This window comes from Flavobacterium sangjuense (assembly GCF_004797125.1).
Classification (GTDB): domain Bacteria; phylum Bacteroidota; class Bacteroidia; order Flavobacteriales; family Flavobacteriaceae; genus Flavobacterium; species Flavobacterium sangjuense.
The window spans coordinates 2,537,542-2,652,884 of the sequence record NZ_CP038810.1; the positions used below are offsets into that span (position 1 = coordinate 2,537,542).

General features: G+C 37.0%; 70 protein-coding genes and 1 other RNA gene (2 of these 71 only partly in view). 30 read left to right on the top strand and 41 right to left on the bottom strand.

Going from position 1 to position 115,343, the window contains the following annotated elements; all coding sequences use genetic code 11:
• The 10 genes from GS03_RS11200 to GS03_RS11245 all read right to left on the bottom strand — a co-directional run.
• On the bottom strand, positions 1-4,904 hold the 5' portion of the coding sequence (locus GS03_RS11200) for a T9SS type B sorting domain-containing protein (protein ID WP_136152632.1). It extends 3,469 nt beyond the left edge of the window; the window shows 4,904 of its 8,373 coding nt (coding positions 1-4,904); it begins with the start codon at positions 4,902-4,904; the stop codon falls past the left edge of the window.
• Positions 4,905-5,045: 141 nt separating this feature from the next.
• Positions 5,046-6,218, bottom strand: a complete 1,173-nt coding sequence (locus GS03_RS11205; protein WP_136152633.1) for a proline dehydrogenase family protein — start codon at positions 6,216-6,218, stop codon at positions 5,046-5,048.
• A gap of 61 nt (positions 6,219-6,279) precedes the next feature.
• Complete coding sequence (locus GS03_RS11210) at positions 6,280-7,707, bottom strand: SDR family oxidoreductase (protein WP_136152634.1); 1,428 nt, start codon at positions 7,705-7,707, stop codon at positions 6,280-6,282.
• Positions 7,708-7,713: 6 nt separating this feature from the next.
• Entirely contained in the window at positions 7,714-9,012 is a 1,299-nt protein-coding gene (locus GS03_RS11215) for a DASH family cryptochrome (RefSeq protein ID WP_136152635.1), read from the bottom strand.
• Positions 9,009-10,550, bottom strand: coding sequence for a cryptochrome/photolyase family protein (locus tag GS03_RS11220; protein ID WP_136152636.1), 1,542 nt, complete (start codon positions 10,548-10,550; stop codon positions 9,009-9,011). The genes GS03_RS11215 and GS03_RS11220 overlap by 4 nt, the downstream gene beginning before the upstream one ends.
• Positions 10,540-10,686 carry a DUF2256 domain-containing protein gene (locus tag GS03_RS11225; RefSeq protein ID WP_136152637.1) on the bottom strand — a complete coding sequence of 49 codons (147 nt, stop codon included), beginning with the start codon at positions 10,684-10,686 and terminating at the stop codon, positions 10,540-10,542. Before GS03_RS11225 ends, GS03_RS11220 begins: the two co-directional genes overlap by 11 nt.
• Positions 10,655-12,166 carry a cryptochrome/deoxyribodipyrimidine photo-lyase family protein gene (locus GS03_RS11230; RefSeq protein ID WP_136152638.1) on the bottom strand — a complete coding sequence of 504 codons (1,512 nt, stop codon included), beginning with the start codon at positions 12,164-12,166 and terminating at the stop codon, positions 10,655-10,657. Before GS03_RS11230 ends, GS03_RS11225 begins: the two co-directional genes overlap by 32 nt.
• 2 nt (positions 12,167-12,168) lie before the next feature.
• Positions 12,169-12,807 (bottom strand): flavin reductase family protein, encoded by a 639-nt coding sequence (locus GS03_RS11235; RefSeq protein ID WP_136152639.1) that lies wholly within the window; start codon positions 12,805-12,807, stop codon positions 12,169-12,171.
• A 17-nt stretch (positions 12,808-12,824) separates the two neighbouring features.
• Positions 12,825-13,244 (bottom strand): DUF2452 domain-containing protein, encoded by a 420-nt coding sequence (locus tag GS03_RS11240; protein ID WP_136152640.1) that lies wholly within the window; start codon positions 13,242-13,244, stop codon positions 12,825-12,827.
• Between the two features lie 11 nt (positions 13,245-13,255).
• A complete protein-coding gene (locus GS03_RS11245; RefSeq protein WP_136152641.1) occupies positions 13,256-13,546 on the bottom strand; it encodes a TIGR03643 family protein in 291 nt (96 codons plus the stop codon).
• Positions 13,547-13,679: 133 nt separating this feature from the next.
• Here GS03_RS11245 and aroB point away from each other — a divergent pair, with 133 nt between their 5' ends.
• The 5 genes from aroB (at position 13,680) to GS03_RS11270 (ending at position 17,998) form a co-directional block, all read left to right on the top strand.
• On the top strand, positions 13,680-14,750 hold the full coding sequence (gene aroB / locus GS03_RS11250; RefSeq protein WP_136152642.1) for a 3-dehydroquinate synthase: 1,071 nt from the start codon (positions 13,680-13,682) through the stop codon (positions 14,748-14,750).
• A gap of 57 nt (positions 14,751-14,807) precedes the next feature.
• Positions 14,808-14,987, top strand: a complete 180-nt coding sequence (locus tag GS03_RS11255; RefSeq protein WP_136152643.1) for a hypothetical protein — start codon at positions 14,808-14,810, stop codon at positions 14,985-14,987.
• Between the two features lie 56 nt (positions 14,988-15,043).
• Positions 15,044-16,447, top strand: a complete 1,404-nt coding sequence (locus GS03_RS11260) for a type III PLP-dependent enzyme domain-containing protein (RefSeq protein WP_136152644.1) — start codon at positions 15,044-15,046, stop codon at positions 16,445-16,447.
• A gap of 142 nt (positions 16,448-16,589) precedes the next feature.
• Complete coding sequence (locus GS03_RS11265) at positions 16,590-17,564, top strand: deoxyhypusine synthase family protein (protein WP_136152645.1); 975 nt, start codon at positions 16,590-16,592, stop codon at positions 17,562-17,564.
• Between the two features lie 11 nt (positions 17,565-17,575).
• Complete coding sequence (locus tag GS03_RS11270; RefSeq protein WP_136152646.1) at positions 17,576-17,998, top strand: DNA primase; 423 nt, start codon at positions 17,576-17,578, stop codon at positions 17,996-17,998.
• A 112-nt stretch (positions 17,999-18,110) separates the two neighbouring features.
• On the opposite strand, the gene GS03_RS11275 is transcribed toward GS03_RS11270, so the two are convergent.
• The 8 genes from GS03_RS11275 to GS03_RS11310 form a co-directional block, all read right to left on the bottom strand.
• Complete coding sequence (locus GS03_RS11275; RefSeq protein ID WP_136152647.1) at positions 18,111-18,629, bottom strand: DinB family protein; 519 nt, start codon at positions 18,627-18,629, stop codon at positions 18,111-18,113.
• Between the two features lie 71 nt (positions 18,630-18,700).
• Positions 18,701-19,372 carry a hypothetical protein gene (locus tag GS03_RS11280; RefSeq protein ID WP_136152648.1) on the bottom strand — a complete coding sequence of 224 codons (672 nt, stop codon included), beginning with the start codon at positions 19,370-19,372 and terminating at the stop codon, positions 18,701-18,703.
• Between the two features lie 127 nt (positions 19,373-19,499).
• Entirely contained in the window at positions 19,500-19,907 is a 408-nt protein-coding gene (locus GS03_RS11285) for a hypothetical protein (protein WP_136152649.1), read from the bottom strand.
• Positions 19,908-20,025: 118 nt separating this feature from the next.
• Positions 20,026-22,611: a phosphoenolpyruvate carboxylase gene (locus GS03_RS11290; protein WP_136152650.1), complete on the bottom strand. Its 2,586-nt coding sequence runs from the start codon at positions 22,609-22,611 to the stop codon at positions 20,026-20,028.
• Between the two features lie 86 nt (positions 22,612-22,697).
• A complete protein-coding gene (locus GS03_RS11295; RefSeq protein ID WP_136152651.1) occupies positions 22,698-23,180 on the bottom strand; it encodes an Lrp/AsnC family transcriptional regulator in 483 nt (160 codons plus the stop codon).
• A gap of 52 nt (positions 23,181-23,232) precedes the next feature.
• Positions 23,233-24,372 carry a M14 family metallopeptidase gene (locus tag GS03_RS11300; protein WP_136152652.1) on the bottom strand — a complete coding sequence of 380 codons (1,140 nt, stop codon included), beginning with the start codon at positions 24,370-24,372 and terminating at the stop codon, positions 23,233-23,235.
• A gap of 100 nt (positions 24,373-24,472) precedes the next feature.
• Positions 24,473-25,486: a hypothetical protein gene (locus tag GS03_RS11305; RefSeq protein WP_136152653.1), complete on the bottom strand. Its 1,014-nt coding sequence runs from the start codon at positions 25,484-25,486 to the stop codon at positions 24,473-24,475.
• Positions 25,487-25,548: 62 nt separating this feature from the next.
• Complete coding sequence (locus tag GS03_RS11310; protein WP_136152654.1) at positions 25,549-26,100, bottom strand: 1-acyl-sn-glycerol-3-phosphate acyltransferase; 552 nt, start codon at positions 26,098-26,100, stop codon at positions 25,549-25,551.
• A gap of 151 nt (positions 26,101-26,251) precedes the next feature.
• Here GS03_RS11310 and GS03_RS11315 point away from each other — a divergent pair, with 151 nt between their 5' ends.
• Together GS03_RS11315 and GS03_RS11320 are read left to right on the top strand one after the other, a co-directional pair.
• Positions 26,252-26,914: a spermidine synthase gene (locus GS03_RS11315; protein WP_136152655.1), complete on the top strand. Its 663-nt coding sequence runs from the start codon at positions 26,252-26,254 to the stop codon at positions 26,912-26,914.
• Positions 26,914-27,621, top strand: coding sequence for a potassium channel family protein (locus GS03_RS11320; RefSeq protein WP_136152656.1), 708 nt, complete (start codon positions 26,914-26,916; stop codon positions 27,619-27,621). Before GS03_RS11315 ends, GS03_RS11320 begins: the two co-directional genes overlap by 1 nt.
• A gap of 2 nt (positions 27,622-27,623) precedes the next feature.
• On the opposite strand, the gene kdsB is transcribed toward GS03_RS11320, so the two are convergent.
• A complete protein-coding gene (gene kdsB / locus GS03_RS11325) occupies positions 27,624-28,349 on the bottom strand; it encodes a 3-deoxy-manno-octulosonate cytidylyltransferase (protein ID WP_136152657.1) in 726 nt (241 codons plus the stop codon).
• Positions 28,350-28,458: 109 nt separating this feature from the next.
• Here kdsB and GS03_RS11330 point away from each other — a divergent pair, with 109 nt between their 5' ends.
• On the top strand, positions 28,459-29,796 hold the full coding sequence (locus GS03_RS11330; protein ID WP_168710300.1) for a peptide-N-glycosidase F-related protein: 1,338 nt from the start codon (positions 28,459-28,461) through the stop codon (positions 29,794-29,796).
• A gap of 3 nt (positions 29,797-29,799) precedes the next feature.
• Here the strand turns inward: GS03_RS11330 and GS03_RS11335 are convergent, their stop codons facing one another.
• Positions 29,800-31,221, bottom strand: coding sequence for an ATP-dependent DNA helicase (locus GS03_RS11335; protein WP_136152658.1), 1,422 nt, complete (start codon positions 31,219-31,221; stop codon positions 29,800-29,802).
• 155 nt (positions 31,222-31,376) lie between these two features.
• Here GS03_RS11335 and GS03_RS11340 point away from each other — a divergent pair, with 155 nt between their 5' ends.
• Both GS03_RS11340 and rsmD read left to right on the top strand, forming a co-directional pair.
• The gene (locus GS03_RS11340; protein WP_136152659.1) at positions 31,377-32,189 is read left to right on the top strand and encodes a DUF3822 family protein; all 813 of its coding nucleotides are present in this window, start codon (positions 31,377-31,379) and stop codon (positions 32,187-32,189) included.
• Positions 32,186-32,740, top strand: a complete 555-nt coding sequence (rsmD, locus tag GS03_RS11345; RefSeq protein ID WP_136152660.1) for a 16S rRNA (guanine(966)-N(2))-methyltransferase RsmD — start codon at positions 32,186-32,188, stop codon at positions 32,738-32,740. Before GS03_RS11340 ends, rsmD begins: the two co-directional genes overlap by 4 nt.
• A 347-nt stretch (positions 32,741-33,087) precedes the next feature.
• On the opposite strand, the gene rnpB is transcribed toward rsmD, so the two are convergent.
• An RNA gene (rnpB, locus tag GS03_RS11350) (RNase P RNA component class A) lies at positions 33,088-33,395 on the bottom strand.
• A gap of 67 nt (positions 33,396-33,462) precedes the next feature.
• On the opposite strand from rnpB, the gene GS03_RS11355 reads away from it, so the two are divergent.
• Together GS03_RS11355 and GS03_RS11360 are read left to right on the top strand one after the other, a co-directional pair.
• The gene (locus GS03_RS11355; RefSeq protein WP_136152661.1) at positions 33,463-33,762 is read left to right on the top strand and encodes a hypothetical protein; all 300 of its coding nucleotides are present in this window, start codon (positions 33,463-33,465) and stop codon (positions 33,760-33,762) included.
• Between the two features lie 124 nt (positions 33,763-33,886).
• Positions 33,887-35,644 carry a DNA polymerase III subunit gamma/tau gene (locus GS03_RS11360; protein ID WP_136152662.1) on the top strand — a complete coding sequence of 586 codons (1,758 nt, stop codon included), beginning with the start codon at positions 33,887-33,889 and terminating at the stop codon, positions 35,642-35,644.
• Between the two features lie 79 nt (positions 35,645-35,723).
• On the opposite strand, the gene GS03_RS11365 is transcribed toward GS03_RS11360, so the two are convergent.
• The 3 genes from GS03_RS11365 to GS03_RS11375 are packed head-to-tail and all read right to left on the bottom strand — an operon-like array spanning position 35,724 to position 39,228.
• Positions 35,724-36,614, bottom strand: coding sequence for a Ppx/GppA phosphatase family protein (locus tag GS03_RS11365; protein ID WP_136152663.1), 891 nt, complete (start codon positions 36,612-36,614; stop codon positions 35,724-35,726).
• Positions 36,614-38,740, bottom strand: coding sequence for a polyphosphate kinase 1 (gene ppk1 / locus GS03_RS11370; protein ID WP_136152664.1), 2,127 nt, complete (start codon positions 38,738-38,740; stop codon positions 36,614-36,616). The genes GS03_RS11365 and ppk1 overlap by 1 nt, the downstream gene beginning before the upstream one ends.
• 2 nt (positions 38,741-38,742) lie before the next feature.
• Entirely contained in the window at positions 38,743-39,228 is a 486-nt protein-coding gene (locus GS03_RS11375) for a SixA phosphatase family protein (protein WP_136152665.1), read from the bottom strand.
• A 594-nt stretch (positions 39,229-39,822) separates the two neighbouring features.
• Here GS03_RS11375 and GS03_RS11380 point away from each other — a divergent pair.
• The 7 genes from GS03_RS11380 to nhaA all read left to right on the top strand — a co-directional run bounded on the left by GS03_RS11380 (position 39,823) and on the right by nhaA (position 70,835).
• Entirely contained in the window at positions 39,823-54,369 is a 14,547-nt protein-coding gene (locus GS03_RS11380; RefSeq protein ID WP_136152666.1) for a gliding motility-associated C-terminal domain-containing protein, read from the top strand.
• Positions 54,370-54,424: 55 nt separating this feature from the next.
• Positions 54,425-55,336 (top strand): PorP/SprF family type IX secretion system membrane protein, encoded by a 912-nt coding sequence (locus GS03_RS11385; RefSeq protein ID WP_136152667.1) that lies wholly within the window; start codon positions 54,425-54,427, stop codon positions 55,334-55,336.
• A gap of 12 nt (positions 55,337-55,348) precedes the next feature.
• Complete coding sequence (locus GS03_RS11390) at positions 55,349-57,298, top strand: OmpA family protein (protein ID WP_136152668.1); 1,950 nt, start codon at positions 55,349-55,351, stop codon at positions 57,296-57,298.
• Positions 57,299-57,608: 310 nt separating this feature from the next.
• Positions 57,609-66,692: an HYR-like domain-containing protein gene (locus GS03_RS11395; protein ID WP_136152669.1), complete on the top strand. Its 9,084-nt coding sequence runs from the start codon at positions 57,609-57,611 to the stop codon at positions 66,690-66,692.
• 53 nt (positions 66,693-66,745) lie between these two features.
• Positions 66,746-67,657, top strand: coding sequence for a PorP/SprF family type IX secretion system membrane protein (locus GS03_RS11400; RefSeq protein WP_136152670.1), 912 nt, complete (start codon positions 66,746-66,748; stop codon positions 67,655-67,657).
• Positions 67,658-67,669: 12 nt separating this feature from the next.
• Positions 67,670-69,622, top strand: a complete 1,953-nt coding sequence (locus tag GS03_RS11405) for an OmpA family protein (protein ID WP_136152671.1) — start codon at positions 67,670-67,672, stop codon at positions 69,620-69,622.
• 67 nt (positions 69,623-69,689) lie between these two features.
• On the top strand, positions 69,690-70,835 hold the full coding sequence (gene nhaA / locus GS03_RS11410) for a Na+/H+ antiporter NhaA (RefSeq protein ID WP_136152672.1): 1,146 nt from the start codon (positions 69,690-69,692) through the stop codon (positions 70,833-70,835).
• A 74-nt stretch (positions 70,836-70,909) separates the two neighbouring features.
• Here nhaA and GS03_RS11415 read toward each other — a convergent pair whose 3' ends face one another.
• Together GS03_RS11415 and corA are read right to left on the bottom strand one after the other, a co-directional pair.
• Positions 70,910-71,575: an ankyrin repeat domain-containing protein gene (locus GS03_RS11415; RefSeq protein ID WP_136152673.1), complete on the bottom strand. Its 666-nt coding sequence runs from the start codon at positions 71,573-71,575 to the stop codon at positions 70,910-70,912.
• 38 nt (positions 71,576-71,613) lie between these two features.
• On the bottom strand, positions 71,614-72,684 hold the full coding sequence (gene corA, locus GS03_RS11420) for a magnesium/cobalt transporter CorA (RefSeq protein WP_136152674.1): 1,071 nt from the start codon (positions 72,682-72,684) through the stop codon (positions 71,614-71,616).
• Between the two features lie 68 nt (positions 72,685-72,752).
• Here corA and hutI point away from each other — a divergent pair, with 68 nt between their 5' ends.
• Positions 72,753-73,991: an imidazolonepropionase gene (hutI, locus tag GS03_RS11425; protein WP_136152675.1), complete on the top strand. Its 1,239-nt coding sequence runs from the start codon at positions 72,753-72,755 to the stop codon at positions 73,989-73,991.
• Between the two features lie 61 nt (positions 73,992-74,052).
• On the opposite strand, the gene GS03_RS11430 is transcribed toward hutI, so the two are convergent.
• A complete protein-coding gene (locus GS03_RS11430) occupies positions 74,053-74,937 on the bottom strand; it encodes a GAS domain-containing protein (RefSeq protein WP_136152676.1) in 885 nt (294 codons plus the stop codon).
• Positions 74,938-75,031: 94 nt separating this feature from the next.
• Between GS03_RS11430 and GS03_RS11435 the strand changes: the two genes are divergently transcribed.
• Both GS03_RS11435 and GS03_RS11440 read left to right on the top strand, forming a co-directional pair.
• Positions 75,032-76,069: a formimidoylglutamase gene (locus tag GS03_RS11435; RefSeq protein WP_136152677.1), complete on the top strand. Its 1,038-nt coding sequence runs from the start codon at positions 75,032-75,034 to the stop codon at positions 76,067-76,069.
• Between the two features lie 116 nt (positions 76,070-76,185).
• The gene (locus GS03_RS11440; RefSeq protein WP_136152678.1) at positions 76,186-77,442 is read left to right on the top strand and encodes a DEAD/DEAH box helicase; all 1,257 of its coding nucleotides are present in this window, start codon (positions 76,186-76,188) and stop codon (positions 77,440-77,442) included.
• Here GS03_RS11440 and GS03_RS11445 read toward each other — a convergent pair.
• The 6 genes from GS03_RS11445 to GS03_RS11470 all read right to left on the bottom strand — a co-directional run bounded on the left by GS03_RS11445 (position 77,439) and on the right by GS03_RS11470 (position 92,164).
• The gene (locus GS03_RS11445; RefSeq protein WP_136152679.1) at positions 77,439-79,640 is read right to left on the bottom strand and encodes a response regulator; all 2,202 of its coding nucleotides are present in this window, start codon (positions 79,638-79,640) and stop codon (positions 77,439-77,441) included. The two genes, GS03_RS11440 and GS03_RS11445, sit on opposite strands and share 4 nt — an antisense overlap.
• 77 nt (positions 79,641-79,717) lie before the next feature.
• On the bottom strand, positions 79,718-81,412 hold the full coding sequence (gene ettA, locus GS03_RS11450) for an energy-dependent translational throttle protein EttA (protein WP_136152680.1): 1,695 nt from the start codon (positions 81,410-81,412) through the stop codon (positions 79,718-79,720).
• Between the two features lie 229 nt (positions 81,413-81,641).
• On the bottom strand, positions 81,642-86,402 hold the full coding sequence (locus GS03_RS11455; RefSeq protein WP_136152681.1) for a hemoblobin-interacting domain-containing protein: 4,761 nt from the start codon (positions 86,400-86,402) through the stop codon (positions 81,642-81,644).
• 182 nt (positions 86,403-86,584) lie between these two features.
• Complete coding sequence (locus GS03_RS11460) at positions 86,585-88,510, bottom strand: OmpA family protein (protein ID WP_136152682.1); 1,926 nt, start codon at positions 88,508-88,510, stop codon at positions 86,585-86,587.
• Between the two features lie 10 nt (positions 88,511-88,520).
• Positions 88,521-89,447: a PorP/SprF family type IX secretion system membrane protein gene (locus GS03_RS11465; protein WP_136152683.1), complete on the bottom strand. Its 927-nt coding sequence runs from the start codon at positions 89,445-89,447 to the stop codon at positions 88,521-88,523.
• Between the two features lie 47 nt (positions 89,448-89,494).
• Entirely contained in the window at positions 89,495-92,164 is a 2,670-nt protein-coding gene (locus tag GS03_RS11470; protein WP_168710301.1) for a T9SS type B sorting domain-containing protein, read from the bottom strand.
• Positions 92,165-92,586: 422 nt separating this feature from the next.
• Here GS03_RS11470 and GS03_RS11475 point away from each other — a divergent pair, with 422 nt between their 5' ends.
• The gene (locus tag GS03_RS11475; RefSeq protein ID WP_136152685.1) at positions 92,587-100,188 is read left to right on the top strand and encodes a PKD-like domain-containing protein; all 7,602 of its coding nucleotides are present in this window, start codon (positions 92,587-92,589) and stop codon (positions 100,186-100,188) included.
• Positions 100,189-100,326: 138 nt separating this feature from the next.
• On the opposite strand, the gene GS03_RS11480 is transcribed toward GS03_RS11475, so the two are convergent.
• The 3 genes from GS03_RS11480 to GS03_RS11490 all read right to left on the bottom strand — a co-directional run bounded on the left by GS03_RS11480 (position 100,327) and on the right by GS03_RS11490 (position 103,211).
• Positions 100,327-100,509 carry a CAL67264 family membrane protein gene (locus tag GS03_RS11480; RefSeq protein WP_136152686.1) on the bottom strand — a complete coding sequence of 61 codons (183 nt, stop codon included), beginning with the start codon at positions 100,507-100,509 and terminating at the stop codon, positions 100,327-100,329.
• 52 nt (positions 100,510-100,561) lie between these two features.
• Positions 100,562-101,839, bottom strand: coding sequence for a metal-dependent hydrolase family protein (locus GS03_RS11485; RefSeq protein ID WP_136152687.1), 1,278 nt, complete (start codon positions 101,837-101,839; stop codon positions 100,562-100,564).
• A gap of 313 nt (positions 101,840-102,152) precedes the next feature.
• Positions 102,153-103,211 carry an NAD(P)-dependent alcohol dehydrogenase gene (locus tag GS03_RS11490; protein ID WP_136152688.1) on the bottom strand — a complete coding sequence of 353 codons (1,059 nt, stop codon included), beginning with the start codon at positions 103,209-103,211 and terminating at the stop codon, positions 102,153-102,155.
• A gap of 210 nt (positions 103,212-103,421) precedes the next feature.
• Here GS03_RS11490 and GS03_RS11495 point away from each other — a divergent pair, with 210 nt between their 5' ends.
• Positions 103,422-103,868 (top strand): hypothetical protein, encoded by a 447-nt coding sequence (locus tag GS03_RS11495; protein WP_136152689.1) that lies wholly within the window; start codon positions 103,422-103,424, stop codon positions 103,866-103,868.
• Between the two features lie 46 nt (positions 103,869-103,914).
• Positions 103,915-104,499 carry a C40 family peptidase gene (locus GS03_RS11500; protein WP_136152690.1) on the top strand — a complete coding sequence of 195 codons (585 nt, stop codon included), beginning with the start codon at positions 103,915-103,917 and terminating at the stop codon, positions 104,497-104,499.
• Here the strand turns inward: GS03_RS11500 and holA are convergent.
• On the bottom strand, positions 104,492-105,496 hold the full coding sequence (gene holA, locus GS03_RS11505) for a DNA polymerase III subunit delta (protein WP_136152691.1): 1,005 nt from the start codon (positions 105,494-105,496) through the stop codon (positions 104,492-104,494). The two genes, GS03_RS11500 and holA, sit on opposite strands and share 8 nt — an antisense overlap.
• A gap of 54 nt (positions 105,497-105,550) precedes the next feature.
• On the opposite strand from holA, the gene GS03_RS11510 reads away from it, so the two are divergent.
• From GS03_RS11510 to GS03_RS11520, 3 genes are all read left to right on the top strand, one after another.
• A complete protein-coding gene (locus tag GS03_RS11510; RefSeq protein WP_136152692.1) occupies positions 105,551-105,997 on the top strand; it encodes a type I restriction enzyme HsdR N-terminal domain-containing protein in 447 nt (148 codons plus the stop codon).
• A gap of 15 nt (positions 105,998-106,012) precedes the next feature.
• Positions 106,013-107,008 carry a glycosyltransferase family 2 protein gene (locus GS03_RS11515; RefSeq protein WP_136152693.1) on the top strand — a complete coding sequence of 332 codons (996 nt, stop codon included), beginning with the start codon at positions 106,013-106,015 and terminating at the stop codon, positions 107,006-107,008.
• Positions 107,009-107,091: 83 nt separating this feature from the next.
• Positions 107,092-107,928 (top strand): OmpA/MotB family protein, encoded by an 837-nt coding sequence (locus tag GS03_RS11520; RefSeq protein ID WP_136152694.1) that lies wholly within the window; start codon positions 107,092-107,094, stop codon positions 107,926-107,928.
• Positions 107,929-108,047: 119 nt separating this feature from the next.
• On the opposite strand, the gene GS03_RS11525 is transcribed toward GS03_RS11520, so the two are convergent.
• Together GS03_RS11525 and GS03_RS11530 are read right to left on the bottom strand one after the other, a co-directional pair.
• Positions 108,048-108,668: an L-threonylcarbamoyladenylate synthase gene (locus GS03_RS11525; RefSeq protein ID WP_136152695.1), complete on the bottom strand. Its 621-nt coding sequence runs from the start codon at positions 108,666-108,668 to the stop codon at positions 108,048-108,050.
• Between the two features lie 89 nt (positions 108,669-108,757).
• Positions 108,758-111,082 carry a UvrD-helicase domain-containing protein gene (locus GS03_RS11530; RefSeq protein ID WP_136153105.1) on the bottom strand — a complete coding sequence of 775 codons (2,325 nt, stop codon included), beginning with the start codon at positions 111,080-111,082 and terminating at the stop codon, positions 108,758-108,760.
• A gap of 169 nt (positions 111,083-111,251) precedes the next feature.
• Between GS03_RS11530 and GS03_RS11535 the strand changes: the two genes are divergently transcribed.
• Complete coding sequence (locus GS03_RS11535) at positions 111,252-111,776, top strand: DUF7935 family protein (protein ID WP_136152696.1); 525 nt, start codon at positions 111,252-111,254, stop codon at positions 111,774-111,776.
• Between the two features lie 43 nt (positions 111,777-111,819).
• Here the strand turns inward: GS03_RS11535 and GS03_RS11540 are convergent, their stop codons facing one another.
• The gene (locus tag GS03_RS11540) at positions 111,820-113,547 is read right to left on the bottom strand and encodes a peptidase associated/transthyretin-like domain-containing protein (RefSeq protein ID WP_136152697.1); all 1,728 of its coding nucleotides are present in this window, start codon (positions 113,545-113,547) and stop codon (positions 111,820-111,822) included.
• Between the two features lie 274 nt (positions 113,548-113,821).
• Here GS03_RS11540 and GS03_RS11545 point away from each other — a divergent pair, with 274 nt between their 5' ends.
• A complete protein-coding gene (locus GS03_RS11545) occupies positions 113,822-114,142 on the top strand; it encodes a 4a-hydroxytetrahydrobiopterin dehydratase (protein WP_136152698.1) in 321 nt (106 codons plus the stop codon).
• Between the two features lie 18 nt (positions 114,143-114,160).
• Here the strand turns inward: GS03_RS11545 and GS03_RS11550 are convergent, their stop codons facing one another.
• On the bottom strand, positions 114,161-115,343 hold the 3' portion of the coding sequence (locus GS03_RS11550) for a protein-disulfide reductase DsbD family protein (RefSeq protein WP_136152699.1). 818 nt of this gene lie beyond the right edge of the window; the window shows 1,183 of its 2,001 coding nt (coding positions 819-2,001); its start codon lies beyond the right edge, outside the window; its stop codon occupies positions 114,161-114,163.

A 115,343-nucleotide genomic window follows, 5' to 3' on the forward strand; every position in this document is an offset into this window, starting at 1 on the left:
TTTGGATCACATCGTTGCAATGGCAACGGATTATTTACAACAAAATTAGCAGTGATAGTTACTACAACAGCTTCAATGTCAAAACAAGTTCCAACTGTACTTTTGATATAATAAGTACCACTTACATTGATTGCACTTGCTTGGGCAATAGTCATGCCTGTTGTGGCTGCTGCATCAGTCCAATAGCTCAATATTCCACCACCTGTACTTCCTGCCGTAACTGCTGGCAGTGTTATATCAACTGTCGCCGGAGCACATACTGCTAATGGGTTTGTAATTATTAAATTAGGATTGTTAACAGTAACTATAACAGGTTCAATATCAGAACAACTTCCAAGTGTGCTTTTAATATAATATGTTCCGCTAGTTGCAATAGTAGTTGTATTTGTCAATGCAGTTGTAGCAGCTGCATTTGTCCAATAGCTTAAGATTCCTCCTCCTGTACTTCCCGCTGTTACAGCAGCTGTAGTTATATCTACAGTGCCAGGCGAGCAAACTGCCGCTGGATTGGTTATGCTTAAAACCGGAGTTGGGTTAATAGTAACAGTAACCGGTTTAATATCTGAACAATTTCCAGCTGTTGTGCTCTTTATATAATAGGTTCCGCTTGTTGCAATTGCACTGGCCTGGGCAATTGTCATTCCTGATGTAGCCGCTGCATCTGTCCAATAACTCAAAGTTCCTCCTCCTGTGCTTCCTGCTGTGACTGCAGGTAAGGTAATGTTAACCGTATTTGGCGAACAAACTGCCGCCGGATTTGTTATCGTTAATGACGGTGTAGGGTTAATAGTAACCACTACAGGATTAATGTCTGAACAACCTCCTAACAAACTTTTAATATAGTATGTTCCACTTGTTGCAATTGCACTTGCCTGAGCTAATGTTAGTCCTGACGTAGCTGCAGCATCAGTCCAATAACTTAAGGTTCCTCCTCCTGTACTTCCAGCGGTTACAGCTGGCAAGGTAATGTTAACCATATTTGGCGAGCAAACTGCCGCTGGATTGGTTATACTTAAAACCGGAGTTGGGTTAATAGTAACAGTAACCGGTTTAATATCTGAACAATTTCCAGCTGTTGTGCTCTTTATATAATAGGTTCCGCTTGTTGCAATTGCACTGGCCTGGGCAATTGTCATTCCTGATGTAGCCGCTGCATCTGTCCAATAACTCAAAGTTCCTCCTCCCGTGCTTCCTGCTGTGACTGCTGGTAAAGTAATGTTAACCGTATTTGGCGAACAAACTGCCGCCGGATTCGTAATGGTTAATGATGGAGTTGGATTAATTGTTACTACTACAGGTCTTATATCTGAACAGGCTCCAATTGTGCTTTTAATATAATAGGTACCGCTTGTTGCAATTGCACTTGCCTGAGCTAATGTTAGTCCTGACGTAGCTGCTGCATCTGTCCAATAACTTAAGGTTCCTGCTCCTAAGCTTCCCGCTGTGACAGCGGCTGAAGTAATATCAACCGTACCAGGAGAACAAACAGCAGCCGGATTAGTTATGACCAAAACCGGTGTTGGATTTACTACTACCGTTACTGGCTCAATATCCGAACAACTTCCAACTGTACTTTTAATATAAAACGTTCCGCTTGAAAGAATTGCAGTGTAGTTTGCTAATGCTGTTGTTGCTGCCGCATTAATCCAATAACTTAACGTTCCTCCTCCTGTACTTCCAGCCGTTACCGCCGGTAAACTAATGTCAACTGTGTTTGGCGCACAAACTGCAGCCGGATTAGTAATCACTAAAACAGGTGGAGTAGTTATAGTTACAGTAACCGGTTCAATATCACTGCAATTTCCAAGTGAGCTTTTAATATAATAAGTTCCGCTTGTAGCAATAGCACTCGCTTGAGCAAGTGTCATCCCCGACGTAGCTGCTGCATCTGTCCAATAACTTAATGTCCCTCCTCCTGTACTTCCTGCGGTTACAGCAGGTGCAGTAATATTAACTGTCCCCGGAGAACAAACTGCTGCCGGGTTTGTAATAGTTAATACTGGAGTTGTAGTACATGGAGTACTACATGTTGTTGTTAATGGTGGTGTACATATTCCATTCCAAGTTAGTGTAAAAACAACAACCTGTCCTTGTGTAAGCCCTGATACAGTATAATTAGAAAACGGAAGAACAAATGGATTATAAGTCCCTGTGATAGGAGGTCCACCATCAATTGTATAACTATAATTAACAGTTAAATTTCCAACATTATTAAAATCAAAATATAAAGAAGTAGGACTTAGAACGGTACAAAATAAAAATGGTGCGGCATTAGGAGGATTCCCGATTGTTACCGCAATATCAGCTCTTGTACTTTCGCATCCACCAACAGTTTGACTTACATAATAATGGACAACGGAACCTGGTGCTCCTGTTGTTGAAGGAGTTGGTGCTGTTCCCGAAGCAGTTCCTCCGGTAGCATTAGTTCCGTACCAATTTAAAGTCCCACCTGCGCTAGGTGTTGCAGTCAAAGGAACTGCTGCTGCATTTTGACAATATGTTATTGGACTAACCGTTGGAGGTCCAACAGCCGTTATCGGGTTAATTGTTAATCCAATTGGTGTTGAACTGCAGCCAGAAATCAAATCTCTAATCGTTACATTATAAGTATTTGGTGCCAAACCTGTAAAAGTTGGGCTAGACTGATAAGTTGTTCCGTTTACGCTGTATTCATAAATAGCCATTTGATAATTTCCCACATCGGTATAATCCTGAGGGTCTAATGCTGCCCAATCAGCCGGGGTCCATGCTAAACTTGGATGTGGTGCACAAACATTTCTTCTGTAAGTATAACCCGATTGATTTCCCGGAGTAAAGTCGACACCATCTGTTCTTCCCCATAAATCAATCTCTACATCCGCGATTGTTGTTAATCGAACATTGTCATTTGTATTAAAACCAGGACATATTGCAACTACCAAATCGGGTACAACACCTCCAGCATTGACCACCGTACCAACCGAAACTACATAAACTTCACCGCTATTTAAAGTTCCTGATAGCGGAAAGTCACAGTTAAGAGAAGGTCCTGGATTTCCATTGTTATAAATTTTAAGTTTGTAATTGGCTAAGTTTTTTGGTGTACCTGTTCCATTAAAAATTTCAATATAAGATAGTGCTCCTGTACTTTCATCTGTAACCTCAGAAATAAAAAGATCTGTTGGTTGTGTCAACGCACATGGATTCAACGGACTTGTAAATGTTATAGTTCCTGTCGGAACAGCGCAAGTTGGTTGCTGTGTAACACTAACTACAGGTGTTGGACAAACAGTGGCTGTACAGACGTTAACACCAATTTGTACACTTGCTGACACATTACAAATGATATTTGTAGTGAAAGTGATATCGTCTAAAGCAAAATCATTTCCGTCGGCTGCCTGATTTGTATCAAACAATTGAATTTGTGCCGAAGTTGCTGCTCCGGAATTCCAGGTTTGACTAAAATTTATCCAAGTACAGGTTGGTCCTGCTATTAAAGTTCCCAATTGAACCCCATTAATAACAACCCTTATCACAGCTGGACTTGTACCCACTACGGATTGAACCCAGAAGCTTAATGTATAATTTTGTCCTGGAAGTACCGCAACATTTTGACCCCAAACCAAATCATTTCCGCCATTTAAATTAGAACCATCCACTACCATCATTTGTCCGGTTCCTGTTGTGTGATCTACGCATGCTGTGAAACCAGACTCCCATACATTTGAATTAGAAGCTACACCATATGCCCTTTGAAGACTATTGACATTGGTTGGATTATAATAGATATAATCTGTATAAAAACCGGCATTACCATTTGTAAAACTTCCATTAGTGATGAGGTCAACATTACTTGTTCTGGTAGAACTAACCGTATATGTTGTAGTTAGTGTTGGACTTACAGTTGGATTAGAACTGGTTGGTGTTGTTAAAGTTGAATCTGCTGGCGATGCTGTCCAGTTATAACCACTAGAGCCTCCGCTGACGCTCAAAGTTGTTGGGATTCCTCTACAAATATTTGTATTTGAACTCGTAGTTAATGTACCACTCTGAACGGTTAAAACTATGTTTGATTGTCCAACTGTAATTCCCGCATTATCCGTTACAGATATGGCGTAAGTCCCTGGTGCAAGTCCATTAAAAATCCCTGTTGTATTATTAGCTGTAGAAGTACCTGTTAATGAAAAAGTATAAGGAATAGTTCCTCCATAAGCATAACCCACAATACTTCCGTTATTATTACCGGTACATACCGGATTGGTAGAAGAATGGCTAATAGTTAACGGTGATACAGGAGGTAGTACCACCATGTCATCAATAGCAAAATCATTCCCTACAGCATTTAAATTATTATTATAGAGCTTAATAAAAACACAATTATTAGTTGGTACAAAAGTATAAACCACTTGCTGCCATCCCGAAGCGGGTAAAGGAGCCAAAGTATTTCCGGAAATTAAATTTATTGTACCGGCATTAACAATTTGAACACCAATATCTGCCTGAGTGGCGGCATTCGTTGTAGTAGTTGATACAGATTTTATCCAATAACTAAAAGTATAAGTGCTTCCAACAGTAAGTCCACATATTCCTCCGCCGGCATTAACACATTGCCAAAAAACCTGTTGACCTCCGACATTATTACCATCAATAACCATCATATTTCCAGAACCTGATGTATGATCACCTCCTGCAATAAAAAAAGCAGTATTCATTGGTTGTGGATTTGTTGTAATGGCAAAATTACCCTGAACAGTTGTTCCGGAAAATGGCATAGTAATTTGGGTATATCCTGAACCAGGTATATTAAAACCACTAACTCCTCCTTGAAAATCACCATTAACTATTAAATTCTGGGCAAACCCTTGAAAAGGAAATAATACCACTATCAGTAATAATGATTTATATATAAAAGTAATTGTCTTCATTCTAAAAATAACTATTAAGTAGGTCTTTAATTTAGTTGGGCTTGTTTAAAAAACAAAATCAAAGATATTGATTTTAACGGCACTACAATATATATTAAAAAAAAAGCCATAAAAAAACCTCAATTAATGAGGTTTTTTTATCTATTTACTATGCTTTCTTCGTTGTCTTTCAGTCTTTAACATATTTAATTCCCTACTTGTCTGACCAGCAACTGAAGTATTTTCTTCTGCTCTTCTAATCAAATAAGGCATAACATCTCTAACCGGCCCAAAAGGCAAATACTTAGCAACATTATAGCCATATTCTGCCAAATTATAACTGATATTGTCGCTCATACCATACAATTGTCCAAACCAAATTCGCTCGTCATTTTTAGAAATTCCCTTGGTCTGCATCATTTCAATCAATTTATAAGAACTTGATTCATTGTGTGTTCCGGCAAAAATGGACATCAAATCTAAATTATCCATCATATATTCCATCGTTACATCATAGTTGATATCAGTGGCTTCTTTGCTTTCGCAAATTGGTGTCGGATAACCCATTTCTTCAGCGCGGGTATTCTCTTTTTCCATATACGCGCCACGAACGATTTTCATTCCAATAAAAAACCCTTCTGCTTTGGCTTGTTCATGCAATTTCTTTAAATAATCCAGTCGGTCCCAGCGATACAACTGTAGCGTATTAAAAACAATCGCTTTCTTTTTGTTATACTTTTTCATCATTTCGGTAACCAAATCATCGGCAGCATCCTGCATCCAGCTTTCTTCACCGTCAATTAATAGTGCTACATCTTTTTCATGAGCCGTTTTACATATCAAATCAAAACGAGCCACAACCCTGTCCCATTCCCTTTTTTCTTCAGCCGATAGTGGCTGCTTCTCTCCTATTTTGGTATATAAATCAAATCGCCCTAAACCTGTTGGTTTGAATACCGCAAACGGAATCGCTTTTCTTTCTTTAGCAAATTCAACTGTTTTCAATGTCATTTGCAAAGCAGCATCAAATTGTTCTTCTTCTTCTTTTCCTTCAACGGAATAATCCAAAACAGAAGAAACACCTTTGGTAAACATCTTATCAACCACCGAAAGACAATCTTCCTCAGTAGTTCCACCACAAAAATGATCAAAAACAGTAGCTCTAATCAGACTTTCAACCGGCAAGTGCGCCTTTAAAGCAAAATTAGTAACCGCAGTTCCAATTCGCACTAAAGGCTCATTATCAATCATTTTGAATAAAAAATAAGCTCTTTCTAATTCGGTATCCGTTTTAAGTGCAAAGGCAACCTGAGTGTTGTTGAAAATCTTTTCCATTTTGTTTGAGATAATGGCACAAATATAAAAAGAGTTTTAGGAATTATTCGATTTAAAAAAACTAGTTTGAGGCAGCAATTTTTTTTATCATTCCGTTAAAAATGAAAAAATGAAAAGGCAGCATACTATACCAATATAATCGGCCAAAAATGCCTCTTGGTCGAAACGTAGCAATTTGATGCAAAACATTATTTTCATCGATACGAAATTCCAACCAAGCTTCACCGGGAACTTTCATTTCAGCAAAAAGCAGTAGCCGTTTGTTTTCTTTATCAGCCAACAAAACCCTCCAAAAATCTAAAGAATCTCCGTTATACAAATCGGATGTACTGGTTCTTCCTCTACGCAAGCCAACTCCACCAAGTAATTTGTCTATGGAGCCACGCAATTGCCACATCCAATCGCCATAATACCAACCTTTATCACCACCAATTGACCAAATGTTTTGTAAAACTTGATCCGGATTGGTAATCTTTATTGATTTACTGTCTTTCAAACAACCAAAATTTGGAACCTGGATATAATGAGATAAACTTTTTTTAAAACGGCTACTGACCAAACTGTCTTTCCAACTTGAAATCACTAAGTTTTGTTCTATTTTTTCAAATGCCAATTTAATCGCATCTATATAAGATATTGGTTTGATATCAAGCATTTTTTGAAGTCTATTGTCTTTACAAATTACTTCTACTTTCATACTATCGACTAAATTTATTGCCAGTTTATAAGATGTTGAAGTAACAAAATACAACCAATAGGAAGACAATTTTGGGGTCATAATCGGGACTGTTATTATCCCCAATTTGATATTACGGGTTTTGGCGTACAATTGCATCATTTGTTTGTAAGTGATTACATTTGGCCCACCAATATCAAATGATTGGTTAAAGCAATCAACCCTATTTTGCACACCAAGCAAATATTGAATTACATCCCGAATAGCAATAGGCTGCGTCTTTGTCAGCACCCATTTTGGCGTAATCATTACAGGTAATTTTTCACATAAATCCCGAATTATTTCGAATGAAGAGCTTCCTGAGCCTACAATAATTCCGGCTTTTAAAACCGTTAAATTTGGTTTTCCTTGAGACAATATTTTTTCAACACTATTTCTCGAAAGCATGTGTTTGGATAAATTTGGATCATTGACAATACCGCTTAAATAGATGACTTGTTTGACCTTCATATATTCTGAATATTGATTGAAGTTTTGAGCGGTTTTGGCTTCCATAACATCAAAAGCAGCTGTAGAACTGGACATTGAATGAATTAAAAAATAGGCAATATCAATATCAAGCGGACAGATGTCAAAATGAATATCATCTAAAAAATCAACTTCCCAAATCGTGACTAAAGACAGTATTTGCGAGTCAAATCCCATACGCATTTTATCGCGAACACAACAAACCACTTCATGTCCTTGCGCCAGTAATTCGGGTAATAACCTTCTGCCTACATAACCATTTGCTCCTGTTAAAAGAATTTTCATAAAACATCAATCAATTACATTCAACCATAAATTTCTATACGCTTCATTCTTATCATAATCCTGTGCTTGCTTCTCGATATTGAAATAGCGATTGCCTCTTGGATCGTTTCCAACTCCGGCTAAATACGCCCAATTTCCCCAATTACTGCACACATCATAATCGATTAATTGCTGCTCAAAATAAGCGGCGCCATAACGCCAATCGAGTTTCAAATCGTTACACAAATAACTGGTTACATTTTGTCGGCCACGATTGCTCATGAAACCTGTTAGCTTAAGTTCAATCATATTGGCATCAACAAAATCAACACCGGTTGCACCAGCAATCCAACTTTGCAAGACCTGAATATTATGTTTATTTACCTTAATTCCTTTGTTTTGAATTCCGGCTAATTGAAAAAATTTGGTGCGATATTTCTTCATCATAAACCTAAAATAATCACGCCATAATAACTCAAAAACCAGCCAGTATGTTGATTCGTTAGCTTCGTATTGCGTTTCATATTTTTTGAGTTCAAAATAGATTTCTCTTGGCGATAAGCAACCCATTGCCAGCCATGCTGAAAATTTGGAGGAATAATCAGCGCCTATCATTCCATTACGCGTTTCTTTGTATTTTGATATCGATTTTGTTTCAAAAAAATAATGCTGAATACGCTGTAATCCTTCGGTTTCACCACCTTTAAAGTGAAGCACCGCTCTGGAATCAATTGCAATTTTACCCAAACCTAAATCATTCAAAGTTGGTAAATTGATTTCCGCAATTTTAGGAGATTTAATTCGCAGCGGTTTTTGGAAAACAGTTCTAATCACTGCATCTTTCTCAGTCTTTTTTCTGAAATTAGTAAAAACATCCGGAATATCTTTTATGGAAAAAGGCAAATCTTCAGCGTGATACAACGTACTCGTGCTGAGTGTTTCGAATTCACATCGCAGTTTAAAAAGTTCAGCTTGAACTATAGCTTCGGTTTGCTTTTCCTCGTGAGCAACTTCTCTTTTGGCAAACACTTTATACGCTTTATATTCCTGAACTATTTTCGGAATTTCAACTTCTGGCTTCCCTTTTAAGATAATCAAACCTGAACCTAATTCCCGTAGATTTTTATCTAAATCGGCAACTGATTCTAATAAAAATTGCGCTCTGAAACTTCCTGTTTTTTTGAAACCGTATTCCGTGACTTTAAATTGAGCTTCATCAAAACAATAAACAGGAATAATCTCGTCGCTCTTGGCTATTGCTTTTACGAGTGTTTCATTGTCATGCAATCGCAAATCGGTTTTGAACCAAACGATACTTCTTCTCATAACGCATTTATATTTTTCAGATAATAATCGGCTTGCTCTAACAAAGCACTTTTATCTTCGGGTTTCATTTGACGCCAAACGTTATACATCATTCCGATACGAGGATTTTTTGATAATTTGTCTTCATGTTTATCGTAAAAATTCCAATACAAGCTGTTAAACGGACATGCTTTTTCGCCAGTTTTTAGAGCCTTTTTATAGAAACAGCTTCCACAATAATGACTCATTTTATCAATATAGGAAGCCGAACTCACATACGGTTTTGTACCTACAATTCCGCCATCGGCAAACTGGCTCATGCCACGTGTGTTGGTGATTTCAACCCATTCAATAGCATCAATATAAATCCCAAGATACCAGGCATCAACTTCATCCGGATGAACCCCGGCTAACAAGGCAAAGTTTCCGGTAATCATCAATCGCTGAATGTGATGTGCATAGGCATAATCTAAAGATTGTGTTATGGCATCTTTTAAACAATTCATTTTAGTCTTTCCTGTCCAAAACCAATTGGGCAATTTTTCAGTGTGATTAAGGAAATTCAACGAAGCAAATTCGGGCATTTTTAACCAATAAATCCCGCGCATGTATTCGCGCCAACCTATAATTTGTCTAACAAAACCTTCGAGTTGGTTGTAATCAATTTCATCTTTCCTTTTTTCCCATTCTTGAATCGCTCTATCGGTTACTTCTTTTGGAGAAATCATTTTAACATTCATCGAAAACGAAAGACGCGAATGGTATAATGACCATTCATTGGGCACCATCGAGTCTTGATAAGACCCAAATAAAGGCAAACATTCCGCCACAAAAAAGTCGAGTAAAGCTAATGATTGCTCACTATTTATGGGCCAAACGAAATTGTTTTCATCAATAGTTCCGATAGTTGAAATAGCTGTACTTTTTAGCTCTGAAACAATTTGCGTCACCTCATTATTAAAAACCAATGGCGCAGTTGGTTTGTGATTTGCGGGCAACTTTTTTCGGTTATCACCATCATAATTCCATTGACCAGCTGTTGGTTTATCGCCTTCCATCAACATATTGTGCTTCTTTCGCATGTTGCGATAAAAGCTTTCCATCAAATACATTTTCTTTCCTTCAAAGAAGTCGCCTAATTCTTCTCTTGTACTGAAAAAATGTTCGGTATCATAAACAGAATATGGAATTGAAAGTTGATTACAATAACTTTTCAATAAACCATCTAATCGATATTCATCGGGTAATTGATATTCGAATTGAGTATAATTTCCTTGACTCAGAATCGCATTTAAATTCTTTTCAAATGATTGCAAATTGGTTGCGTCATTTAAATGAATGTAAATTACAGAATGCTTTTTCGACTGTAATTCCGCAGCAAAAGAACGCATAGCACTAAAAAAACCAACTACTTTCTGAATGTGATGATGCACATAATCGGTTTCGGTTCTCACTTCCATCATGACATAAGTAACCGTATCATCGACGGTTTTAAACCAAGAATGATTTATGTTTAGCTGGTCACCTAGAATTAACCTAAGAATAGCACTATTTTTCATTTCTATTGCCTCTGCATTTATCACTACAATATTTTACTTCATCCCAAACTTTCTCCCATTTTTTGCGCCAGGAAAAAGGTCGGTTACAAACCACGCAAATTTTGCTAGGTAAGTTTTGTTTTTTTGTTCCGCGCATGAGTTGTTTTATTTGAATTGGGATTCGTTACATGCTTTTTCAGAATTCGCTTTCCTTCTTCTTTGACTTCATTTGTTTTTCGAAAACTCCAGATAATATCACTTGCGTATTTTCGGGTTGCTTCAATATCAACAATTGGTACTGGGTAATCTTTTCCAATTTCACATTGATATAATTGCTGTTCAATTAAGCTCAATTTCCAGGGTTCATGAATTAAATGAGCCGGAATATTGGCCAACTCGGGTAACCATTTTTTTATAAAAATTCCCTCGCTATCGTGTTCTTCCGAATTCTTTATTGGATTATAAATTCGAACCGTATTGATTCCGGTAACACCCGATTGCATTTGTAACTGTGGATAATGAATGCCCGGTTCATAATCTAAAAACTGCCGCGCCAAAAAATGCAACTCACGCCAATCCTGCCAAAGATTAAACACAAAAAACGACACGACCATCGCCCGCATTCTAAAATTGAGATAACCCGTCGCGACCACACATCGCATACAAGCATCAACTATGGGAACTCCAGTTTTTCCTTGTTGCCAAGCTTGAATATAAACTTCATTTCTAGGCTTAATTATTACATCAAAAGCACTGTTAATGTTATGAAATTCCATCCGACATTCATCCTCAAACTTTTGCATAAAATGACAATGCCAATGCAATCTCGACACAAAATTGAGCATTGCTCTTTTGTTGGAAGCTTGTTCATAAAACTGATTCGTATATTGGTAAACCATTCGCATACTGATGTTTCCGTAAGCCAAGTAAGGCGATAATCGGCTGCATCCTTTTCGGCTCAAATTAGGTTTTGAAATATGCTTGCTATAATTAACGTAGCGCTCTTTTACAAAACTGTCTAAATACCGCCAAGCCCAATATTCACCACCTTGCTGGAAGTTGTTATTGTGTGTTGTGATTTCATTACTTAGATTTTCACCTTTTAATTTGTTGTATAAATCGGAATCTAATTTTTCAGTTTTTAGAGAATTTAAATCAATTATTTTTGGAGTAGCCCGCATTACATTTTCCCAACGTTTGTCCCAATCTTTTCTGGATTTTAATTTCCGAATCACGCCGTGCAGTTGGAATTCCCTCCACTCGATTGCATTTTCAGCAAAGTAATTTTGCATTTCGATGTCTCTGTCAAACGTAACTTTGTTACCTATTTCCTGATGCGAAAAAATGGTTTTTACATTATACACTTTTGCAATTTCTTCGAAAACTGCTTTCACTTCATGATGAAAAAAATAGATTTTGGCTTCAACCGAATCTAATTGGGTTTGCAAACCTTGAATCGATTCATAAACAAACCGCCAATGTCTTACATCGGAGTCATCATAAGCCATAACAGAAGGTTCGAAAAAATAAAGTAGCAAAATAGGTAAACCCGATAGTTGTGCATGAAATAAAGGTTCGTGATCGGCCAATCGCAAATCTCTTTTAAACCAAACAATATTTATGGCTTTTTTATCCAATGCTATAAAATTGATGTTAACGCTTTATCCGGTTTGGCATAACTCAATCGGTCTAATCGTTTCGTAGTGTGATAACTATCCAATCCTGAACAAGTAATCGTATCCGCTTTTTCCAAATCGATAAATCCATCGTTACCCAGACAATTTTCCGGAAAATAAACCTGAACAATTTCGCCAATAATCATAATGGTATTATTGACTGTGATATCAATTTTTTCTCGGAATGCCATTCCAATTTGCACCAAACTTTCTTTTACAAAAGGGACTTTGAAATTATTTTTATATTCAGGTGTTAAGCCGGTTTCATCAAATTCAGAAACTCCTTTTTCATAACGTGCTGAAGTTTGATGCGCTTGTTGATAAATGGTTTCGTTGATGTGATTCAAAGTGTAAAAACCGGTTTCAAGCAGATTATTTAAAGTGTTTCGCTCTGGCGGACTTGGTCTAAAAATCAAGGCCATCAATGGTGGATTCGCGCCAATATGAATCAACGAACTAAAAACGGCAAGATTAGTTTTTCCTTCATTATCAACCGTTCCAACAAGAGCTACACTTTTAAAACCGCCTAAACTATTTATAAAATGAACACGTTCTTGTTTTTCCATCGCCATTATAGCAGCTGAAGAAATATGTTTTTGCATTTTTTTTGTTTTTGTAATTATTGAAAAACACTGTCTTTTTGATTCAACACAATCCACTTCTTATCACTATTCAATTTGAAAGTGCCTATGTGTTCTTTATTCCATTCTTGCGGAGAAATTAACGACAGAAAGTTAATTCCGTCATCGCCTCTGTATAAATGATAAATTTCACCAATTACCGGTTCGAATGAAAACTTTGCATTATAAACTAATTCGTTCCATTCATACTCGTTCATTAAGTTTTGATATTGCATTTTAAGTTCATTGAACTTATTTTCAAATTCCTTGTTAACAGTGCTAATTCCTCTGCTTTTCCAAGAAACAAGATCATCCATTTTAATAACCGGAGCACCAACATTTGATGCATACGGCAACAGACTTGCATTGTAACCCTGTTCTTCAGAAAATGCTATATTATCAGGCATTTCTTTTTCCATTTTTTTTATAATTATCGTTTCGAAATCTTATTATTGGAAATCGCACGTTGCCTATTGCATTTGAATCTATCGATTCCGGTTACACGTTTTGCCAAATGCTTTGTTTTACAATTTTCAACACGCTTTCTCCAAAATTTGTAACTGCTAAATTTGAGCTCCCGTTTCATCAACGCTTTAACATCGGCTTCAGCCAGACCAAACTGAATTTTAATTGCATCAAACGGAGTTCTGTCTTCCCAAGCCATTTCAATAATCCGGTCAATTGCGATATCGTCTAAATTTGTTTTTGCGGTTATCAACATTTTGTTTATTATTTTTTAAATAAAGTTAAACAAATATAAAACTTATTTGTCACTGAAAATTGAAAACCTATTAATAAAACTTATTGTATTATTAGAAAAAAAATCCCTTATTTTGCTGAATACATTTAAGACAATGACACAATACATACAAGCCAACGGTTATCCAATTTTATTTGCTGAAAAAGCTTATAATTCGCTCAATAGTTTTATTGAGGAAAACAGCTATTCCACAATTTTTATTTTAACAGATACAAATACCAACGAATATTGCTTATCCCGATTTTTGCCTTTTTTGGCTACAGAAAAAACTATCGAAATTATTGAAATAGAAGCTGGTGAAATCGAAAAAAACATCAATACTTGTGTCGAGATTTGGACAATACTAACGGAACTTGGCGGCGACAGAAAAAGTCTCCTAATTAATATTGGCGGTGGTGTGATTACCGATATTGGCGGATTTGTCGCGTCAACATTTAAAAGAGGAATCGATTTTATTCATGTTCCAACCACACTTTTAGCGATGGTTGATGCTTCAGTTGGAGGGAAAAACGGCGTAGATTTGGGTAACTTAAAAAACCAAATTGGCGTTATCAATGTTCCGAAAATGGTATTAATTGATACTGAATACTTAGCCACTTTACCACAAAATGAAATGCGTTCCGGTTTGGCAGAAATGCTAAAACACGGATTGATAGCTGACGCTGATTATTGGACAAAATTCAAAGATTTAAGCGAAGTTAATTTTGAAGATTTTGACGAATTAATTCATCGTTCCATCGAAATTAAAAATGAAATTGTGATGCAGGATCCAACCGAAAACGGCATCCGAAAAGCATTGAATTTTGGTCACACTTTAGGTCACGCCATCGAAAGTTATTTTCTCGAAAACGAAAACAAAAAAACCTTACTACACGGCGAAGCCATTGCGGTCGGAATGATTTTGGAAAGTTATATTTCATGGCAGAAAAAGTTGCTTTCAGCAGTTGACTATTTGGAAATTAAAAATGTTATCAACGCTGTTTTTGAAACCATCGTTTTTGAAGAAAATGACCTGCAGCCCATACTCGATTTACTCATTCACGATAAGAAAAATGAGTATGGGCAAATACAATTTGCACTGCTTGACGGAATCGGAAATATTAAAATCAATCAAGCCGTTGAAAATGAATTAATTATAAAATCTTTTGCAGATTATAAAAGTTAACATAATTTTATACAAAGTAGTACATTTCTAATATAATATTTTTTTACATTTGCCGAGATGAAAAAAAGAGCCAGCGCTTCTGTTTACAGTATTTATAGTCAAGAAACCAACCCAAATTTCTTCACTGTAACCAATCATTTTTATATACTCAAAAATGATTTGATGGCTTTGTGTTCTCCGATTACATTTTTATTTCAGGAAAAACTTCCTATTATTTACGCAAATATTAGAGTTTGAATTATAAGATTATTTTGTTTTTATAAAATAAACTAATCCCTAATTTCACTACTTAAATGAACACTAAATATTTCGATTTAATTAATCAAACCTATTACTTCCCACAGGAAGAATTTACTTTAAACAAAGAAAGCCAATTGCAATTTCACAATATCGATTTGATGAAATTAGTAGAACAATACGGCACACCTTTAAAGTTTACTTATTTGCCACAAATTTCCAACAACATTAAAAGAGCCAAAAACTGGTTTAGAAATGCCATGGAAAAAAACAAGTACGAAGCCAAATATTACTATTGTTATTGTACCAAAAGTTCGCATTTTCAATACATAATGAATGAGGCATTCAAAAACAATATCCATATTGAAACATCTTCTGCTTTCGATATCAATATAGTGGAGAATTTATTGGAAAACGGAAAAATCAACAAGAGCACTTATATAATATGTAATGGTTTCAAACGCGACCAATACATTGAAAACATTGCCCGTTTGATTAATCATGGTCATAAAAATACTATTCCGATTATTGATAATTATGAGGAATTAGATTTGTTACAGGAGCAAATTAAAGGTAAATTCAAAATCGGAATCAGGATTGCTGCCGAGGAAGAACCAAAGTTTGAGTTCTATACTTCCCGTTTAGGAATTGGATACAAAAACATCTTGAACTTTTATAAAAAGCAAATTCAGGAAAATGATAAACTGGAGTTGAAAATGCTTCACTTTTTCATCAATACCGGAATTAATGATACGGCTTACTATTGGAACGAATTGGTAAAATGTATCAAAGTTTACATTCAACTTAAAAAAGAATGTCCGTCACTTGATGGATTAAACATTGGCGGAGGATTTCCTATCAAAAACTCTCTGGCATTTGAATTTGATTACCAATATATGATTGACGAAATCATCAATCAGATTAAAATTGCCTGCGAGGAAGAGGAAGTTGATGTTCCTAATATCTTTACTGAATTTGGTTCGTTTACTGTTGGAGAATCGGGTGGCGCAATTTATCAGGTTTTGTATCAAAAACAACAAAACGACAGAGAAGCCTGGAACATGATTGACAGTTCATTTATTACAACTTTACCTGATACCTGGGCAATCAACAAACGTTTTATCATGCTTGCCGTAAACCGTTGGAATGATACTTACGAAAGGGTTTTATTGGGCGGTATGACATGCGACAGCGACGATTACTACAACTCTGAGCAGAATATGAACGCCATCTATCTGCCAAAATACAATAAAGAAAAACCCTTATATATAGGTTTCTTCAATACAGGTGCTTATCAGGAAACCATTGGTGGTTTTGGCGGTTTGCATCACTGTTTGATTCCACAGCCGAGACATATTTTAATTGATAGAGATGAAAACGGAATTTTGGCAACTGAGGTTTTCTCAGAACAACAAACTTCTGACGATGTCTTGAAAATATTAGGATACCAAAAAAAATAACATTCAAATTAAACGCTGTCAGATCGTTATTTTTAACAAAATTAAATTGTAAAAACAGTTTGAAGTTTTAAAAAAATAGATTTTCTTTGAACAGCAAATTACAAACTAGAATCTGAAATAAATTCAGATTAAAAATTACAAAATGAGCAAAGGACCAATTAGTCAGTTTATAGAAAAACATTACCTTCATTTCAATGCGGCAGCGCTTGTTGATGCAGCAAAAGGATACGAAGAACACTTGCTTGACAATGGTAAAATGTTGATTTCACTTGCCGGTGCTATGAGTACTGCCGAGCTGGGAAAATCATTAGCCGAAATGATTCGTCAGGATAAAGTGCATATTATTTCTTGTACTGGCGCCAATTTGGAAGAAGATATTATGAATTTGGTAGCTCACAATTCTTATAAGAGAGTACCAAACTATAGAGATTTAAGTCCGCAGGAAGAATGGGATTTATTAGAAAATCATTTTAACCGCGTTACTGATACTTGTATTCCGGAAGAAGAAGCTTTCCGCAGATTACAATCGCATTTATATGATATTTGGAACAATGCCAACTCAAAAGGAGAACGTTATTTTCCGCATGAGTTCATGTATCAGATGATTAATTCAGGTGTGTTGCAACAATATTATGAAATTGATCCAAAAGATTCCTGGATGGTGGCTGCAGCCGAAAAGAATTTGCCAATCGTAGTTCCGGGTTGGGAAGACAGTACCATGGGAAACATCTTTGCTTCCTATTGTATCAAAGGAGAATTTAATGCTACCACTATGAAAAGTGGTATCGAATATATGATGTGGTTAGCCGATTGGTATCCAAAAAACTCAACAGGAAAAGGATTAGGTTTCTTCCAGATTGGTGGTGGAATTGCAGGAGATTTTCCAATATGTGTAGTGCCAATGTTATATCAGGATATGGAAATGCACGAGGTTCCATTTTGGAGTTATTTTTGCCAAATATCCGATTCGACTACCAGTTATGGTTCATATTCAGGAGCTGTTCCAAATGAAAAAATTACGTGGGGGAAACTCGACATACATACACCCAAATTTATTGTTGAATCGGATGCAACAATTGTTGTACCTTTAATCTTTGCTTACATACTAGATTTATAAAATATTTTTTTATGAGAAGAATTATTGTAGACTATGCGAAACTAACCGGTGACATTCTGAATTTATTGGTAGATAAATTCCCTGAAGGTTACGACGATTCCGATATTATTCGTTTTAGAAATGCCCAAAACGAATTAATTGAAGCTGTTGAAGTTAAAACAGAAGACACTATTTACTTGGTGAAAGTGAGCACAAAACTGGCTAGTCGTATGGAAAAATATGACGAAGAAGAAGATATTGACTCTGTGGTTGAACCTATTGATCCAATCAAAGGATTAGACGATGATGATGATGCGCCAAATGAAAATGACGATGAGGAAGAAGAAGATTTGTTAAATGACAAAGGCGGTTCAGACGATGGCGATGACGACGATGATGATGACGACTTTGATGCCTCAGATAACTTTGTCGAAGACGAAGACGATGATGAATAAATAATTATAAATTTTGAATTATAAATGAAATCCCATGTTCCAAACGGAATTTGGGATTTTTTATTGATTCAATTTTGATATCTTCTTAATTTAAAATTCAATAAAATAATTTTCACAAATATCTTTCCTCAAAAACTCTCTGATGGTGATTTTGATGTCCAATAATGGTAAATCCTAACGCGCGAACAGACATTGGTTTATTGGAAGCGATTCCTATTCGTTGTAATTCTTCATTTGAAAATGATTTGAATAAAGACAAGGTTGCTTGTCTGACAACAGCCAACTCAGTCAATAAATCCTGAATGCTTCTCTTGTTTGCATTAGCTTCGTCAACATAATCATTCTCTTCAAAACTTGACAAAGGAGTTTGGTCGTTTCTGGCAAAGCGCAAAGCACGATAAGCAAATATTCTTTCAGCGTCAATCAGGTGCTGGATAATATCTTTGATGGTCCATTTTCCTTCAGCGTAGCGATAATCAAATTTATCCAACGGAATATTTTGCACAAATTTTATAAAGCGATGCACTGAGATTTCAAGTTCTTCTATTAAGGTATATTCTTCAGAAACTTGGTTGATATAAGTGGCAAAATGTCCAGCAAATTCTTCAGCTTGTAAATCGGATGGTTTCATGTAAATGATTTTTTAGTGTAGCAAAGTTCTGCATTTTATTTGCAAAAGACTAAGAACCCTGACGCTTCTTTTTACATTTTTTTAATCTGATATAGTGCCATCATCTGTTTTGCTTTTTCAATTTGACCAACACATTCTAATGATTTAGCGTAACGATAAAAGTAAACAGCTTCTAATTCATCCGGGCAGTATTCAAATAGTTGCGTATACCATTTGGCTGCGGTAACCAAATCATCTTCAAAAAAACGGTAATCTGCAACTGCTACAAGCATTTCCTCCGTTTTGTAGCCTTTCTCTAAAACCCTTTCATAGTTTTCAATGATTTTTATTTTGGTATATAACAACTTTCCATTTGGAACTGTTTGATCAACTTTGACAGGTATTATAACGGTCGGAGTAGTAACAACCGGAACAGATGATAGTTTGTCTACAACAGGTAATTCCTCTTTTGGTTTTACCTTTACGTATTTTGGTTTTATAACTCTGGTGTTGTCTGGTCCCAAATCATTTTTATCAACTAAATCTAAACTTGAAACCGCATAAGTCGTCGTTCTTCCGCCAAATTTCATGTTTATTTTTTCTTCGACAGCATAAGCTACGACTGCAACTTCTTCAGTAGAAGTTTTCTCGGGAGTTGGTTGTGCATTTTCAGTTTTCTTATTGGCTGTTGGGGCTTTATTGCTCTTCTGAGCAAAACCACTAGAAAAAAAAATAACTATAAAGAGAAGTACATAATTTTTCATATCAACTCAATTAAGATTATTGTCAATATTTAAAAACCATATCTAAGGTACAAAATTATCTGCTCCTTATCTTTATTTTTCAATGAATGTTATCAACCGATGTAGTGAGGTAAAGTACCTGAAATTTTTATGTTTTTTTAATTTGAAACAGCGCCATCATCTCTTTTGACTTTTCAGTTTGACCGATGCTTTTCAGTGATTCGGCATATCTGAAATAGTAAACGGCTTCTAATTCATCCGGGCAGAATTCAAATAGTTGTTCATACCATTTTGCCGCCGCTGGCATATCTTCAGCAAAAAAACGATAATCGGCTACAGCCTGAAGCATTGCTTCGGTCTTATATCCTTTCTCTAAAACTCTTTCGTAGTTTTCGATGACTTTTATTTTGGTAAACGCCGGAACAACAACCTCCTCTTTGGGTGGAGCTGGTTTTGCTTTTTCCGTTTTTTTATTAGTCGGGACTTTGCTATCCTTCTGAGCAAAACTGCTTACAGAAAGAAAAAACGCTATAAAGAAAAGGGCATATTTTTTCATATTAACTCAATTAAGATTATCGGTAACATTAAAAAACTTTGTCTAAAGTACACAAATAATCCAATCTCGTATTTATTTTGTTAAACAAATTTAATCCTTCAAACCAAAAAACCTTTAACTAAGCCGAGTTTCTGCTGGCATTTGTATTTCCGAAAAGTGACCTTGTAACCAGTTTTTCATAAGCACTCAGCAATTTTTCGTCACCTTTTTTATGCTTTTTAATTTCATTGATTTGCGACGAAGCATATTGCTGAATGGTTAACAATGGCAAAACGATTTGCTCTCTCATCGCTATAGAAGCCTTTCCGTCCGGATAGTTTTCCATCAATTCCTTATGTCCGGCAATTTTAAGCAGTAAGCGTTTGGTTTCTGAAAATTCATCATAGATAATTTGCCAAAATTCACCAAACGAGGGATCGTTTTTCATATAAGCCGTTAACGGAAAATAACTTTTGGCCAAAGACATTGCTGTGTTTTCTAACAAGGTTCTGAAGAACAAAGAATTGTCGTAGAGATTTTGCACTTTTTCCCATTGGTTGTTGGTTTCAAACTGTTTCAAAGCTGTTCCAACTCCAAAAAATCCGGGAACATTTTGCTTCATTTGGCTCCACGCGCTCACAAAAGGAATCGCACGCAAATCAGCAAAATTCAATTGTTCTGACGCATTTCTCTTTGAAGGACGACTGCCAATATTGGTTTTAGAATAGTATTTTAAAGTACTCATTTCTTCCAAATAAGGAATAAACTTTTCATGTGATTTAAAATCTAGGTATTTTTGATAACCGATAGCTGCCAATTCATCAATGATGGCTTTATCGGAAGCTGAAAGATTATTTTCGTCTTTATTAAAAACGGCATTTGCTACTCCGGCACTCAACAGATTTTCCAGATTATAACGGCAGGAATCCAATGTTCCAAAATTAGAACTAATGGTTTGTCCTTGAACTGTAACCTGTATTTCCTGATTTTCTATAGTCGAGCCTAAAGAGGCATAAAACTTATGTGTTTTTCCACCGCCACGCGCTGGTGGTCCGCCTCGCCCATCAAAGAAAATAACTTTGATTCCGTATTTTCGGGAAACTTCAGTAATCATTTCTTTGGCTTTGAATATACTCCAATTGGCCATCAGATAACCACCATCTTTTGTACCATCTGAAAAACCAAGCATCACAGTTTGCTTATCTTTTCGGTGTTTAATATGTTTTCGATAAATGGTATTTTTATATAATTGCTCCATGATTTCATGCGCATGATGCAAATCGTCAACCGATTCAAATAGTGGCACTATATCAACGGTTGGGTTTTCCCAATCGAGTAAACGGAACATTGCAAAAGTTTCGATAACGTTTAAAGCGCTTTCGTTGTTACTAATAATATAGCGATTGCAGCCTCTTTCACCATTTTCTTCTTGAATCTTACGCATCAGTTTTATAGTATCCAAAGTAGATCGTGTAATCTCATTTTCAAAGAAATGATTGCTTAAATCAAAGTGAAGTTTTGAAATAAAATCCATTTTGCCTTCTTCGGAAAGTGTTTCAAAATCTTCCGGAAAGTAAACTTCTTTTTCTCTTTTCAAAAATGCTGTAATATCATCAAAAACGGCATTGTGTATGCGGCTGTTTTGACGAATATCCAAAGCCGCAAAATGGAAACCAAACTCATTTATCTTTTGCAGCAACATATTAATTTCGTCTAAATACAAAGACTGATGATCATTAATTATGATTTGTTTTACAATATTGAGCTCGTTATTTAATTCGTCTAAAGAAATAAATAATTCGCCTTGAGAATAAAAAACAGAGCGATACAGTTTGTATTCAATGTTGGCAATAATCTTATCTACTTTGTTGAAAGTCAGCTTTCTTTTCAGGACTCTGATGTCAAAATAATAGCATTTGAGTATTGAGGTTCGCAAACGTTTAGCGACTTTATCCGTAATTTCTGGTGTTACAAACGGATTGCCATCTCTATCACCGCCCGGCCAAAAGCCCAAATTAATAATTGAATTTTCTATCGTATTACCATCAAAAATATTTTTCTGCATGTACAGCATCATTTCTCCAATAGTTTGATAGAATACATTTTCGAGATACCAAATTAAGCTCACTGCTTCGTCAAAAGGTGTTGGCTTTTCTTTTTTTATGAAAGGTGTTTTACCTAGTTGGGCCAGCAATTGTTTAATTTGCAATAAATTATTTTGACGAATGGCTTCGGTCAAATCGGTGATGATTCCAAGCACCGAACCAGGATAAAACTGTGTTGGATGCGCTGTTAGAACCGTTCGAACACTAAAGCTTTCCAGAAAACTGATAAGCTCTTCATGTTTGTCTTTAGCTTCTGATTTTTCTTTGATATCGCGCAACGAACCTCTTCCTTCCAAATTATTCACCACCGGAAAAGCCGCGTCTTCAATAGCATCAAAAAGTACAATTTGGCGCTCAACATATTGAATAAATCGAAACATTAAATCAATTTTTTCTTCTTCGGCAGCGTTGTCTAAATACTTTTCGGCAAAGAAATCGACTATCTGTTTTGGCGACCAATTCTTTTTAAAGCCTGCATCACAAACTTCTGCAAACAATGGTAATAACACACCAGTATTATCAATTGAATCAAATGGCAACGTTATAAAAACGCTGTTATAAATATGATATTTTTGTAAAACATTTTGGTTAAAACGCTCAATTTTAGGTAAGGTGTACATGGCTGGCAATTTTAAATTAAATTATTTAAAAAAACCTCATTCGCCGGAGAGAATGAGGTTAGAATTATATAACAAAATATTAGTTCTTAATCTAATTCCTGGAAAATAGTGTGCATCAAACGTTTTTTGTCGTTAATGCTTTCTTCTAATGATATCATCGTTTCGGTTCTGTAAACGCCATCAATATCATCAAGCATAAAGATTACGTCTTTTGCATGTTTCGTATCTTTTGCTCTAATTTTACAGAAGATATTAAATTTTCCTGTGGTTACGTGAGCTACTGTCACATAAGGTATTTCATTGATTCTTTCTAAAACAAATTTAGTTTGCGAAGTGTTATTCAAAAACACACCAACATAAGCAATAAAAGAATAGCCTAGTTTTTCATAGTCCAATGACAATGATGAACCCATGATGATTCCCTGATCTTCCATTTTCTTCACTCTTACGTGCACAGTTCCTGCTGAAATCAACAGTTTTTTGGCAATGTCAGTAAAAGGGATTCTAGTGTTGTCAATCAACATATCCAAAATTTGATGGTCTACTTCGTCTAATTTAAACTTACTCATAAAATATTTTTTTATTATAATCTAATGCTAAAGTTCAAAGTGTAAAAAATAGTTACTTGATTTGTGCTCCGTTGACTATTTTAATACTTCCTAAATAAAAGTTAGCTTTCTTCTCCAAAATCGGAAAATTATTTTCTCCGTCATTATAGGTTTCGCCTTTAGCGTCAATTTCTACATGACCAAAATAATTTTCTAAATTATCGACTTGAGCAATCTCTGCTTCAAAAGTTACTTTTCCGTTATTTAGAACTTCTTTGAACTGAGCAGCAAAATTGATAATTTTTTTGTTACTATCATAATTTATTTTGACATTTTTATAAACAAAATCATAAAAAACGACTTTATTTTGCGAAATTTTTAGGTAATCGTCGATTTCGTTGAGAACTATATCGTTTTCGTACAAAAAATTAATTCCCGAAACTAAAGCAATAAAAATATATTTTCTCGTAATTTCCCGTTCATAATCGTTGGCAAAATGTCCCGCTTCAAAAAGTATGGTTGGTACATTTAAGTATTGAAAAGTATCTCCGACACAATTTAAATTAAACGAATCGTCAAATCGTCCCACTTGATTTGGAATAAACTGTTGCAATGTATTGTTCATTGCCACAATAATATTCATAGCTTTTATACGGACTTCGTTGATGTCTCTATTTTCATTAAAGGCTGGCGCTAAAAACGAAACTGTGGCTGAGTCTCCATTATCTCCTGCTCCGTAAATGGTTCTTTGGTCGTGAAGATTATAGCAGTAATCAGGTTGGAAAGTTTCAAATGTTTTTCGCAATACAACGCTTTCCGGTTGGGAAAGATTTTGCGCATCGCGGTTTAAATCTATTCCGTTGGCGTTTTCCCTGGTATATAATTTTGCGCCATCAGGATTGAGCATTGGCAGCATGCAAAAGGTAAAATCATTTAAAATAGCATGGCTTTCTTTAGTATTGGAATGCAAAAAATTAATAAAGTCAAACAATGCTTTAGTAGTTGTTCCTTCGTTTCCGTGCATTTGCGACCACATCAGAATTTTAGTCTTTCCGGTTCCGAATTGTAATTTGTAAATTGGTTTTCCCAAAACAGATTGCCCAATAATTTCAGCTTGATGCCTTAAAATTAGGGGTTCTATATGCTCTAAAGTGATATAGCGTCCAAAAATTGATTCCTCTTTATACTCTTGATGTAGCTGCAAATAATCCATAAACTAAATTTACACAAATGTAAGTAACGAAAATCATTTGCATAAAAAAACCTTTGATAAAACTATCAAAGGTTTTTCTGTAAACGTTAGGAAAGAAAAATTATTCTCTCAAAAGGTATACACTGCTAACTCCGGCTTCAGCTCGTGAACTTGTTGGAGCATAATTACCGTTCGTCTGTGGCAAATCAAACGTCAGCAATTTTCCGCCACCGTTCAACCTTTCAGCTACATAAATGGTTTTGGTAAAATTGTCATAAGCCACGTCAACAGGATTTCCTAGAGAAGTTGCTGCACCATAGATTCTGATTTGTTTTTTCATAGCAATCGTTCCCATATTTGGTGTTTCAGCCAACACGTCAGTAAAACCTTTGATGATGATAAGTCCACCATCAGAATCTGAGGTTGCACTTCCCACATCGGACAAAACCATAGTGTTGCTTCTGTTAGCATAAGTAATTCCGTGTGTTCTTACTAAACCTTCGATAGTAACTCTTTTGGTCGCAGTTATCGCTCCGTCAGCATTAGCAAAGAAATTTTCAAAAACAACTAAATCCGAAGTTAGATCGGCAACCGCGTATAATGTGTTTCCATCTAAATGGATTCCCCAAGTTTTGAAATTCACCGTATAGCTGTTTAGCAAGCTGATTCCTGTAGCTGTCCTTTGGTAAACCAATAGTTTATTAGTGTTACCGTTTGCAGCATTTTGGTCTTGGGTTACCACAATTTTATCTCCGGCAACGGCAATTTCTCTGGCATTATTAAAATCGGAAGTACTTGAAGTTCCATAGCTAAGTGAAGCTGCATTAGCTGCAACCGCTTCGGAAACATCATAATACAATTCGATTTTGTTGTTGGAACGCGAAGCTAAAATAAATTCATCACTATCATTAAAATAGTAAGCTCCGTCTGCATCGGTTGACGCTACAGTAAAACTCGAAGTTGTTGAAGTGTTTAAATCAGTAACCGAAACCCTTCCTGTGGTGTTACTGGTAGTAAATAATTTAAAATCCTTACTAGCAGAACGGTTTTCCATACTTGCAGAAGAATTAGTGTCGTCAGAACATGAAATCATGAATAAGGACAGCACAGCCGATGTTAAAATTGTTTTTTTCATTGTAAATAGTTTTATTAGTTATTATTGACTTAACTACTTACGAGAAAACTTTTCAACTGGTTTTATGCTTCGAAACCTCTTTCCGGATTTTTGCCTTTGACATCTTTAAAGAACGGCAAAATAAGTTTCATATCGTCATCATAATTGCCCGTTACCTGAAACGGATTGCCAACTCTGACTTCTTTTTTGCCATAATCTAATGCAACCGGAATAATCGGAACATTGGCTTTGAGTGCGATATAATAAAATCCTGTGCGGAGTTCGGTTACCTTTTTTCGTGTGCCTTCGGGCGATAATGCCAAGCGGAATGTTTCTTGCTTATTGAATACTTCGACAGTTGCATCTACGTTGTTTTTGCCACCGCTTCTGTCCAATGGTGCGCCGCCGACACTTCTGAAATAATAACCAAACGGAAAAACAAACAGTTCTTTTTTGCCGACAAAATTGATTTCAATATTCCAGATTCCTCGAACTAATAAGGCAATGAAAAAATCAACATTCGCTGTATGCGGAATAACGATGACAACGCACTTTTTGATTGACTCATCAAACGTGCCAAACAATTTCCATCCGAGTAATCGAAAGAAAATAAATTTATATAGTCGTTGTTTCATGTGTCTTTATTATTGTTTTTTTATTGTCACATGCAATCGCATTATTTTTATTAGAGTTTGCTTTGCAAACTTTTAGTTAGTGGCGATGTCACCAAACTTATTTTGCGTAAATTTAGTGTTTCTGTCTTACTTTTGAGAAAATTATTTATTGATGATTCGAAAACTGTTTAGCTATTTTATTCCGATTAATGTTCACCAAAAAAACTCTGCGGTAAGCAAATCGCTTGAAGTTACCTGGAACAATGGCGAATTGGTTTTAGACAGTAAAAGCACTAATTATTCGTATGGAAGCCTACAGCGAATTCTAAGGAAAGGTCTGAAATATATAGGTTTTGAACGCATTCGGAATTTTGAAAACATTTTGGTTCTTGGTGTTGCCGGTGGCAGCGTGATTAAAACTTTGGTAGATGAAATCAAATTCAAAGGAAAAATTACCGGTGTTGAAATTGACTCCGCCGTTATTGATATCGCCAACAGTTATTTTGAATTGGATAAAATTCCGAATCTTGAAATTGTGATTGATGATGCGTTTGAATATGTTTTGAAAACCAAATTAAAATACGATTTGATCATCATTGATATTTTTGAAGATACGAATATGCCGAACTTTTTATTTCAGGATTTTTTTATCCAAAGAATCAATTCGCTGCTGAATCTGAACGGTTTTATTTTGTTCAATACGATGGTAATTAACAAAAAACAGGAAGAACGCAATCAGATTTACAAATCGAAATTCGGGGGAAACTATTCACTGCGAATGTATCCAAAAGTGGAAGTGCATAATGAATTGTTTACCATAAAAAAATTAAGCTAATGGGATTTTTCAGAAAATTATTAATCGGACAGGTTTCGCCAATTGTCATTCCAAAAATTAGTCCCATTCGGAAAAGGATATTAAACATTATATCCATTTGGAATAATGACCATCAAAGTGACAATGGGATTGAAAAAATCTTTCGCCTCTTTTTATCAATCACCCAATTATTATTTCCCGGAATTTACATCAAAACATTTGCCAATAAAGTAAACCCTGTTTATAAGGACTTGGCTATGGATTTCTATATTTTGATAAAAGTTACTTTCCCTTTTTTAATACTATATAATCATTGGCAAAAGCATCAAATTTTGATTTATATTTTGGTATATTTATTAATGGAAACGGTGCTTTATATTCCAACACTGATTTTTGCATCCGATTTATTTTCTCGTCCGCGTTCCTACAAACGTTCGATGCTATTGTTGTTTTTTAATTACTTAGAAATTATTATTGCTTTTGGCGTTTTATATACTTTAGGAAACAACATGAATAAACCCTTTGAACATTGGTTTGACCCAATTTATTTCAGTGTTGTCAGTTCGAATTCAATTGGTTTTGGCGATTATTATCCCATTACAACTTACGGAAAAGTGCTGGTTACTTTACAAGCGATGTTCTTCCTTTCATTTGTGGTTTTGTTTTTAAACTTTTTTACAACTAAAGTCAAAAGCAAGGGTTATTTTGAAGAAGATAAATTAGACTAATCTTAAAGCAACTTTCTAGCCTGTTCCAAATCTTCAGGTGTATCAATTCCGATGCTTCCCTGATTGGTTTCAATCATTTTAATTCTCTTGCCAAATTCTAAATAGCGAAGTTGCTCTAATTTCTCTGAAGCTTCGAGTGATTTCATTGGCAAACGGTAAAAATCTAAAAGTGCCTGCTTGCGAAAAGCATAAATCCCAATGTGCTTCATATATCTAACGCCTGCATTCACATCTCTTGGATACGGAATTACGGAACGTGAAAAGTACAGTGCAAATCCGTTTTGATCGGTTACAACTTTTACGTTATTTGGATTTTCAATTTCTGATTTGTCTGTTATTTCAAACATCAGCGAAGCCAAATCAACTTTGCTATCAAAATCATTTCTGAAAACATCCAACACTTTTGCTAATGGTTCTTTGTTAATGAATGGCTCATCGCCTTGCACATTCACAACAATATCAACATCCAGATTTTCTACTGCTTCGGCAATTCGGTCGCTGCCGCTTTCGTGTTCTTTGACACTCATGATTGCTTTGCCCCCATTATTAATGATTTCGTCATAAATCAGAATCGAATCAGTAACCACAAATACATCATCAAATAATCCGGTATTTACAGCCGATTCGTACGTTCTTTGAATAACGGTTTTTCCACACAAATCCTGCAGCAGTTTGGCGGGAAAACGTGTAGAAGCATAACGGGCTGGAATAACGGCGATGATTTTCATTTTAAAAAAGTTGCAAAATTTAATAGTGGCTAAGTTACTAAGTATTTTTAAATAAAAATATTGAATGTTTTTTGTAGGTTTGTAGACAACAACAACTAACTACTTTAAAATGAAAACAAAACTACTATTTCTTTTTCTGGCTTACTTATTTTTAAATTCGGCAAAAGCACAAACTACAATTTCTGTTTACTATCGCGCTTTATTTTATGACGGCTATGCCGGTTTAGTTAATGAACCAACCGATCCCGGAATTATAAGATTACGAAATGATTTATTTACCACTAAATTATCGGCTGAACAACTTAGTCAAATCGGAAGCACATTACGACTTGATGTTACAATTTCTGCTGCCTGTGATAATTATGACCGAATTGGCAATGTTAATTTGGTTTTGGTGCCAAAAGGTGATACTAGCTATAACACAAATACAGCACAAAAAATCGAATTAGGACGTTTCATTACTCCGTTTATGAACAAGAACGTATCGCCTACTGATGTGCCCTATACCTTTACTGTTGACAACGCAGCCAAAATTTTAAAGGATAGTGCTTTGAATTATGCTTATGATTTTTGGGTAGAATTAGAAGTTTTTGGTGTTCCTTATGCAGCACAAACACAAGTAGCCGGCTGTAGTGGCAGAACTGATGTGTTTTATGGAACGCTTAATTTTGTTACCAATACCGATACAACAATTCCTAACGATACTTTTTTATTGCCTTTGAATTTCAAAAAAGACTTAAACAATTATCAAGTCGGAGCAACTGACGTAATTGGTGAAACCATCAGAACCATAAACTATACTTTGCCACAAGCCATTAATAATGCTAAATATACGCTGATAACTTCTAATCATGGTGCCAATGCCGGTGGTGAGGAATACAACAGAAGGTATCATTACATCTATCATGACGATGTAGAAATCTTAAATTACAGACCGGGAGAACTAACGTGTGAACCATACAGAGTTTATAATACTCAGGCAAATGGTATTTATGGCCCAAGTCCAAGAGCTCCGTTTCAGTGGCAACAATTTAGTAATTGGTGTCCGGGTGCAGTAATACCTATAAGAACTATAAATTTATCAAACTTAGCTTCAGGAAATCACTCGTTTAAAATCACAGTTCCAACTGCTGTATTTGTTGAAGCACAAGGTTATATTCCGGTATCGTTGTATTTGCAGGGCGAATATACCACGCTTGGTTTAGATGATTTTAATACCTATAGTTATGACATCTATCCAAATCCAACCGTAGATATTATTAATGTTAGAGCAACCGAAATCATAAATTCGTATGAGTTAGTTGATATTCAGGGAAAGGTATTGATTTCAAAAAAGTCTAATGATACCAACTTAAGATTAGACGTCTCCAACCAACCAAAAGGCGTTTACTTTTTAAGAATGAGCTTTGATAAAGGAACGAATACAGAGAAGATTGTTAAGGAATAAATACTATTCCACAAAACTCTCATTCTTAAATCCAATCAAATACAGTTTGTCTTTGGCACGTGTGACTGCGGTGTAAAGCCAGCGGATATAATCTAAATCAACACCGTTTGGAAGATAAGGCTGTTCAACAAAAACGGTGTTCCATTGTCCGCCTTGTGATTTGTGGCAGGTAATCGCATAAGAGAATTTTACCTGAAGTGCATTGAAATATTCATTGCTTTTTACTTTTAGGAATTTGCGGTATTGCGGTTCACCTTCGTAATCTTTCATCACTTCCTGATACAAACGATTGCTTTCTTCAAATGTCAATGAAGGCGATTCGCTTGTAATCGTGTCTAATAAAAGTACCGTTTCAAATGGCTTTTGGTCTGGATAATCGACCATTCTGATTTTGACTTTGGCAAATTTGAACTCGTATAATTCCTTGAAACCAAAAATTTCCAATACTTCAATAATATCGCCATTGGCAATAAATCCGGCTTCATCGGTTTCTTTTAACCAAAAATAATTGTTCTTTACCACCATCAAATAATCGCCAACCGACAAATCGCTTTCCTTATCCAAAATTCTGGAACGTATTTGCTGATTGTACTGATTTGCTCTTTTGTTGGAACGAACAATAAAACACGTGTCTTCTATACTATAATTACTATACGCACTTTGAATTGCATCCTGAATATCGAAGCCATCTGTTAAACGAACGATGTCTTTATAACCCTTTAAGTCGAATTTAAAATCATCCAGAAAATGACTTTTCATCAATTCTCTCAATTCAGTGGCGTTATACAAAATCCCGGATTTCTCTTCCTGACGCATTACTTCATCCAGCTCGATTGAAAAAATCTCTTTGTTATAATGCAATGCTAGTTTTTCAGTATCCAATGCCGGACTCACATCTAATTGCACTGGTGGTAATTGGGCTGTATCTCCAAGCAAAATCATTTTGCAATTATTACCATTATAAACAAAGGAAATCAAATCATCGAGTAACGAACCATTCTCATACAACTTGGCTTCGGTATTCACATCTGAAATCATCGAAGATTCATCGACAATAAAAATAGTGTTTGTATGTTTATTATCTTTCATCGTAAACGAAACACCGCCTGATTTTCCTTTCTTCGGAAAATATATTTTCTTGTGAATCGTAAATGCTGGTTTATTGGAATAATTCGCAATGACTTTCGCCGCTCTTCCTGTTGGTGCCAGCAATACATACTTTTTATTAATTCCGGCAAGATTATTAACTATGGTAGAAATCACCGTTGTTTTCCCGGTTCCGGCGTAGCCTTTCAGTACAAATATTTCGTTCGAATTGGTATTCGTTAAGAAATCGGCAATTTTTTGAAAAAAAATATCCTGCTTTACAGTCGGTTGAAACGGAAACTGTTTTTGTAACACACTGTAAAACTGGCTGGAAGTCATTTGGATTTATGCTGGAAATTGGATTTCAAATATAGTGAAATAGAGTATAGAAAATAGAGAAAAGAAAATAGATGCTCCATGCAAAATGTTAGAGATACTGAAACAAGTTCAGTATAAATTTGTAAGTTTGCCATCCGCACTAATTCAAAATAACTATGTGGCAAAACAGTAGTGTTATCGACAAAATGTACCAAAAACTGGCAATTCAGGTTTCGCTGAATGGTTTGTCTTTTGCTACGTTTGACACACTGACCAACAAAGCTACCAAGCTGCAAAATGTTGTTTTAGGCAAGTTTCAACTCACTACCAAGATTGAAGATTTGTTTGCCGAAGCGTTTCAGAATAATCCCGAACTCAAAGCCGGTTATGATGAAGTTGTCATTATTCACAGCAATAATCTTTCGACTTTTGTACCAACAGCCTTATTTGACGAGGAATATTTAGGTAGCTATTTGCAATTCAATACCAAGGTTTTTGAAACTGATTTCTTTGCGTATGATGAATTGGGTAATTACGAAATGAACAATGTCTATATTCCGTATGTGAATCTGAATAATTATTTCATTGACCAATTTGGCACTTTTGATTACAAACACGCGAATACGATTTTGGTAAAAAAATTGTTGGATGTTTCCAAAAACAATGAAGAATCAAAAATGTTTGTTCATGTGAGTGATACCCATTTTGAAATTGTGGTAATTCAAAATCAGAAACTACTACTCTACAATACCTTTGAATATAAGACTCCGGAAGATTTTATCTACTATATATTATTCACTGCTGAACAATTGCATCTGAATCCGGAGAGTTTCAAATTGGAACTATTAGGCAAAATTGCCGAAGACGATTCGCTATATAAAATTGCTTATAAATATGTGCGAAACACCAATTTGTTTGATGTGAGTTTTATGCAAAGCAATTTAACCGATGCTGAAAAACGCGAGCATTTTATATTGTTGCACTCATGAGAATTATCTCGGGCAAATACAAAGGCAGAAGAATAGCACCACCTAAAAATCTTCCCGTTCGTCCTACGACTGATATGAGCAAAGAAGCGTTATTCAACGTTTTGAACAATCATTTTAATTTTTCGGAACTTAAAGTTTTGGAGCTTTTTGCCGGAACCGGAAGCATTAGTTATGAATTTGGTTCGCGTGGGAGTTCGCCAATTCTTTGTGTTGATGGCGATATGGGCTGCGTAAACTTCATTAAAAAGACAGCAAAGGAATTTGAGTTTGATATTACGGCGATTAAAAGCGATGTCTTTAAATTTCTTGAAAAACATACAGGCAATTACGATATCATTTTTGCTGATCCACCTTACGGAATGGTACAAAAGGAATTCGAGAAAATTGTTGAACTTATTTTTGAAAACGAATTGTTAGACGAAGAAGGCATGCTAGTCGTAGAGCATTCAAAATACACCAAGCTCGACCAAATGCCGAATTATTCTTTCCAAAAGAATTATGGCGGTTCGGTGTTTAGTTTCTTTGAATTTGAAATTGAAGAAGACGAATAACGTCCCAATAGCCCCGACAGTAGCAAGTCTCGTCTTCTTTTGACGAGACGCGGATGGCGGGAGTACGAGTGATAGAAAGATAAAAACGTGCGCTCCTAACATTTGTTATTATACTAAAAAAAACTACTTCAACGAATTGAAGTAGTTTTTTCATTTTGTTTGATTTTGGGTTTAGGCAAAAAAGGGTAAGATAAGAGTTTTGACAGTTTTTCTCTTTCCTTACATCAAAATTATTTAAAGTGATTGCACTTTTGAGTGAAATAAGCCGTGTCGACAAAATGCATTGTTGAATGGTATAAAACTGTCGATGAGCACGTTAATCAGCATCTCGAAAATTTAATGGAATAAAAAAAAGCAGACCTATAAGCCGGATTCTGTATTCACCGATGTGGTGAATCCTTATCATTTATCTAGACCAACAATTACTCATTGATTCAAGCTTCCTACCCTTCGACAACGGGCGAGTAACCCTTAAATGTCGATATACTTGGAATTTCACCGCATAGAGTTTACCTGGTTTCACTACAGCCGAACTGTACTTGCTTTCTGTTGCACTTGTCCTCGTCTTTCAACGGTTGGGTGTTACCCAATATGCTACTCTGTGGTGTCCGGACTTTCCTCCCCAATTTCTCAGGACGATAAGGCGGTCTGCGGCGCAAAGATAGGAAATTAGGATTTTGGATTTGGGATTATATTTTTTATCTTTATAGAAAGAAACTATCATGAAAAATCGATATCACTATGCTTCCGTTTTGAAAGCTCTGGAAGAACTAAAAGCCTTGGATTTTGTTGTAGATTTTAATCTGCAGGAAGAAGCCATCATGAATAACCCTGAGAATTATCAGATTCTGCATATTTACCGTTATGAAGGAGATACAAGTCCGGATGAAGAAGCTGTTGTTTATGGCATCAAATCGAATACTGGAGAAAAAGGAGTTTTTGTGGCTGGTTTTTCCGCCAATTCCGAAAGTCGTGCTGCTCAGGTTTTACTCGAATTGAGCATCAAAGGGACCCGAGACTAGGCCGTACGGAGCGAAGCTAAATAAACATTAGAATAACAAATTGTGGAAAAGTTTTTTCCAAATAACCACATTCCCAAATAACCAAATCAACTATTATTCTATATTTGTAATCCAGTAAAATTCTATGGAACAATTTGTAGTATCAGCCCGTAAGTATCGCCCGCAAACGTTTAAAGACGTTGTCGGACAACAAGCTATTACGAATACTTTACTCAACGCCATAGAAAACAATCACTTGGCTTCTGCCCTGTTATTTACCGGTCCGAGAGGTGTTGGAAAAACAACCTGCGCCCGAATTTTGGCACGCAAAATTAACCAACCGGGTTATGACGACCCAAATGAAGATTTTGCTTTTAATGTGTTTGAGCTCGATGCTGCTTCTAACAACTCGGTTGATGATATTCGTAACCTGATTGATCAGGTTAGAATCCCACCACAAACCGGACAATACAAGGTATATATTATTGATGAGGTGCATATGTTGTCTTCGGCAGCTTTCAATGCGTTTCTAAAAACGCTGGAAGAACCGCCAAAGCACGCCATATTTATTTTGGCTACGACCGAAAAACACAAAATAATCCCAACGATATTATCCCGTTGCCAGATTTTTGATTTCAAAAGAATTACGGTTAAAGATGCCAAAGAACATTTGGCTGAAGTTGCCAAAAGTCAGGGTGTGGAATTTGAAGACGATGCTTTACATATTATCGCTCAAAAGGCTGATGGCGCTATGCGTGACGCTTTGTCCATATTTGACCGTGTAGTTTCTTATTGTGGAAATAACTTAACACGTCAGGCGGTTACCGAGAATCTGAATGTTTTAGATTATGAGACGTATATCAATATGACCGATTTGATTTTGGAAAACAAAATCCCGGAAGTATTGTTGGCTTATAACGATATTTTGTCCAAAGGCTTTGATGGTCATCATTTCATTGCCGGATTGGCATCACATTTCAGAGATTTATTAGTTGCCAAAAACCCAGCGACACTTTCGTTGTTGGAAATGGGTGAAGCGGCACAAAAATTATACGGAGAACAATCGAAAAAAGTATCTCAGGACTTTTTGTTAAAAGGAATCGACATTGCAAATGATTGTGATTTGAAATATAAGGTTTCCCAAAACCAACGTCTATTGGTAGAACTCGCGCTAATGCAATTAAGCTCTATCGGTTTTGATGGAGAAAAAAAAAAGCCTGAGTTTATAATTCCGCCTACGTATTATCGTAGAAATGATTATTCTATTTCGGAAGTAAAAATTCCAAAAGCAACTGTACAGACTGAAGTTGAGCCGCAGGCACAAACTCCAAAAGAAGAAGTACAAGTTGAAGAACCTATTTCTGAAGTTGTGCTTGAAAAAATAGAACAACCACAAATTACACAACCAAAACCGCAAACAACTAGTATCGAACCAGGAACAAAAGTTTCCGCTATGTCTTTAGCCAGCATTCGTGCGAAGAAAGAAATGGCAGAAGCTCAAAAGTCGACTGTTAAGGAAGTGGTTCAGCATGTTAATGAACCTTTTACTGAAACAGAAATGTTGGAGCAATGGCTCAAATATGCACAGCGAATGGAAGACAAAGGTTACCGAATTATCGCTTCTTTGTTAACTATTAATGACCCAATTCTTCAAGGAACAACTATCATTCACGAGTTGCCAAATGAAAGTTCGAAAATAGATTTTGAAAAAGAAAGACCTGAGCTTTTGGGTTACTTACGTGGAAAACTGCACAATCACGAAATTTCGATAGAAGTAAAAGTGAATGAAACTTTGGTGCTGAAAAAAAGCTATACTACACAAGACAAATACAACCGTTTGGTGGAATTGAATCCCAATTTAGAACTGATGCGGAATTTGTTTGGGTTGGAAGTTAATGAGTAAACTTATCCAGCTTAAACTTTATGAGATTAGCTGCGCTCAGTTCGGCTATGCCTCGGGTGCTTCGCTGCGCTCGCAATGACTACAGACTTCCCTGATACATCGCTTTTACAATTCCATCGGCCAAACCAATTTTTGGCACAAACAATTGACGTGCTCCGCTCCATTTCATAGCGTTTAAATAGATACGGGTTGCCGGTATGATAACGTCGGCACGGTCAGTATTCAAAGCCAACTCGGCGATACGCTGTTCGTAAGTCAATGAATTCAAATATTGGTATTGTGAATTTAAATATAAATAGGACAATGGTTTGTCTTGTAGTTTTCCTGAAAGTTTGAACAACTTATTGATGTTTCCACCGGAACCGATTAGAATAACATTTTCATATTCTTCGGTGTTGCATTTAATCCATTTTTCAATTTCTTCCCAAACGATGTCGCTCACCATATTGTTCAGCATACGAACCGTTCCAATTTTAAACGATTTGGATGCAATCATTTTGCCATCGGTAAACAAAGAAAACTCGGTGCTTCCACCACCAACGTCTACATATAAATAGGTTTGGTCGGTTTTAAGGAAATCGTGCAAATCAGAAGACGCAATAATAGTAGCTTCAATTTTTCCGTCGATGATGTCGATATCGATGTCACATTCTTCTCTGATTGTATTGGCAACTTCTTTTCCATTATAAGCTTCTCGCATGGCAGATGTGGCGCAGGCTTTGTATTTTTCAACCTTATAAACTTTCATCAACAGTTTAAATGCTTTCATCGCGTCAATCATTCTGTCAATATTTTCATCCGAGATTTCACCAACGGTAAATGCATCCTGTCCCAAACGGATTGGCACCCGAATCAAAGCACTTTTGTTAAATTGGGTTTCCTTGTCTTTTTGTTCGACAATGTTGGTAATGAGCAATCGCATGGCATTGGAACCAATATCAATCGCTGCATATTTTTTAATTGAAATCATTAAATAGGTAGTTGGTTATTTGGGTTTCCTTCAAGTCTTTCTTTGTAATAGTTATACATTTCATGCTGGGCTCTGAAAACAGCTTCTCCTTCCGCACGAACACGATATTTGTTTTCAAATTTCTCTGAATGATAGCGCGCTTTCACGTTTCCTTTCCAACCTACATTAAAGGTGTCAATGATTTGCTTTTTGATTTCTTCGTCATATATCGGACAGGTTACTTCCACCCGACCATCTAAATTACGTGTCATAAAATCGGCTGACGAAATAAAAACCTCAGGATTGTCATTATTACAGAAAATAAAAGAACGCGTGTGTTCTAAAAAGTAATCTACTATACTAACGGCTTCTATGTTTTCACTCATTCCTTTCACGCCCGGAATTAAGGAACAAATGCCTCGCACCTGCAACTTAATCTTTACTCCGGCATTACTGGCTTCGTATAATTTGTCAATCATTGCGTAATCCGAAATGCTATTCATTTTTAAATTAATGTAAGCAGGACGTCCCATAATGACGTTGTTTATTTCTCTGTCAATTAACTTGTAGAACTTAGTACGAGTGTAATGCGGAGACACGATTAAGTGTTTGTAGCGATGAATTCTATAATTAACATCAAAGAAATCAAAGATTTTAGAAACGTCTTTCAGGATTTGTTGGTGACTGGTAAAAAGCGTTAAATCGGTATAGATTTTGGCTGTGCTTTCGTTGAAATTCCCGGTAGAAATAAAGCCATATCGCTTGAGCTTTCCATCTTCAATTCGATCAATCAAACATATTTTGCTGTGCACTTTTAATCCTTTGATACCAAAAATAAGTTCGATGCCTTCCTGTTGCATTTGCTCTGCATAGGAAATATTACTGGCTTCATCAAAACGTGCCTGGAGTTCAATTTGAACCGTAACTTTTTTGCCATTTTTGGCTGCATTGATAAGCGAACTCACAATTTGAGAGTTTTTTGCCAAACGATATAAGGTGATTTTTATCGAAGTTACTTTTGGGTCTAAAGCGGCTTCACGCAGGAATTTTATAACATACGAAAACGACTGAAACGGAGCGTTTATCAGATAATCTTTTTTGGCAATTTTATTCAAAAGACTACCATCAAATGATAAACCATCCACCGGAAGTGGTACTCTTGGCGGATACAACAAATCAAATCGCCCAAGGTTTGGGAAGTTCATATAATCACGACGGTTGTGATATCTTCCACCCGGAATCACACCATCAGAAACATCAATTCCCATTTTGGAAAGGAAAAATTTGAGTGTGTCTTTTTCAATATGCTGATCATAAACAAACCGAACTGGTTCTCCAATTCGTCTGTCTTTTACTGAGGTGGCAATCTTCTCGAGCATACTTTTGCTCATGTCACTATCGATATCCAACTGGGCATCACGAGTGATTTTTATCATGTGCGCCGAAATACTTTCGTAATCAAAAATGTTAAAAATACTGCTCAGGTTATAACGGATTAAATCATCGAGCATCATCAAGTATTGTTTGCCTTCTTTGTTGGGAAGTTCTACAATACGATTGGTGTTTTTGGGGATTTCGATGATGGCGTAACGTACTTCTGCTTTTGATTTAACAAAACCCAGCATACTAGGTTTCTGCTCGGATTTCATTACTAATTTGATTGCCAAATAACCCGAAGTATCTTTTAACAACGGGAATTCTGCCAAGTCATTTAAGATAATGGTTACGAGTTCCGGGCTTATTTTTTGGATGAAAAAATCTTTAATAAAATTTTCATGTTCTGCTGAAACTTCATTCTCATCGATGATAATGATGTTTTGCTTTACTAATTCCTTTTCAATTTCGTTAAGCACACGCAGACTTTCTGACTGTTGCTTAATTACTATTTCGGTAATGTCTTTAACGAGTTGCTGCGCTGAAATTCCACCGAGAATTTTTTCACCCGAAACGCCGGATAAACTCAAACGACGAATTGCGGCAAAGCGCACACGGAAAAACTCATCTAAATTATTGGAAAAAATACCTATAAACCGAAGTCTTTCTAATAAAGGAACAGCTTCATCAGCTGCTTCCTGTAAAACTCTGGCGTTAAATGCCAGCCAACTTTTTTCTCTGTCTATATAACGAAAACGGGAATCTAAACTCATATTTATTTTAAATCACTTGGGAAAACAACTTTCTTGGTAACACCTTTTTCAATTTCACTCCAAGAGTTATTGTCAAATATAATATTTACAAATCCGGAAGTAGAAACATTGTCAATAAAGATGTTCCCAAATTTATTGACAAAATTTGTAATTGCCTCATTGTGTCCAAAAAGAATTAAGTTATCATAATCATTTGGGCATAATTTGATAATTTGTTCCAGCTTTCTTTCATCAAAAGTGTATAATTCTTCTTTAAACATAATGCTTTCTATCGGAAATGAAATGTTTTGGGCGAAAATAATAGCAGTTTCCGAAGCTCTTTTGGCAATACTGCTCCAGACCACAAACGATTTTGGAACTTCATTACCAATGTGAGAAGAAACTAAATGTGCGTCATGAATACCTTTACTTGTCAAAGGTCTGTCAATATCACGAAGTGGTGCTCCCCAACTTGATTTAGCGTGTCGAATTAATATTAACTGTTTCATGATAAAATATCCAAAATTATTGATAGCATAAATTTAAGTTTTTATATCATATAAACTGCATTTTATCCAAAGACTTTAGAAACATCCTTTCAGTTAAATCCCAACTTTTTTTGGAGTAATATTTTTATTCAAAGTATGATTTAAAAAAATGTTAAAAATAAAATATGTTATAAACAACTTATCAAATTATTATTCTTGTAGTATTTTTCTATTTAAAAATGTTAAATAATGCACTTTATCTATAAATTTAAGCACTTTATCGATGTTTTTTTTGGTAGTTTGATTTTAACTAGCTACTTTCGAACTGTAAAACATAAATAATTACAAAAAAAATAACCCTAAATACCCAAATCTATCATGTCAAAAATCAATATTAACCCCAAAAAAACATTAATCAAGAACTAGAGTAACTAGAAAAAGATGTATTTCGTCGATTATTTATGCTGTTCGTAGATAAAATGATTTTTAAAAATGCACCAAAACTAATTTTGTGTATATAGTATAACCCCAATTATCTATCAACTTCATAAACACCTACAAAGTACTCCCTGCTGAAAATGCTGTTTTCAAATCTATTCTACTAAACCTAACTGTATGAAATCAAATTTTACACTTTCGAAGAATTTGTGCGCTTTCTTGATACTTAATATACTTTGTATATCAATGTCCTTTGCGCAGACTTTTCCACCAGCCAATACTTCCTGTACCTCAAAAGACCTTGAGGTTGTCGCGGCCACATTAACCGGTGGAGGTCCATGTAATTCCTGTCCTACCCCGACAACAATTACAAGAAACCTAATGCTGGGAATTAGTAACACCACTGGGTCCACCAGAACTTCGTTTGCCTTTTGGGGAACGGTTGAAATCTATAGTGGTACAACAGGTGCATTAATTTCTTCACAAACTAGAACAGGATGCAATGGACCTGTACCAGGCGGTACAACTTCTTATTTAAACTTTGGTAATATTACCTACACTTGTGGGGATGTTATCAAAATTTCGAATATCTGGGAAGCCTGGACTACTGCTGCTGGAAATGAAACCTGTCCGTTAGATCCACTCAACATTTCGCCTAAATGTGGAAAAATTCCATCCATTACCGTTAACGGTGGTGTGAACGGAGAATTTGCGAATATTGATTCGCAATGTGGTTCAGCTACAGGAGCTTTAGATTTAACACCTTCAGGAGGAACAGCTCCTTTTACTTATTTATGGACTGCTTCAGGTGGAGGTGTTATCCCTGCCGGACAATCTACCAGTCAAGATCTTACCGGTTTGGTACCTGGAACCTATTCTGTTGTAATAACAGATGCAAACGGTTGTACTATTACTAAATCACGAACAGTTGTTGCTAGTATAGCACCTGTTCCTGTATTTACCACGGCAAATGCCATTACTGTCCCTTGTGGTTCAGCCACAACAAGCACATTAACCTATACTAATGGTGCTTCAGGAGCTTGTTTAATCAGTGGCTCGGTTACTTCGTCTTTAAGTTCACAAACACCAAGTGGGGCTTGTGGAGGAATAGTAGTAGAAACCTGGACATATACAGACATCTATGGCAGAACCATTACACAATCCAGAAACATAACAATTAGCCCGGCTGCATTACCAACGATGACTGCACCTGGAAATATAACTGTCGCTTGCGGAGGCTTACCTGCTGCAAGCACAATCCCATTTACCAATGGTTTAAGTGGCGGATGTTTGATTAATGGAACTTCAAATCCATCAACGTTCACTGCTACGCCTGGCGCTTGTGGTGGAACAGTAACTGAAACATGGACTGCAACGGATAGTTGCGGTAGAACTTTGGCTCCGGTTTCAAGAATTATTACAATAAGTCCGGCAACATTACCAACGATGACTGCTCCGGGAAATATCACTGTTGCTTGTGGAGGTTTACCTGCTGCAAGCACTATTTCATTTAGTAATGGATTAGGTGAAGGTTGCTTAATCAGCGGAACTTCAAATTCTTCTACCTTCACAGCAACACCTGGCGCTTGTGGAGGAACCGTAACTGAAACATGGACTGCAACGGATAGTTGTGGTAGAGCATTGGCTTCTGTATCAAGAACTATTACTGTTAGTCCTGCTGCATTACCAACAATGACTGCTCCTGCAGATATTACTGTTACTTGTGGAGGCTTACCTGCTGCAAGTACACTTCCATTTACCAATGGATTAAGTGCTGGATGTTTAGTTAGTGGAACTTCAAATTTATCGACGTTCACAACTACAGTTCCAGGTAATTGTAACGGAAAAGTAACTCAAACATGGACTGCAACAGATAGTTGTGGTAGAACATTGGCTTCAGTTTCAAGAATAATAACAGTTGACGATACTACGGCTCCAACATTTGATGCATTACCTGCACCAAGTGCTGTAAGCTATAGCACAACACCATCATTCCAACAAGCTGTCGCAACTGATGCTTGTAGTTCGGTAACATTGACATTTGATGATGTCCCTACTCCAACAAATTGTGATGGTTCTTATTCTATTACAAGAACCTGGACTGCGAAAGACATATGTAATAATACAAGTACAGCATCACAAACAATTAATATTAATGCTGCAGTATTTGTTGCCAATAACGATTCAGGAAGTTCAATTAATGGTTTCGTGGGTGGAACTTCATTTACAAATGTTTTAGTAAATGATACTTTAGATGGAAACCCAATAACAAGTTCTCAGGTAACTACTACTTTTGTTTCTTCTACTAATGCTGGAGTAACATTATCGGGTAACAATGTTGTTGTTGCTCCTGGTACACCTGCCGGAAATTATACTTTAACGTATCAAATTTGTGGTGCTTCTGCAACTTGTAGTTGTGCTACGGCAACAGTAACTGTTCCTGTTACTGCTACTTTGATTGATGCCGTAAACGATACTGCGGCTCCTATCAACGGTTATGTTGGTGGAACGGCTTTTACTAATGTATTGGTTAACGATACTTTGAATGGTGTTGCGGTTATTACTTCGCAGGTAAACACAACTTTTGTGTCTTCTACTAATGCGGGAATCACTTTATCTGGAACTGATGTGCTTGTAGCTCCTGGAACTCCTGCAGGTTCTTATACTTTAACATACCAAATCTGTGAAGCCTTAAATCCAACTAATTGTGATCAGGCAATCGTTTCTATTACGGTTACTGCGGCTGCTATTGTAGCTAATGACGATACTGCGGCTCCTATCAACGGATATGTTGGCGGAACGGCTTTTACTAATGTACTGGTTAACGATACGCTTAACGGTGCTCCGGTTATCCCTTCTCAGGTAAACACAACTTTTGTGTCTTCTACTAATGTGGGAATAACTTTATCAGGAACTAACGTATTGGTTGCTCCTGGAACACCTGCAGGTTCTTATACTTTAACATACCAAATCTGTGAAGTTTTAAATCCTTCTAATTGTGATCAGGCAATCGTTTCTATAACGGTTACTGCGGCTGCTATTGTAGCTAATGACGATACTGCGGCTCCTATCAACGGTTATGTTGGTGGAACGGCTTTCACTAATGTACTGGTTAACGATACTTTGAATGGTGCTCCGGTTATCCCTTCTCAGGTAAACACCACTTTTGTGTCTTCAACTAATGCGGGAATCACTTTATCAGGAACTAACGTATTGGTTGCTCCTGGAACACCTGCCGGTTCGTATTCACTAACATACCAAATCTGTGAAGTACTTAATCCAACTAATTGTGATCAGGCTGTAGTTTCTATTACCGTTACTGCTGCTCCAATTGTGGCTAATGACGATACTGCGGCTCCTATCAACGGTTATGTTGGTGGAACGGCTTTCACTAATGTACTGGTTAACGATACTTTGAATGGTGTTGTAGTTATTCCTTCTCAGGTAAACACAACTTTTGTGTCTTCTACTAATGCGGGAATCACTTTATCAGGAACTAACGTATTGGTTGCTCCTGGAACGCCTGCCGGTTCGTATTCACTTACATACCAAATCTGTGAAGTACTTAATCCAACTAATTGTGATCAGGCTGTAGTTTCTATTACCGTTACTGCTGCTCCAATTGTAGCTAATGATGATACTGCGGCTCCTATCAATGGTTATGTTGGTGGAACGGCTTTCACTAATGTATTGGTTAACGATACACTTAACGGTGTTGCTGTTATTCCTTCGCAGGTAAACACAACTTTTGTGTCTTCAACTAATGTGGGAATCACTTTATCAGGAACTAATGTACTTGTGGCACCTGGAACGCCTGCCGGTTCTTACTCTTTGACTTACCAAATCTGTGAAGTTTTAAATCCAACTAATTGTGATCAGGCAATCGTTTCTATTACGGTTACTGCGGCTCCAATTGTGGCTAATGACGATACTGCGGCTCCTATCAACGGTTATGTTGGTGGAACAGCTTTCACTAATGTACTGGTTAACGATACTTTGAATGGTGCTCCGGTTATTCCTTCTCAGGTAAACACAACTTTTGTGTCTTCAACTAATGCGGGAATCACTTTATCTGGAACTAACGTATTAGTTGCTTCTGGAACACCTGCAGGTTCTTATACTTTAACATACCAAATCTGTGAAGTTTTAAATCCTTCTAATTGTGATCAGGCAATCGTTTCTATTACGGTTACTGCGGCTCCGATTGTGGCCAATGACGATACTGCGGCTCCTATCAACGGTTATGTTGGTGGAACGGCTTTCACTAATGTACTGGTTAACGATACTTTGAATGGTGCTCCGGTTATCCCTTCTCAGGTAAACACAACTTTTGTGTCTTCAACTAATGCGGGAATCACTTTATCAGGAACTAACGTATTGGTTGCTCCTGGAACGCCTGCAGGTTCGTATACTTTAACATACCAAATCTGCGAAGTCTTAAATCCAACTAATTGTGATCAGGCAATCGTTTCTATTACGGTTACTGCTGCTCCAATTGTGGCCAATGACGATACTGCGGCTCCTATCAACGGTTATGTTGGTGGAACAGCTTTTACTAATGTACTTATTAACGATACACTTAACGGTACTCCGGTTATTCCTTCTCAGGTAAACACAACATTTGTGTCTTCAACTAATGCTGGAATCACTTTATCAGGAACTAATGTTCTTGTTGCTCCTGGAACGCCTGCTGGTTCATATACTCTTACATACCAAATCTGTGAAGTACTTAATCCATTAAACTGTGATCAGGCTGTAGTTTCTATTACAGTTACTGCTGCTGCAATTGTGGCTAATGACGATACTGCTGCGCCTATCAACGGGTATGTTGGTGGAACAGCTTTCACTAATGTACTTATTAACGATACACTTAATGGTGCTCCGGTTATTCCTTCTCAGGTAAACACAACTTTTGTGTCTTCTACTAATGCAGGAATCACTTTATCAGGAACTAACGTATTGGTTGCTCCTGGAACACCTGCCGGTTCATATACTTTAACATACCAAATCTGCGAAGTCTTAAATCCAACTAATTGTGATCAGGCAATCGTTTCGATTACGGTTACTGCGGCTCCAATTGTGGCTAATGACGATACTGCTGCGCCTATCAACGGTTATGTTGGTGGAACGGCTTTCACTAATGTATTGGTTAACGATACACTTAACGGTGCTCCGGTTATTCCTTCGCAGGTGAACACAACTTTTGTGTCTTCTACTAATGCAGGCATAACTTTATCCGGAACTAACGTATTGGTTGCTCCTGGAACACCTGCCGGTTCTTACTCTTTGACTTACCAAATTTGTGAAGTACTTAATCCTTTAAATTGTGATCAGGCAATCGTTTCGATTACGGTTACTGCGGCTGCAATTGTGGCTAATGACGATACTGCTGCGCCTATCAACGGTTATGTTGGTGGAACGGCTTTCACTAATGTATTGGTTAACGATACACTTAACGGTGTTGCTGTTATTCCTTCGCAGGTAAACACAACTTTTGTGTCTTCAACTAATGTGGGAATCACTTTATCAGGAACTAATGTACTTGTGGCACCTGGGACGCCTGCCGGTTCTTACTCTTTGACTTACCAAATCTGTGAAGTTTTAAATCCAACTAATTGTGATCAGGCTGTAGTTTCTATTACCGTTACTGCGGCTCCAATTGTGGCTAATGACGATACTGCGGCTCCTATCAATGGTTATGTTGGTGGAACAGCTTTCACTAATGTACTGGTTAACGATACGCTTAACGGTGCTCCGGTTATTCCTTCTCAGGTGAACACAACTTTTGTGTCTTCAACTAATGCTGGGGTAACTTTATCAGGAACTAATGTACTTGTGGCCCCTGGAACGCCTGCCGGTTCATATACTTTAACATACCAAATCTGCGAAGTCTTAAATCCAACTAATTGTGATCAGGCAATCGTTTCGATAACGGTTACTGCGGCTCCAATTGTGGCTAATGACGATACTGCGGCTCCTATCAACGGTTATGTTGGTGGAACGGCTTTCACTAATGTACTGGTTAACGATACGCTTAACGGTGTTGCTGTTATTCCTTCTCAGGTAAACACAACTTTTGTGTCTTCTACTAATGCGGGAATCACTTTATCAGGAACTAACGTATTGGTTGCTCCTGGAACGCCTGCCGGTTCATATACTTTAACATACCAAATCTGTGAAATCTTAAATCCAACTAATTGTGATCAGGCAATCGTTTCTATTACGGTTACTGCGGCTCCGATTGTGGCTGTTAATGATAATTATAACGTTGATTGTGCTAATATTGGAACTATCGGAAACATTCTTTCAAATGATTCCTTAAACAACAACAATATTACTATTGCACAAGTTAATTTGTCAATCGTAAATGGATCTTATCCAAATTTAAATATTGATGCTAACGGAAATGTTTCATTAACAAGTATTGGACATTGTGGTGATTATACTTTTACTTATCAAATTTGTGAAAAATTAAACCCGGATAATTGTGATACTGCAACCATAACTGTTACAATTATAGATAACACGGCACCAACTTTCACAACACCTGGCAATATTACCTTAAATACAGATGCAAATTGTTCGGTTAATCTTAATCCTTCAAACACAGGAAACCCAACAAATGTTAGTGACAATTGTGATGCTAATCCGACAGTAACTTTTAACGACAACGAATGTTTTGGAAACTTCACTGAGAGCAATATTAATGCTGGTAATGGAAATTACTTCTATTTTGATGTTACAGGTTTCAATAATGCAACTGCTGCAAATATTGAAAAAGTTGCTTTAGCATTTGAAACAAATCAAGGAAAAGGAAGAGCTGAATTCACATTGGTTTCACCTAGTGGACAAGCAGTTATTTTAGTTGGTCCTTATTGTACTGGTGGAAATTGCGATGATACTGATTCAAACTCTCAAGAATTATATTTACCGGAATTCTATCCTACTGCTTCAGGTTATACACAATGGAATAATAATAATTCTATAGCGACTAATGTGGCGCAAAACTTTACGCCAAATGGTTCATTGTCTTCTCCAAATACTATAACTGGTTTAACTTCTTATGTTTCTGGTTTTGAAAACTTAACTGGACCAATGAATGGAACTTGGTTTATATATTCAAGAAAACAATCTAATGTAAATGGAAGTATTAACTTCAAAAGTGTTTGTTTGACACCAGCCGGTTTATGTCCAAGTAATAGAGTTATTACCAGAACCTGGACAGTAACAGATGCTTGTGGAAATAGCACTGACGGAACACAAACTATAACCATTCAGGATGTTACTGCTCCTACCTGGTCTACAACAGCTGGTTCTTTAGACACAACTGTTGAATGTAGCGACGCTGCTGCTTTGGCTGCTGCTCAGGCACTTGCTCCGGTAGCTACTGATAACTGTGCCGGAACTATAACTTATGTTAAAACATCTGGTGCATTTGTACCTTCACAAGGATGTTCAAATGCTGGCACTTACACCAATACTTGGACAGCGAATGATGTATGCAATAATATATCAACTGTATTCACTCAGGTTATAACTGTTCAAGATACTATAGCTCCTATTTGGGAAACTGCTAATGGTGCTTTAAATGCAACTGTTGAATGTGCTGATAAAGCTGCTTTAGATGCCGCTCAAGCATTAATTCCGGTAGCATCCGATTTGTGTGATGCTGATGTAACTAACATAATCAAGAAAGATGGTAATTTTATACCTACAATAGGTTGTATAAATACAGGAACCTATACTAATGAATGGACTGTTATGGATGCTTGCGGTAATGATTCTGTAGCATTTACACAGATTATTACAGTGGTAGACACAACTGCTCCATCTATTGATACTGCTGCTGCTAATGCAACTGTTCAATGTGATGGTCAGGGAAATACAACGGCTTTACAAGCTTGGTTGAACTCTAACGGTGGTGCTGCTGCTTCTGATGCATGTTCTGACGTAACCTGGTCAAACAATTTCTCAACATTAAGCGACGATTGTGGTAACACAGGTACAACTACAGTAACATTTACAGCTACTGATGGTTGTGGAAATACCACAACAACTTCAGCTACATTTACTATAGAAGACACTACTGCTCCAACTATTGATACTGCTGCTGCTAATGCAACGGTGGAATGTGATGGTAATGGTAATGCAGAAGCTTTAACAGCTTGGTTAGCTTCTAATGGTGGAGCCTCAGCTTCAGATGCTTGTTCTAATGTAACATGGTCAAATAACTTTAATGAATTAAATGATGGTTGTGGTAACACTGGTTCAGCTTCTGTAACCTTTACGGCTACTGATGATTGTGGTAATGCTACAACAACTTCAGCTACATTTACTATAGAAGATACTACTGCTCCAACTATTGATACTGCTGCTGCTAATGCAACGGTGGAATGTGATGGAAACGGTAATACAGCTGCACTTCAAGCTTGGTTAGCTTCTAATGGTGGTGCTTCAGCTTCTGATATCTGTTCTAACGTAACCTGGACTAACAGCTTTGATGCACTTAGTGATGGTTGTGGTAACTCAGGTTCTTCAACGGTAACCTTTACAGCTACTGATGATTGTGGGAACGCTACAACAACTTCAGCTACATTTACTATAGAAGATACTACGGCTCCAACTATTGATACGGCTGCAGCTAACGCTACAGTTGAATGTGATGGTAATGGTAATACTGCTGCACTTCAAGCTTGGTTAAGCTCAAACGGTGCTGCTGCTTCTTCTGATATCTGTTCTAACGTAACATGGACTAATAACTTCTCTGCTTTAAGCGATGGTTGTGGTAACTCCGGTTCTGCTACTGTAACCTTTACAGCTACTGATGATTGTGGTAATGCTACAACAACCTCAGCTACATTTACTATAGAAGATACTACGGCTCCAACTATTAATACTGCTGCAACTGACTTAGTAGTACAATGTGATGGTAGTGGAAATTCTGAGGCTTTACAACAATGGATTGCCAATAATGGTGGTGCTTCAGCTTCTGATATTTGTTCTAACGTAACTTGGTCGAATGATTTCAATGCTTTAGCAAATGATTGTTCAGCAGCCGTAACAGTAACATTCACTGCTACCGATGATTGTGGTAATGCTACAACAACTTCGGCTACATTTACTGTTCAGGATCTTATTGCACCAACTATTGATACTGCTGCTGCTAATGCAACTGTGGAATGTGATGGAAACGGTAATACGGCTGCACTTCAAGCTTGGTTAAGCTCTAATGGTGGAGCTGCTGCTTCTGATACTTGTTCAGGTGTAACATGGTCAAACAACTTTGATGCGCTTAGTGATGGTTGTGGAAATACCGGAACTGCAACAGTAACATTTACAGCTACTGATGGTTGTGGAAATACCACAACAACTTCAGCTACATTTACTATAGAAGACACTACTGCTCCAACTATTGATACTGCTGCTGCTAATGCAACTGTGGAATGTGATGGAAACGGTAATACGGCTGCTCTACAAGCTTGGTTAAACTCTAATGGTGGTGCTTCGGCTTCAGATATTTGTTCTAACGTAACCTGGACTAACAACTTTAATGAATTAAATGATGGTTGTGGTAACACTGGTTCTGCTTCTGTAACATTTACGGCTACTGATGATTGTGGTAATACTACAACAACTTCAGCTACATTTACTATCGAAGATACTACGGCTCCAACTATTGATACTGCTGCTGCTAATGCAACGGTGGAATGTGATGGAAACGGTAATACAGCTGCACTTCAAGCTTGGTTAGCTTCTAATGGTGGTGCTTCAGCTTCTGATATCTGTTCTAACATAACCTGGACTAACAGCTTTGAGGCTCTTAGCGATGGTTGTGGTAACTCAGGTTCTGCAACGGTAACCTTTACAGCTACTGATGCTTGTGGGAACGCTACAACAACTTCAGCTACATTTACTATAGAAGATACTACGGCTCCAACTATTGATACGGCTGCGGCTAACGCTACAGTTGAATGTGATGGTAATGGTAATGCTGCTGCACTTCAAGCTTGGTTAGCTTCTAATGGTGGTGCTTCAGCTTCTGATATTTGTTCTAATGTAACCTGGACTAACAGCTTTGAGGCTCTTAGCGATGGTTGTGGCAACACAGGTTCTACTACGGTAACCTTTACGGCTACTGATGATTGTGGTAATGCTACAACAACTTCAGCTACATTTACTATAGAAGATACTACTGCTCCAACTATTGATACAGCTGCTGCTAATGCAACAGTTGAATGTGATGGTCAGGGAAATACTGCTACTCTACAAGGTTGGTTAGCTTCTAATGGTGGTGCTTCAGCTTCTGATGCTTGTTCTAATGTAACCTGGACTAACAGCTTTGATGCGCTTAGCGATGGTTGTGGAAATACGGGAACTGCTACAGTAATATTTACGGCAACTGATGATTGTGGTAATGCTACAACAACTTCAGCTACATTTACTATAGAAGATACTACGGCTCCAACTATTGATACAGCAGCTATTGATGCGACTGTAGAATGTGATGGGAATGGTAATCCTGAAGCTCTAGTAGCTTGGCTAAACTCTAACGGTGGAGCTTCGGCTTCAGATGTTTGTTCAAATGTAACATGGTCTAATAATTTTACCGAAAAAAATGATGGTTGTGGTAATACAGGTAATGCTACGGTAACTTTTACAGCCACAGATGATTGTGGAAACATTACGACTACTTCTGCTACCTTTACTATTGAAGATACTACTGCGCCAAGAATTGGTACGGCTGCCGCCGATGCAACGGTGGAATGTGATGGTCAGGGAAACACAGCTGCCCTTCAGGCTTGGTTAAACTCTAATGGTGGAGCAGTCGCTTCTGATACATGTTCTGATGTAACCTGGACGAATAGCTTTGATGCGCTTAGCGATGGTTGTGGAAACACTGGAACCGCTACAGTAACATTTACGGCTACTGATGATTGTGGTAATGCTACAACAACTTCAGCTACATTCACTATTGAAGATACTACGGCTCCAACTATTGATACAGCTGCTGCTAATGCAACTGTGGAATGTGATGGTCAGGGAAATACTGCGGCTCTACAAGCTTGGTTAAGCTCTAATGGTGGTGCTACTGCTTCTGATATCTGTTCAAATGTAACCTGGACTAACAGCTTTGAGGCTCTTAGCGATGGTTGTGGTAACACAGGTTCAGCTTCTGTAACATTTACGGCTACTGATGATTGTGGTAACACGACAACAACTTCAGCTACATTTACTATAGAAGATACTACGGCACCAACTATTAATACAGCTGCGACTGACTTAGTAGTACAATGTGATGGTAGTGGGAATTCTGAGGCTTTACAACAATGGATTGCCAATAATGGTGGTGCTTCTGCTTCTGATGTTTGCTCTAATGTAACTTGGACTAATAATTTCAATGCTATAGCAAATGATTGTTCTGCCGCTGTGACAGTAATATTTACTGCTACCGATGATTGTGGCAATGCTACAACAACTTCAGCAACATTTACTATAGAAGATACTACAAATCCAGTGGCTCCAGAAGCACCGGCAACTATAACTGTTGCCTGTGCCGGTGATGTTCCTGCTGTGATTTCTCTTACTGCAACTGATAACTGTGCGGGACAAATAACAGTAGAAGGTGTAGATGCTACAACGACTGGAAACTGTCCTAACTCGTTCACTGTAATAAGAACATGGACTTTCACGGATGCGTGTAATAACACTTCTTCTGTATCACAAACTATTAATGTGGTAGATGATCTAGCTCCGGTAGCTCCGGAAGCACCTGCAACTATAACTGTTGCCTGTGCCGGTGATGTACCTGCTATGATTTCGCTTACGGCGATTGACAACTGTGCTGGTCAAATAACTGTTGAAGGTGTAGATGCTACAACGCCTGGTAACTGTCCTAACTCGTTCACTGTAATAAGAACTTGGACATTCACTGATGCTTGTAACAACACTTCTTCTGTATCACAAACTATTAACGTAGTAGATGACGTAGCTCCGGTAGCTCCTGAAGCACCTGCAACTATAACTGTTGCCTGTGCCGGTGATGTTCCAGCTATGATTTCGCTTACGGCGATTGATAACTGTGCTGGTCAAATAACTGTTGAAGGTGTAGATGCTACAACGCCTGGTAACTGTCCTAACTCGTTCACTGTAATAAGAACTTGGACATTCACGGATGCGTGTAATAACACTTCTTCTGTATCACAAACTATTAATGTGGTAGATGATGTAGCTCCGGTTGCGCCTGAAGCACCTGCAACTATAACTGTTGCTTGTGCTGGTGATGTTCCTGCTATGATTTCGCTTACGGCAATTGATAACTGTGCAGGTGAAATAACTGTTCAAGGTGTAGATGTTACAACACCTGGTAACTGTCCTAACTCGTTCACTGTAACAAGAACATGGACATTCACTGATGCTTGTAACAATACTTCTTCTGTATCACAAACTATTAACGTAGTAGATGACGTAGCTCCGGTAGCTCCAGAAGCACCTGCAACTATAACTGTTGCTTGTGCTGGTGATGTTCCTGCTATGATTTCGCTTACGGCGATTGATAACTGTGCTGGTGAAATAACTGTTCAAGGTGTAGATGCTACAACGCCTGGTAACTGTCCTAACTCGTTCACTGTAATAAGAACTTGGACATTCACTGATGCTTGTAACAACACTTCTTCTGTATCACAAACTATTAATGTAGTAGATGATCTGGCTCCGGTGGCTCCAGAAGCGCCTGCAAACATAACTTTTGCTTGTGCTGGTGATGTTCCTGCTATGATTTCGCTTACGGCGATTGATAACTGTGCTGGTGAAATAACTGTTCAAGGTGTAGATGCTACAACGCCTGGTAACTGTCCTAACTCGTTCACTGTAATAAGAACTTGGACATTCACTGATGCTTGTAACAACACTTCTTCTGTATCACAAACTATTAATGTAGTAGATGATGTAGCTCCGGTTGCTCCAGAAGCACCTGCAACTATAACTGTTGCTTGTGCTGGTGATGTTCCTGCTATGATTTCGCTTACTGCTAACGATAACTGTGCTGGTGAAATAACTGTTCAAGGTGTAGATGCTACAACGCCTGGTAACTGTCCTAACTCGTTCACTGTAATAAGAACTTGGACATTCACTGATGCTTGTAACAACACTTCTTCTGTATCACAAACTATTAATGTAGTAGATGATGTAGCTCCGGTTGCTCCAGAAGCGCCTGCAAACATAACTTTTGCTTGTGCTGGTGATGTTCCTGCTATGATTTCACTTACGGCGATTGATAACTGTAACGGTGAAATAACAGTAGAAGGTGTAGATGCAACAACGCCAGGTAACTGTCCTAACTCGTTCACTGTAGTAAGAACATGGACATTTACTGATGCTTGTAACAATACTTCTTCTGTATCACAAACTATTAGTGTAGTAGATAATCAAGCTCCGGTAACACCTGAAGCTCCTGCATCAATTACAGCTACTTGTACAGGTGAAGTTCCTGAAATGATCTCGCTTACTGCAGTTGACAACTGTTCTGGTGCTATAACAGTACAAGGTGTTGATACAATTGCTCAAGGAAATTGCCCTAACTCGTTCACTGTAACAAGAACATGGACTTTCACTGATGCTTGTGACAATACGTCTTCGGTATCGCAAACTATTGCTGTTGGTGATACTATTGCCCCGATATTTGATCAAAGTATACCAGCAAATACTACTGCGTCATGTGATAATATTCCTGATCCAGCTGTATTAACAGCAACTGACAATTGTGGAGCTGCAACAGTAAGTATGACTGAGAACATTCTACAAGGAAACTGTCCTTCTAATTACCAAATAGTAAGAACTTGGACAGCTACTGATGCCTGTGGAAATTCAATTTCAGGAACGCAAACAATAGCTGTTTCTGATACAGCTGCTCCAGAATTAGTTGGAACTATTGAAACTCCAATTACTACATGTAGTGATATACCTGCTGTACCTGCTCTTCAATTTACTGATAATTGTACAGGAACTGTTGTTACTCCGGTACCGAGTATAACTACATCTACTGTTGTAAATGGTGTTTATACTATTACAAGAACTTGGACTGTAACTGATGCTTGTGGAAATACAAGAGAGTTCCAACAGCTAATCAATGTAATCTCTAATCCGGATATAGAAGCAACTGTTACTGATCAAGTATGTAACGATAGTGAAACTATAACATGGGACTTGAGTACTTATTTACCAACTGGTACTCCTACCGGAGGAACTTGGGTAAATGAAAGTAATGTAGGAACATTTAATGGTTCTTTATTCAATGCCTACCAAGTTGTAGAAGGTAATTATACATTCAGTTATACTTATACCAATGCAAATACTTGTCCGCAAAAAGTAAATGTAATTGTACCTGTTGAATTATGTGCTGTTTTAGGATGTGACACTGTTGTCATTCACAACGCATTTACTCCAAATGGTGACGGTATAAATGAATGGTTCCAAATTGATAACATTGACCAGGAGTGTCATTTACCTAATACTGTTGAAATTTACAACCGTTGGGGAGTTTTGGTTTATGAAACCAAAAACTATGACAACAGTACCAAAAAATTTGAAGGTGTGTCCGAAGGAAGGGTTACAATCAGCAAATCGGATGAATTGCCAACAGGAACGTATTTCTACATCATTCAATGGACTGATTCAACTACCGGAAAATCTATCAATAAAGACGGATACTTATACCTTACCAGATAAAAAAACCTACTAATTCCTGAGGGTTGAAAAATCCTCAGGATAAAAAATAGAAAATATGAGAACAAAAATTTTAATTTTCGCTTTGATGTTAACGTGTTACTCTGGACTTGCTCAGCAAGATGCACAGTTTACCCAATACATGTACAACACCATAAATATCAATCCGGCGTATGCAGGATCAAGAGGAGTTATGAGTATTTTTGGATTGCATCGTACCCAATGGGTAGGATTAGATGGCGCTCCTACCACTAACGCTTTCTCCCTTAATACTCCAATCAATAACAGTAATCTAGGACTTGGTGTGTCTTTGGTAAGTGATAAAATTGGTCCGACTAGTGACAATACGATTTCTGCCGATTTATCATATACTATTCCTATGAATGATGATTACAAACTGTCTTTTGGAGTTAAAGCTTCGGGGAATATATTCAATTTAGATACTGATAAGTTGACACCTGCTCAGGCTAATGATCCAAATCTTCAAAATTTCGACAATGAGATTTCTCCAAATTTTGGAGCTGGAGTTTACCTGCATTCAGACAAATTGTATTTAGGGCTTTCGGTGCCAAACTTCCTGCAGGACTCTAAATACAACGATAATGATGTTGCTGTATTTCAAGAAAGAATGAATTTTTATTTTATTGGTGGATATGTTTTTGACATCGGATCTTCAGTAAAATTCAAACCTGCAGTTTTAACCAAACTGGTAACCGGTGCTCCGCTTCAGGTGGATGCTTCAGCTAATTTCTTGTTCTTTGACAAGTTAATGCTTGGAGGAGCTTACCGTTGGGATGCTGCAGTGAGTGCATTGGCAGGTTTTCAGGTAACCGATGGTTTATTTATTGGTTACAGTTATGATATGGAAACAACAGAATTAAGACGATATAACTCGGGTTCCCATGAGGTATTCTTACGATTTGAGTTGTTCAATAAAGTTAGTAAAATGGTATCACCTAGATTCTTCTAATACCCCAAAATCATGAAAAATAAAATTACATACTTAGTACTATTAGCTATCACTTGTGTGAATGGTTATTCGCAGGTTATTGGTAAAACAGAGGCACGAGGAAATAAAGAGTATGCAAAATACGCTTATATTGATGCCATAAAAACCTATGAGCGTATCTATGAAAAAGGATACAAATCGCCTGATATGTTACTCAAAATAGGGAACGCTTACTATTTTAATGCCGAATTAGAAAAGGCTAACAAATGGTATGCTGAACTTTATGCAACCAATCCGGATCAGGAACCTGAATTCTATTATCGTCATGCCCAAACGCTTAAAGCCGTTAAGGAAAATGACAAATCTGATGCTATGATGGCTGCGTTTGTACAGAAAAAAGGTGGTGATGCACGTGCCAAAATTTTTGCTAAAAACAAAAATTATTTAGCTGAAATTAAAAAGAACTCTGGTCGATATAAAATCGAAAATGCAGGTATTAATTCGAAATACTCTGATTACGGAACAGCTTATATGGGAACCAAAGTGGTATTTTCATCTGCCCGAGACACCGGAAATTTCTCGAAAAGAATTCACACTTGGACAGGTCAATATTTTACCAATCTTTATGATTCACCTATATCGGAAGATGGTTCACTTGGTGCTGTTGCAAAATTTGGAAAAAAATTAAATACCAAATATCACGAAGATACTCCAACTTTTACAAAAGACGGAAAAACAGTTTATTTCACCCGTAATAACTATCTGGAAAAAAGAGGTTATGATGCAGGTAAAGTAACGCTTTTGAAAATTTATAAAGCTACTGTAGATAAAGACGGACAATGGAATAATATTACGCCTCTTCCATTTAATAGTGATAGTTATCAAACGGCACATCCTACCCTATCTCCGGACGAAAAAACTTTATACTTTGTTTCTGATATGCCGGGAACACGTGGCCAATCCGATTTGTTTAAAGTAAAAATAAATGAAGATGGCAGCTTTGGTAACACTGAAAATCTTGGTGATGCCATTAACACCGAAGGTAGAGAAACCTATCCTTTTATCTCTGATGATAACGAATTGTACTTTGCTTCAGATGGTCAGCCAGGCTTAGGTGGATTGGATATATATATCACTAAAATTCCGAAAGACGGCAGTACTAATTTCAAAGAAGTGCTGAACGTTGGTGAAGAAGCGAATAGCCCAAAAGATGATTTTGCCTTTATTATTAATTTTAAAACTAAAAAAGGATTCCTAAGTTCTAACAGAGATGGCGGACAAGGAAGCGATGATATCTATAAGTTTGTTGAGACAAAACCTATTTGGTGTGAGCAAATACTATTTGGAGTTATTACCGATGAAGATACTAAAGCTGTTTTGCCAAACACCAAATTGCAACTCTTTGACGACAATTTCAATAAGATAAAAGAAGCCACTTCTGATGCAGAAGGAAAATATGAGTTTACCGAAGTTGAATGTGGTAAAAAATATTACGTAAGAGCTTCTCATGAAGACTATACGACTAAAGAAGTTCCGGTAACGATTGGTAAAGAAACAGGTAAAACTGAACTTAATATTGAACTTAAATCTGAAGGTTGTAAAGTTAAAATTGGTGACGATTTAGCAGATTGTTTCAAAATCAATATCATCTATTTTGATTTAGACAAATGGAATATCAGACCTGATGCTGCGATTGATTTAGCTAAACTATTAGATGTTTTAGAACAAAATCCATCAATGAAAATCAACATTCGTTCGCATACAGATAGTAGAGCTTCTGATAAATATAATGATGTATTATCTAAAAACAGAGCGAAATCTACCAAAGACTGGTTGATTAAAAATGGCATTGCTGCAACTCGTTTAACATCAGAAGGTTTAGGCGAAAGAGAGTTAGTAAACAAATGCGCTGATGACGTTCCATGTACAGAAGCAGAACATCAACTTAACAGACGTTCTGAATTCATAATTACAGCACTCTAAAAAAATATTTTTATATATTTAAAATTAAAGAAACACCTGTGAAAGCAGGTGTTTCTTTCGTTTATACCCTATTTGAAAAAGGATGAAATATCAAAAAGCATCGTTGAAAAGTTTAAAATGAAAGAAAAATGTCAGTTAAACGAGTATTTGAGCTATTCGTAGAAAAAATTGGGTTCCTCACTGGTATGTCTCTAATTTAGCCGTAAATATAGTATAACCCAAATCAACTATCACTTGCAAAGCCTACATCTAAACTACTTCAAGCCCGAAATTCAGTTTATCAATAGATTATTCTACTAAATTTAATTGTATGAAAACAAAAATTACTATCTCAAAAAAATTGATTGTGTTTTTGATATTTAGTTTACTAAGTATCTCAGCCTCATTCGCACAATCATATCCGCCACCAGGTACATCTTGTACTTCTGGTGACTTAACATTAGTTGGAGCCACCCTCTCAGGTGGAGATTTATGCAACTCATGTCCAACAGCAACTACGATAACCAGAACATTAACACTGTCTATCAATAACACGACTGGTTCTACAAGAACTTCATTCGCCTTTTGGGGAAACTTGGAAGTTTATAGCGGAACTACAGGGCTGTTAGTTTCTAACACATTAATTACCGGTTGTAATGGTCCGCTACCTCCAAATACGATAACTACATTAAGTTATAATACCGTTACTTATACTTGTGGTGATATATTGAAAATCACCAATTTATATTTAGCTTGGACTTCGGCTTCACCTGGATCAACTTGTCCACTAGATCCTACTTTAATTTCTCCTAAATGCGGAACCTTGCCTACAATAACAGTAAATGGAGGAGTAAACGGAGAGTTTGCTCTAATCGATTCACAATGTGGTTCTGCTACAGGAGCAATCGATTTAACCCCAACTGGTGGTACTGCTCCTTTCACTTATGTTTGGACGGCTTCTGCAGGTGGTGTTGTACCAAGTGGACAACAAAATAATCAAGACCTTACCGGTTTATTACCAGGTACCTATTCTGTAGTTATAACCGATGTAAACGGATGTACAATTACTAAATCCAGAACAATAGGAGCAACTACTCCTACTGTTGCTACATTTGCCAATACAAGTGATATTACTGTTCCGTGTGGCGGAGCAACAACAAGTTCTTTAAGCTATACTAATAATGGATCAGGTTCTTGTTTAATAAGTGGTACTGTTACTTCTACTCTAAGTACACAAACACCTGCGGGTGCCTGTGGCGGAACTGTTACTGAAACTTGGACTTATACAGATGCTCTCGGAAGAACGATTACTAAAACAAGAACAATTACAATAAGTCCGGCAACGTTACCAACAATGACGGCACCGCCGGCTACAACGGCAGCCTGTGGTTCATTACCTGCTCCTACTACTTTATCATTCACAAACGGATTAAGTAATGGATGTTTAATTAATGGTACTTCAAATCCTTCAACATTCTCAACACCTCCTGGTGCTTGCGGTGGAACCGTTACAGAAACCTGGACTGCGACAGATAGCTGTGGCAGAGCTTTGGCTCCGGTTTCAAGAATCATAACAGTAAGTCCTGCTGCTTTACCAACAATGACTGCTCCGGCTGCTACAACAGTAGCTTGTGGTTCATTGCCAGCGCCAAGTACAAGACCATTCTCTAATGGATTAAGTGGTGACTGTTTAATAAGCGGAACTTCAAACCCTTCAACTTTCTCAACAACTCCAGGTGCTTGCGGTGGAACCGTTACAGAAACATGGACAGCGACAGATTCTTGCGGTAGAGCTCTGGCTCCTGTTTCAAGAACAATAACAATAAGTCCGGCTGCGTTACCAACAATGACTGCTCCGGCTGCTACGACGGTAGCTTGTGGTTCATTACCGGCACCAAGTACAATCTCATTTTCTAATGGATTAAGTGCTGGATGTTTAATAAGTGGAACTTCAAATCTATCTACATTCTCAACAACTCCGGGTGCTTGCGGTGGAACTGTTACAGAAACATGGACAGCTACTGATTCTTGTGGAAGAGCTTTGGCTCCGGTTTCAAGAACAATAACAATAAGTCCTGCTGCTTTACCAACAATGACTGCTCCGGCTGCTACAACGGTAGCTTGTGGTTCATTGCCTGCACCAAGTACAATCTCATTTTCTAATGGATTAAGTGGCGGATGCTTAATAAGTGGAACCTCAAACCCATCTACGTTTTCTACACTTTCTTCTGCCTGTGGCGGAACAGTTACTGAAACCTGGACGGCAACAGACTCTTGTGGTAGAGCTTTGGCTCCGGTTTCAAGAACAATTACTGTAAGTCCGGCTGCATTGCCAACAATGACAGCGAAACCAGATATTAGTGTAGCTTGTGGATCGATTCCGGCACCAAGTACAATTTCATTCAGCAATGGATTAAGTGGTAGCTGTGCTATTAACGGAACTTCGAATCCTTCTACATTTACAGCTACACCTCCAACTTGTGGTGGAACAGTAACAGAAACCTGGACAGCTACTGATTCTTGCGGAAGAACAATTGCTTCTGTTTCAAGAACTATTACAGTAAGTCCGGCTGCTTTACCAACTATGAATGCACCATCCGGAATAACAATCTCTTGTGGTGTTACACCAACTCCGAGTACTATTCCATTTAATAACGGATTAGCTGGTGGCTGTGCTATTACAGGTACTTCAAACCCATCAACTTTTATAACAACAGTTCCTGGTTTCTGTAATGGACAAATTGTTGAAACATGGACAGCAACCGATTCTTGTGGAAGAGCATTAGCTCCGGTTACGAGAATAATAACTGTTAATGACACAACACCTCCAACTTTTACAGTGCCTGGTCCTATCACTGTTACTTCTGGTGCCAGTTGTAACGCAAACCTTGATCCAACAACTACCGGAACGGTAACTAATGTTAGTGATAATTGTGATACGGCTCCAACGGTAACATATTCTGATAGTGAGTGTTTTGGAAATTTCGCTGAAGGATCTGTTAATGCAGGTACTGGTGTTTATTTCCCATTCACAGTTACAGGATTTAATAGTTCTACAGCCAATATGATTGAAAAAGTAAGCTTAGCCTTTGAAACTAATCAAGGAAAAGGCAGAGTTCAATTTGTTTTGGTATCTCCAAGCGGACAAGGCGTAGTACTTGTTGGACCATATTGTAATGGTGGAAATTGTGATACTGTGAGCGGTACTGAAACTTATTTACCTGAATTTTATCCAAACGCTTCAGGATTCCCACAATGGAACAATGCTAATGTTATTCCAAATGGTGCTCCTGTTAATATGAGACCTAACGGAAATCTTTTGGCAACAAATTCTATAAGCGGTTTAACTTCATATGTTTCAAGTTTTGATAACTTAACCGGACCTATGAATGGTAACTGGTTTATTTATGCCGAAAAAGACGGTACTCAATTGGGTACAATTCGATTCAAAAGTGTTTGCTTAAAACCAGCTAATATTTGTCCTAACAATAGAAATATTACAAGAACATGGACAGTTACCGATATATGTGGTAACTCATCTACAGCAAATCAAGCAATCAGTATTCAGGATGTTACTGCTCCGACATGGACAACAATAGCCGGTTCACTTGATGCAACTGTAGAATGTAGCGATGCTGCTGCTTTAGCTTCAGCTCAGGCCTTATTCCCTACTGCAAGTGATAATTGTGATACTGATGTAACTAATATTGTAAAAACTTCTGGTGCATTTGTTGCTTCTCTAACATGCGCGAATGCCGGTACTTATACAAACACTTGGACAGTTACTGATGCTTGTGGAAATACTTCTCAAGTATTCACTCAAACTATCACCGTTCGAGATACAACACCTCCAACATGGACAACTGTAGCCGGAACTTTGGATGCAACTGTAGAATGTAGTAATGCTACTGCTTTAGCTAATGCGCAAGCACTTGCTCCTACAGCTACTGATAATTGTGACAATAATGTTACTTATATCAAAACTTCTGGTGATTTTGTACCCGGAGCTTGTGCAGGTTCAGGATCTTACACAAATACTTGGATAGCTAAAGATGCTTGTTTAAATACCAGCTCTACTTTTACTCAAACTATTACTGTTCAGGATACTACTGCTCCAACAATTTCAATTGCTGCTGCAAATGCTACAGTTGAGTGCGATGGTTTAGGAAATACTGCTGCTTTAGCTGCCTGGTTGGCTTCAAATGGTGGTGCTTCGGCTTCTGATGCTTGTTCTAATGTAACTTGGACTAACAACTTCTCTGCTTTAAGCGATGGTTGTGGAAACTCAGGTTCTGCTTTGGTAACTTTTACTGCTACTGATGATTGTGGTAATGCTGCTTCTTCAACAGCGACATTTACTATTCAAGATGATACAGCACCAACTATCAACACTCAAGCTACTAATGCTACAGTAGAATGTGATGGAAATGGTAACTCAGCAGCTTTAGCTGAATGGTTAGCTTCTAATGGTGGTGCTTCGGCTTCTGATATTTGCTCTAATGTAACCTGGACTAATAACTTCACTACATTAAGCAATGGTTGCGGGAATACTGGTTCAGCCTTAGTAACTTTTACAGCTACTGATGATTGTGGAAACAATACTTCATCAACAGCAACATTTACTATTCGTGATACTACGGCTCCAACTATTGATATTGTTGCAACTGATGCTACAGTAGAATGTGATGGTCAGGGTAATACTGCGGCTTTACAAGCTTGGTTAAGCTCTAACGGTGGTGCTTCGGCTTCGGATACTTGTTCTAATGTAACTTGGTCAAATAACTTTGATGCTATTAGCAATGGTTGTGGTAGCACAGGTTCAGCTACTGTAACATTTACAGCTACTGATGATTGTGGTAATGCTACAACCAACTCAGCAACATTTACTATAGAAGATACTACAGCTCCAACCATTGATACTGCTGCTGCTAATGCAACAGTGGAATGTGATGGAAATGGTAATGCAGAAGCTTTAACTGCTTGGTTAGCTTCTAATGGTGGTGCTTCAGCTTCTGATGCTTGTTCTAATGTAACCTGGACTAACAACTTTAATGAATTAAATGATGGTTGTGGTAACACTGGTTCAGCTTCTGTAACATTTACAGCTACTGATGATTGTGGAAATGCTACAACAACATCAGCTACATTTACTATAGAAGATACTACTGCTCCAACTATTAATACAGCTACGTCTAACGCTACTGTAGAATGCGATGGAAACGGTAATGCAGAAGCTTTAACAGCTTGGTTAGCTTCTAACGGTGGTGCTTCAGCTTCGGATGCTTGTTCTAACGTAACATGGACTAACAACTTTAATGAATTAAATGATGGTTGTGGTAACACTGGTTCAGCTTCTGTAACATTTACAGCTACTGATGATTGTGGAAATACTGCTACGTCAACAGCAACCTTTACAATTCAAGATACTACTGCTCCAACTATTGATACTGCTGCTGCTAACACTACAGTAGAATGTGATGGTCAAGGAAATACTGCTGCATTGCAAGCTTGGTTAAGCTCTAATGGTGGTGCTTCAGCTTCGGATACTTGTTCAAATGTAACCTGGACTAACAGCTTTGAGGCTCTTAGCGATGGTTGTGGTAATACAGGAACTGCAACAGTAACTTTTACAGCTACAGATGATTGTGGTAACGCTACAACTGCAACTGCAACCTTTACAATTCAGGATACTACAGCTCCAACCATTAATATTGTTGCAACTGATGCTACAGTACAATGTGATGGAAATGGTAACTCGGAAGCTTTAGCTGCCTGGTTAGCCTCAAATGGTGGTGCTTCGGCTTCGGATGCTTGTTCTAATGTAACCTGGTCTAACAACTTTGATGGTCTTAGCAATGGTTGTGGTAACACCGGAACTGCTTCAGTAACCTTTACCGCTACTGATGACTGTGGAAACGCTACAACTGCAACAGCAACCTTTACAATTCAGGATACTACTGCTCCAACTATTGATATTGCTGCAACTGATGCTACAGTTGAATGTGATGGAAATGGTAACGCGGAAGCTTTAGCTGCTTGGTTAGCTTCTAACGGTGGTGCTTCGGCTTCTGATACTTGTTCTAATGTAACATGGACTAACAACTATGATGGTCTTAGCAATGGTTGTGGTAGCACAGGAACTGCTTCAGTAACATTTACCGCTACTGATGAATGCGGAAACACAGCTACATCAACAGCAACCTTTACTATTCAGGATACTACAGCTCCAACAATTGCCATTGTTGCCACTGATGCTACAGTAGAATGTGACGGTCAGGGAAATGCTGCTGCATTGCAAACCTGGTTAACTTCTAATGGTGGAGCTTCAGCTTCAGATACTTGTTCTAACGTAACTTGGTCTAACAACTTTGATGGTCTTAGCAATGATTGTGGTAACACCGGAACTGCTTCTGTAACTTTTACAGCTACTGATGATTGTGGTAACACTGCTACGTCAACTGCATCCTTTACAATTCAGGATACTACAGCGCCAACTATAGATGTTGTTGCAACTGACTTAGTTGTACAATGTGATGGTAGTGGCACTTCAAATGCTTTATCTGCTTGGTTAGCTTCAAACGGTGGTGCTTCGGCTTCAGATACTTGTTCTAATGTAACATGGACTAATAATTTTGGTACCATACCAAGTGATTGTTCAGCTGCCGTGACAGTAATATTTACTGCTACCGATGATTGTGGTAATGCTGCAACTACATCAGCTACCTTTACTATTCAGGATACTATAGCACCAACAATTGATATCGCTGCTGCTAATGCAACCGTAGAATGTGATGGAAATGGTAACGCGGAAGCTCTAGCTGCTTGGTTAGCTTCTAACGGTGGTGCTTCAGCTTCTGATTCTTGTTCTAATGTGACTTGGACTAACAGCTTTGATGGTCTTAGCGATGGTTGTGGTAACACTGGTTCTGCAACAGTAACTTTTACTGCTACTGATACTTGTGGAAACACTGCAACTACTTCAGCTACATTCACAATTGAAGATACAACGGCGCCAACTATTAACATTGCTGCAACTGATGCTACAGTGGAATGTGATGGAAATGGTAATCCGGAAGCTTTAGTTGCTTGGCTTGCTTCTAACGGCGGTGCTTCGGCTTCGGATGCTTGTTCTAATGTAACATGGACTAACAACTTTGAAGAATTAAATGATGGTTGTGGAAACACAGGAACTGCTTCTGTAACATTTACAGCAACTGATGATTGTGGAAACACTGCTACATCTACAGCAACCTTTACAATTCAAGATACTACGGCTCCAACTATTACTATTGTTGCAACTGATGCTACAGTAGAATGTGATGGAAATGGTAACACGGAAGCTTTAGCTGCTTGGTTAGCTTCTAACGGTGGCGCTTCGGCTTCAGACACTTGTTCTAATGTAACATGGACTAACAACTATGATGGTCTTAGCGATGGATGTGGTAACACAGGAACTGCTTCTGTAACATTTACCGCTACTGACGATTGTGGAAACACTGCTACATCTACAGCAACCTTTACTATTGAAGATACTACAGTTCCAACTATTGATATCGTTGCAACTGATGCGACAGTTGAATGTGATGGAAATGGAAATGCAGAAGCTTTAGCCGCTTGGTTAGCTTCTAACGGTGGTGCCTTGGCTTCTGATACTTGTTCTAACGTAACCTGGACTAACAACTTTGATGGTTTTAGTGATGGTTGTGGTAGTACAGGTTCAGCTTCGGTGACTTTTACAGCTACTGACGGTTGTGGAAACACTGCTACATCTACAGCAATATTTACTATTCAAGACACTGCGGCTCCAACAATTGACATTGCTGCTGCTAATGCAACTGTTGAATGTGATGGAAATGGAAACACAGAAGCTTTAGCTGCGTGGTTAGCTTCTAATGGTGGTGCTTCGGCCTCTGATGCTTGTTCTAATGTAACATGGACTAACAACTTTGAAGCTCTTAGCGATGGTTGTGGTAACACAGGTTCTGCTACAGTAACTTTTACTGCTACTGATGATTGTGGAAACTTTACTACTTCAACAGCAACCTTTACAATTCAGGATACAACAGCGCCAACAATTTCTGTTACTACAGTTAACACAACAGTAGAATGTGATGGAAATGGTAACACAGCTGCTTTGGCCGCTTGGTTAGCTTCTAATGGTGGTGGAGCAACTGCTTCTGATATTTGTTCTAACGTAACCTGGACTAACAACTTTGATGGTTTAAGTGACGGTTGTGGTAGCACAGGTTCAGCTTCTGTAACTTTTACAGCTACTGATGATTGTGGAAATTCATCTTCGGCAACAGGTACATTTACTATTGTTGATACTACAGCACCAACACTTACTGCGGCTGCAGCTAATGCTACAGTTGAATGTGACGGTCAAGGAAATACAGCAGAATTAAATGCCTGGTTAGCTTCAAATGGTGGAGCTTCAGCTTCAGATACTTGCTCTAATGTAACTTGGTCTAACAACTTTATTGCCTTAAGCGATGATTGTGGAAGTACGGGTTCTGCTACTGTAATCTTTACAGCTACTGACGGTTGTGGAAATAGTGTGACTTCAACAGCTACATTTACAATACAAGATACATTGGCACCAACAACAAGTACAGAGTTTAGTCCAAAACTACAGGTAACTTGTGCTACTATTCCGGATCCACCTGTATTAGTATTCAATGACAATTGTTCAGGTAATGTGGTTCCAGTGTTTACAGAGACGCAATCTCCAACAGTTGACAATGTTTATACAATTACAAGAACATGGATTGCAACGGATGCTTGCGGAAATGCTTCGCTAACATCTACTCAAAGAATCTATGTTACTGTAATAAATACTACAGTTTTAGAAATACCTGCTGAAAGATGTAACCTTGCTGAATTTGACAGCGTTGATTTAACAACTTTATTACCTCCTGGTACACCAACTGGTGGTACATGGACAAATGTTAACGATGCTACTGGTTTAACCGGAACTGTATTTAATCCATTCGGAGTGGCACTTGGAGATTATATCTTTAGATATACACTCGCTAATGGTAACTGTTTTGACAGCTATGATATATTGATGAACGTAAATGAAGAATGTCGTCCATTAGCTTGTGAAGATGTTGTAATACACAATGCATTCACTCCAAATGGTGACGGTATAAATGATTGGTTCCAAATTGATCATATTGGAGAGTTCGATTGTTACCCAAGCAATACAGTTGAGATATATAACCGTTGGGGGATTTTAGTTTATGAAACTAAAAATTATGATAATCTTGGAAGAAGATTTGAAGGAGTATCTGAAGGAAGAACTACTGTTAACAAATCAGATGAATTGCCTACCGGAACGTATTTCTACATCATTCAATGGACTGATGGTGGAGCATCTTACACTAAAGACGGATATTTATACCTTACTAGATAAAACCCTACTAATTCCTGAGGGTTGAAAAATCCTCAGGATAAAAAATAGAAAATATGAGAACAAAAATTTTAATTTTCGCTTTGATGTTGACATGCTTCACTGGACTTGCTCAGCAAGATGCACAGTATACCCAATACATGTACAACACCATAAATATCAATCCAGGTTATGCGGGGTCGAGAGGAGTTATGAGTATTTTTGGATTGCATCGTACCCAATGGGTAGGATTAGATGGTGCTCCTACTACTAATGCCTTTTCCATTAACACGCCTATCAATAATAGTAGACTTGGAGTAGGTTTGTCTTTAGTAAATGACCAAATTGGCCCGACTAGTGACAATACGATTTCTGCCGATTTATCATATACTATCCCAATGAATGAAGATTACAAACTATCATTTGGAGTTAAAGCTTCGGGGAATATATTCAATTTAGATACTGATAAGTTGACTCCTGCACAAGCTAATGATCCAAATCTTCAAAATTTCGACAATGAGTTTTCACCAAATTTTGGAGCCGGAGTTTACCTGCATTCAGATAAACTATACTTAGGACTTTCAGTACCAAACTTCCTGCAGGACTCTAAATACAACGATAATGATGTGGCTGTATTTCAGGAAAGAATGAATTTTTATTTTATTGGTGGATATGTTTTTGACATAGGATCTTCAGTAAAATTCAAACCTGCAGTTCTAACCAAACTGGTAACCGGTGCTCCGCTTCAGGTAGATGCTTCTGCCAACTTCTTATTCTTTGACAAGTTAATGCTTGGTGCAGCCTATCGTTGGGATGCTGCAGTAAGTGGATTGGCAGGTTTTCAAGTAACTGATGGTTTATTTATTGGTTACAGTTATGACAGAGAAACAACAAATTTAAGACGATTTAACTCGGGTTCTCATGAGGTATTCTTACGATTTGAGTTGTTCAACAAAGTTAGCAAAATGGTATCCCCAAGATTCTTCTAATAACACAACATCATGAAAAATAAAATTACATATTTAGTACTATTAGCTATCACTTGTGTGAATGGTTATTCGCAGGTTTCTACTAACAAAGGAGAAGTAAAAGGTAATAAAGAGTATGCAAAATACGCTTATATTGATGCAATTAAAACATACGAACGTATCTATGAAAAAGGATATAAATCGCCTGATATGTTGCTCAAAATAGGTAACTCTTACTATTTCAATGCCGAATTAGAAAAGGCTAACAAATGGTATGCTGAACTTTATGCAACCAGTCCTGATCAAGAGCCTGAATTCTATTATCGTTTTTCTCAAACTTTAAAAGCTGTAAAAGATAACGACCAGGCAGCTGTTATGTTAGCTAAGTTTTCTGAAAAAAGCGGGAATGACAGCAGAGCAAAATTACTTGCTCAAAACAGAGATTATTTAGCCGAAATTAAAAAGAATTCGGGTCGATATAAAATTGAAAACGCTGGTATAAACACCAAGTATTCTGATTATGGAACAGCCTTTATGGGAACCAAAGTGGTATTCTCATCTGCCCGTGATACCGGAAATTTCTCGAAAAGAATTCACACTTGGACAGGTCAATATTTTACCAATCTTTATGATTCTCCTATATCTGAAGATGGTTCACTTGGTGCTGTTGGAAAATTTGGTAAAAAATTAAACACCAAATATCACGAAGATACTCCGGCCTTTACCAAAGACGGAAAAACAGTTTACTTCACCCGTAATAACTACCTTAGCGAAAGAGGTTATGATGCCAGTAAAGTAACTTTATTAAAAGTTTACAAAGCTACTGTAGATAAAGAAGGACAATGGAGTAATATTACGCCACTTCCATTCAACAGTGACAGCTATCAAACGGCTCATCCGGCTTTATCACCAGATGAAAAAACACTATACTTTGCTTCTGATATGCCGGGAACACGTGGTCAATCAGATATATTCAGAGTAAAAATAGGTGATGATGGTAGCTTTGGTGCTCCTGAAAATTTAGGAGAATCAATTAACACAGCCGGTAGAGAAACCTATCCTTTTGTCTCTGATGATAACGAATTGTACTTTGCTTCAGACGGTCAGCCTGGTATTGGTGGATTTGATATTTTTATCACAAGATTACCAAAAGACGGCAGCCTTAATTTTAGAGATGTACTAAACGTTGGAGAAGAAGCAAATAGCCCAAAAGACGACTTTGCCTTTATCATTAACTTTAAAACCAAAAAAGGATTCGTAAGTTCTAACAGAGATGGTGGACAAGGAAGCGACGACATCTATAAATTTGTAGAAACAAGACCGATTTGGTGTGACCAAATTCTATTTGGTGTAGTTACAGATGAAGATACTAAAGCAATTATACCTAATGCTAAATTGATACTTTTTGATGAAAAATTCAATCAACTTAAGGAAACAACTTCTGATGCAGAAGGTAAATACGAGTTTACAGAAGTAATATGTGGTGCAAAATACTTTGTAAGAGCTTCTCATGAAGATTATACAACCAAAGAACTTCCTGTAATTATTGGTACAGAAACAGGTAAAACGGAACTTAATATCGAGCTTAAAACTTCTACTTGTAAAGTTAAAATTGGTGACGATTTAGCGAATTGTTTCAAAATCAATATCATCTATTTTGATTTGGATAAATGGAACATCAGACCAGATGCCGCTGTTGATTTAGCAAAATTACTTGATGTATTGAACCAAAATCCAACAATGAAAATCAACATTCGTTCGCATACTGACAGTAGAGCTTCATTCTCTTATAACGATAAGTTGTCTAACAGAAGAGCCAAATCTACCAAAGATTGGTTAATCAAAAACGGAATTGCAGCTAATCGTTTAACCTCTGAAGGTTTAGGTGAAAACGAATTGGTAAACGGTTGTTCAGACGGTGTAAAATGTACAGAAGCAGAACACCAACTTAACAGACGTTCTGAATTTATAATTACAGCATTATAATAAAACCCTAACAATCATACTTTAAAAAAGCATCCGGAAACGGGTGCTTTTTTTTTATCTTTGAGAAATGGAAATTACAAAACTCTTCAAAGATTTTTTTGAAAGCGAAAAAGCCGGAGGGTTTACATTAATTGCCTGCACCATACTTTCATTATTCTTAGCCAACTCCATTTGGAGTGAAAGCTATATACACATTTGGCATTTTCAACTAGGAAATCATTCGCTTGAGCATTGGATAAATGACGGCTTGATGACCATTTTCTTTTTGCTGATTGGTTTAGAATTAGAACGCGAAATTTACGCCGGAGAACTTTCCAATATCAAAAATGCATTGCTGCCAATCTCAGGAGCATTGGGCGGAATGCTATTTCCTGCTGGATTGTTTTTACTTTTAAATTTTGGAACAGAAACCCAATCCGGAGCCGGAATTCCGATGGCAACCGACATTGCTTTTGCATTGGGAATTTTATCGCTTTTAGGAAATAAAGTGCCTACTTCACTGAAAATATTCTTAACCGCTTTGGCAGTAATCGATGATTTGGGTGCGATTCTGATAATTGCGATTTTCTATACAGGCGATTTGAATTGGATGAACCTAATCATTGCTTTATCCATTTTTGGAGGTTTGTTAGCGCTAAACAGATTAAAAGTCCACAACCTAATTCCTTATTTAATCGGCGGTGTTTTTATGTGGTATTTTATGCTGAATTCCGGAGTTCATGCCACAATTACCGGAGTGCTATTGGCATTTGCTATTCCGTTTAGTAACGGAAGTGAAAAATCACCCTCCATAATTTTACAGCATTTTTTACACAAACCTGTAGCCTATTTTATTCTTCCGATTTTTGCATTGGCCAACACCGCAATTATAATCAATTCCGATTGGCATGCTGCTTTGTCCCAAAATTATACGCTGGGAATAGCTTTAGGATTAATTATTGGAAAACCAATTGGCATTGCACTTTTCAGTTATTTAGCGGTGAAATTAAAAATTTGTTCCCTTCCAAATGACATCAATTGGGAAGCCATAATCGGAATTGGATTTTTAGGCGGAATCGGATTTACGATGTCAATCTTTATTACGCTTCTCGCCTTTTCAGATGCAGAGCATATTGATAATTCCAAAATCATGATTTTGATTTCATCCTTAATCGCCGGAATTATTGGATTGCTTTTTTTAAAATCTACTTTGAAAAAGACTCATAATTTATAAACGTTTGAAAATTCGCAGGGTTTTCTAGAGAAGAGTAAGCTTCGTAGTTGTTGCAAACCGCTGTTAGTGTGTGTTCATTCTAACAATTGTTTTAACTGTTTTTTTGTTTCTTCGCTAACATTTAATCTCGGATAAATTTGGTTAACGTAATCATAAGCTCTTTCTCCATTTTTGTCTTTTATTTGCTTGTCAGCGCCTTTTTTTAAAAGCAACTCAACTGTCTTTAATTCTCCATTAAAAGCAGCTAACATTAAACCGGTTATCCCATCAACATCTCTTTGATGATTTAATTCAGCGCCATTTTTAATTAAGATTTCGACAATTTCAGTTGAACTAGTTGAGCAAGCTGTAATCAAACTTGAATGTCCATTTTCTGAATATCTATTTACATTGACACCTTTGCTAATAAAAAAATCAACTATTTTCCTATTGCCTTGAGCACATGAACTTTCAAAATAGCCTTGTAAACTTTTAAATCTCTTTGTCAGAACTAATTTTTTAACTGCTTTAAAATTATTTTTAAAAACTGCAATGTCAAGTGCATTTAAAGGCTCAGATGGCGATTTTGCTCTAATTGTTACATCAGCTTTTTTATCAATCAATTTATTGAACTCTTTAGTGTTTCCATTATAAATAGCAAGCATTAAAGGTGTCCAGCCTTCTTTGTGGTCATCCCATTTATCTTTATGGACAAAACTCAAAGAACTCAAAATAAATAAAATTAGAATCGTCTTTTTCATATTATTCGTGTTATGGTGGGAACATTACTGCCAACTCATCAATACCAATTCTTTCTTTTGAAATAATAAATCATTCCCAACAACAATAAAAACATAAAGCCCAAAATCATAAAGTAACCATATTCCCATTTCAATTCGGGCATGTTTTCAAAATTCATTCCGTAAACACCAACAATAAAAGTCAGTGGCATAAAGAAAACCGAAACCACAGTCAAAGTTTTCATTATCTCATTCATCTTATGACTTTGGGTCGAAAAATAAAAACTCGATGCGCTGTCAAGCGTAGTCATATCGTATTCAATCTGCTCTAAAAGCTCCAAACTTTTTTGGTGCAAACGATCAAAAAAACTGTAATTATCAGGTTCGATTGCATTAAACACATTGTCGTCTTTCATACTTTTTATAGAATACAAAGAATCGCGCAAAGGAATGATAGAACGCTTCAAAAAATTATAATTATCCCGATGTTTTTCTATTTGCTCTAAAATTTTCGGATTGGTACTTGTCTTTGACAAATTAATCAAATCCTCTACTCTATCTTCTTCGTTTTCAATAGTTATATAGAAATTTTCCATTACGGCGTCGAGCAATAAATACAACAGATAATCCGCTTTTTTGTCTCTTACTATTCCGGAATGTGTGCGCATACGTTCCCGAATGTGGACAAAAAAATCACTTCTTTTTTCCTGAAACGAAACCAAAATTCCATTCTTCAAAAGAAAACTGATTTGCTCTACATTGATGTTATCACTATTTTCAATTGGCAATAACGACTTGATGTTAAAAAACAAAACATCGTGATATTCGTCTAACTTTGTTCGTTTAGTTGTATTCAGAATATCACCCAGCATAAAATTATCTACATTCAAATGGTCACCAATCGATTTGATAATTTCAATATCATTCAGACCGTGAATATTGAGCCAATTAATTTTTGAATTGTCAAAGCACCTATATAGTTGGTCCGTTTTAAATTCGGCATACTCTGTCAATTCATTGGTGTCATAAACAAACAACTGCATTTCAGTTTTTGTCGACTTATGACTTCCCGTATATTCTAAAATAGTGGGCTGGACTTTTCTTCCTTTTTTGTATTTAATTTTTCTCACGAATTCTAAATTTGTTTAAATTTAATACTATTTCTTTTTTTAGAACTATTTTTACCAAAAATCATTTTATGCAAACGCTAATCATCAACATAAAAGAACTGCTGCAAGTCAGAGAAACTCCGATAGCTAAAGTTTCCGGAAGCGAAATGGCAATTTTACCAACAATTAAAAATGCTTTTCTTTTGATTGAAAATGATTTGATTGTCGCTTTTGGTCCGATGGAAGATTGTCCAAAAATAAACGCTGATAAAACGATTGATGCTGCAGGAAAAATGATTTTACCTTCGTGGTGCGACAGTCATACACATATTGTTTATGTTGGCAATCGCGAGCAGGAATTTGTGGATAGAATCAATGGTTTGACTTATGAAGAAATTGCCAATCGTGGAGGTGGCATTTTAAATTCTGCCAAAAAACTAAACGAAGCTTCTGAAGAAGAAATCTATAACCAATCCAAAAAAAGACTCGAAGAAGTTATCCAACAAGGAACCGGTGCAGTCGAAATTAAATCGGGTTATGGTTTGACGGTTGATGGCGAGCTCAAAATGCTTCGCGTCATTAAAAAATTAGCCGCTGATTATCCAATTACCATCAAAGCAACATTCCTTGGTGCTCACGCTTTCCCTTTGGTTTATAAAGAAAATCATGTCGGTTATATTGATTTATTGATCACTGAAATTCTGCCAAAAATTGCCGAAGAAAAGCTAGCCGATTATATTGATGCCTTTTGTGAAACGGGTTATTTTTCGGTAGCAGAAACCGAACGAATTATGGAAGCCGGAAAACAATATGGTTTGCGTTCCAAAATTCATGTCAATCAATTCACCGCTATCAACGGAATTGCAGCCTGTGTAAAGCACAATGCACTTTCGGTGGATCATTTGGAAATTGTAACCGATGAAGATATTGAAGTTTTAAAAAATACCGAAACCATGCCTGTGGCGTTGCCAAGCTGTTCTTATTTTATCAGCATTCCGTATACGCCAGCTCGAAAAATGATAACCGCTGGTTTACCGCTTGCCTTGGCTTCCGATTTTAATCCGGGAACTTCACCATCCGGAAATATGAATTTTGTGGTGGCAACCGCTTGTATTAAAATGAAAATGACTCCGGAGGAAGCTATTAATGCTGCCACTATAAATGGTGCTTATGCGATGGGAATTTCGGAAACTCACGGAAGCATAACCATTGGTAAAAAAGCCAATCTCATCATCACAAAACCATTGAATTCATTTTATGAACTGCCTTATTCTTTTGGCACTGATTTGATTGAACAAGTAATGCTAAACGGAAAGTTAGTTTCATAAAAAAAGTCCTCTCGTAATACAACGAGAGGACTTTTCCTTTTATAATTATTAAATAAGATGATTATTTTAAGCTAAAGCTACTTTTTGAAACCAATTCTCCTTTGTCGAATACATTGACAAAATAAGTTCCTTTAGCAAAGTCTTTTCCTGGCAATTGCTCTTTTACGTTCACTGATTTGTTTTCATATTTTACGGTAGTTGTAAAGCTGTAAGTCAAAGACGTATCACCAAACGATACTGTTGCTTTTTCACCCAACACATTATTTTTTGGGTCAATTACCTGAACATAATAGGTTTTATCACCAGACTTGGCAATCTTGTTTTCTGCAATAGTAAAAACTATCTGCAATAAATCAGCTCTGCTTGACTTGTCAGTCTCAATTTGTTTACCAGAACTTCTTTGTTTATAAGCCGCTGTTTTTAGGTTACTGACTGTCAGTTTAGAACCTAATTCAACCGTTTTGGATAGTTCTTCATTTTGTCCTACCAAAACCTGATTGTACTTCTTGTTGTCTTCTAAAACCACTGTTGTACTATCTAAGCTTGTCGTTAAGGTTTGATTTTGCTTTTTCAATACTTCAACTTCCTGCATCAAATTCTGCATTTTTTGTTCCATTGCTTTGTATTGCGTTCTGTATTTCTGTAATGAAGCATTGTCTCCTTTTGACGCTTTCAAATCCGCCATCAGTTTTACTACTTTGTCTCTCTCTGCTATCAACTCATCCGACATAGAAGTGTTTTCGGCAATTGCTGCATCGTAAGTTGCTTTCAAATCCGCCAAATCTTTAAGAACGGATTCTTTCTCTGATTTAATTTCTACTACATTTTTCTCTAACCCTTTTGCGTCAGATGTTAATTTAAAAATGTAGATTAAACTTCCTATCAATAAAACTGCTAATATTCCAATAATAGCTTTTAGTTTTGAGTGATTGTTTTGATTTTCCATGGGCATTTATTTTTAATTATATAATAATACTATATTCATATAGTAACGAAAGATAAGCATTTTTATTATATTTTTGGCTAAATATTTTTTTCAGATGGAGAATATAATTCCGTTTTCAATTACAGATTTAGCAAAAGTTACCAATCATCGCAGCGGTGAAGTAAAATTTGGCGAAAAAATGCTAACCATTCCCAAAGGCGAAAATTGTCACGATTATCTGAAAAACTGTGATGCAAAATATGTACTATTCGGAATTCCGGAAGATGTTGGTGTAAGAGCTAATTTTGGTCGCCCCGGTGCACATTCTGCCTGGGAAAGTGCTATTGCAAGTATTGCCAATATTCAGCACAATCGTTTTTGTAAAGGAAGCCAAATATTGGTTTTAGGCGCACTCGATGTTGCTGAAGAAATGGAAGCCGCCAAAGACCTGGATTTTCACAATACGGCAGACCGGAAAAAGTTAAGTTCTCTGGTTGAACAAATTGATAAAGAAGTTGTGCATATTATCAGCTGCATTATAAAATATGGAAAAACTCCTATAATTATCGGCGGTGGACACAACAATGCTTACGGAAATATAAAAGGAACGGCACTTGGATTAGGAAAACCAATTAATGCTGTCAATTTTGATGCGCATTCCGATTTTAGGATACTCGAAGGAAGACATAGCGGCAATGGTTTTTCGTATGCTTATGAAGAAGGTTTCTTGAAGAAATATTTCATCTTTGGCTTACACGAAAATTATACTTCGAAAAATGTACTCGATAATTTAAAGAAAATTGAAGACCGCGTTACTTTCAATACGTATGATGAAATCAAAGTAAGACATCAAAAAGATTTTCTGCAAGAGTTGATTAAGGCTGTTGATTTTATAAAAGGTGATTCTTATGGTATCGAAATCGATTTGGATGCTTTACCAAATATTGCCAGCAGTGCTATGACGATGAGTGGTTTTTCGGTAGAAGAATTGCGTCAGTTTGTTTACTTTTTTGGCAACCATAAAAATGCGGCTTATCTTCACATTTGCGAAGGCGCACCCGATTTAGGCGAAGAAAAAAACAATCATCTTATCGGAAAACTGATTGGTTATTTGGTGACGGATTTTATTAAATCCCGCAAGGACTTGATTTAATTATGAATTATGAGTTGAAAAAAGTATAGTATTAACTCATAATTCATAACTCATAACTCATAACTTATAAAACCTTATCTTTGCGCTGACTTACTACTTAACAGTAAGTATATTATATGTTATTCGAAGATTTATCATTATCCAACAGTATTCAGAGAGCAGTCTTTGAAGAAGGATACACCAGCCCAACGCCTATTCAGGAAAAGGCTATTCCATTTATTTTAGCAGGAAAAGATTTAGTTGGCTGCGCCCAAACCGGTACCGGAAAAACGGCAGCTTTTGCTATTCCCATCATACACAATTTGCATCGCATGATTGGGTCGTCCAAAAAGACAAAACAAATTCGTTGTCTTGTAGTGACACCAACACGTGAGTTGGCGGTACAAATTGGCGAAAGTTTTGACACGTATGGGAAGTACACTAACCTGAGACAATTAACTGTTTTTGGTGGCGTTTCGCAAGTGCCACAAGTTGACCAGTTAAAAAAAGGCGTTGACATTTTGATTGCAACTCCGGGAAGATTATTGGATTTGCACAAACAAGGTTTTATCGATTTTGACCATTTGCATTATTTGGTTTTAGATGAATCGGATTTGATGCTCGATATGGGTTTTATTAACGATGTTAGAAAAATTGTAAAATTGGTTCCAACCAACAGACAGACTTTATTGTTTTCGGCAACGATGCCAATGGCAATCCGTGAGTTAGCTGATACTTTTTTAAACAAACCCGAATATGTTTCGGTAACACCGGTTTCCTCTACGGCAGAAATTATTGAACAGCAAATCTATTTTGTGGATAAGACAGACAAACGTGCTTTGTTATATCATTTGATACGCAATGAAAACCTGAGCAATGTATTGGTTTTTGTTCGTACCAAACATGGCGCTGACAATGTAGTTAAAGCATTAAAAAAGCATGGCGTTAATTCAGAAGCGATTCACGGAGACAAATCACAGACGGCAAGACAACGCGTTTTAGATCATTTTAAGAACAAGGAAATCTCTGTTTTGGTTGCCACCGATATTGCGGCACGTGGTATTGACATTGAAAGTTTACCGTATGTAATCAATTTTGATTTGCCTAACATTCCTGAGACGTATGTACACCGAATTGGTAGAACGGGTCGCGCCGGAAATGGTGGAATCTCGATTTCATTTTGCAGTAAAGATGAAGAACCATACTGGAAAGACATTCAGAAATTGATCAAAGTAAATGTAAAAACCATCAAGGATCATCCATATCCATGGAAGGATGAAGTTCCGAATCCGGATGCAAAACCCGATTTGAGAAACAAAAAGAAACCTGAAGGAAAGGAAAACAATTCGAGAAAATCGGAAGCTTCTAAAAAAAATAAAAAACGCTGGTATTAACCGGCTTTTTCTTTTTTAATTTGGTTGTGAATTACGTGAAATAACTTTGAAGGCTCAAAAGGTTTCACCATAATATCATTCATTCCCGCAGAAATAGCCTGTTCAACTACTTCCTGTTTGTCAAAAGCAGTTAAAGCAATAACCGGAATGGTAATTCCTTTTTCTCTGATTTTTCGCGTTGTATCAAAGCCGTTGATTAATGGCATGTTGATATCCATTAGTATTAAATCAAACGATTCGCGATCCAGCGCCACTAAAGCAGCATAACCATCATCTACAATAGTGCAACTCATATTGCTGCCCTGAATAATTTTTTTGGTTACTACCTGATTTATTTTATTGTCTTCTACCACCAAAATATTGTATAAATGACTCGTCGACAAATCAACCTCAATGTTATTTATAATTTCTTTTGATTTTTCTTCATCAAATTCAAATCCGATGGTGAATGAAAAAGTAGTCCCAACATTTTCTTCGCTTTCTAAATGAACTTCGCTGTTGAATAATTTCACCAAGCTGGAAACTATAGCCAATCCCAAACCTGTACCTTGATAATCTTCTTCTTTTCGTTCTATCTGTACAAACTTATCGAAGATTTTTACCTGGTCTTCTTTAGCAATTCCGATTCCGGTATCTTTAACTTTAAATTCAATGAAATTGACTGTCCCTTCTACTTTTTTCAAATCTGCCATGACAGTAACTTCACCGTTTTTGGTAAACTTCAAAGCATTGCTCACCAAGTTCATGATGATTTGTGACAGCCTAAGTTTGTCACCAATTAAAAATTCAGGAATGGCAGTATCAATTTCAACCGTAAATACGTTGTTGTTTTTATCGGCTATATACTCAACCGAATTTTTTATCAAAGTGATTTCATCTGTCAAGTTAAAAATCAGGCTTTCCAACACGATGCGCTTCTCTTCAATTTTATTAATCTGAAGAATATCATTCACCAAAGAAAGCAGGTATTTGGCTGAGAACTTTAAGGATTTTAAATGTGGACTATTGCCCAATTCTTTATGTTCGTCTAAAATGATATTGGTAATTCCGATAACGCCATACAAAGGTGTTCTCAATTCGTGGGTAATGGTGGAAACAAACTGAGATTTGAGTTGCGATGCTTCTTCTGCTGCTTCTTTTGCCAAAACGAGTTCCTCATTGGCTCTTTTCAATTCGATATTGGCCTGCTCTCTTAACTTTATATTTTTATACAAAGTCAGCAAAAACAACAACAAAATTATCATGATGACTATAAACAATATAACAATCAGTCTTGACTCTTTTATTCTTTTTTGATGTTGTTCATTTACCTGCTCTATTCGCTCTAATTGATTTTTGTATTCGTCTAACTCAATTTGTATCGCACCTTTTTGCAGGCTTTCAAGTTTGTCTTCTGAATAGAGAACTTTACTTAGCGAGTCTAATTTAGCTTTATATACTTGCGCTTTTTCCGGTTCTCCATAGTGTTTGTGATGACGAACCAGATTTTCATAAACGCTAATTAAGTAAGAGTCGAATTGAATCTCGTTGGCTAATTTTTGAGCATTAGCATAATACTTTTCCGCTTCGGCTTTTTTATTATGATTCGTTGCATAAATCCCCAGCAGCGAATTCATTCTCATTCTGATTTCCTGATCACCATATTTCAGTACATTTTCCTGAATGCCTTTTAAATATAAATCTCCTTCTTCAAATTTATCAATTGCAAAGTAAGCACTTGCAATGTTCATTTTGGTGTTCTTGATGTCGGTGCTGTCCTTGATTTTTTCGGCATAGTATAATGCCTTTTTATAATAATTGATTCCTTTCGGAACATCAATTTGGTTGTAGTAATAAACGCTGCCTAAATTCCCGTAAATCCAATTGTAAAGTTTGTCCTTGTTTGTTTTTTTGGCATAGAAAAGTGCTTTTTCGTAAAAACCTATTGCCTTTTTGGAATCGGAACATTCGTTGTAAATAACCCCAATAGTATTGTAGGATTGTGCGATATAAGAATCATCATTTATGCCAAAAGAATTAATCAAAGCTTGTTTTGAAGATTCTAAAGCCTTGTCATATTTGGCATCATTAAAATCTGCTACAGCCTGATTAAGTAATCTTTCGATTTCGTCTTTCTCATTTTTATAATCCTGTGCTACCGAATTGGTAAAGCAGAAAAGTATAAATACAAGTAAACTAATGGTTTTGGCTTTAATCATAGGGTTGGTTCAACGTTCAAATATAAAATTTTATTCACAAAAAAATCCCGATTGCTCGGGATTTTAATGGTAATCGATTAATTTCTAATCAATTTGCGGTATTTGATTCGTTTTGGAGTGACATCAACACCTAAACGTTTCTTTTTGTTTTCTTCATATTCCGAAAATCCACCTTCAAAATAGTACACTTCAGAGTTTCCTTCAAACGCTAAAATATGGGTACATATTCTGTCCAGAAACCATCTGTCGTGACTGATTACTACGGCACAACCTGCAAAATTTTCCAATCCTTCCTCCAAAGCACGAAGCGTATTGATGTCCAAGTCATTAGTTGGCTCATCGAGTAACAATACGTTTCCTTCTTCTTTCAAAGTCATGGCCAAATGCAAACGGTTACGTTCTCCACCTGAAAGCGTTGCCACTTTTTTGTTTTGATCGCTTCCACCAAAGTTAAATCGGGATAAATACGCTCTTGAGTTAACCTGTCGTCCTCCCATCATTATTAATTCCTGTCCGTCACAGAAGTTTTCCCAAATTGATTTATTTGGATCGATATTAGAATGCGCCTGATCAACGTAAGCAATTTTCACTGTGTCACCAACGCTGAACTCTCCGGCATCTGTTTTTTCTTCTCCCATTATCATTCGGAAGATAGTCGATTTACCCGCACCATTCGGCCCGATGATTCCAACAATTCCGGCTTGAGGTAAAGTGAAGTTTAGGTTATCATATAATAATTTGTCACCAAAAGCTTTGGCTACATTTTTAGCTTCAATCACATTTGTTCCCAAACGTGGACCATTCGGAATGTAGATTTCTAACTTTTCGTCCAGTTCTTTTTGGTCTTCGTTTAAGAGTTTATCGTAGTTCTGTAAACGCGCTTTTTGTTTCGTCTGACGACCTTTTGCTCCCTGACGAACCCAATCCAACTCACGTTCTAACGTTTTTCTACGTTTGGAAGCCACTTTTTCTTCCTGTTCCATACGTTTTGATTTTTGGTCAAGCCAAGAAGAATAATTTCCTTTCCATGGAATACCTTCTCCTCTATCCAATTCCAGAATCCAACCTGCAACATTATCAAGGAAATATCTATCGTGCGTTACGGCAATTACAGTTCCGGCATATTGTGCCAAATGTTGCTCTAACCAAAGTACGCTTTCCGCATCCAAGTGGTTGGTTGGCTCATCTAACAACAATACATCAGGTTGTTGCAATAACAAACGACATAAAGCTACACGACGACGTTCTCCACCCGATAAATGTTTGATTGGTGTATCACCTTCCGGCGTACGCAAAGCATCCATTGCGATTTCCAGTTTGGTATCTAATTCCCATGCTCCTGAAGCATCGATTTTATCTTGTAGCAAAGCCTGACGTTCCATAAGCTTGTCCATTTTGTCGGCATCTTCATAGACTTCGGGCAAACCGAACATATCATTAATCTTGTTGAACTCATCAAGAACAGCAACCGTTTCGGCTACACCTTCTTTTACGATTTCGATAACTGTTTTGGTTTCGTCCAATTTTGGTTCCTGCTCTAAGTAGCCAACCGTATATCCCGGTTGAAAAACAACATCACCCTGATAGTTTTTATCCACTCCGGCAATAATCTTCAAAAGCGAAGATTTTCCGGAACCGTTAAGTCCAAGGATTCCAATTTTTGCTCCGTAGAAGAAACTTAAATAGATGTTTTTTAATACTTGTTTATCGCTTCCCTGATACGACTTACTCAATCGCTGCATTGAGAAAATCACTTTTTTATCGTCTGACATTTTGATATTAGATTAATAGATTTTTGTATATGTAATTTAAAAAAAATACTTAATGACAGCAAAGATAGTTCTAAATAAAAAGAAAGCAAAAGATGATTTTGGAATTATCACTATTCAACCTTTTTCTAAGAGTCTCTTTCAAAAAAAAACAGCTCCAATAAATTGAAGCTGAATTTCTGCTATAAAAAAATAATCTTGAAAATGAACTCTTTATAACATTATATTTTCTCTAATTCACCACTTTTTTAGCTACTACTTTATTGTCCTGAGTCGTTACTTTGACAATCAAAACTTGTTGTGTAGCTCTCAGATTTTTAACCGAAGTAGTTGTTGAATTAACATTTTTTAGCTCTGTAATTAATCTTCCCTGTAGATCATAAACTTTGACATTAGCAATTAGCTCATTAGTTGAATTTATATTTATCACACCATTGCTTCTGTAAACAGTAATACCATTTTTAATTAAAGACGGATCGTTTACACCTAAAGTTCCATTAGTATACCTCAAAATAAAACGATTATTGTATGTTCCCGCCACGGCATCAAAAGTATAATTTCCACTTTTTATATCTGTAATTGTATTGGTCAACAAATCTTCTAAATAAACGTCCTGATCAGCCAATAAGCCATCTGTATTGTCAATGCTTATCGTCAAAGGACCGTTAATAGTTGTTTTGAACCCTAAAGGCACCTGGTCATTTTCGTCAAATGGCAAAGCACGACCCTGAATCGCTAAATTCATACCTTGGTTTATACTGTATAAATCCACATATGGATTAGCATTAAAACTTTTCCCATCAAAAAGACCTTCATATTCATTTGTAGCTCCTTCAACATAACCCACTAAAGTTTGTTTGAAAGCTCCCTGAGCATTTGTCAAATTCAACCAAATACGGTGTTTATCAACAGTCTCTGTTCGGTTGTTTGTTCTGAAAAACTGAGAGTTATCACCTGTTATTCCTCCAACACCTACTCTCATCGCATTTTTAAAGTCAATTGTTGTATCACCATTGGTAAGAGCACCAACTTTACTATTAGCAAAGAACCCTTGTCCCGATCCAATTTTACCCGTAGGCGCAAGACTACTAACTCCCGGATTTAGAGCGGCTGTACCTGTTGATCCCGTACGGTTATATGAAGCATAATCATCTGAATCATAAACATTACCACTAATAGGTGTGTTATGAGTCCAGAAATATAAGGTTCCTTCAAGAACATCCAGATTCCCGTCAATGAAAGTATCTGCATCCAAAGCAGATGGATATGGATTTCCTATAAGGTATGCTTTATCAGCAGCTATTCCCGAAATCTGATAGCGCCCATTATGTGGAACACCAGTAAAAGTAGCCTGATATGAAGATGGTGGGTTTGGAGCTATATAGGCACTTGTCTGTGGACCTCTTATAATATAACCAATTCCAGCTGTCATTGACGTTGCAGTAGATTCCTGTTTCCAAGCCTGAGTAGTAGCATTAAAAGAATAATACTTATCGTATTGTGTATTCGGAGAAACACCGCCTAAAGTAAATCCTGCTACCGGCGAAGACCAATAAGTATAATCCATATTACTAATTGCCGTAGTTTGTCGGTTGTATTTTATAACTCCTTTATTAGTTGGAGCATAATCGTTAACCTGAACCAAACTACCTCCATTTTCTATAATAATAGCATTGGCACCCGCATTGTTTATTATTTGATTTTGTACTGTTATAGTAGCTCCTGATCTGATAGTCAAAGAACCTGAACCATTTATTGTTAACTTTTTGGCAGTGAAAACGCCATCTATTGTTGTATCATAAGTCCCTAAAATAATAGCATTTTTGGTAGTAGAAGGCGTTCCATTACTCCAAACTAAACCTGTAGTCCACGTAGTCGAATCAGAAACATCTCCTCCAATTACCAAACCATCAGTACCTGCAGCAGCTACACCCGGAGGAAGTCCAGCTCCAGTCGCTGTATTTGGAGAACCAAAACCCCAACCTGTACCTGAAGAACCATAGCCACTTGCATAATAACGCAAGGTAATAGTAGTACCAAAAGGAACATCCTGTAAGGCTGCAATACCTGACACATCAATTTGCCCCATTCTTAATGACGTAGATTGGACCGCGGACCCTATTGGAACTATAGTAGTTCCTCCGTCTAAACTATACCCAAATTGAGAAATAACACCCGGAGCGGTATTAAAACCATTGGTTGCATCATAAAAATGGGCATCAATGGTAGAAATAGAAACTGTTTTTCCTGCACTTGCTGCCTGAAGTGTAACCTGAAAATATTGATTATTTCCAGATGTGACTGAAGGAGCAATAATGGTAGGTGTATTGAATGGAAAACCAGTTGATCTAAAAGCACTGGTACCTCCACTGGCACTAACTCCGGAACCCCTTGTAATGTTTTTTGGAGCAAGTGAGGAAGCTGTATTAGTTCCGGCAGGTACGGTATTATTGGTAGTCGTATCTAGACCTGCATCATAAAGATAAGCTTGTATATTGGTCTGTGTAGTACTTCCAGATGTCCAGAAGTTCCAAGCAGCTATAGGATACTCAATAACCGTAAGTGTTCTTGCTACATCGGTTGCTGCATTGTAATTAGTACTTACAGCTTGTGAAGCCGTTATGGTAGTCGTACCAATACCAACATAATGTACTTTATTCGAAACAATAGTTGCAACTGCAGGATTTGAGCTTGTAAAAGTAATAGTGTTTGTTCCTGATGTTGCAGATGCAAATGGTGGCGTAAAATCGGTAAACCCAACATAGTTTAATAAAGAGGGTGCTACAATAGTGATGGTTTGATTTGCTTTTGTAATATTAGCCGTTAAACCTGTTGGTTGTGTCAAGCTATATTTTGCTGCATTTGCTCCTCCCAAAGTACTGGTTGAAGTCACTGTTATTCCTGTTCCGACATTTGCACTTGCAAAAGTTCCTGTTCCGGTCAAAGTAACCACATCAGCATTAATAATTCCAACAAGTGTACCCGTAATAGTTGCTGTTGTGGTACCATCATAAGTTTTATTGTTTGCCGTAGCTGGTGAAACTGTTAAGGTCTTTGTATTTACAGTCAAAGCCTGTACCACTGGTGTGGCCGCAGCCCAGCTGCCATTTCCTGCCTGCGAAGCGGTAATATTAGTAGAACCAGGTGCTACAATTGTTACTGTATTACCGGAAACCGTCGCTACTGACGTATTAGAACTCGTATAGGAAACTGTCAAACCTGAACTTGCTGTAGCCGTTAAATTAAAATTAGCATCGCCATAAGTAACTGCAGCTAATGCGCCAAAAGTAATGGTTTGATGAGGCAACTGTGTATATGAAAATGCCGAACCTACATTAGTTGTACCATTCGCTAATTGCACCTGAACACTAATTCCGTCACCACCATCAATGTAAACAGGGAGTGCAACTGTAAAAGTTGCTACACCACTTGCATTAGTAAGTGCCGTGACGGTGAAATCACTTATTGTTGACGTTCGAGCAGATCCGTCTATAGTATACGATTCATCTGTAGCACCATTAGTGTCCGTAATGGTTGCGTCGTATAAAAATTGATACCCCGGAACTAAATTATTGTATTGATCTCTGGCAGTTATTGTAATTGTTTGCGAAGTATTTGGTGCTAAGGCTGAACCTATAGACACTGATGAATTTGCTGCTACTACGGCACCCGCATTAATTTGCTGTGTTACAGTAGCCGGTTGATAGCCGGTTGCTACAATACTCACTGCTTTTGAACCTGAAGTCGTTAATAAAGCATTCAAACCTGATGGTTTCAATTGTAAATTCCCAGCCGTTAAAACATAATCTGTTGTTACAGTTAAATTAGTAGAACCAATTTTAACTGCAGTAACTGCTGCTCTCCAAGTTGGATCATCAGCAAAGGTTATGTCTATATTATTATCAACATTATTAGATGTACTATCAGCAGTAAGTGTTGGCGGAGTCAAACCTGAAACTGGTGTTCCATTACAGGTTACTGCAGCATCATAATTAAATGCTTTATCCACCGCAAAAATGCTATAATAATAGGTTGTACCATCAGTTAGACCTGTATCCGTAAAACTTTGACTCGTTCCTGCAACCCCGGCAGTAATTCCTACAATGGTACCACCTCCGGTAGCACTTGTATTACCCACTCCATAAATACCATTTGCATTTAATGTAACCGCTGTTGCCGAAGTGCTGCGAACAATTACATAACCACCACCATCTCCTGCATACTGTGCTCCTGTCCAATTTATACTTAAAGAAGTACCCGAAACCACAGTTGTTGAAGGAGAAGTAGCTGCTCCTGTTGGAGCAGTAGTATCTACAGCACCTGCATAAACACATAGGTCGTCAATATAATAACAACTAGAATTACTAAAATTTGCTCCAGAGAAAACCAATGCACCATACTTTGTAGCAGCTGCACTTGAACCTGCAGTTATTGAAAGCGTCACTTTTGTCCAAGCAGTCGTAGTTGTATTTTGTACAGTGTTCATATTAACAGCTGTACCAGGATTAACCGAACCATCAGGGGAGATTGCTATATTTGGAGTACCGGCAATAGCATTATTTCTACTTGTTAGATAATAATACTGCACTGTATAAGCAGTACTATTCACTATAGCTCCATTTGTATTAACAGTAGTACTGTAAAGCTTTTTTACTGACTGTGATCCACCCCACACCAAAACATTACTCCCAGTTCTTGGTTGTGAAGCAATAACAGGAGTACCACCTGCAACGATATTAATACCTCCTTGATGATTGGTTAGAGTATTCACACTATAAGCAGAATAAGTAGTACCTGTCGCCAAACCAGCGGCATTAGTGCCGAAACTTCCAGTTGCAAAACCTTCATATCCTCCGTTAAAATCCGGAAATTGTCCAATAACCTGTTGCCCCCAACTGCTCTGAACAGTCATTAACAACAACGCAAAAAGACACAACAACCGATGGATTGTTTTATTTTTTCTCTGAGAAAAACGTGTTGTAATTATGTTCATAAAATTAATAATTAAGATAAAATTTAATCTTGTCAAAAATCGATGCAATCGATTGCCTTAAAATAACTTATTCTCCAAAATAAAATATAAACTACCTGAATACATGCATTTTACAAACGACTGTACAAAGGTAGAAAATATATCTTATTTTAAAATAACATTAATCATTTCATTAGTATTATTTAGAATGCAACAACAATAAACTCGCTTCTTCTATTTGCCTGATGCTCTTCTTCGGTACATTCAACACCGTCTGCACATTTGTTCAATAATTGAGATTCTCCATAACCTTTACCTGTAAGTCTGCTGGCATCAACACCATTTTTTACTAACCAATTTATAGTAGCTTTTGCTCTGTTATCTGATAAAGCTTGGTTGTATTTATCTGAATTTCTGCTATCGGTATGAGAACGAACCTCAATTTTGATTTTCGTATTTTGTTTCATAACATCAAGAATTTTCTCTAATTCAAAGGCTGCTTCATTCGTAATAGCCGTTTTATTTAGATCAAAATAGGTATATTTAATTCCGAAACACTTAGCCAAATCACTTCCAACAACTAATGTACATCCGGCTTTTTCAATAGTGATAGGCACATTAGTTGTACCGTTTGATGTACCAGTTATAACAGGAGTTTCTTTGGTAAGATACTTATCCAATTCAGCTCTAACATAATATTTTTTACCACATTCTGCATCAAAGCTATACTGTCCTTTGTCATCTGATTTAGATTCTTTTAGCAGCTCAAATTTTTCATTAAACAAACTAACTTTTACATTAGCCAATACTTGATTTGTTTCTGAATCTGTGATAAGACCTTCCACTTTTTGGTTGCACTCTATTTCTGCAACTTTATAAATGTCGTCGCCTCCTTTTCCACCGGTTCTATTTGAAGTAACAAAACCTTTTCCGTTATTTTGAATACTTAAAGCAAAATCATCTTGTGGGCTATTAATTGGAGCTCCAACATTTTCAACTCCTTTAAAGCCTTCATTTTCAATTTTGGAAACATAAATATCCAAACCTCCAAGACCCGGACGTCCATCTGTTGCGAAATACAATTTATTATCAAATGATACAAACGGGAAAGATTCTCTTCCTTCTGTATTAATTCCTCTTCCAAGATTTACCGGAGTATCCAAACTACCATCGGCTTTTATATTGGCTTTAAATAAATCAGATTGTCCTAATGTTCCAGGCATATCTGAGGCAAAGTAAAGCGTCTTGTTGTCCAAACTTAAGGCCGGATTAGCAACATTGTATTGATTACTATTGATAGATAATTCGGTTACATTGCCCCAAGAACCATTTTCTAAGGTAGCTTTGTATAATTTAAGTACCATTACATTCTTAACGATTTTTCCTTTTTTACCATCGTTATAATTGTTTCTTGTAAAGTAAACCGTTTTACCATCTTTTGTGAAAACTGGTGATGATTCATGAAATGCTGAATTGATTTCTTTACCTCCAAATTGCTTTGGCTCTGATAATTTTCCGTCGGTGCCAATTTCAGATTCAAAAAGATTTGTAAAAGATTCTTTGGTTTGGTTAAATACTTTACTTGAACCTGCAACCGGACGAGCCGAAGCAAATACTAATTTATTCCCCAATAAAGCACTTCCGAAATCTGAATTTGCTGAATTAACTCCGGCGTCTTCAACTGTGTAACGTCCTGAATTGGCTTTTATTGTTTCAAGATAATTTTTATTGTCTACGTATAGCTGGGCTCTTCTTTCGTTTCCTGATTTTTTATTAAACAACTCCATCATCTCATTTGCTTTGGCATAATTTCCAACTGACTTTAGCGATTGAGAATATCTATAAAAAAACTCCGGTTCCTGCTCTTTATTCATTTTATAAAGCTCGGTATACCATTTTTCAGCTTTTTGTAATTCAGCATTAAAATAATTCGCATTACCTAATTTTAGGAACATATTTTCATTCTTATATCCTTTTTCTGCTATGCGCTCATAGGTAGCAATTGCATCGACATAATAACTTTTTTCATATTTTTTGTCGGCCGCAGCAATTTGAGATTTTTGCGAATAGCCTTGTTGAAATAAAACAACGGTTAAAAGTGAACTGAATATTATATTTTTTATTTTCATGATAGTACTATTAGAAGAATCTTGGAGACATTATTTTTACATTTCTTTTAACTAATTCAAAACGCAGGAACACTTCATGAGAGCCTGAGTTATAATCTGCCAATTTGGTAGTTTCTCTATCATAGGCATATCCAATAAATAAACCATCAGTTATCTGAAACCCTGCCAATGCACTGATTGAAGAACTTAATCTATAGGCTAAACCTGCGGTAAATTTATCATAAATTAAAAAGTTACCCGATAAATCCAATGATAATGGTGCACCCTGAACAACTTTAGTTAATAATGACGGTTTGAATTTGATGTTTGGATTTAAATCAAATACATGTCCGGCTATAAAATTGAAATGCATTTTTTCTGAAGCGATAAAAGTATCAGCGCCACTCGGAGCTGTTCCATCATAATGTTTACTTTCTATTATGTAAGGAACTGACAATCCAAAATATGATTTATCAGAATTTAAATAAACTCCGGCTCCAATATTTGTTGTAAATCGATCGTCGATATTATCCTGAAATCTTGGATCACCAGGGTTGTAAATGTTCAATTTTGTAAAGTCAACATTCAATATATTGGCACTTCCTTTTAATCCAAACGACAATTTGTAATTTTCTGAAATTGGAAAACCATAAGAGAAATCAATTGCAAAATTATTTTCGTCTGAAGGACCAATTTTATCATTCACCACGCTTAAACCCAATGAAACATTTTTGCCTATTGGCGAACTAATCGCAATGTTATTCGAAGAAGGAGCTCCTTCTAGTCCAACCCATTGAGTTCGGTGTAATCCAAAAATACTTAATGCTTCTCTCGAACCTGTATATGCCGGATTGATAACACTTGTATTGTACATATACTGAGTATATTGTCCTTCTTGCTGCGCAAAAGCAACAATCGTAAAAAACACTAAAAATAAACCTGTAAATTTTGTCTTCATATATTTTAAATTGAGAACGTTATTATATAGTAACACTCTTTTAGTAATTATCGAGTTAGATATAAATATCCTGATCGTTGTTTGTTTGCTCCGGTTGAATTAACATATTTCAATACATAGAAATAAGTACCTTCAGGTAACTCTGATGAAGCTGAAACAGTAGCTCTGCCTTCAGAGATTCCTTTAAAATATTTATTGTTGGTTCCGTAACCGTCTACTTCATAAACTACTACTCCCCATCTATTAAATATCTGCAAAGTATTATCAGGATACATTTCTATATTTCTAATGGTAAACACATTGTTTTTAACATCATCACTTGCTGGTGAAACACCATTAAAAATTTCTAATCCATCATCATAATTAGAAAGATAGTAATTGTTAACCTCTAAATAATCCGGAGTTCCATTTCCATTACTGTCAAAAGGATGACCAATAATATTCCCAAATTCATCTCCATTTATAAGTCCGTCTCCATCGCAATCAGCAGCTGAAAACGCTGTTGATGGCGCCAAAGTGGCATGTTCTTCTATAGATTCACAAAAATCTAAAGGATCAGTAGCATCTGCAACTTCGGTTCCGTCTAATACTCCATCTCCATCTGTATCCGGATTATTAGGATTTGTACCTATTGTAATTTCATCTGAATTAGACAATCCATCAAAATCACAATCTCCACTTGGATTCGTGCTACATGGCCCTACAAGTATAGATATTGTTCCGATATTAGATATTAATCCTTGATTGTCTTGAATTACGTAACTTATTGGTGTTGTATTACCTTCAAAACCTGCAATAGGATCAAAAGTTACTGTACCGTCAGGATTTGCAGTGTAAGTTCCTTCTCCCGGAACTGTAAAAGTGGTTTGTATTCCTGGAGTTGACGGATCTAAATCAATTGTAGCGTTGTTTATTGTGCCATCAATGTCATAATCATTACCTGCGACTGGTATATCAATATTAGTATCATAAGGTGTTGATATTGTATCATCAACAGCAACAGGAGCGTCATTAACAGAACTTACAACAAATGTAATAATTGCTGTATCACAAGCCCCACTTGGATCACAAAGTGTATATACTATCGAAGCGGTTCCAAAATAATTATCTGCCGGATCAAATGTAACGACCCCGGTTGCATTATTTAATGTCCAAACACCCTCAGGTGTTGTAATTGTTGTTTGAATTCCTGCAGTAGCAGGATCTAAATCTACTGTAAATTGTCCTGTCCCATTTACTGGTGCGGTTGGATTTCCATCAGGATCCGTATCGTTATTTAAAATACTCACTGTACCATTTGCACCATCTTCTAATAAAGGAGCGGCACTTTGATTGTCATCGTTTGCAATTGGCGCAGCATTAAGAAATGATAAAGTTGCCGGTGCCGAATAAGTGTCTCCACAAACATAATCGCTAGAATTAATCAATACTCTGTATTTATAATTATTCAAACTGTATGGCGCTCCAGTTATTGTAAGTGTCATTGTTGCAGCGCCTGAATAGATACCTCCATCAATAACGTTGGTCCAGGTTGTTCCACCATCTGTACTTACTTGCCAAGTAAAATTTGAAATCCCGGCACTTCCGGCAGGAGTTACTGTAAAAGTAGTAGTATCACCAGCATTTATAATTCGATCTGCCGGACTGGTAAATGCATTTGCTCCACCGGCAATAAGTGCCAAATCATAAAAACCACTATAACTTGCTGCTACTACTGTTCCATTTGGATTTGTTGGTGCTACAGCACCTCCTGTCATCCCGTATTGTTGTCCAGGTGCAGCGCTTGAAGGATCAAAATAATATTCATTAGAATCCGAACAACCGTCGTTATCAGAATCTAAATCATATTGATTAACGATACCATCACCATCGGTATCTACGCCATCGATATTACCTAAACGAACAAATATTTGAGATCTTCTTTCCCCTACTTCGCTATCTTCAGTTCCGGTAACTCCGTAAACAAATTCACTCGTTGTATAAACATTTTGGTAAGTAGTTACCATATATAATGGATCGGCAAGAATAGTTGTATTAATCGCCCCATTGGTTGCAGTTAGTGTAGCAGGTCTAAAATAATCAAATCCTGCTCCCGGACCTCCAAGTCCTGATGTCCCAAATGTAAAACCTTGATTAACCAAATTGGCACCAACAATTGGTGATCCTGTAATATTATTTGCAAAAGCATAACCCGCTACATCTCCCATGTCTGAGCCAGTTCCGTTACCGTCTATATCCGCAAGAGATACAGCTACGTTATTTATTGTAGATGCGGTTAATGTTCCGGTTGGAGTTGCTACTCCTGCTGGCATAAAAATTAATTTATAAGTAAAATAAGCGTTTTCAAAAGGATAGATATCTTGAAGAGCTATATCACCACCTCCTATTAACCATAATCTTCCTGAACCAGGTTGAACAGCTGTGAATTCCATGATTGCATCATAGGAATTGTTTAGATAAATTAATGCATTTCTTTTGATAAGTCTGTTTCCGGCTACAAGTCCCGATGATGGTATTGAAGCAGGGCTAAAGGCTGTAAAACCATTCAATTGAATGTACGTAATTACCGACTCTACAGAATCCAGTACTCCATCATTGTCATCATCAATGTCAGTGGTATTTGGAATACCATCTCCATCGATATCATCAGGTGTACCTTGAGCATTGGCGGTAACAAAACAACCAAATAACATTAAAAACACTATTGCTTTTGACATTGAAAAAGAATTAATCCTTTTCGTAATAATTTTTGTTTTTGTTAGAATCATAATTGTATGTTGTGAATTAATTTAAGCATTTACTTTATCTATATATGTATATAAATAAAGGTTGTTTGAAACTCTTATAAAATCTATATTATTTTAATAAAAAAATTGTGCAATCGATTACAAACATATTTATATTATGAAAAAATAAACTCGTGCAATCGATTACAAATATATTTAAATTTTCATAAAAAAAACTAAATACAAAATTTTTTAGTAAATTTTTTATTGCATGTATAAATATAAATGCTCTTTGTTAATAAATTAATAAACATTTCTTGCTCAGTAAAAATATTTTTTTAATTTTGTGTAATCGATTGCAATTTGTTAAATCGTTTAATTAATGCGCATTAATTTGATTAATTTTTTAAAAAATGAAGAAGATAATTACCTTACTTTTTGTTTTATTTATATACACAACAAGTTATTCACAATTTAGTAGAATCCATTACATCCCACCTATTACATCTGCAACTAATAGTGGAATGGCGCCGGGTGAACAATATTTATATATTTCAACTCCCAACACTACACCAGTATCGGTGACCATTACACCAATTGGAGGAGTTCCTTTTGTAAGAACAGTAACTAATGCTGTTCCTATTGAATATGCAATTAATACTACAACATCAGGAGCTACTGGTAGAAGTTCTCAATTATTTACTCCAAATACTGCAATTGGTTTATTAACAAATAAAGGATATCTAATTGAAGCAACAGATTTAATTTATGCTAATATTAGAGTATTATCAAATAGTGGTTCCCAAGCCGGTGGACTTGTAGCTAAAGGGACAAGTGCCATGGGAAAAACATTCAGGATTGGAGGTATGCTAAATAAATTTAATCCGATTGGTAACTTTGATTCAATTTTAAATTTTGCCTCTTTCATTGCTACAGAAAACGACACACATGTTACCATTACTTTGAGCGATCCAGCAGCGATTGGAACCCCAATGACAAATGGAGTAATATATAATGGACCAATTTCAGTAACTCTACAGAAAAATGAAAGTTATATTTTCTCATTTGAAAATACTACCACTGTTTTTAGAAGTAGTTTTATACACGGTGGTTTGATTCAATCTGATAAAAACATTGTGGTAAATTCAGGTTCTTTTGGTGGATGCAGCTATACTGCGGGAATTCCGGCTGACACGAGTACAGGAGACTTTAGAGGGAAAGATTATGGATTTGACCAAATTGTACCCGTTGAAAAGACTGGTAAAGAGTATATTTTTGTTAAAGGATTGGGAAGTAATGCTTTAGAACGTGTGTTGGTAGTTGCCCACACAAATGGAACACAAATATTCAAAAATGGGAGTGCTACAGCTACTGCAACTCTTAATGCGGGTGAATATTATGTTTATAATGGTAGTGATTATTTAAACGGAAATTTATATGTCACTTCTACAGAAAATGTTTTTTGCTATCAGGCAATGGGAGGAAATACAGATTTAGGAAATCAGAATATGTTTTTTGTCCCTCCAATTAACTGCTCCACTCCTAGTGTTGTAGATAACATTCCGTTAATTCAAAAAATTGGTTCGCAAACCTTTTCAGGAAATGTAAATATTGTAACTGTAGCCGGATCAGTGGTTAGGGTAAATAATGTTACTGTTACTGCAACTCCGGTTGCTGTTACAGGTCCTACATCTCCAGCTTTTGTTAGATATACTTTAACAGGCAGAACGGGTAATATTAAAGTAACCTCAACCAATCAAGTTTATGTTTCTTATTTTGGCAATGATAGTAATGCAACCTATGGTAGTTATTATTCTGGATTTGATACCAAGCCGGAAATTAATTATACTACTGCTTCTGCCGCAACAGGAAATTGTATCCCAAACGTTATCCTCGATGTAACTCCAATCGCCCTAACGGATACCTATGCATGGTATTTTAATGGAAGTACGACACCTATTTCTGGTGCAACCGCAAATACATATACACCAACTCAACCAGGATATTATCAGGTAACCAGACAGAATGCAGCAGGTTGTCCTGCAATTTCTTCCGATTTAATTCCGGTTAGTGATTGTCCAACCAATGTAGACAATGATGCTGTTTCAGACAATGTAGATATCGATGACGATAATGACGGAATTACAAACTGTACAGAATCCTATGGAAACCAAGCTGTTAACACTACTAACTCTAGCTCAGGAACAGTAGCAGTAGGTGCCTATTCAAATGCATTTACAGGAGTTGTTACCACTTCAACTGCTGCAAGTCCGACTCCTTTTGTTGGTAATGCTGACGGTAGTTTTGTTACCAGTATTCCTACCGGAAATACAAATTGGGTGACTTATAAAATGAATTTCGCTAGCCCTATATCTCTCAGTATGGAATACGTAGCTACAGCAGCTGCAAGTGATTTGATTAACTCAAGATCGGAATATATAGTAACTTCAGACGTTAACAAAAGTATTACCTTACTAAACCCAACCAATCAGCTTTTGGTAGACACCAATTATGATGGTGTTTTTGAAAGCGGTGTAACTCAATTTACATCTTTCGATATAAGATTTAGGTTAAACAGCTCCGTTTCATTAGCTGCAGGAACTGGTACCTTTAAGTTTTTAACTTATTTAACTACCTCTTTCAGCATCACTCACAAAAATTTATCTACGCTAGTTGCTAATAATTCTACATTTAAATTTACTGCCACTTGTGTTCCAAAAGACTCAGATTTAGATGGTGTGCCAAATTATTTAGATATTGATAGTGATAATGATGGTATTACGGATAATGTTGAAGCACAGGGTGGAAGCTTCATTGCATACACACCTGCTGACGCTAATAATGATGGTTTGTCTGACGCTTATGGAGCTGGAATTGTACCCGCTGATTCTGATTCAGATGGTGTGCCAAATTATTTGGATTTAGATAGTGATAATGATGGGATATTTGATTTAGTTGAATCAGGAAGTAGCGCCATAGATGCAGATGCTAATGGAATTGTAGATGGACCTTCATCAAGTTTTGGATCAAATGGGCTTTCAAATTCTTTAGAAACGGCTGCTGATTCAGGTACCTTAAATTATGCAATTGCAGATACTGATTCAGATGGAATAAAGAATTATATTGAATTAGATAGTGATAATGATGGATGTAATGATGTAATCGAAGCTGGTTTTTCAGATTCAAACAGCGATGGTTTATTAGGAAATGCTCCTTTAACTGTTAACACAAATGGAGTCGTTACCAGTGGAACAAATGGATATACAACTCCAAATAGTAGCTATGTCAATTTTGCCGCAATAACTATTACAACACAACCTTACGTTACTACAAATTGTACTGCACAAACCGCTACTGTAACTTTAGTAGATAATGGTGGTGGAAATACATACCAATGGCAATTTTCAACAGATGGAGTTACTTGGAGTAATGTTACAAATAACGCAACCTATTCAGGAGCTACCACAAATACCTTATTAATTTCCGGAGCAACTCCTTTAATGACTGGTGATAAATACCGTGTAATTATAAGTAACCCAAATAACGCGTGTGGATTAACTTCTTCATTAACAACAATATCTTTCCCTTCAGCACCCACTGCTAGTGTTAGTTACGCAGGGTCTCCGTATTGTCCTAATTTAACTACGGCTCAACCAGTTACCTTGACAGGGACTGGTGCTTATACCGGAGGTACCTTTAGCTCAACGGCAGGATTAACTATTGATCCTACAACAGGAGCAGTTACTCCAAGCACAAGTACTTCTGGCATATACGTAGTAACCTATATGGTTCCGGCAAGCGGAGGATGCGGAGCGTTTCCTGTTACCGGAAGTGTTGAAATTAAAGCAACTCCAACAGCTGCAATCACCTATGCAGGGACTCCTTTTTGTACTACCTTGACTACAGGTCAGGCAGTTACTTTAACAGGAACAGGTTCCTATACAGGAGGAGCCTATAGCTCAACAGCAGGTTTAACAATCGATGCTGTCACTGGAGCTATTACTCCAAGCACAAGTACACCAGGAAATTATACGGTTAGCTATACCATATCCGGAGGGGCAGGATGTACACCAGTAACAACCACTACACCTATTGTTATTACACAAGTACCAACAGCAGCAATCTCATATGCTGGCACTCCATTTTGTACGACCTTGACAACAGGACAAACAGTTACTTTAACGGGAACAGCAGCTTATACTGGAGGCACTTATAGCTCAACAGCTGGTTTAACAATCAATGCTGCCACAGGAGCCATTACTCCAAGCACAAGTACACAAGGTAATTATGTAGTAACTTATACCCTGGCTGCAGCTGCAGGATGTTCGCAAGTACAAACAACTACAAACATTGTTATTACAAAAATACCAACTGCTGCAATCTCTTACGCAGGTACACCGTTTTGTACAACATTAACTACGGGTCAGGCGGTTACCTTAACTGGGACAGATGCCTATACTGGTGGCACCTATAGTTCAACAGCAGGTTTGACAATAGACCCAAACACTGGAGCTATTACTCCAAGCACAAGTACACCAGGAAACTATGTTGTAACCTATACTCTTGCTGCAGCAGCAGGATGTTCACAAGTACAAACAACCACTAACGTTACTATTACAAGAGTACCTACTGCTTCAATTTCTTACGCAGGTACACCATTCTGTACAACATTAACTACTGGTCAAGCTGCTACTTTAACAGGAACAGACGCATATACTGGAGGTACCTATAGTTCTACAGCAGGTTTAACTATCAATGCTACCACCGGAGCAATTACTCCAAGTACCAGCACAAATGGAACCTATACAGTTACATATAACGCACCAGCTAGTGCTGGATGTGCTTCGGTACCAACTACCACTAGTGTTGTAATTACAGCAATTCCAACTGCTTCAATTTCTTACGCAGGCACACCATTTTGTACAACATTGACTACCGGTCAGGCTGTTACTTTAACTGGATCAAATGCCTTCACTGGAGGTACCTATAGTTCAACAGCTGGTTTAACAATCGATCCTACCACTGGAGCTATTACTCCAAGTACAAGTACACAAGGAAGTTATGTAGTAACCTATACCCTAGCTGCTGCTGCTGCGGGATGTTCGCAGGTACAAACAACTACGAACGTTACTATTACAAAAGCACCTACTGCTTCAATCTCTTATGCAGGTACTCCATTTTGTACAACATTAACAACTGGTCAGGCTGTTACTTTATCAGGAACGGATGCATACACTGGAGGTGTTTTTAGCTCTACAGCAGGTTTAACTATCGATGCTGCCACTGGAGCAATTACTCCAAGTACAAGTACACAAGGAAGCTATGTAGTAACCTATACCACACCTGCAAGTGCGGGCTGTTCGCAAGTACAAACAACCACGAACATCGTTATTACAAAAACACCAACTGCTTCAATCTCTTACGCAGGCTCTCCGTTTTGTACAACATTAACTACTGATCAGGCAGTTACCTTAACAGGAACAGAAGCATACACTGGAGGTACTTATAGCTCAACAGCAGGTTTAACTATCAACGCTACAACCGGAGCTATTACTCCAAGTACAAGTACACCTGCTGCTTATGTAGTTACCTATACCCTTGCTGCTGCTGCAGGATGTTCGCAAGTACAAACAACCACAAACATTGTTATCAATCCTCGTCCTATAGCAACAGCTACTCCTACTGCGGCTACTATTTGTTCTTTAGGCACGACCAATATTGCCCTATCCAGCAATGCAATTGGAACTACTTATACTTGGACCTCTACTCAAACCAATGTAACAGGTGCCTCATCATCATCGGGAAGTACAATAGCTGATACATTGACTGCAACTGGTTCTACTCCAGGCAGTGTGGTTTATACAATTACACCATTTAGTGGTTGTACTGGTTTACCAGTTACAGCTACAATAACTGTAAATCCATTACCAACGGTAACTATTTCTGGAGCAACAACAGTTTGTTACAATGGATCAGCCTCTATCACTTTTACAGGTACTCCAAACGCAACGGTTACTTATACTGTTAATAGTGGAACCAACCAAACTATTGGTCTAAACAATTTAGGAACAGCCTCAGTACCGACAGGTAATTTAACAGCTACAGCAACCTACGATTTAGTAAGTATTGTGTCTGCTGGACCTCCTACGTGTAGTCAGAACCAAACGGGTTCAGTAGTAGTTACAGTAATTCCTATTCCAGTAGTTAATTCAGTAGTAGCTTCATCGACTATTTGTTCAGGTCAACCAACGGGCATAGCTCTTTCCAGTAACATTAGTACAGCTACTTTCACTTGGACAGTAACACAATCAGGTGTTTCAGGAGCCAGCGCAGGAACCGGATCCATTATCTCTCAAAATCTTACTGCTACTGGTGTAGTTCCGGGTTCTGCAACTTATTCTGTTATCGCTCATGAAGGAGTTTGCCAAGGACCAGCGACTCCAATAACAATTACTGTTAATCCAACACCTGTAGTAACGGCCTCACCAACATCGCAATCGGTTTGTTCAGGAAGCGCGACTTCTATAAATTTATCCAGCAATGTAGCCGGAACAACATTCAGTTGGAATGTGGTTCAAAATAATGTTAGTGGAGCAAGTAACGGAACAGGAAATACTATTGCTCAGGCTCTAACTGCAACAAGTAATAACGTAGGTCAGGCAGTGTATTCAATAGTACCATTAGTTGGAGGCTGTCCAGGTACTCCATTGGTTGTTACTGTACAAGTAAACCCAATTCCGGTTGCATCAGCTAATGCTGCAGCCACATCAATTTGTTCTGCATCAACTACCGATATCGCTTTGACAAGTACCGTAGCAGGTACTACATTCTCGTGGACGGTTATTCAAACTGGTGTTTTCGGATCTTCATCAGGAACCGGATCTACCATAGCACAAACATTAACTACTGTTGGAAATGCCCAAGGAACGGTTGATTACACCATTACACCATCATTCAATGGATGTCCGGGAGCGCCAATAACGGTGACCATAACCGTTAATCCAACTCCTGAAGTATTTGGCTCATCAGCAACAACCATTTGTAGTGGAGAATCGCCAAACATTTCACTTTCTCCAAGTATTGCAGGGACAACATTTGCATGGACAGTAAATGCTACAAATGTTTCAGGGGCCCAACCAGGTACAGGAGATACAATTAATGATATTTTAACGGCATATTCTAATGTGGGAACTGCAGTTTATACTGTAACTCCAACTTTTAATGGATGTTCAGGAACTCCTCTGAATATAACTGTAACGGTTAATCCTGAACCAGTGCCAACATTAAATGATGGTGTAATTTGTGTAACTGAAGCCACGAATATAGCTTATCAAACCTATACTTTATATACCCATTTAAGCGATGCAACATACGATTTTGAATGGTATTTCAATGGTGGGATAATTAGCGGAGCGGTAAACAGTTCATATGAAGCGACTGAAGCCGGAACCTATTCAGTATTGGTAACCAACACAGCTACAGGATGTAAATCGGTATTAACACAAGCTGTTGTAGTTGCATCCTTCCCTGCACTTACTATCGATACCAATCAAACTTTAGCTTTTAGTAGTTATGCTACTGTTGAAGTTATTACAACTGGAGGTAATGCTACCTTATTGTATACATTAGACGATGGTCCGTTGCAAAGTTCTAATATATTTACCAATGTATCTCCAGGACCACATCGGGTTACAGTAACTGATAGCAATGGCTGTACGAATTTGACAGAAATAATAAACATCATTGGTTATCCACATTATTTCACGCCTAATGGAGACGGTATTCATGATACCTGGAACATTGTAGGATTAGGTGCTTCTGCAAGAATATATATCTTTGATAGATATGGGAAATTAATCAAACAAATCAGCCCAACTGGCGAAGGATGGAACGGAATTTACAACGGACATTTATTACCATCAGATGATTATTGGTTTAAGGTTGAGTATACTGAAGATATTCCAACAGTTGGAATGAATAAAGTTTTCACCGCCCACTTCACTTTGAAAAGATAACTATCACAAAATAAAAAAAGTGGCTTATTTAATAATTTAAATAAGCCACTTTTTATTTTGTTGCAATCTTAGTAATATTCTCAATTATAAATTTTAAGTCAACTCTCAAGACTTAGGAACCTTGTTCTCTGAATACTTTTACAAGCGTCCTTTTAACGAACTAAACACCCAGGCATTGGCTAAAAATCCAACTCCTACGGCTCCAAATCCCCAACCTGCAGTTTCATCATAGCGGAAAGCACCTAATGCGATAAGTAATAATCCCATAATAATCATAACAAAAGTTGCCCATCCTAGGACAGTGTTTTTATTCATTCCCATATTCTTTGGTATTTAATTTTGGAAAGCAAATTTAAGAAAAAATGTTGATAGTTTATGGTTTATAAACTACCCCGTCTTTCATTACAAAAATCACATTGGTTACTGTTGAAACATCTTGTGTTGGATCATCGTTTGTAGCAATAATATCGGCAAGATAACCTACTTCAATCGAACCTAATTGCTTGTCCATGTCAAGTAACATTGCATTAGTAATTGTGGCAGCTTGTAATGCTTTCATAACTGGCATTCCGGCATCGGTCATATAGACAAACTCACGAGCATTCAATCCGTGTTGGAATACTCCGGCATCAGTTCCAAAAGCGATTGGAACACCTCTCTTATAAGCATTTGCAAAAGTTCCCTGAATCTTTGGTCCAATAGCCAATGCTTTAGGCACCACAATCGCTGGATAATAATTGGTTTTTTTAGCATTCTCTTCTACTGCTTTTCCTGCTGTGATAGTTGGTACCAAATAGGCATTATATTTTATCATCAAATCCATAGTAGCATCACTCATTTCGGTACCGTGTTCGATGGTTTTTACACCACCTTTGACAGCCCTTTGCATGCCTTCATCACCGTGAGCGTGTGCAGCGACTTTCATTCCGTAATCTTTGGCTGCGGATACAATTGCTTCAATTTCATCCTGCGTAAACTGTGGATTTCCTGCACTTTTAGCGACACTTAAAACGCCACCAGTAGCCGTTATTTTTATCCAATCAGCCCCATTTTTATAACGCCATCGCACGGCTTCTTTTGCATCTTCTATACCATTAACTACTCCTTCTTTTGGTCCGGGGTTTCCAATAAGTTCTTTTCTATATCCGTTAGTTGGATCGGCATGGCCTCCTGTGGTGGCAATTGATTTTTCGGCAGTGAAGATACGGGGTCCTATAACCTTTCCTGAGTTTATCGCATTCCTAAGCGATACGTTGACGCCGCTTCCCCCTAAATCCCTTGTGGTAGTAAAGCCTGCCATTAAGGTAGTTTTGGCAAACACTTCGGCATTGTAGGCAACATCTGCATCGTTAAGGCTAAACCTTTCCAAATAGGATGTTGGGCTGCTTTCCCCTTCAAAATGTACATGCATGTCAATCCAGCCGGGCATTACTGTTTTGTTTTTTAGGTCGATAGTTTTATCGTCAGCATTTGTTGGATTAGTGAAACCATCCTGGATGCTTTTGATGATTTTGCCTGATACTACTATGGTTTTGTTAGTTAGTACTTTTCCGTTTTTGGTGTCGATAAGTTTACCGCATTGGATGTAAGTATCTTGAGCTTGTAGCGTTAATGCACTTAATAGAATGGTGAGGAAGAATAGTTTTTTCATTGATAATTGATTTAAGTATTTAAAGATAGAAAAAATTATTTGTTTAGTGATATTGCCTGACACTTAGTGACACCTTATGATACCTAATGATGCATTTTGACACCTAAAGACTCTTTTTGACACCTAGTGACACCTCAAACCGATATTTTTGATACGGTTCTTCGGATGTTGTTCGGGTATTGTTCGCAAAACAGGTGCTTTTTGCGAACAACACCCGAACAAAGTTGGAGAAAACAGAAAGGAATAAGCAAGTTTATACAGAAAAAAAAGGACTCCGATTTGGAGTCCTTTTTTTATTATAGTAATTAGGATATTATTTTTTAAGCGAAGCCATATCAATAACAAAACGATACTTAACATCGCTCTTTAGCATTCTTTCATAAGCTTCATTAATTTCCTGCATCTTGATGATTTCAATTTCAGAAACGATATTGTGCTTGCCACAAAAATCAAGCATTTCCTGGGTTTCGGCTATGCCACCAATTAAAGAAGCAGCAACCGATTTTCTGCCCAAAATAAGTGGAACTGTATTTAAAATTGGCTCAAGTCCTCCTAAATAACCCACAATAACGTGAGTTCCGCTAATGGCTAATGTTGAAATATATGGATTGATATCATGAACATAGGGAACAGTATCAATAATCACATCAAATTTTCCGGCTACGGAAGCCATCTGTGCGTCATCTGTAGAAATTATTACAGCATCAGCACCCAAACTTAAAGCATCTTTTTCTTTGCCTGGTGTTCTTGAAAACAGTGTTACTTCAGCGCCCAATCCTTTGGCTAACTTAATTGCCATATGTCCTAATCCTCCTAATCCAACAACCGCAACTTTACTCCCTTTGGTAACATTCCAATGACGTAATGGAGACCAAGTAGTGATTCCCGCACAAAGAAGTGGTGCCACTGCAGCCAAATCTAAATTGGCTGGCACTTTTAATACAAAGTCTTCATCTACAACAATTTTTTCCGAATAACCTCCGTGCGTAAATCCGCCTAAATGTTTGTCTTGTCCACCATAAGTTCCAACCCAGCCATTCAAACAATACTGTTCCAAATCCTGTTTACAACTGCTGCAAGTTCGACAAGAATCTACAAGACAGCCAACAGCAGCAAAATCGCCTACCTTCAGCTTGCTTGCTTCGCTTCCTACTTTAGTTACCTTACCCACAATTTCGTGACCGGGAACAACGGGATAACTCGTCCATCCCCAATCATTTCTTGCTGTGTGTAAGTCAGAGTGACAAACACCACAGTATAAAATTTCAATTTCAATGTCTTTTGGCAATACCACTCTACGCTCAATGTTCATTTCTTTTAGTGGCGCCGTGGTACTGTCTGTACCGAATGCTTTTACGTTTGTTGTTTCCATTTTTATCTTTTAGTTGATGAAGTTTTATTTGATGTCATACAAATTTAGTCTTTAATGCAAAAAAGTTCATTAAAGCTATGTTAAATGTATTGACTTTCAAGTATGGAGTTTGTAACTTTACTATAAGATAATCTCATAATTGTTGCTAATTATGACAGAAGAAGCGAAAGACGGGAGTGTTTCGCTTTTTTTGTGACTTGAAATTAAGGAATGAAATACGAACTTAATCAAGCTGAAAATTTTTGGCTTGTTATTTGTATTTGGAGAGAAAAAAATCAAATGAAAAAATTTCTTTTCCTACTAATTTTAACTTCCGGAGTTTACGCACAACAAGAAGTGCTTAATGTTCAACACTATTGTGTTGATGTAAAACCTTTCAAAAAAGGAGAGTGTGATATCTCTGGAAACGAATATTCCTTTGTATTTTTAGATATTCAAAAAAAAGATGTAACCTTTTTTTTCACCGACACCAAACTCAAATATAAAATAACAGAATCTCATATAGAAGACTCAAATCCTAATTTCACTTGGTATAATTTAATAAATGAAAAAGGGAGTATGGAAATGAGAATCAATAAACAAAAAACAAAGATTGAATTTATTGATGCAACTAACCATATCTATTTGACTGTCGGTAAATCTACAAAATCAGAATAGTCGAAACAATAACTAGTTTAATGCTACAATTAATTTAGCTTTGCCAATGATGGATATAACTGCATCTATTTTCTCTATGAAAGCTCAAAAAATAAACCTCTCAAAACATGCTATACTCATTGGCGTTTCACTAATTTTTTTATGGATTTCGTTTGATTACTTTAAGAAATCGGATATGCTGCCTCAAAGCAATGAAACACTTATTAATGGTCAACTCATAAATCCAACACAAAACACGGTTTCGAGAAGAGACAGCATTGTTAATTATGGAATGGAATTATTAGGTACTCCTTATGTTTCAGCCGGCACTGACAAGAATGGATTTGACTGTTCAGGATTTATTTATTATGTATTTAAGCATTTTAAAATTGAGGTTCCCCGAAGTTCACCACAATATAAAAATTTTGGAAAAGAGGTTCCAATAGAAAATGTAAAAAAAGGAGATATTTTAGTGTTCTTGAGCCCTACCGCTAATGTCGTAGGCCATCTGGGCATCGTTACAAATCCAAAAGGAATGGAAACCGAATTTATTCATTCGACTTCAGGTCGTGAAATGAAAGTGGTTATTTCAAGTCTTAAAGTAGAAGGTTACAAGCGCAGGTTTGTAAAAGCGATAAGCGTAATCAATTAAAAATACTAACCAGCATCTCTTTCAACAAATCGCCTTGCGGCAAAGCATTAGCACCAACACCTTTACTTTTTACATCAACATCGCGTAGTTTTCCAACAATTGCGCTTACTTTTTTCATTGGATAATTATGGGCTGCAGCAATATAATCATTGACAAAATAAGGGCTTACTTTAAGTATTTTGGCAACATTTGGGGCAGACTTATCTTTTAAACCATGATATTGCAGCAAAGCAGAAAAGAAACTAAACACCAATCCGTTGGTCATTACAATTGGATTGTCTTTTTGATTCTGCGCAAAGTAATTGGCTATTTGATAAGCTTTAAATTGGTTTTTCTCACCAATGGCTTTTCTGAATTCAAACACATTGAAATCCTTGCTAAATCCAATGTTTTCTTCGATATGATGCGGCGTAATGGTACTTCCTTTTGGCAAAATGATTTCCAGTTTGGTCAATTCGTTGGCAATCCGACTCAAATCGTTCCCAAGAAATTCGACAAGCATTGCCATAGCTTTGGGTTCAATACCATAACCACGACCTTGTAAAACGCGTTTAATCCACTCGCCTACTTTGTTGTCGTACATCTTTTTGCTTTCGTAAACCAAGCCATGTTTTTCGATTGTTTTGGTTACTTTCTTGCGTTTGTCAAGGGTTTTGTATTTGTAGGCAAAAACCAAAACCGTAGTCGGTTGTGGATTTTCGGCATACTTTTCCAACTGATCAATCGTTCTGGATAATTCTTGTGCTTCCTTAACAATAACCACCTGACGTTCTGCCATCATTGGGTAACGTTTAGCATTTGCAACTATATCATCAATAGTAGTATCACGACCATAAAGCACCATTTGGTTAAACCCTTTTTCATCTTCTGTCAAAAGGTTGTCTTCCAGATATTCGGTGATTCTATCAATATAATAAGGCTCTTCACCCATCAGAAAATAGATAGGCTTGATATTCCCAGCTTTGATGTCGTTAATTATTTTTACTACTTCTTCCAAAATAAGTTGATTCGGTTATTTGGTTATTCGTTTATTTGATAATAGATTTGTTGAATGCAAAAACTGAATTTTCCGTCCTTTTCGTTTCGCTTCAAAAATAGTGAAAATAAAGTGTCAATTTTTGATGATATCAGGAAAAAGTTTATCATTCTCACACCCGAAGAATGGGTTCGTCAACACACCGTTCAATTTTTACTTCAAGAGAAAAATTATCCGAAATCATATATAAATGTTGAAAAACTCATTAAGATTAATGACATCAACAAACGCTATGACGCTGTAGTTTTTCAACCCAATGGAGCGTTGTTTTTATTGGTAGAATGCAAAGCGCCTGAAGTAAAAATCACGCAGGAAACCTTTGACCAAATTGCACGCTATAATCTGACACTAAAAGCACAATACCTGATGGTAACCAACGGACTAAATCATTACTTTTGTCAAATGGACTTCGAGAATGAGAAGTATATTTTCCTTGAAGAGTTACCAGATTATAGACAATAGACGAATAGATAATAGATGATAGACAAGAAGATAGCTGTAGTTATACTGAATTGGAACGGAGCAAAGTTGTTAGAACAATTTTTACCCTCAGTTATTGCCTATTCTGATGATGCAAAAATCTATGTGGCTGATAATGCATCGACGGATAATTCCATTGCGGTAATAAAAGAAAAGTTTCCATCGATTACTATTATTCAAAATGATGGTAATTATGGCTTTGCCAAAGGCTATAATCTGGCGTTGCAACAGGTTGAAGAAGAATATTATGCTCTGGTAAATTCCGATATTGAAGTTACTAAAAACTGGCTTGCTCCTATGCTGAAAATTTTTGATTCAGAAGCCAATATTGGAATAATACAACCAAAGATTTTAGATTATAAAAACAAAGAATACTTTGAATATGCCGGTGCTGCTGGTGGTTTTATCGACCAATTTGGTTATCCTTATTGCAGAGGCAGAATTTTTGAAACTATAGAAAAAGACAACGGTCAATATGATGATGCTTTGGAAATCTTTTGGGCAAGTGGTGCCTGCTTTTTTATCCGAAAAGAAGTTTACCGAAAACTAAATGGTTTTGACGATGATTTCTTTGCGCATCAGGAAGAAATTGATTTGTGCTGGCGCGCATTTAATTTGGGCTTCAAAGTCAAATATACTCCGGCATCTGTAGTATATCATGTTGGTGGTGCCACCTTAAACGAAAGCAATCCGAAAAAAACATTTTTGAATTTTAGAAATTCATTATTGATGCTTACTAAAAATTTACCTGAAAACAAGTTGGTTCCCATACTTTTTGTGCGTCTGCTACTTGATGGCATTGCCGGAATTCAATTTATTTTTAAAGGAAAATTTATTCATTGCTGGGCAATTATTAAGGCTCATTTTCATTATTATCATCTGATTAACAAAACGTTGAAAAAACGAAAAGGAAATCAATCCGATAATTATTATCACTGCAAAAGCATTGTCTATCGCTACTTTCTGAAGAACGGCACTATATTTGAAAAGTGATTTTAACAAGAGTTTATCATTTAAATGCACTCTTGTAATCTAAAATAATCCGTACTTTTGTTAAAATTAAAATCACCTAATTCATGAAAAAAGTAATTTTCGCACTATCGTTACTTGCCCTAACCCTGACCTCTTGTGGTTCAAAGAAGAAAATCGCTGCTTTAGAAGCACAAAACAAAGAATGTCAAGATTTATTGAATTCAACTACAGTTAAATTGAACTTGTGTCTTTCTGAAAAAGACGCGCTTTCTAAACAAAACGATTACTTAAAACAAAATAACTCCGACTTAATAAATAGCTCCAAAGAAATGACTATGTTAAGTACAAAAGGAGCACAAAATCTTGAAAAATCATTAGAAAGTTTAAGAGAAAAAGACCTTAAAATTACTCGTCTTCAGGATGCTTTAACTAAAAAAGACAGCGTTACTTTGGCTTTGGTTACGAGTTTAAAAAGCTCGGTTGGTATTTCTGACCCAGATGTTGAAATCAACGTAGAAAAAGGAGTTGTTTTTATCTCTATTGCTGATAAATTATTGTTCAAAAGCGGAAGCTATGTAGTGAGCGACAGAGCTAAAGAAGTTTTGGGTAAAGTAGCTAAAGTAATCAACAGCCGTCCTACATTTGAATGTATGGTCGAAGGTCATACTGATAATGTACCTTTTACAGGAAATGCAGTACTATTAGACAACTGGGATTTGAGCGTAAAACGTTCAACCGCTATTATCAGAGTATTGACAAAAGATTTAGGTGTTAAACCATCTCAATTAATTGCTGCCGGAAGAAGCGAATTTATTCCTTTAGTGGATAACAATTCAGCTGACAACAGAGCAAAAAACAGAAGAACTCGTATTGTAGTTTTACCAAAAATTGATGAGTTCTACGAGATGATTGAAAAAGAAATGAAGAATCAGAAGAAATAGTTTCTTGAGAAGAAAGAGAATAGAATATAGATAATAGACAAAAACGTCCCGAGAAATCAGGACGTTTTTTTTATTTAAAAGAAATGTCTATTTTCTTTTCTCTATATTCTATTTTCTTTCTAAAAAATATCAGGGTCTCCTTTTCCTTCACGGAGAACGACTGGTTCATATCCTGACAAATCGATAATCGTAGAACCAACATTATCTCCGTAACCGCCATCAATGACTAAATCAACTAAGTATTGCCATTTTTCAAAAATCAATTCCGGGTCAGTTGAATATTCTAGGACTTCATCATCATCGTGAATGGAAGTTGATACAATTGGGTTCCCCAACTGTTTTACAATTTCGAGCGCAATGTTATTATCTGGAATTCTAATTCCAACCGTTTTCTTTTTGCGGAATTCTTTTGGCAAATCATTATTGCCTGGCAAAATAAAAGTATAAGGTCCAGGCAAGGTTCTTTTTAGAATTTTAAAAGTCGACGTATCTATTTGACGAACATAATCAGATAAATTACTCAAATCACTACAAACAAAAGAGAAATTGGCTTTCTCCAGCTTAATCCCTTTTATTTTGGCAATGCGTTCCAAAGCTTTAGTATTGGTAATATCACAACCCAAACCATAAACGGTATCAGTCGGATAAATTACCAAACCTCCATTTTTTAAAACATCAACTACCTTTTTGATAGCTGCTTCGCTGGGTTTGTCTTCGTATATTTTTATGAATTCGGCCATAAATTAGAAAATAGATGAAAGAGAAAAGATAAAAGACTCGTCTCTTTATAGTTATTTATTCTTGCTTCTTGTCTCTTGCTTCTTTCTTCTTATCCAATTATATCCAACTTCGCAAATCTCAAAAGCAGTTTCTTAATTCCGCCAACTTCAAATTTGATTTCTGCTTTTTTATCTGCGCCTGCGCCTTCTAAACTAACGACTTGACCTTTGCCAAATCTTTCGTGAATTACTAAATTTCCAATCGTTAAATTGCTGTCAAACAAATTAGTGTTACTTGGCGCATTCCCAATTGGTTTCAATTTACGAATATTCACGGATGAAATAGGTTCATCTCCATATTTTTTTGGTGGCGTTCCGGCAGTTGGTTTGGCTAATCGCAATTTGGACTTATCAATATCGCCAAAAATATCCAAATCAATCGTTGGTTTGTAACGATAACCTGTGTCCATCGGATTCAAATATTCAAGATATTCATCTTTTATTTCTTCGATAAAACGGGATGGTTCTGCATCGGTTAATTTTCCCCAACGGTAACGCGATTGTGCATAAGTTAAATATGCCTGATGCTCAGCTCGGGTTAAGGCAACGTAGAACAATCTTCGTTCTTCTTCGAGTTCACTTCTTGTATTCAAACTCATCGCACTCGGAAATAAATCTTCTTCCATTCCGACCACAAAAACATACGGGAATTCTAATCCTTTTGCCAGGTGAATCGTCATCAAAGCTACTCTATCGTCATCACCGGTATCACGGTCTAAATCGGTTGCGAGTGCAACATCTTCCAAGAATTCGGATAAAGCACCACGCGCTCCATCAATTTCTCTTTGCCCTTCGATGAAGTCTTTGATACCACCCATTAAAGTTTCTATATTTTCAATTCGGGCAATACCTTCCGGAGTTCCATCTTTTTTGAGTTCCTGGATTAAGCCTGTTTTTTTGGCAACATGTTCTGTTAAAACAAATGCATCCTGTTGTTCGTTGATGACTTGAAAACTCTTAATCATCGTCACAAAATCATCCAACTTTTGTTTGGTGCCCGAATTCAATTTCAAATCAATCTTATCGATGTTTTCCATTACTTCAAAAATGGAACGTTTGTAATGATTGGCAGCAACCGTAAGCTTTTCAACGGTTGTGTCACCAATTCCACGAGCTGGATAGTTTATCACACGAATCAACGCTTCTTCGTCTTTTGGGTTAATTACCAATCGAAGATAACAAAGCACATCTTTAATTTCTTTTCGTTGATAGAAAGACAAACCACCATAAATTCGATACGGAATATCACGTTTGCGCAAAGCGTCTTCCATCGCACGGGATTGTGCATTGGTGCGATACAAAATCGCAAACTGACCGTTTAGCATTTGGTTACGCATCTTTTGTTCAAAGATTTCACCAGCAACAAATCGGCCTTCTTCACCATCTGTAATGCTTCGGTGCACTTTTATTTTTGGACCAAAATCATTGGCTGTCCAAACTATTTTTTCAAGCTTGGTTTTATTTTTATCGATAATCGAATTGGCGGCTTCAACAATATTTTTGGTAGAACGATAATTCTGCTCTAATCGATAGGTTTTTACATTTTCATAATCCTTTTGGAAGTTGAGAATGTTATTGATATTCGCTCCACGAAATGCATAGATACTTTGGGCATCATCACCAACCACGCAAATATTTTGAAATCTATCACTCAACGCACGCACAATCAAATACTGCGAGTGATTGGTATCTTGGTACTCATCAACCAAAATATATCGAAATCTGTCCTGGTATTTTGCCAACACATCCGGAAAACGATTTAAAAGTTCGTTGGTTTTTAATAACAAATCATCAAAATCCATTGCGCCGGCTTTAAAACATCTGTCAACATAATTGGCATAGATTTCACCCAAACGTGGCTTTTTGCTCATAGCATCCTGCTCTTGTAATTCGGGATTGTTTAAGTACGCTTTGACCGTAATCAATGAATTTTTATACGATGAGATTCTGCCCAAAATTTGTTTGGGTTTATAAATATCTTTATCCAACTGCATCTCTTTGATAATCGCCGAAATCAACCGAACACTGTCCTGCGTGTCATAAATGGTAAAATTGGAAGGAAAACCTAATTTGTCTGCTTCGCTTCTTAAGATTCGGGCAAACACCGAGTGAAACGTTCCCATCCAAAGGTTTTTAGCTTCGTTCGTTCCAACAATATCAGCGATACGCTTTTTCATTTCACGTGCCGCTTTGTTGGTAAACGTCAGTGCCAAAATATTAAACGCATCCACACCCAAACTCATCAAATAGGAAATACGAACCGTCAGCACACGCGTTTTTCCAGAACCTGCGCCGGCAATGATAATCATTGGGCCATCTTTCTGAAAAACGGGTTGTTGCTGGGCTTCGTTAAGTTGGGAGATATATTTTTCTATCATCATTTTTGAGAATGTTCAAATTTATGATTACTCGTATTGAATTACAATAAATTTTAAGGGTATTTCTATTATATTTGTCAACAATTTTAGTCAAGTTCTCGATACTTTCCGATTAAAAATAGGAACACTCGAACTGACGGAATAAAATTATAAATCAATTTCAATTATGAACTCCGATAAGATTTTAGAATTACTAATGTATGCTGTTCCTTCACTAATAACTGGTGGTGTAGCCTATTATTTGTTTGATAATTACTTTAAAGACCAACAAAATACCAGACGCTGGTTATTGCAAAGAGAAAATCAGAAACACTCATTACCATTGCGTTTGCAGGCGTATGAACGATTGGCTTTGTTTTTAGAGCGTATCAATCCTTCTAAATTGCTGATTAGAGTAGCACCATTAAGTGACAATAAAGTAGATTATCAAAACCTTTTGATTCATCATATTGAGCAGGAATACGAGCATAACATCACGCAACAGGTATATATTACGAATGAACTTTGGACGATGCTTTTAACCGCTAAAAATACCATCATTCAAAATATCAGAAAAACAGCTTTGGATGAAACTGTTACCACTGCGGATCAGTTAAGAGAAAAGATTTTAAGCAATCTACTCGACGGACAATCTGCTACTACTGTAGCTCTTAGCTATTTAAAAAATGAAGTCGCTGAAGTTTTAGGATAACAAAAATCCTTCTCAATTGAGAAGGATTTTTTGTTTATAATCATTAATAATCTCTTAGGACATGTGCAATGACCGTCAAGGTATGCACACCTGTACTGTTAGAAAAAGTTCCATTAACAGTCATATCAACATATTGGCCAACTGCGCCAAAACTACTTAGATTATATTGAAGCGTATTTGGCATAGAGCTACTGATTCCAATACCCTCAGAACTCATTTGAAACGCAGTTGAAGGATAAACCCCGGGAACATGTGTTGTTCCACTAAGGTAAAAATAGTTTGTGGATGTAATGTATAATTGAGCGCCTGTTCCGCCTGGCGGAGTAGTTCCTGAATGCAAACCAGTTAATAGGAAAACCGGCGGATTAGAATCTACCTGATACGAAATAAATTGAGTTATAGTATTACATGCTGTCAGCACACCAATATTTGTTATCGGAGATGTAAATGTGTAATTGATTGTTCCGGTTGTTTGCAGATTATCATAATCAAAACCCTGCAAAGTAAATGTATTATCACTTGGACAAACCACTGTGCTAAAACTAAACGTTCCGCCCGTAACTGCTGCTATACTTTGAGTTGCACCATACTGCATTAAAACATAGCCATTAGTTACATTGGTACTGTCACATTTTAATAAAGTCCCTTGAACTACAGTTGGTGTAGCCATTGCAGAAGTTATAACAATATTGGGTAAAATAGTATCGCTTGTAAATGGGCCTATTGTTCCTGTATAAATACTATTTCCACAAATATCCAAAACCGATACAGTCATTGTCGTGTTTGCTGGAACTAAGCCTGAAACTTGCCCGCTACCATTAGTATTCCCATATGCAGTATAAGTAAAGCCATTCGGCAAAAGCCCAACACTAACATTAGTTAACGGATTACCGTTAGAATCTACAACAGTAGTAGTTAATCTAACAGTTGGAAACTGTGCATCACAATTCCACCAGGAGAAATGTGAAACGGTTCCAACATAATTATTTCCAACCTTCGTGGCAACTCCATCTTGTTTCCAATAACCTCTAACTTCGTCAAAATACCATAACGGAATTGTGATTGGTGCGCTTGCCAATTGGCTGTCATCTATTCGGATTGTTATGTCGGCAGTGTAGCCATTGGCAATATTTAACTTTTGTCCCGCTGAACCTCGCAATGTTACGTTTAACATTCCAAAGGTTTTAAGTATGACTTCATTACCGTTGTTGTTTTCAGCATATAACATTCCGGGCATTAAGTTGTTTAAGTTTTCATCAGAAGATGTTAGATGAAACATTGAAACCTGAACATTACCAGTATAAGTTGCTCCATTTTCATCTGTAAAAACACCATCAAAATTTACTTTTGTGCCTGAAGGAAGTGACACTTCACTTTCAACACCTGATTGGACAGTTTGCAAAGGCGTATCAGTCAGCAGCATTATTTTTACATTGTTTCTTCCTGCAGTTGGCACTAAAGAGCGTGAACCATCAAGATATCCTGATTTTTTAGCTGTGACGTAAGCAAACTTTTCAAAAACATCTGCGCTATTGATGATAAAAACACCATTGACATCTGTTTGTACTGTAGATGAACCTATTTTTACAGTTGCGTTTTGTATTGGATGATTGTTAATGTCGACTATTTGTCCTGTAAAACTACGGGCAACCACATTGCCAAATTTTTCAGAAAAATTATCTGTGAAATTTCCGTTATTTTCACTTAAATCACAAGTGACAAAAGCAAAAATAATAAGCAATGCTCCTAAAAGAATCTTGATTTTTTTCATACTCTTTGGTTTTGTTTGACCTAAAGATAAGAAAAATCAGTATTGGTTGCGTTAGAAAAATTATTTCTTAACTTTGAAATTCCGTCGTTTAGCCAATTCAGGCAATCATCAATGTTTGGCGTATAGCTTATTGTAACATTCCATTTTTATTCTTTTAATCGGTTAGATTATCTGTTTCTTAAATTCTTATTTTGATTACGATTTTAAGGTGTAATAATTGAAAAAGAATTGCATTTGGCTTACCTTTACATTTAGAATTAAAAAATGTAAAATCATGTCACTTTTAACCACACAACTCCTTGAAGAAGCTTTAGCCCATGTGCCAGGATGGGTTTATGCCGACAAATCGATTGAAAAACAATTTGTTTTTACTGATTTTACTGAAGCTATGGCTGTGATGAACAAAATTGCAGTTATAGCCGAAGAAATGAACCATCATCCGGAATGGTCCAACGTATACAATAAATTAGAGATTCGTTTGTCAACTCATGACAGCAACGGAGTAACAACTAAAGACATTCGCCTGGCGCATGCTATAGAGATTATCGTGAAGGAGATTCGAAATCCGGAACCTATTCTTTTAAATAACAATTAAGGTTTACTCCTTTGTGTTTTATTGCTTAAATTTTGATATTCCATCTTTAAGCCATTTGATATACTCATCCACATTGGGTGTGTAGCTTATTGGAGGATTCAATTTTTCTTCGTTCAAATCGATTAAAACGTAGAAAGGTTGCGTATTTGTTTGATATCTTGTAATAATAAATTCCGTCCATTTATCGCCGATCGTGGTAATCTCATTTCCGGTTTCTTTTGAAACCGTTTGCTCACTTTTAGGCAATTCTCTTTTATCGTCAACATATAACGAAATCAAAACAACATCGTTTTTCAATACATTCAAAACCTTTTCATCCGACCATACATTATTTTCCATCTTACGGCAATTGACACATGCATAACCTGTGAAGTCAAGCATGACAGGTTTATTGATGGATTTGGCGTAAGCTAAACCCGTTTCATAATCCGTGAAAACGGTTAATCCGTGTGGTCCAACTTCTGCGCCATTTGGTAATCCTTCTTTAGAAGAAGTTGTGCTGTTTCCAAAAAAACCGGTTGGACTTTCACTATAGGTTTGTGGTGGCGGAAATGCGCTGATTAATTTTAAAGGCGCGCCAAATAATCCGGGAATCATATAAATAGTAAACGCTAAAACCAATAATCCTAAAGATAATCTTCCGACCGAAATATGGGTAATCGGACTATCATGTGGTGTCGTTATTTTTCCTAATAAATACAAAGCCCAAATTCCGAAAATAGCAATCCATATCGCCAGAAAAACCTCTCTCTCAAGCAAATGTAATTGCAAAACCAAATCGGCATTGGATAAAAATTTAAATGCTAATGCTAATTCTAAAAAGCCCAAAGAAACTTTCACGGTATTTAACCAGCCTCCTGATTTTGGCAACGAATGCATCCAACTTGGGAACATGGCAAAAAGCATAAACGGCAATGCTAAAGCAGAAGAAAAACCAAGCATACCTATGATTGGCGCAATGCCACCTTTAGAAGCTGATTCAACTAAAAGCGTTCCGACAATTGGCCCGGTACAAGAAAATGAAACAATGGCTAAAGCCAAAGCCATAAAAAGAATTCCAATTACACCTCCTCTATCGGCTTGTCTGTCAACTTTATTTGCCCAGGAATTCGGCAGCATAATTTCAAAAGCTCCAAGGAAAGAAACTGCAAAGACTACTAAAAGCAAAAAGAAAAACACATTGAACCAAGGGTTTGTTGAC

Excerpts from the sequence above, each read along its gene's own strand:
- GS03_RS11260 (WP_136152644.1), top strand. The coding sequence starts at position 15,044 with ATGAACACTAAATATTTCGATTTAATTAATCAAACCTATTACTTCCCA.
- GS03_RS11245 (WP_136152641.1), bottom strand. The coding sequence starts at position 13,546 with ATGTTGATAACCGCAAAAACAAATTTAGACGATATCGCAATTGACCGG.
- kdsB (WP_136152657.1), bottom strand. The coding sequence starts at position 28,349 with ATGAAAATCATCGCCGTTATTCCAGCCCGTTATGCTTCTACACGTTTT.
- GS03_RS11275 (WP_136152647.1), bottom strand. The coding sequence starts at position 18,629 with ATGAAACCATCCGATTTACAAGCTGAAGAATTTGCTGGACATTTTGCC.
- rsmD (WP_136152660.1), top strand. The coding sequence starts at position 32,186 with ATGAGAATTATCTCGGGCAAATACAAAGGCAGAAGAATAGCACCACCT.
- GS03_RS11415 (WP_136152673.1), bottom strand. The coding sequence starts at position 71,575 with ATGAAAAAGACGATTCTAATTTTATTTATTTTGAGTTCTTTGAGTTTT.
- GS03_RS11215 (WP_136152635.1), bottom strand. The coding sequence starts at position 9,012 with ATGAGAAGAAGTATCGTTTGGTTCAAAACCGATTTGCGATTGCATGAC.
- GS03_RS11300 (WP_136152652.1), bottom strand. The coding sequence starts at position 24,372 with ATGGATTATTTGCAGCTACATCAAGAGTATAAAGAGGAATCAATTTTT.
- GS03_RS11205 (WP_136152633.1), bottom strand. The coding sequence starts at position 6,218 with ATGGAAAAGATTTTCAACAACACTCAGGTTGCCTTTGCACTTAAAACG.
- ppk1 (WP_136152664.1), bottom strand. The coding sequence starts at position 38,740 with ATGAGTTTAGATTCCCGTTTTCGTTATATAGACAGAGAAAAAAGTTGG.
- GS03_RS11385 (WP_136152667.1), top strand. The coding sequence starts at position 54,425 with ATGAGAACAAAAATTTTAATTTTCGCTTTGATGTTAACGTGTTACTCT.
- GS03_RS11490 (WP_136152688.1), bottom strand. The coding sequence starts at position 103,211 with ATGGAAACAACAAACGTAAAAGCATTCGGTACAGACAGTACCACGGCG.
- GS03_RS11515 (WP_136152693.1), top strand. The coding sequence starts at position 106,013 with ATGATAGACAAGAAGATAGCTGTAGTTATACTGAATTGGAACGGAGCA.
- GS03_RS11480 (WP_136152686.1), bottom strand. The coding sequence starts at position 100,509 with ATGGGAATGAATAAAAACACTGTCCTAGGATGGGCAACTTTTGTTATG.
- GS03_RS11340 (WP_136152659.1), top strand. The coding sequence starts at position 31,377 with ATGTGGCAAAACAGTAGTGTTATCGACAAAATGTACCAAAAACTGGCA.
- GS03_RS11400 (WP_136152670.1), top strand. The coding sequence starts at position 66,746 with ATGAGAACAAAAATTTTAATTTTCGCTTTGATGTTGACATGCTTCACT.
- GS03_RS11395 (WP_136152669.1), top strand. The coding sequence starts at position 57,609 with ATGAAAACAAAAATTACTATCTCAAAAAAATTGATTGTGTTTTTGATA.
- GS03_RS11285 (WP_136152649.1), bottom strand. The coding sequence starts at position 19,907 with ATGAAAAAATATGCCCTTTTCTTTATAGCGTTTTTTCTTTCTGTAAGC.
- hutI (WP_136152675.1), top strand. The coding sequence starts at position 72,753 with ATGCAAACGCTAATCATCAACATAAAAGAACTGCTGCAAGTCAGAGAA.
- GS03_RS11485 (WP_136152687.1), bottom strand. The coding sequence starts at position 101,839 with ATGAAAAAACTATTCTTCCTCACCATTCTATTAAGTGCATTAACGCTA.
- aroB (WP_136152642.1), top strand. The coding sequence starts at position 13,680 with ATGACACAATACATACAAGCCAACGGTTATCCAATTTTATTTGCTGAA.
- GS03_RS11315 (WP_136152655.1), top strand. The coding sequence starts at position 26,252 with ATGATTCGAAAACTGTTTAGCTATTTTATTCCGATTAATGTTCACCAA.
- GS03_RS11210 (WP_136152634.1), bottom strand. The coding sequence starts at position 7,707 with ATGAAAATTCTTTTAACAGGAGCAAATGGTTATGTAGGCAGAAGGTTA.
- GS03_RS11460 (WP_136152682.1), bottom strand. The coding sequence starts at position 88,510 with ATGAAAATAAAAAATATAATATTCAGTTCACTTTTAACCGTTGTTTTA.
- GS03_RS11470 (WP_168710301.1), bottom strand. The coding sequence starts at position 92,164 with ATGTCAAAAGCAATAGTGTTTTTAATGTTATTTGGTTGTTTTGTTACC.
- GS03_RS11535 (WP_136152696.1), top strand. The coding sequence starts at position 111,252 with ATGAACTCCGATAAGATTTTAGAATTACTAATGTATGCTGTTCCTTCA.
- GS03_RS11225 (WP_136152637.1), bottom strand. The coding sequence starts at position 10,686 with ATGCGCGGAACAAAAAAACAAAACTTACCTAGCAAAATTTGCGTGGTT.
- GS03_RS11445 (WP_136152679.1), bottom strand. The coding sequence starts at position 79,640 with ATGATTAAAGCCAAAACCATTAGTTTACTTGTATTTATACTTTTCTGC.
- GS03_RS11440 (WP_136152678.1), top strand. The coding sequence starts at position 76,186 with ATGTTATTCGAAGATTTATCATTATCCAACAGTATTCAGAGAGCAGTC.
- GS03_RS11330 (WP_168710300.1), top strand. The coding sequence starts at position 28,459 with ATGAAAACAAAACTACTATTTCTTTTTCTGGCTTACTTATTTTTAAAT.
- GS03_RS11545 (WP_136152698.1), top strand. The coding sequence starts at position 113,822 with ATGTCACTTTTAACCACACAACTCCTTGAAGAAGCTTTAGCCCATGTG.
- GS03_RS11240 (WP_136152640.1), bottom strand. The coding sequence starts at position 13,244 with ATGGAAAAAGAAATGCCTGATAATATAGCATTTTCTGAAGAACAGGGT.
- GS03_RS11360 (WP_136152662.1), top strand. The coding sequence starts at position 33,887 with ATGGAACAATTTGTAGTATCAGCCCGTAAGTATCGCCCGCAAACGTTT.
- nhaA (WP_136152672.1), top strand. The coding sequence starts at position 69,690 with ATGGAAATTACAAAACTCTTCAAAGATTTTTTTGAAAGCGAAAAAGCC.
- GS03_RS11365 (WP_136152663.1), bottom strand. The coding sequence starts at position 36,614 with ATGATTTCAATTAAAAAATATGCAGCGATTGATATTGGTTCCAATGCC.
- GS03_RS11435 (WP_136152677.1), top strand. The coding sequence starts at position 75,032 with ATGGAGAATATAATTCCGTTTTCAATTACAGATTTAGCAAAAGTTACC.
- GS03_RS11270 (WP_136152646.1), top strand. The coding sequence starts at position 17,576 with ATGAGAAGAATTATTGTAGACTATGCGAAACTAACCGGTGACATTCTG.
- GS03_RS11375 (WP_136152665.1), bottom strand. The coding sequence starts at position 39,228 with ATGAAACAGTTAATATTAATTCGACACGCTAAATCAAGTTGGGGAGCA.
- GS03_RS11320 (WP_136152656.1), top strand. The coding sequence starts at position 26,914 with ATGGGATTTTTCAGAAAATTATTAATCGGACAGGTTTCGCCAATTGTC.
- GS03_RS11525 (WP_136152695.1), bottom strand. The coding sequence starts at position 108,668 with ATGGCCGAATTCATAAAAATATACGAAGACAAACCCAGCGAAGCAGCT.
- GS03_RS11380 (WP_136152666.1), top strand. The coding sequence starts at position 39,823 with ATGAAATCAAATTTTACACTTTCGAAGAATTTGTGCGCTTTCTTGATA.
- ettA (WP_136152680.1), bottom strand. The coding sequence starts at position 81,412 with ATGTCAGACGATAAAAAAGTGATTTTCTCAATGCAGCGATTGAGTAAG.
- GS03_RS11430 (WP_136152676.1), bottom strand. The coding sequence starts at position 74,937 with ATGGAAAATCAAAACAATCACTCAAAACTAAAAGCTATTATTGGAATA.
- GS03_RS11495 (WP_136152689.1), top strand. The coding sequence starts at position 103,422 with ATGAAATACGAACTTAATCAAGCTGAAAATTTTTGGCTTGTTATTTGT.
- GS03_RS11280 (WP_136152648.1), bottom strand. The coding sequence starts at position 19,372 with ATGAAAAATTATGTACTTCTCTTTATAGTTATTTTTTTTTCTAGTGGT.
- GS03_RS11405 (WP_136152671.1), top strand. The coding sequence starts at position 67,670 with ATGAAAAATAAAATTACATATTTAGTACTATTAGCTATCACTTGTGTG.
- GS03_RS11355 (WP_136152661.1), top strand. The coding sequence starts at position 33,463 with ATGAAAAATCGATATCACTATGCTTCCGTTTTGAAAGCTCTGGAAGAA.
- GS03_RS11475 (WP_136152685.1), top strand. The coding sequence starts at position 92,587 with ATGAAGAAGATAATTACCTTACTTTTTGTTTTATTTATATACACAACA.
- GS03_RS11255 (WP_136152643.1), top strand. The coding sequence starts at position 14,808 with ATGAAAAAAAGAGCCAGCGCTTCTGTTTACAGTATTTATAGTCAAGAA.
- GS03_RS11520 (WP_136152694.1), top strand. The coding sequence starts at position 107,092 with ATGAAAAAAGTAATTTTCGCACTATCGTTACTTGCCCTAACCCTGACC.
- GS03_RS11305 (WP_136152653.1), bottom strand. The coding sequence starts at position 25,486 with ATGAAAAAAACAATTTTAACATCGGCTGTGCTGTCCTTATTCATGATT.
- GS03_RS11265 (WP_136152645.1), top strand. The coding sequence starts at position 16,590 with ATGAGCAAAGGACCAATTAGTCAGTTTATAGAAAAACATTACCTTCAT.
- GS03_RS11295 (WP_136152651.1), bottom strand. The coding sequence starts at position 23,180 with ATGAGTAAGTTTAAATTAGACGAAGTAGACCATCAAATTTTGGATATG.
- GS03_RS11510 (WP_136152692.1), top strand. The coding sequence starts at position 105,551 with ATGCAAAAACTGAATTTTCCGTCCTTTTCGTTTCGCTTCAAAAATAGT.
- GS03_RS11540 (WP_136152697.1), bottom strand. The coding sequence starts at position 113,547 with ATGAAAAAAATCAAGATTCTTTTAGGAGCATTGCTTATTATTTTTGCT.
- GS03_RS11390 (WP_136152668.1), top strand. The coding sequence starts at position 55,349 with ATGAAAAATAAAATTACATACTTAGTACTATTAGCTATCACTTGTGTG.
- GS03_RS11500 (WP_136152690.1), top strand. The coding sequence starts at position 103,915 with ATGATGGATATAACTGCATCTATTTTCTCTATGAAAGCTCAAAAAATA.
- GS03_RS11220 (WP_136152636.1), bottom strand. The coding sequence starts at position 10,550 with ATGAAAAATAGTGCTATTCTTAGGTTAATTCTAGGTGACCAGCTAAAC.
- GS03_RS11455 (WP_136152681.1), bottom strand. The coding sequence starts at position 86,402 with ATGAACATAATTACAACACGTTTTTCTCAGAGAAAAAATAAAACAATC.
- GS03_RS11290 (WP_136152650.1), bottom strand. The coding sequence starts at position 22,611 with ATGTACACCTTACCTAAAATTGAGCGTTTTAACCAAAATGTTTTACAA.
- GS03_RS11235 (WP_136152639.1), bottom strand. The coding sequence starts at position 12,807 with ATGCAAAAACATATTTCTTCAGCTGCTATAATGGCGATGGAAAAACAA.
- GS03_RS11310 (WP_136152654.1), bottom strand. The coding sequence starts at position 26,100 with ATGAAACAACGACTATATAAATTTATTTTCTTTCGATTACTCGGATGG.
- GS03_RS11465 (WP_136152683.1), bottom strand. The coding sequence starts at position 89,447 with ATGAAGACAAAATTTACAGGTTTATTTTTAGTGTTTTTTACGATTGTT.
- GS03_RS11335 (WP_136152658.1), bottom strand. The coding sequence starts at position 31,221 with ATGACTTCCAGCCAGTTTTACAGTGTGTTACAAAAACAGTTTCCGTTT.